114 protein-coding genes and 1 tRNA gene (2 of these 115 running past the window's edge) are annotated in these 115,343 nt (G+C 39.5%); 13 read left to right on the top strand and 102 right to left on the bottom strand.

The annotated features are described in order from the left end of the window. On the bottom strand, positions 1-576 hold the beginning of the coding sequence (locus FS458_RS11130; RefSeq protein WP_144700574.1) for a DEAD/DEAH box helicase. It extends 966 nt beyond the left edge of the window; the window shows 576 of its 1,542 coding nt (coding positions 1-576); the start codon lies at positions 574-576; its stop codon lies off the left edge, out of view. Positions 577-1,046: 470 nt separating this feature from the next. Between FS458_RS11130 and FS458_RS11135 the strand changes: the two genes are divergently transcribed. Continuing rightward, entirely contained in the window at positions 1,047-2,459 is a 1,413-nt protein-coding gene (locus FS458_RS11135; protein ID WP_144700576.1) for a Na+/H+ antiporter NhaC family protein, read from the top strand. Positions 2,460-2,469: 10 nt separating this feature from the next. On the opposite strand, the gene FS458_RS11140 is transcribed toward FS458_RS11135, so the two are convergent. Next, positions 2,470-3,096 (bottom strand): uracil-DNA glycosylase family protein, encoded by a 627-nt coding sequence (locus tag FS458_RS11140; RefSeq protein WP_144700578.1) that lies wholly within the window; start codon positions 3,094-3,096, stop codon positions 2,470-2,472. A gap of 181 nt (positions 3,097-3,277) precedes the next feature. Here FS458_RS11140 and FS458_RS11145 point away from each other — a divergent pair, with 181 nt between their 5' ends. After that, on the top strand, positions 3,278-3,571 hold the full coding sequence (locus FS458_RS11145) for a HesB/YadR/YfhF family protein (protein WP_144700580.1): 294 nt from the start codon (positions 3,278-3,280) through the stop codon (positions 3,569-3,571). Between the two features lies 1 nt (position 3,572). Here FS458_RS11145 and FS458_RS11150 read toward each other — a convergent pair whose 3' ends face one another. From FS458_RS11150 to FS458_RS11170, 5 genes are all read right to left on the bottom strand, one after another. Continuing rightward, complete coding sequence (locus FS458_RS11150) at positions 3,573-3,869, bottom strand: hypothetical protein (protein WP_144700582.1); 297 nt, start codon at positions 3,867-3,869, stop codon at positions 3,573-3,575. Further along, positions 3,869-4,291 carry an acyl-CoA thioesterase gene (locus FS458_RS11155; RefSeq protein WP_144700584.1) on the bottom strand — a complete coding sequence of 141 codons (423 nt, stop codon included), beginning with the start codon at positions 4,289-4,291 and terminating at the stop codon, positions 3,869-3,871. The genes FS458_RS11150 and FS458_RS11155 overlap by 1 nt, the downstream gene beginning before the upstream one ends. Positions 4,292-4,377: 86 nt before the next feature. Further along, positions 4,378-4,614: a small acid-soluble spore protein Tlp gene (tlp, locus tag FS458_RS11160; protein WP_066393949.1), complete on the bottom strand. Its 237-nt coding sequence runs from the start codon at positions 4,612-4,614 to the stop codon at positions 4,378-4,380. A gap of 69 nt (positions 4,615-4,683) precedes the next feature. Continuing rightward, a complete protein-coding gene (locus tag FS458_RS11165; RefSeq protein ID WP_144700586.1) occupies positions 4,684-5,193 on the bottom strand; it encodes a hypothetical protein in 510 nt (169 codons plus the stop codon). Between the two features lie 107 nt (positions 5,194-5,300). Continuing rightward, complete coding sequence (locus tag FS458_RS11170; RefSeq protein WP_066241162.1) at positions 5,301-5,444, bottom strand: acid-soluble spore protein N; 144 nt, start codon at positions 5,442-5,444, stop codon at positions 5,301-5,303. A gap of 144 nt (positions 5,445-5,588) precedes the next feature. On the opposite strand from FS458_RS11170, the gene FS458_RS11175 reads away from it, so the two are divergent. Beyond that, complete coding sequence (locus FS458_RS11175; RefSeq protein WP_370629970.1) at positions 5,589-5,720, top strand: FbpB family small basic protein; 132 nt, start codon at positions 5,589-5,591, stop codon at positions 5,718-5,720. 42 nt (positions 5,721-5,762) lie between these two features. On the opposite strand, the gene acnA is transcribed toward FS458_RS11175, so the two are convergent. Continuing rightward, a complete protein-coding gene (gene acnA / locus FS458_RS11180; protein ID WP_144700588.1) occupies positions 5,763-8,489 on the bottom strand; it encodes an aconitate hydratase AcnA in 2,727 nt (908 codons plus the stop codon). A gap of 282 nt (positions 8,490-8,771) precedes the next feature. On the opposite strand from acnA, the gene FS458_RS11185 reads away from it, so the two are divergent. Together FS458_RS11185 and sspO are read left to right on the top strand one after the other, a co-directional pair. Further along, positions 8,772-8,960, top strand: a complete 189-nt coding sequence (locus tag FS458_RS11185; RefSeq protein ID WP_144700590.1) for a DUF378 domain-containing protein — start codon at positions 8,772-8,774, stop codon at positions 8,958-8,960. A gap of 81 nt (positions 8,961-9,041) precedes the next feature. Beyond that, a complete protein-coding gene (sspO, locus tag FS458_RS11190) occupies positions 9,042-9,212 on the top strand; it encodes a small acid-soluble spore protein O (protein ID WP_144700592.1) in 171 nt (56 codons plus the stop codon). On the opposite strand, the gene FS458_RS11195 is transcribed toward sspO, so the two are convergent. Further along, positions 9,209-9,466, bottom strand: coding sequence for a hypothetical protein (locus FS458_RS11195; RefSeq protein ID WP_144700594.1), 258 nt, complete (start codon positions 9,464-9,466; stop codon positions 9,209-9,211). The two genes, sspO and FS458_RS11195, sit on opposite strands and share 4 nt — an antisense overlap. Positions 9,467-9,748: 282 nt before the next feature. Here FS458_RS11195 and FS458_RS11200 point away from each other — a divergent pair, with 282 nt between their 5' ends. Continuing rightward, the gene (locus FS458_RS11200) at positions 9,749-9,889 is read left to right on the top strand and encodes a small acid-soluble spore protein P (RefSeq protein ID WP_066393930.1); all 141 of its coding nucleotides are present in this window, start codon (positions 9,749-9,751) and stop codon (positions 9,887-9,889) included. Positions 9,890-9,940: 51 nt separating this feature from the next. Here the strand turns inward: FS458_RS11200 and selA are convergent, their stop codons facing one another. Beyond that, the gene (selA, locus tag FS458_RS11205) at positions 9,941-11,320 is read right to left on the bottom strand and encodes an L-seryl-tRNA(Sec) selenium transferase (protein WP_186320525.1); all 1,380 of its coding nucleotides are present in this window, start codon (positions 11,318-11,320) and stop codon (positions 9,941-9,943) included. A 51-nt stretch (positions 11,321-11,371) separates the two neighbouring features. Next, a complete protein-coding gene (locus FS458_RS11210; RefSeq protein ID WP_313957525.1) occupies positions 11,372-11,608 on the bottom strand; it encodes an Rdx family protein in 237 nt (78 codons plus the stop codon). Positions 11,609-11,701: 93 nt separating this feature from the next. Here FS458_RS11210 and selD point away from each other — a divergent pair, with 93 nt between their 5' ends. Continuing rightward, positions 11,702-12,757 (top strand): selenide, water dikinase SelD, encoded by a 1,056-nt coding sequence (gene selD / locus FS458_RS11215; protein WP_144700598.1) that lies wholly within the window; start codon positions 11,702-11,704, stop codon positions 12,755-12,757. A gap of 39 nt (positions 12,758-12,796) precedes the next feature. Here selD and phnC read toward each other — a convergent pair whose 3' ends face one another. From phnC to selB, 5 genes are read right to left on the bottom strand one after another with little or no spacing between them, the layout of a single operon-like run. Continuing rightward, positions 12,797-13,540, bottom strand: coding sequence for a phosphonate ABC transporter ATP-binding protein (gene phnC / locus FS458_RS11220; RefSeq protein ID WP_144700600.1), 744 nt, complete (start codon positions 13,538-13,540; stop codon positions 12,797-12,799). Positions 13,541-13,548: 8 nt separating this feature from the next. Continuing rightward, positions 13,549-14,307: a phosphonate ABC transporter, permease protein PhnE gene (phnE, locus tag FS458_RS11225; RefSeq protein WP_144700602.1), complete on the bottom strand. Its 759-nt coding sequence runs from the start codon at positions 14,305-14,307 to the stop codon at positions 13,549-13,551. Between the two features lie 9 nt (positions 14,308-14,316). Beyond that, the gene (phnD, locus tag FS458_RS11230; protein ID WP_186320623.1) at positions 14,317-15,210 is read right to left on the bottom strand and encodes a phosphate/phosphite/phosphonate ABC transporter substrate-binding protein; all 894 of its coding nucleotides are present in this window, start codon (positions 15,208-15,210) and stop codon (positions 14,317-14,319) included. Between the two features lie 22 nt (positions 15,211-15,232). Beyond that, positions 15,233-16,228 (bottom strand): glycosyltransferase, encoded by a 996-nt coding sequence (locus tag FS458_RS11235; protein WP_144700606.1) that lies wholly within the window; start codon positions 16,226-16,228, stop codon positions 15,233-15,235. Further along, the gene (selB, locus tag FS458_RS11240; RefSeq protein WP_144700608.1) at positions 16,229-18,121 is read right to left on the bottom strand and encodes a selenocysteine-specific translation elongation factor; all 1,893 of its coding nucleotides are present in this window, start codon (positions 18,119-18,121) and stop codon (positions 16,229-16,231) included. It lies immediately after the preceding gene. Between the two features lie 401 nt (positions 18,122-18,522). Between selB and FS458_RS20725 the strand changes: the two genes are divergently transcribed. Next, positions 18,523-18,619: transfer RNA gene (locus tag FS458_RS20725), tRNA-Sec, on the top strand. Positions 18,620-18,647: 28 nt separating this feature from the next. Further along, positions 18,648-19,073, top strand: a complete 426-nt coding sequence (locus tag FS458_RS11245) for a DUF2621 domain-containing protein (RefSeq protein ID WP_186320526.1) — start codon at positions 18,648-18,650, stop codon at positions 19,071-19,073. A gap of 49 nt (positions 19,074-19,122) precedes the next feature. Here the strand turns inward: FS458_RS11245 and FS458_RS11250 are convergent, their stop codons facing one another. From FS458_RS11250 to yneA, 14 genes are all read right to left on the bottom strand, one after another. Next, positions 19,123-19,587 (bottom strand): CcdC family protein, encoded by a 465-nt coding sequence (locus tag FS458_RS11250; RefSeq protein ID WP_144700612.1) that lies wholly within the window; start codon positions 19,585-19,587, stop codon positions 19,123-19,125. A gap of 2 nt (positions 19,588-19,589) precedes the next feature. After that, the gene (locus FS458_RS11255; protein ID WP_260858765.1) at positions 19,590-20,048 is read right to left on the bottom strand and encodes a Na(+)/H(+) antiporter subunit B; all 459 of its coding nucleotides are present in this window, start codon (positions 20,046-20,048) and stop codon (positions 19,590-19,592) included. A 24-nt stretch (positions 20,049-20,072) separates the two neighbouring features. Next, entirely contained in the window at positions 20,073-20,783 is a 711-nt protein-coding gene (locus FS458_RS11260; RefSeq protein ID WP_144700616.1) for a cytochrome c biogenesis CcdA family protein, read from the bottom strand. Between the two features lie 104 nt (positions 20,784-20,887). Continuing rightward, complete coding sequence (locus tag FS458_RS11265) at positions 20,888-21,733, bottom strand: M15 family metallopeptidase (protein ID WP_260858564.1); 846 nt, start codon at positions 21,731-21,733, stop codon at positions 20,888-20,890. 434 nt (positions 21,734-22,167) lie between these two features. Beyond that, on the bottom strand, positions 22,168-23,970 hold the full coding sequence (locus FS458_RS11270; protein ID WP_186320527.1) for an ABC transporter ATP-binding protein: 1,803 nt from the start codon (positions 23,968-23,970) through the stop codon (positions 22,168-22,170). Next, positions 23,967-25,718, bottom strand: a complete 1,752-nt coding sequence (locus tag FS458_RS11275; RefSeq protein ID WP_144700618.1) for an ABC transporter transmembrane domain-containing protein — start codon at positions 25,716-25,718, stop codon at positions 23,967-23,969. The genes FS458_RS11270 and FS458_RS11275 overlap by 4 nt, the downstream gene beginning before the upstream one ends. A gap of 128 nt (positions 25,719-25,846) precedes the next feature. Then, a complete protein-coding gene (gene mnmH, locus FS458_RS11280) occupies positions 25,847-26,893 on the bottom strand; it encodes a tRNA 2-selenouridine(34) synthase MnmH (RefSeq protein WP_186320528.1) in 1,047 nt (348 codons plus the stop codon). 89 nt (positions 26,894-26,982) lie between these two features. Further along, a complete protein-coding gene (locus FS458_RS11285; protein ID WP_137789584.1) occupies positions 26,983-27,201 on the bottom strand; it encodes a YneF family protein in 219 nt (72 codons plus the stop codon). 77 nt (positions 27,202-27,278) lie between these two features. Further along, entirely contained in the window at positions 27,279-27,719 is a 441-nt protein-coding gene (gene sirA / locus FS458_RS11290) for a sporulation inhibitor of replication protein SirA (protein WP_144700622.1), read from the bottom strand. Between the two features lie 140 nt (positions 27,720-27,859). Continuing rightward, positions 27,860-29,863, bottom strand: a complete 2,004-nt coding sequence (gene tkt / locus FS458_RS11295; protein ID WP_144700624.1) for a transketolase — start codon at positions 29,861-29,863, stop codon at positions 27,860-27,862. A gap of 174 nt (positions 29,864-30,037) precedes the next feature. Beyond that, positions 30,038-30,322, bottom strand: coding sequence for a HesB/YadR/YfhF family protein (locus tag FS458_RS11300; RefSeq protein ID WP_186320530.1), 285 nt, complete (start codon positions 30,320-30,322; stop codon positions 30,038-30,040). A 105-nt stretch (positions 30,323-30,427) separates the two neighbouring features. Beyond that, complete coding sequence (locus FS458_RS11305) at positions 30,428-30,667, bottom strand: DUF896 domain-containing protein (protein WP_144700628.1); 240 nt, start codon at positions 30,665-30,667, stop codon at positions 30,428-30,430. Positions 30,668-30,728: 61 nt separating this feature from the next. After that, positions 30,729-31,373, bottom strand: a complete 645-nt coding sequence (locus tag FS458_RS11310) for a YneB family resolvase-like protein (RefSeq protein WP_144700630.1) — start codon at positions 31,371-31,373, stop codon at positions 30,729-30,731. An 18-nt stretch (positions 31,374-31,391) separates the two neighbouring features. Further along, positions 31,392-31,658 carry a cell division suppressor protein YneA gene (yneA, locus tag FS458_RS11315; protein ID WP_144700632.1) on the bottom strand — a complete coding sequence of 89 codons (267 nt, stop codon included), beginning with the start codon at positions 31,656-31,658 and terminating at the stop codon, positions 31,392-31,394. Between the two features lie 160 nt (positions 31,659-31,818). Between yneA and lexA the strand changes: the two genes are divergently transcribed. Continuing rightward, positions 31,819-32,433 (top strand): transcriptional repressor LexA, encoded by a 615-nt coding sequence (gene lexA / locus FS458_RS11320; RefSeq protein ID WP_144700634.1) that lies wholly within the window; start codon positions 31,819-31,821, stop codon positions 32,431-32,433. 92 nt (positions 32,434-32,525) lie between these two features. On the opposite strand, the gene FS458_RS11325 is transcribed toward lexA, so the two are convergent. Then, complete coding sequence (locus tag FS458_RS11325) at positions 32,526-33,362, bottom strand: sulfite exporter TauE/SafE family protein (protein WP_144700636.1); 837 nt, start codon at positions 33,360-33,362, stop codon at positions 32,526-32,528. 103 nt (positions 33,363-33,465) lie between these two features. Here FS458_RS11325 and FS458_RS11330 point away from each other — a divergent pair, with 103 nt between their 5' ends. Continuing rightward, complete coding sequence (locus tag FS458_RS11330) at positions 33,466-34,305, top strand: LysR family transcriptional regulator (RefSeq protein ID WP_144700638.1); 840 nt, start codon at positions 33,466-33,468, stop codon at positions 34,303-34,305. A 48-nt stretch (positions 34,306-34,353) separates the two neighbouring features. Here FS458_RS11330 and glnA read toward each other — a convergent pair whose 3' ends face one another. The 5 genes from glnA to spoVK all read right to left on the bottom strand — a co-directional run bounded on the left by glnA (position 34,354) and on the right by spoVK (position 39,817). Beyond that, positions 34,354-35,688, bottom strand: a complete 1,335-nt coding sequence (gene glnA / locus FS458_RS11335; RefSeq protein WP_066393872.1) for a type I glutamate--ammonia ligase — start codon at positions 35,686-35,688, stop codon at positions 34,354-34,356. A gap of 74 nt (positions 35,689-35,762) precedes the next feature. Beyond that, positions 35,763-36,164 (bottom strand): MerR family transcriptional regulator, encoded by a 402-nt coding sequence (locus FS458_RS11340; protein WP_066393870.1) that lies wholly within the window; start codon positions 36,162-36,164, stop codon positions 35,763-35,765. A gap of 130 nt (positions 36,165-36,294) precedes the next feature. After that, complete coding sequence (locus tag FS458_RS11345) at positions 36,295-37,566, bottom strand: aminotransferase class I/II-fold pyridoxal phosphate-dependent enzyme (RefSeq protein WP_144700640.1); 1,272 nt, start codon at positions 37,564-37,566, stop codon at positions 36,295-36,297. Position 37,567: 1 nt separating this feature from the next. Continuing rightward, on the bottom strand, positions 37,568-38,824 hold the full coding sequence (gene hflX / locus FS458_RS11350) for a GTPase HflX (RefSeq protein ID WP_144700642.1): 1,257 nt from the start codon (positions 38,822-38,824) through the stop codon (positions 37,568-37,570). A 39-nt stretch (positions 38,825-38,863) separates the two neighbouring features. After that, the gene (gene spoVK, locus FS458_RS11355; protein WP_144700644.1) at positions 38,864-39,817 is read right to left on the bottom strand and encodes a stage V sporulation protein K; all 954 of its coding nucleotides are present in this window, start codon (positions 39,815-39,817) and stop codon (positions 38,864-38,866) included. Between the two features lie 274 nt (positions 39,818-40,091). Here spoVK and FS458_RS11360 point away from each other — a divergent pair, with 274 nt between their 5' ends. After that, positions 40,092-40,715, top strand: a complete 624-nt coding sequence (locus FS458_RS11360) for a YitT family protein (protein ID WP_186320531.1) — start codon at positions 40,092-40,094, stop codon at positions 40,713-40,715. Positions 40,716-40,846: 131 nt separating this feature from the next. On the opposite strand, the gene FS458_RS11365 is transcribed toward FS458_RS11360, so the two are convergent. Further along, positions 40,847-41,425, bottom strand: a complete 579-nt coding sequence (locus tag FS458_RS11365; RefSeq protein WP_144700648.1) for a YhcN/YlaJ family sporulation lipoprotein — start codon at positions 41,423-41,425, stop codon at positions 40,847-40,849. A gap of 102 nt (positions 41,426-41,527) precedes the next feature. On the opposite strand from FS458_RS11365, the gene FS458_RS11370 reads away from it, so the two are divergent. Continuing rightward, positions 41,528-42,508 (top strand): tyrosine-type recombinase/integrase, encoded by a 981-nt coding sequence (locus FS458_RS11370; protein ID WP_144700650.1) that lies wholly within the window; start codon positions 41,528-41,530, stop codon positions 42,506-42,508. A gap of 78 nt (positions 42,509-42,586) precedes the next feature. Here FS458_RS11370 and hfq read toward each other — a convergent pair whose 3' ends face one another. The 65 genes from hfq to FS458_RS11695 form a co-directional block, all read right to left on the bottom strand. Continuing rightward, positions 42,587-42,823 (bottom strand): RNA chaperone Hfq, encoded by a 237-nt coding sequence (hfq, locus tag FS458_RS11375; protein WP_066393852.1) that lies wholly within the window; start codon positions 42,821-42,823, stop codon positions 42,587-42,589. 31 nt (positions 42,824-42,854) lie between these two features. Next, the gene (miaA, locus tag FS458_RS11380; protein WP_144700652.1) at positions 42,855-43,805 is read right to left on the bottom strand and encodes a tRNA (adenosine(37)-N6)-dimethylallyltransferase MiaA; all 951 of its coding nucleotides are present in this window, start codon (positions 43,803-43,805) and stop codon (positions 42,855-42,857) included. 9 nt (positions 43,806-43,814) lie between these two features. Then, positions 43,815-45,689 (bottom strand): DNA mismatch repair endonuclease MutL, encoded by a 1,875-nt coding sequence (gene mutL, locus FS458_RS11385; protein ID WP_144700654.1) that lies wholly within the window; start codon positions 45,687-45,689, stop codon positions 43,815-43,817. 14 nt (positions 45,690-45,703) lie between these two features. Beyond that, complete coding sequence (gene mutS, locus FS458_RS11390; RefSeq protein WP_144700656.1) at positions 45,704-48,295, bottom strand: DNA mismatch repair protein MutS; 2,592 nt, start codon at positions 48,293-48,295, stop codon at positions 45,704-45,706. Positions 48,296-48,398: 103 nt separating this feature from the next. Continuing rightward, positions 48,399-48,971 carry an outer spore coat protein CotE gene (gene cotE, locus FS458_RS11395; protein WP_144700658.1) on the bottom strand — a complete coding sequence of 191 codons (573 nt, stop codon included), beginning with the start codon at positions 48,969-48,971 and terminating at the stop codon, positions 48,399-48,401. A gap of 457 nt (positions 48,972-49,428) precedes the next feature. Then, entirely contained in the window at positions 49,429-49,863 is a 435-nt protein-coding gene (locus tag FS458_RS11400) for a RicAFT regulatory complex protein RicA family protein (protein WP_066393841.1), read from the bottom strand. After that, complete coding sequence (gene miaB, locus FS458_RS11405) at positions 49,863-51,383, bottom strand: tRNA (N6-isopentenyl adenosine(37)-C2)-methylthiotransferase MiaB (protein ID WP_066393838.1); 1,521 nt, start codon at positions 51,381-51,383, stop codon at positions 49,863-49,865. The genes FS458_RS11400 and miaB overlap by 1 nt, the downstream gene beginning before the upstream one ends. Positions 51,384-51,613: 230 nt before the next feature. Further along, the gene (locus FS458_RS11410) at positions 51,614-52,789 is read right to left on the bottom strand and encodes a glycine C-acetyltransferase (RefSeq protein ID WP_144703518.1); all 1,176 of its coding nucleotides are present in this window, start codon (positions 52,787-52,789) and stop codon (positions 51,614-51,616) included. A gap of 24 nt (positions 52,790-52,813) precedes the next feature. Further along, positions 52,814-53,854, bottom strand: coding sequence for an L-threonine 3-dehydrogenase (gene tdh, locus FS458_RS11415; protein WP_260858569.1), 1,041 nt, complete (start codon positions 53,852-53,854; stop codon positions 52,814-52,816). Between the two features lie 299 nt (positions 53,855-54,153). Next, positions 54,154-55,020: a 2-oxoacid:ferredoxin oxidoreductase subunit beta gene (locus FS458_RS11420; RefSeq protein ID WP_144700662.1), complete on the bottom strand. Its 867-nt coding sequence runs from the start codon at positions 55,018-55,020 to the stop codon at positions 54,154-54,156. Between the two features lies 1 nt (position 55,021). Continuing rightward, positions 55,022-56,764 carry a 2-oxoacid:acceptor oxidoreductase subunit alpha gene (locus FS458_RS11425; protein ID WP_144700664.1) on the bottom strand — a complete coding sequence of 581 codons (1,743 nt, stop codon included), beginning with the start codon at positions 56,762-56,764 and terminating at the stop codon, positions 55,022-55,024. A gap of 354 nt (positions 56,765-57,118) precedes the next feature. Further along, entirely contained in the window at positions 57,119-57,379 is a 261-nt protein-coding gene (spoVS, locus tag FS458_RS11430; RefSeq protein ID WP_010193268.1) for a stage V sporulation protein SpoVS, read from the bottom strand. A 342-nt stretch (positions 57,380-57,721) separates the two neighbouring features. After that, a complete protein-coding gene (gene rny / locus FS458_RS11435) occupies positions 57,722-59,287 on the bottom strand; it encodes a ribonuclease Y (RefSeq protein ID WP_066393834.1) in 1,566 nt (521 codons plus the stop codon). A gap of 469 nt (positions 59,288-59,756) precedes the next feature. Further along, positions 59,757-60,803, bottom strand: a complete 1,047-nt coding sequence (recA, locus tag FS458_RS11440) for a recombinase RecA (protein ID WP_144700666.1) — start codon at positions 60,801-60,803, stop codon at positions 59,757-59,759. Positions 60,804-60,929: 126 nt separating this feature from the next. After that, entirely contained in the window at positions 60,930-62,171 is a 1,242-nt protein-coding gene (locus tag FS458_RS11445) for a competence/damage-inducible protein A (RefSeq protein ID WP_144700668.1), read from the bottom strand. Between the two features lie 154 nt (positions 62,172-62,325). Further along, on the bottom strand, positions 62,326-62,904 hold the full coding sequence (gene pgsA / locus FS458_RS11450; RefSeq protein ID WP_066393829.1) for a CDP-diacylglycerol--glycerol-3-phosphate 3-phosphatidyltransferase: 579 nt from the start codon (positions 62,902-62,904) through the stop codon (positions 62,326-62,328). Positions 62,905-62,946: 42 nt separating this feature from the next. Next, on the bottom strand, positions 62,947-63,819 hold the full coding sequence (locus FS458_RS11455; RefSeq protein WP_144700670.1) for a helix-turn-helix domain-containing protein: 873 nt from the start codon (positions 63,817-63,819) through the stop codon (positions 62,947-62,949). A gap of 18 nt (positions 63,820-63,837) precedes the next feature. Beyond that, positions 63,838-64,614 (bottom strand): DUF3388 domain-containing protein, encoded by a 777-nt coding sequence (locus FS458_RS11460; RefSeq protein WP_066393823.1) that lies wholly within the window; start codon positions 64,612-64,614, stop codon positions 63,838-63,840. Positions 64,615-64,748: 134 nt separating this feature from the next. Further along, complete coding sequence (locus FS458_RS11465) at positions 64,749-65,006, bottom strand: DUF3243 domain-containing protein (RefSeq protein WP_066393818.1); 258 nt, start codon at positions 65,004-65,006, stop codon at positions 64,749-64,751. Between the two features lie 69 nt (positions 65,007-65,075). Further along, a complete protein-coding gene (gene ymfI, locus FS458_RS11470) occupies positions 65,076-65,801 on the bottom strand; it encodes an elongation factor P 5-aminopentanone reductase (protein ID WP_391503397.1) in 726 nt (241 codons plus the stop codon). Positions 65,802-65,860: 59 nt separating this feature from the next. Then, entirely contained in the window at positions 65,861-67,150 is a 1,290-nt protein-coding gene (yfmH, locus tag FS458_RS11475; RefSeq protein ID WP_144700674.1) for an EF-P 5-aminopentanol modification-associated protein YfmH, read from the bottom strand. Further along, on the bottom strand, positions 67,131-68,429 hold the full coding sequence (gene yfmF, locus FS458_RS11480; protein ID WP_144703521.1) for an EF-P 5-aminopentanol modification-associated protein YfmF: 1,299 nt from the start codon (positions 68,427-68,429) through the stop codon (positions 67,131-67,133). The genes yfmH and yfmF overlap by 20 nt, the downstream gene beginning before the upstream one ends. A gap of 213 nt (positions 68,430-68,642) precedes the next feature. Further along, positions 68,643-69,605 carry an ABC transporter permease gene (locus FS458_RS11485; protein ID WP_144700676.1) on the bottom strand — a complete coding sequence of 321 codons (963 nt, stop codon included), beginning with the start codon at positions 69,603-69,605 and terminating at the stop codon, positions 68,643-68,645. After that, entirely contained in the window at positions 69,605-70,657 is a 1,053-nt protein-coding gene (locus tag FS458_RS11490) for an ABC transporter permease (RefSeq protein ID WP_144700678.1), read from the bottom strand. The genes FS458_RS11485 and FS458_RS11490 overlap by 1 nt, the downstream gene beginning before the upstream one ends. Continuing rightward, entirely contained in the window at positions 70,647-72,173 is a 1,527-nt protein-coding gene (locus FS458_RS11495; RefSeq protein WP_144700680.1) for an ABC transporter ATP-binding protein, read from the bottom strand. The genes FS458_RS11490 and FS458_RS11495 overlap by 11 nt, the downstream gene beginning before the upstream one ends. A 78-nt stretch (positions 72,174-72,251) precedes the next feature. Next, complete coding sequence (locus tag FS458_RS11500) at positions 72,252-73,319, bottom strand: BMP family lipoprotein (protein WP_305069399.1); 1,068 nt, start codon at positions 73,317-73,319, stop codon at positions 72,252-72,254. Between the two features lie 90 nt (positions 73,320-73,409). Then, positions 73,410-74,135, bottom strand: coding sequence for a GntR family transcriptional regulator (locus FS458_RS11505; protein ID WP_066393804.1), 726 nt, complete (start codon positions 74,133-74,135; stop codon positions 73,410-73,412). 196 nt (positions 74,136-74,331) lie between these two features. Next, positions 74,332-76,692 (bottom strand): DNA translocase FtsK, encoded by a 2,361-nt coding sequence (locus tag FS458_RS11510; RefSeq protein ID WP_144700682.1) that lies wholly within the window; start codon positions 76,690-76,692, stop codon positions 74,332-74,334. A 119-nt stretch (positions 76,693-76,811) separates the two neighbouring features. Next, a complete protein-coding gene (locus FS458_RS11515) occupies positions 76,812-77,021 on the bottom strand; it encodes a YlzJ-like family protein (RefSeq protein ID WP_144700684.1) in 210 nt (69 codons plus the stop codon). Beyond that, a complete protein-coding gene (locus FS458_RS11520) occupies positions 77,018-77,758 on the bottom strand; it encodes a ClpP family protease (protein ID WP_144700686.1) in 741 nt (246 codons plus the stop codon). The genes FS458_RS11515 and FS458_RS11520 overlap by 4 nt, the downstream gene beginning before the upstream one ends. Before the next feature lie 93 nt (positions 77,759-77,851). Next, complete coding sequence (locus FS458_RS11525; protein WP_144700688.1) at positions 77,852-79,519, bottom strand: ribonuclease J; 1,668 nt, start codon at positions 79,517-79,519, stop codon at positions 77,852-77,854. A 452-nt stretch (positions 79,520-79,971) separates the two neighbouring features. Next, entirely contained in the window at positions 79,972-80,841 is an 870-nt protein-coding gene (dapA, locus tag FS458_RS11530) for a 4-hydroxy-tetrahydrodipicolinate synthase (RefSeq protein ID WP_144700690.1), read from the bottom strand. Positions 80,842-80,853: 12 nt separating this feature from the next. Further along, on the bottom strand, positions 80,854-82,119 hold the full coding sequence (gene dapG, locus FS458_RS11535) for an aspartate kinase (protein WP_144700692.1): 1,266 nt from the start codon (positions 82,117-82,119) through the stop codon (positions 80,854-80,856). 21 nt (positions 82,120-82,140) lie between these two features. Next, on the bottom strand, positions 82,141-83,184 hold the full coding sequence (asd, locus tag FS458_RS11540) for an aspartate-semialdehyde dehydrogenase (protein WP_144700694.1): 1,044 nt from the start codon (positions 83,182-83,184) through the stop codon (positions 82,141-82,143). 152 nt (positions 83,185-83,336) lie between these two features. Then, the gene (gene dpaB, locus FS458_RS11545; RefSeq protein WP_137789621.1) at positions 83,337-83,930 is read right to left on the bottom strand and encodes a dipicolinate synthase subunit B; all 594 of its coding nucleotides are present in this window, start codon (positions 83,928-83,930) and stop codon (positions 83,337-83,339) included. A 5-nt stretch (positions 83,931-83,935) separates the two neighbouring features. Beyond that, entirely contained in the window at positions 83,936-84,826 is an 891-nt protein-coding gene (gene dpaA / locus FS458_RS11550) for a dipicolinic acid synthetase subunit A (RefSeq protein ID WP_144700696.1), read from the bottom strand. 306 nt (positions 84,827-85,132) lie between these two features. Then, positions 85,133-86,374: a M16 family metallopeptidase gene (locus FS458_RS11555; RefSeq protein WP_144700698.1), complete on the bottom strand. Its 1,242-nt coding sequence runs from the start codon at positions 86,372-86,374 to the stop codon at positions 85,133-85,135. A gap of 78 nt (positions 86,375-86,452) precedes the next feature. Continuing rightward, the gene (locus tag FS458_RS11560) at positions 86,453-87,427 is read right to left on the bottom strand and encodes a polysaccharide deacetylase family protein (protein WP_260858572.1); all 975 of its coding nucleotides are present in this window, start codon (positions 87,425-87,427) and stop codon (positions 86,453-86,455) included. 199 nt (positions 87,428-87,626) lie between these two features. Next, on the bottom strand, positions 87,627-89,741 hold the full coding sequence (pnp, locus tag FS458_RS11565) for a polyribonucleotide nucleotidyltransferase (RefSeq protein ID WP_144700702.1): 2,115 nt from the start codon (positions 89,739-89,741) through the stop codon (positions 87,627-87,629). A gap of 193 nt (positions 89,742-89,934) precedes the next feature. Next, the gene (gene rpsO / locus FS458_RS11570) at positions 89,935-90,204 is read right to left on the bottom strand and encodes a 30S ribosomal protein S15 (RefSeq protein ID WP_066240919.1); all 270 of its coding nucleotides are present in this window, start codon (positions 90,202-90,204) and stop codon (positions 89,935-89,937) included. A gap of 139 nt (positions 90,205-90,343) precedes the next feature. Continuing rightward, positions 90,344-91,282: a bifunctional riboflavin kinase/FAD synthetase gene (locus FS458_RS11575; RefSeq protein WP_144700704.1), complete on the bottom strand. Its 939-nt coding sequence runs from the start codon at positions 91,280-91,282 to the stop codon at positions 90,344-90,346. 24 nt (positions 91,283-91,306) lie between these two features. Then, positions 91,307-92,224, bottom strand: a complete 918-nt coding sequence (truB, locus tag FS458_RS11580; protein WP_144700706.1) for a tRNA pseudouridine(55) synthase TruB — start codon at positions 92,222-92,224, stop codon at positions 91,307-91,309. A gap of 82 nt (positions 92,225-92,306) precedes the next feature. Beyond that, positions 92,307-92,690 (bottom strand): 30S ribosome-binding factor RbfA, encoded by a 384-nt coding sequence (rbfA, locus tag FS458_RS11585; RefSeq protein ID WP_144700708.1) that lies wholly within the window; start codon positions 92,688-92,690, stop codon positions 92,307-92,309. 31 nt (positions 92,691-92,721) lie between these two features. After that, positions 92,722-93,000 carry a DUF503 domain-containing protein gene (locus FS458_RS11590; RefSeq protein ID WP_144700710.1) on the bottom strand — a complete coding sequence of 93 codons (279 nt, stop codon included), beginning with the start codon at positions 92,998-93,000 and terminating at the stop codon, positions 92,722-92,724. Then, entirely contained in the window at positions 92,997-95,318 is a 2,322-nt protein-coding gene (gene infB / locus FS458_RS11595; RefSeq protein WP_144700712.1) for a translation initiation factor IF-2, read from the bottom strand. Before infB ends, FS458_RS11590 begins: the two co-directional genes overlap by 4 nt. Before the next feature lie 15 nt (positions 95,319-95,333). Continuing rightward, a complete protein-coding gene (locus tag FS458_RS11600) occupies positions 95,334-95,639 on the bottom strand; it encodes a YlxQ family RNA-binding protein (RefSeq protein WP_144700714.1) in 306 nt (101 codons plus the stop codon). Then, on the bottom strand, positions 95,636-95,902 hold the full coding sequence (gene rnpM / locus FS458_RS11605; protein WP_144700716.1) for an RNase P modulator RnpM: 267 nt from the start codon (positions 95,900-95,902) through the stop codon (positions 95,636-95,638). Before rnpM ends, FS458_RS11600 begins: the two co-directional genes overlap by 4 nt. 20 nt (positions 95,903-95,922) lie before the next feature. Next, positions 95,923-97,026 (bottom strand): transcription termination factor NusA, encoded by a 1,104-nt coding sequence (gene nusA, locus FS458_RS11610; RefSeq protein WP_144700718.1) that lies wholly within the window; start codon positions 97,024-97,026, stop codon positions 95,923-95,925. Positions 97,027-97,045: 19 nt separating this feature from the next. Further along, positions 97,046-97,516 (bottom strand): ribosome maturation factor RimP, encoded by a 471-nt coding sequence (gene rimP, locus FS458_RS11615; RefSeq protein ID WP_137789633.1) that lies wholly within the window; start codon positions 97,514-97,516, stop codon positions 97,046-97,048. 156 nt (positions 97,517-97,672) lie between these two features. Then, positions 97,673-101,974: a PolC-type DNA polymerase III gene (locus FS458_RS11620; protein ID WP_144700720.1), complete on the bottom strand. Its 4,302-nt coding sequence runs from the start codon at positions 101,972-101,974 to the stop codon at positions 97,673-97,675. A gap of 212 nt (positions 101,975-102,186) precedes the next feature. Continuing rightward, the gene (locus tag FS458_RS11625; protein ID WP_144700722.1) at positions 102,187-103,899 is read right to left on the bottom strand and encodes a proline--tRNA ligase; all 1,713 of its coding nucleotides are present in this window, start codon (positions 103,897-103,899) and stop codon (positions 102,187-102,189) included. A 27-nt stretch (positions 103,900-103,926) separates the two neighbouring features. Continuing rightward, on the bottom strand, positions 103,927-105,189 hold the full coding sequence (gene rseP, locus FS458_RS11630; protein ID WP_144700724.1) for an RIP metalloprotease RseP: 1,263 nt from the start codon (positions 105,187-105,189) through the stop codon (positions 103,927-103,929). Positions 105,190-105,194: 5 nt separating this feature from the next. Next, positions 105,195-106,352 (bottom strand): 1-deoxy-D-xylulose-5-phosphate reductoisomerase, encoded by a 1,158-nt coding sequence (gene dxr, locus FS458_RS11635; protein ID WP_144700726.1) that lies wholly within the window; start codon positions 106,350-106,352, stop codon positions 105,195-105,197. A gap of 16 nt (positions 106,353-106,368) precedes the next feature. Next, positions 106,369-107,157: a phosphatidate cytidylyltransferase gene (locus FS458_RS11640; protein WP_144700728.1), complete on the bottom strand. Its 789-nt coding sequence runs from the start codon at positions 107,155-107,157 to the stop codon at positions 106,369-106,371. Positions 107,158-107,170: 13 nt separating this feature from the next. Then, positions 107,171-107,926, bottom strand: a complete 756-nt coding sequence (locus FS458_RS11645) for an isoprenyl transferase (protein ID WP_144700730.1) — start codon at positions 107,924-107,926, stop codon at positions 107,171-107,173. Positions 107,927-108,093: 167 nt separating this feature from the next. Next, positions 108,094-108,651, bottom strand: a complete 558-nt coding sequence (gene frr, locus FS458_RS11650) for a ribosome recycling factor (protein ID WP_137789640.1) — start codon at positions 108,649-108,651, stop codon at positions 108,094-108,096. Further along, entirely contained in the window at positions 108,651-109,376 is a 726-nt protein-coding gene (pyrH, locus tag FS458_RS11655) for a UMP kinase (protein ID WP_066393724.1), read from the bottom strand. Before pyrH ends, frr begins: the two co-directional genes overlap by 1 nt. 331 nt (positions 109,377-109,707) lie before the next feature. After that, the gene (gene tsf / locus FS458_RS11660) at positions 109,708-110,586 is read right to left on the bottom strand and encodes a translation elongation factor Ts (RefSeq protein WP_144700732.1); all 879 of its coding nucleotides are present in this window, start codon (positions 110,584-110,586) and stop codon (positions 109,708-109,710) included. 102 nt (positions 110,587-110,688) lie between these two features. Then, on the bottom strand, positions 110,689-111,414 hold the full coding sequence (rpsB, locus tag FS458_RS11665; RefSeq protein WP_144700734.1) for a 30S ribosomal protein S2: 726 nt from the start codon (positions 111,412-111,414) through the stop codon (positions 110,689-110,691). A gap of 157 nt (positions 111,415-111,571) precedes the next feature. After that, positions 111,572-111,988 carry a DUF6115 domain-containing protein gene (locus tag FS458_RS11670; RefSeq protein ID WP_144700736.1) on the bottom strand — a complete coding sequence of 139 codons (417 nt, stop codon included), beginning with the start codon at positions 111,986-111,988 and terminating at the stop codon, positions 111,572-111,574. Between the two features lie 10 nt (positions 111,989-111,998). Beyond that, positions 111,999-112,274 carry a hypothetical protein gene (locus FS458_RS11675; RefSeq protein WP_144700738.1) on the bottom strand — a complete coding sequence of 92 codons (276 nt, stop codon included), beginning with the start codon at positions 112,272-112,274 and terminating at the stop codon, positions 111,999-112,001. 17 nt (positions 112,275-112,291) lie between these two features. Then, entirely contained in the window at positions 112,292-113,632 is a 1,341-nt protein-coding gene (locus FS458_RS11680; RefSeq protein WP_144700740.1) for a DUF342 domain-containing protein, read from the bottom strand. Positions 113,633-113,643: 11 nt separating this feature from the next. Beyond that, on the bottom strand, positions 113,644-114,408 hold the full coding sequence (locus FS458_RS11685; RefSeq protein ID WP_137789645.1) for a FliA/WhiG family RNA polymerase sigma factor: 765 nt from the start codon (positions 114,406-114,408) through the stop codon (positions 113,644-113,646). Positions 114,409-114,437: 29 nt separating this feature from the next. Further along, on the bottom strand, positions 114,438-114,926 hold the full coding sequence (locus tag FS458_RS11690) for a chemotaxis protein CheD (protein WP_144700742.1): 489 nt from the start codon (positions 114,924-114,926) through the stop codon (positions 114,438-114,440). Next, on the bottom strand, positions 114,919-115,343 hold the 3' portion of the coding sequence (locus FS458_RS11695; protein ID WP_144700743.1) for a chemotaxis protein CheC. It continues 208 nt past the right edge of the window; only the last 425 of its 633 coding nucleotides appear in the window; the start codon falls outside the window, past its right edge — the gene reads right to left on this strand; it ends in the stop codon at positions 114,919-114,921. Before FS458_RS11695 ends, FS458_RS11690 begins: the two co-directional genes overlap by 8 nt.

Below are 115,343 nucleotides of genomic sequence, written 5' to 3' on the forward strand. Positions count from 1 at the left end.
CAAGTTTTGAATCTGCTTAGGCATCGTTGCAGAGAAAAGCATCGTGTGACGTTCTGTAGGAACATTTTCTAAGATCTTTTCGATGTCTTCAACAAATCCCATGTTAAGCATTTCATCAGCTTCATCAAGCACAACTGTATGAACGCTATCAAGCTTTAATGTTTTTCTGTTAATGTGGTCTTGCACACGTCCTGGTGTACCTACTACGATGTGTGGACCATTTTTTAATGCTTTAATTTGTCGAACAATGGATTGTCCACCATAAATCGGTAATGTTTTGATTCCTTTAAATTGACCGATTTTATTGAGTTCTTCTGCTACTTGAACAGCTAACTCACGAGTTGGAGCTAATACGATTCCTTGAACGAATCGTGATCTAGTATCCATTTTTTCGATTAGCGGTATACCAAACGCAGCTGTCTTACCAGTCCCTGTTTGTGCCTGGCCAATAAGGTCAGTCCCCTTAAGTGCTGTTGGAATGGTATCACGCTGAATCGGTGTTGCTTCCTCAAATCCCATGTTATTAATGGATTGAAGCAACTCAGGACTTAGTCCTAGTTCTTGAAATGTTGTCAATGTTCTATCTCCTTTTCTGTGACGAAAAAGGTTTTACGATAACCTCGTGGATCCGGCATGGATTGTCATGTTAAAGTGCCGGCCAATTTGTTTTTTCAAAATACATCATGATTTGCACATAAAATAGCATTTCCTAATTAAGTATTGATGGGAAATGCTTAGCCATGTGAATATGCGTAAAAATTAAACGTTAATAGTTACAAGGCTATCCGTAATTCAAACTTGTTCCGTCCATATATATTCCGTTGTTAAACTTATCACGTAAACCTAATAAATGCAACTCTTTACATTAGAAGTAGTGTTTAAAGTTTATTCACACAACTCTTTAAACATGTGATATTTCACTTAAACGGTATTATTCTAACCAATGAAGATTTGAATGAAACGTCTTTTCTTCCGAACGAAAGAATAAATTTTTGAAACCATCGCACGCTAACACTATTATCTTTAGTATGAAAGAAGGACTCTTTATGGATCAAAATTGGGTTTCTGTTATTCCGTTCTTAGTGGTAATCCCTATAGCTATCAAGACTAAACAAGTTCTCCCAGGTTTGATCGCAGGTCTTTTGACCGGGTCTTACCTACTCCAGCCAACCCTCGTTGGCGGATTGGAGAGAATGGTCCAATTTTTAGTGAAAGGACTGGTAGACCCTAAGAACATAAAAATCTTAGTGTTTTTGTATGCCTTTTCGGGACTCATCTCAATGATTAAACTTTCTGGGGGAATTAAAGGCTTTGTAGAAGAAGCTTCTAACAGGATCGAAACAAAAAAAGGAGCTTTGTTGCTTACTTATGTGTCTACAATTGGTACTTTTGCTGCTCCAAGTTTTCGTTTCGTCACGATTGCTCCGATCATGAGAGCTCTTTTAAAAAAAGTAAAGATGTCTACTCAAGAACTCGGCTTTGTCATTGAGACTACAGCAACTCCCATCATTGTATTGATACCGATCGCTACCGCATTTGTTGGATACATGACATCCATTGTAGACATATCGTTAAAGAACGAAAATATTACGGCAGATCCATATTCTCTTTTTATACAGAGCATTCCGTTTAATTTTTTCTCTTTTGTGATGATAATCGTAGGGATCTACCTGAGCTTCTTTCATCATTCAAAGTCAACAGAAGAAACAGATCCAAAAGATGTGGGTAAAAGCGAAGAAGATGATTGGCATAGTTGTGATCCTGCTGTTAATAAGGAACTTCCAAATAAACCATGGAACCTACTTATCCCACTCATTCTGGTCGTATTCCTTACTCTACTTTTAACTTGGTGGGATGGGTACAAAAAAACGAAAGGAAGTTTTTTTGCAGCCTTCATTTCCGCTGATGTTATGGATGCCATGCTTATTGCACTGTTGTTCACCACAATATTTACATTTCTTTTCCTTCGTTTTCAAAAAATGAAAACAAGTGATCTTTTAAATGGGTTTATTTTTGGCGGAAACGAATTGATGAGTGTTATCGTGCTTTTAGCTGTAGTTTGGGGCTTATCTTCGGTTACTGAAGAACTTGGATTCTCTGCTTTTGTAACTTCATACGCAGGATGGATTCCCGGATCAGTTATCGTCCCTTTGCTGTTCATCTTTGGCTGTGCCGTCTCCTATTTTATCGGATCTGCCTGGGGTACATGGGGAATATTGATGCCTCTCGGTGTATCGATGGCAGGAGTGGCAGATGTTTCACTGCCTCTTGTGATCGGAGCAGTCTTTGCAAGTGGAACATTCGGAGCATTCGCCTCGCCTTTAAGTGATGATACGAACACGATCGCACGCATTTTAAACCTATCCGTCATAACTTATGCACGATACAAGCTTAAACCAGCACTAATAGCTGCAGCCATAACAGCAGTACTATATGGAGCTACTGTATTCTTCATTTGAACCTCCTGACTTAGGAGGTTCGTTTTTTTCCTTCTTCTCTTACTTTGTTTATTACTTCTTGGTAGCGATCTCTAGACCAAGAATGATAAGAAGGGTGTGGTACCCCTTCTATGGTGTTTAAACTCTCTTTATTAGTCAGTTTGTTCACATATTTTTCTGCAAATCTTCCGCATGGGATGATAAGTGTATTTTCAGTAAGCAATGACGTTAATCTACTTTCGAAATGATGTAGAAGAAGTTGATCGAATTCAGCCCTCCATTCATCTTTAAAGACTTTCACTGAACTCGTTCTTACTGCTTCAGCGACTTTGATCTCATCACTATATCTGTTAACGAAAGTTTGATCAGGAAATGCAGTACCTTGCAGGGGAAAAGGACAAACATTTACGATTCCGAACACTGTATTTTTATTCTCATCTATGTACTGTTTTAACAACTTTCCCATTGGAAGTGTATCTTCGACTTCAAACAATTCTTTTGCCATCGATCTGCCAGATAGACCCGCCAGTGGTACTCCAGATTTGATCTCCTCTTTATGAGGTGATTCTAAAATAAATATCATATTCGTGTGTTCAGAAATTATATCTTGAACGCTATAAAGTGATGATGCTTCTTCAAAAAAAGATTGAATATCCACCAAATCTGCCTCCTTTACTCCATTAATGTTGATTACTATTTATCTGCTTCGACAAAGTCAGCAGCTTGGAATGGTAATCAATGTGTCCCCAAAAACATAATCGTTTTAATTGTGCTTTCGACATTCGTATGCCACAATATCATCATTACTTGAAAAGTAATTGTTAAGGAGTGAACATACTTTGAAAATCATTTTGAATGAAGATACTGCAAATTTTGTGATCAATGACCTTCAAGCGTCTCAGAACGATTCCATCCGTTTTTTCGTTCGCCTTGGAGGATGCAGCACAGTACAAGACGGCTTTTCGTTAGGACTTACAAAAGATACCCCTAAACATCCAGCTGCAGAAATCGTTGTAGAGAACCATACTTTTTTCATTGAGCAAGAAGATGAATGGTTCTTTGACGGAAATGATCTAACTGTTTCCATTACGGATGGAGAAATCAAATACGATTTTAACGAGAACAAAAATTAGACTATAAGAACTTTTGAAGTTCTCCAATTCTTCCTTCACTTTTCATGATCTCTACTTGCTTATCCCCAATAAGGTCGAAATGGGGGTAAGCATCTCGTTCATGAATCCACTCTTCTTTTAAACCGTAAGTTCTTCCCCACTCTGATAATTTTTTTCGATCGTTACAGCCTACTTTTGTTACACTCTTAGCTGTTGGAAATCGCGGATCATACCAAAAATGGGTGAGGAATGCGATGTGTCCTGCCTCAACTTCACCTTTCCATCTCTTTAAGTCAGCTCGTTTTATTCCGAATGCCATTATTTTGATGAGCTCATTTCTAGGTAAGCTTCATGCCAATCAGGAAAATATTTTTTAATTGAGATCGGCCGAAAATTTTCTTTTTTCACACAAACATGAGTGGATTCGCCTGTAACACATAATTCGTTTTCGTCATTAAAGATCTCATAATAATAAATAACTTTGATCCCTGAATATTCTTTTACGGCTGTTTTAATGTGAGCCTTTTGTCCATAAGTTAATGGTTTTTTATAGGACGCTTGAATGTCTGTTACAGGAGAAAGTATACCTTCTCTTTCCATGTCTGCATATTTAAAGCCTAAATGTTCGATCAGCTTTGTTCTACCGATTTCAAACCATACTAAATAGTTTGCATGATAGACGACACCCATCTGATCTGTTTCTGCATATCTAACATCAACGCTGCTCTCAACAAATTTCATATATCATCTGTTTCCCTTCGTGTTGTCTTTTCTTAACACTTTAGTAGAAATTCAAAAAAAAGACCAGCAATATGCTGGTCTTTCTCTTATTGTAGGTCGTTACCTTCTCTATAAGCCTTTTCTTCTTGAATCTCATTTTGAAACTGCTCAATGGATTCTTGTCTATGTTGATTCTTCTCTTTGATCTGCTCTTTTTGGCTTGCTGTCAATTCAGTGTTAGCCGCAGTCTGGTTAGCTTCTGAGATGTTCTGTTCTGTGTTTTGTACCATTTGTTCTAATCGTTCAACATTATTGCTTCGATCGTCTCGGTTTGGTTTGTTCATGATGATTCTCCTTTTTTTAAAAAAGTTCGTACCATCTTAGTCTGTACAAGTAACCGATTGAATTATTCTTTAGTTTTTTTGCAATAGAATAGGACTCATGTTTTGAACGCTGAATTGACATAGGTCAGTGAGATATTTCCAATATTCTACTACACTGTCGTCTTCTAGATTCTTCATCGTGATCTCTAGCCAAGCTAATTCTTCGGCAAGCCTGATCGATGAACCAATCCAGTATTTTTTGTTTTTCACAGTAATCTGAAACGGTTCTTCAAATCGAAAAGGAAGATAGAACCCTTCTGTGTTCGGATGCAGGATAATATGCTGATAGACGGTTCCTTTTGTAAGCTTGGCATAGAACAAAAATACCCCATCGTTCTTTGCTGCCGCTTTCTTTAACTTTTCAAGCGTTTCAACATTTCCTAGTTCCATCGTTGTAATTTCTTTATCCCAGTTCAACTCTTCACGAAAAGGAACTAGATGCCCCAATCTCTGCATTTCAATCTCTAATTGACGATATAAATAATCCTGATCATCTTTGTTATGTGATACAGGTAATGGTTTGACAGATGCCGTAATCAAACGTACCCCTCCTAATTCTTTCACTACATACACTTTTTCGACAAAATCTTTCGTATATGGGAGTCAAAAGAAAAAATTATGGAGAGGTATTTTTTAGAAAGTAAGTGTTATTTCCCTTTAGGTGGTACATAATCTGCATGATCGTGCGATTTATTAGCCATCTTTTTTCCATTATTGCTGTTGCTCTCACGTGGCTGAGTGCCGATATGATTTGGAACGAAATCTTCCGGAAAGCGTTTTGGATTACTCAAAGGTCCTACCTCCTTTCGTCTTCTTTTTACTTTTCCATTAATCAAAATCAACTATTCATCAGTAAACTGGCAATTATTTTTTAATGTCTGATTATTTCGATTTCATCTTGGTTATATTGATATTATCCCAATGAAGAGGTGTCAATGATGAGGAAAAACAGAAAAATGAACTTCAAAGAACTCGTGAGTGAGAACAAAAGGCAACTTCTGAAAGATGAGTCGTACATTGAACAACTTGAGATCAAACTTGACGAAAAACATATGAAGAAAGCATAAAAAAATCCTTTGCCTAAAACGAATTGGCAAAGGATTTTTTTATTAGTTTTGAGTTTGAGAAGAATGAGCAAGCTTGTTACGAAGTACCATTGGAAGGATACCACCATGACGATAGTATTCAATTTCAACTTCGCTGTCAAAACGAGCTACAACTTCAAATGTTTTCTCCGTTCCATCTTCAAAAACAGCTGTAACTTGAACAAGATCACGCGGTTTAACCGTTTCATCAACGGAAACTGTGAATGATTCTTTTCCTGTAAGTCCAAACGTCTCAGCATTCTCACCATCTTTGAATTGAAGAGGCAGTACACCCATCAACACAAGGTTTGAACGGTGGATACGCTCGAAGCTTTCAGCAAGTACAGTTTGAATTCCTAGTAATGTAGTACCTTTTGCTGCCCAGTCACGAGAAGATCCCATACCGTAATCTTTTCCTGCGATTACCATGAGGCCCGTACCGTTCTCTTTGTATTTCATCGCAGCATCATAGATGCTCATCACTTGGTTAGTTGGCCAGAAAGTAGTCCATCCACCTTCAGTACCAGGAGCAACCGCGTTACGAATACGAATATTGGCGAAAGTACCACGCATCATTACTTCATGGTTACCACGACGAGAGCCGTAAGAGTTAAAGTCGCGTGGCTCTACACCGTTTTGAATCAAGTATCTGCCTGCAGGAGTATCTTTTCCGATCGCACCAGCTGGAGAAATGTGGTCAGTTGTAACAGAATCCCCGAATTTAGCGATAAGCTTTAGATCTTTAAGAGGTTGGATCTCTTTAAGTTCTGCAGAAAGCTCTTCAAAGAATGGAGGGTTTTGAATGTATGTTGATGATGTATCAAACCCATATAATTGGTCAGCTGAAGTCTTCAGTTCGTTCCAACGTTCGTTCTCATCAAATACACGCTCGTATTCCTTCTTGAACAATTCTGGAGTTACTGCTTTCTTCATCGCTTCATTAATCTCTTCTGTTGAAGGCCAGATATCTTTAAAGTAAACTTCGTTACCCTCTTTGTCTGTTCCGAAAGAATCAGATTGAAGGTTGAAATCTACAGTTCCAGCTAGTGCATACGCTACTACTAACGGTGGAGAAGCTAAGTAGTTGGCTTTTACAAGCGGGTGGATACGTCCTTCAAAGTTTCTGTTTCCTGAAAGTACTGATGTTACAGTTAGATCGTTCTTAGAGATCGCATTTTCAACTTCAAGCGCCAAAGGACCTGAGTTACCGATACATGTTGTACAACCGTAACCAACAAGGTTGAACCCTAACTGATCCATATAGCTCATTAAGCCTGCTTCTTCTAAATAACGTGTAACAACTTTAGATCCTGGTGCTAAAGATGTTTTTACATAGCCAGGAACTTTTAAGCCTTTTTCAATCGCTTTCTTAGCAACTAATCCAGCTCCTAACATTACGTATGGGTTAGAAGTATTCGTACAGCTTGTAATTGCAGCGATTGCAACTGCACCAGTCTTCATCGTAGAAGTTTCGTTGTTCGAATGCTTCACGGTAACTTCTTTGTTGATCTCATCAGCTGTTAACCCGAACCCGGCATTTCCTTGTGGAGCTACAAGCGCTTTATTGAAGCTGTCTTTCATTTGTGATAAAGGAATCAAATCTTGTGGGCGTTTTGGTCCTGACAAGTTTGGCTCAATTTCAGAAAGATTGATTTCAACAACGTCTGTAAATTCAGGATCAGCATCTCCTGCTGTGTAGAACAATCCGTTTGCTTTGCAATACGCTTCTACAAGCTGGATTTGCTCTTCTGTTCTACCTGTTAAGCGAAGGTAGTTTAAAGCTTCTTCGTCAACTGGGAAGAAACCACAAGTCGCCCCATATTCAGGAGCCATATTTGAAACTGTCGCACGGTCTGCAAGCGGCATATCAGCAAGTCCTGGACCGAAGAACTCGACGAACTTCCCTACTACTTTCTTTTCACGCAATACTTGCGTTACTTTGAGTGCAAGGTCTGTTGCAGTCGTTCCGTTTGGAAGCGTTCCAGTTAATTTAACACCGATTACTTCTGGAACTGGGAAGTAAGAAGGCTGTCCTAACATGCCTGCTTCTGCTTCAATTCCACCAACACCCCAGCCTAATACTCCAAGACCATTGATCATTGTTGTATGAGAATCTGTACCTACTAATGAATCAGGGTAAGCAATAGTTTCACCTTCAGATTCACTCGTAAGAACTACAGGCGCTAAGTACTCTAAGTTAACTTGGTGGACAATACCTGTCGCAGGAGGAACTGCACGGTAGTTATCAAACGCAGATTGAGCCCAGCTCAAAAGTTTGTAACGCTCTTCATTTCGAGCAAATTCAAGGTTCATGTTGAAAGCAAGTGAATCTTGAGTACCTGCTTTATCAACTTGTACAGAATGGTCAACTACAAGATCAACTGGAATTTCAGGGTTGATCTGAGAAGGGTCTCCACCCATATCCTTCATGGCTTTACGAAGAGAAGCTAGATCAACAACAGCAGGCACTCCTGTAAAATCCTGAAGAATAACACGTGAAGGCTTAAAAGGAACATCGATATCTCTTAGCTCACTCGTGCCCCACTTTGCAAGATTTTCAACATGTTCTTTGTTGATTACTTTTCCATCAAATTGTCTTAATACAGATTCCAATAATACTTTTACAGAGTAGGGTAATTTTGATACGTTACCAATTCCCGCTTCTTCTAACGCTCCTAAACGGTAATAGCTATATTCCTTACCGTTCACATCAAAAGTAGAACGGGCATTAAATACATCATTTCTTTTCATGTTCCACTCTCTCCCTTCACTAACAATCATACACGATTATGAGAAAAATTGTCGAAAAAATGTGTTCAATTTCAGAGTCATTTACACAAAATCTTTTTTTCCCTCTATTATCATACGTAAAACCCTTTCATAAGTAAAATAGTTAATGGTTATCAATCGACATAAGTTTTTCTTATGGTATAAATATCACCAGTATCTTCCTGCTTGCATATAGTAAATTACGTAATACTTCTTTTTGTTTTCCCATAATTACCACGCTTAAAAAGATCGGAGGGAAACAGGATGGAATGGTTAAAAAAACTTGCCGCTTTACTCGTGTTGATCGGAGCATTGAACTGGGGAGCAATCGGTCTTTTTGATTTTAACGTTGTGACAGAAATTTTTGGAAGCGCTACCACTGTTACAAAAGTTTTATACAGTTTGATCGGCCTTTCTGGTGTCTGGCTGTTACTCAGTAAATATAAATCTTGAACGTAAAGAAGCACTCCTTTTTTTGGAGTGCTTCTTCTTTTTGATATTGCACAAACTAAATGTAACGGAGGTGACAAACAAATGGGAAGAAATAAAGCAAATCACTCGCGTCCTGGAATGAATGCAGCAAAAGCTCAAGGTAAGGGAGCTGGATATGAGACAGAATTCGGTAATGAGGCATTATCCTTACCTAATGAAAAGTTAAGTGAAGCTGAGCGTCAAAACAATAAGAAAACGAAGAAAAGACATTAAGGTTTTGGAAACTGACTTTGAAGTTGTTGCAGCTCATTTAGAAAGCTCTCTAACTGAGGCTGTTGATGTTCAGAAGCTGTTTCCATTGCGTTCTGTATTTGTTGACAAGCCTTTTCGTTTTCGGTCATAAAATGAGAATAAAAAACACCATATTCACTATTTGACGCGTCCAATGTTTTTGAGATATCCATTGCATGGTGATAACCTTGCTCAGCAGCTTGATATGCTTGTTGCTTGTTTTTATGATAGGGCATAATTACCATCCTTTGTTTTGATATACCTTTAACGTTCCAATATTATCTAGAATTATTCAATAAATCACTTTCAATTGTCGATTTAGGTGTCCATAAAAAGACATCATTGATAAGTTGGTTGGAGTGTAAGGTGTGAGACTCCTGGGGGATCAGTGGGACAGGTGAGACACCTAAGGGCGCATAGCGCCGAGGTGGCTCACCGCCCGCCCCCCGGAAAGCGAGCACCTGAAGCGGAAATCAACTGCTTTCAAAGCAAGCAAGATAGAAAATGGAGGCTTTATTATGGGAGAGCATAATACGTTTAAAGATATTCGAAAGAACGCTCCTAAAGGAGAGAACCCTGGACAACCAGCTCCTATGAGTGGTTCTAAAAAAGTAAAGCAACGTAATCATACGGGACAAAACCGTGGAGAAGGCAGTTAAATAAAATAAAACAACAACAGGGACCGACAGATAATCTGTCAGTCCCTGTTCTTAATCGATCGAACGTATTGCATCTTCAACCGTCAAAAGCTCATCATCGGAAATCGTTCTAAGATCGAGAAGAACTTCTTCACCTTTGATCCTCACGATAATGGGGGTGCGATAGTTCCGAAAAGCTCTTGCTAGGTAATCTGCTCCTTTAAAGTGTTTAAGTCCTAAACAAAAAGTTGGCAACTTCACATCCGGCATTGTTCCTCCCCCAACTTGAGAGAATTCTTCTATAATTCGGATATGCAAAGAAGAATGCTCTTCCACTTTTCTTTTTAGTCGCCATACGACTTCTCTGATCTCTTCAGGAGTTTTCAAAATATCTCTGACCGTAGGGATTTCTTTATATTCTTCATTCATATACGACCGCAACGTTTCGTTTAATGCAGCAATCGTAAATTTATCCACTCTTAAAACACGAGCTAGCTGATGCTTTTTCAATATATCGATGATCTTTTTCTTACCTGCAATTATTCCAGCTTGTGGGCCGCCTAAAAGTTTATCTCCGCTAAAAGACACTATATCTAATCCATTATTAATAACGGAGGAGATCAATGGTTCATCACCGATTCCTTCAGACTGAAAAGGATAGAGAGCCCCACTTCCAAGATCTTCGTATATTATCAGCTCTTGATGATCCTTCTTCAACTGAATCAACTCACTTGAAGGAACTTCTTTCGTGAACCCTATCACCTTAAAATTACTTGTATGAACCTTCATGATCATACCAGTTTCATCATTCAGCGCTCTTTCATAATCAAAGAGATGCGTTTTATTCGTCGTTCCAACCTCACGGAGTTTCGCTCCACTTTCTTCCATAATAGAAGAGACACGAAATGAGCCTCCTATTTCAACCAGTTCACCTCTTGACACGATGACTTCTTTGTTTTTAGCTAGCGCTTTAAGGATCAAGTAAACGGCTGCAGCATTATTGTTCACGACCATCGCTGCTTCTGCACCTGTCACTTGTTTAATTAGATTCTCTGTCAGGTCATGCCTGGAACCTCTTTTTCCTGCTTCCAAATTATATTCTAAATTAGAGTACATTCTTGCTGTTTCACTCATCCGTTCTACACTTTTCTCGCTGAGTCTGGAACGTCCTAGATTTGTATGTATAACGATTCCACTGGCATTAATCAAGGAGCGGATCTGATCAGTGGGATGAGTTAAGTTAGACTTTGCAGAATTTTTGACGAGTGACCTCATATCAGTTTTCAAGTCAATAGCATGGCGGTCGTTAAGAATAGTCTTCCGCCAATGTTTGATCGCATCTTGAACCGCTCTTGTTATTTCCTTTTCCGGTTTGCCACTCACTTCAGAACTGATATCTTTTACTACCTCATGCACTGCAGGTAGCTGCCTTAATAGATCAGATTTTGACAAAATGAAGCTCCTCCTTAAGGGTATAACGATCCCTTAGGGAGGGCATCGTTTTTAAGCCATTAATTTTTCTAAATGTTGTACGATCAGATCATGATCCGGAAATTCTCCGGTCTCTTTTTTCGAATAAATCTTTTCGCCATTGACGTTTACTTCAAACACTCCCCCAGAGCTAGGGATCAGTTCGAGAGATAAAATTTTAGAACGAAAATGGTTGAACAGGTCCTCCGCGAGACTCGCGGCTTTTGGTGCAAAGTTTCACATCATGCAGAATTCAATGGATACTTTCATTTTTCATCCTCCTTTTTTAAGACTATTTTAGTATATCCTTAGGCATTTCACAAAAATAATGTTTATACTAACAAAAGGAGGTGTCGTTTCATTATGACAAGTAAAGACAATGTTAAGCTTACTCACCTTTCCTCAAAAGGTGGTTGAGGCTGTAAAATTGGTCCAGAAGACCTGGCGCAAGTTTTGCGTCATCTACCAAAACGTGAAAATGATCCTAACCTTTTAGTTGGTTTAGATACCTCAGACGATGCAGGAGTCTACAAGTTAACGGATGACCTTGCTATGATCCAGACTGTCGACTTCTTTACACCAATCGTAGATGATCCATACATGTTCGGACAAATTGCGGCTGCCAATTCACTTAGTGATGTTTACGCGATGGGAGGACAGCCTACAACGGTAATGAATATAGTAGGTTTTCCGATCAACACTCTCGGTCACGATGTTCTTGCTGAAATCCTTAAGGGAGCAGCCGATAAAGTGAAGGAATCTGGTGCAGTGCTGGTTGGAGGACACTCGATCGATGATTCAGAGCCTAAGTTTGGTCTTTCTGTAACAGGACTTGTTCATCCATCAAAAGTATATAAAAATGTTGGTGCGAGACCTGGAGATGTTCTTGTGTTAACAAAACCAATCGGTGTGGGTATACAAACCACAGCGATAAAAAAAGACAAGCTTTCCGCCGAGCAGCTTCAACTAGTCAGCGAAACGATGGCAGCACTGAATAAGACTGCTGCTGAATGTTTAGAAGGTCTATCTCCAAACGCTGTCACAGATGTAACTGGATTTGGTCTCCTTGGTCATGCGACTGAGATGGCAAAAGGTACAGGAAATGTTACAATCGTGATCGATTATGACCGAGTTCCACTTTTACCAGGCACATCAGAGCTTGCTCAAGAGGGAATTGTTCCTGGTGGTTCAAAAGCAAATCATCGTTGGATAAAAGATGATGTCCAATACGGAAACGACCTTACCCTGTGGCAGCAATGGATCTTATGTGATGCTGTAACTTCTGGCGGTTTACTCGTAAGCCTTCCTGAAAGTGAAGCTCTAGAATATGTGAAGAGACTTCACACTAATGGAATAAATGACGCTAGCATCGTCGGTCGTGTTCTTGCATTCTCTGAAAAACCAATCAAAGCCAATTAAACAAAAAAACTCCGGGTTCGGAGTTTTTTTGCGTCCATTTTAAGATGAATGGTTATAGATGTCTGCATAGACCTTATCATCAAATTCTTCAGGTGTTCCGTCAAAAACGAGTTTTCCGTCCTTAAGCGCAATGATTCTTGTGGCAAATTTCTTAGCGAGAATGACGTCGTGCACGTTAATAATTGACACAAGATTTCTTTTTACATGAGTTTTTTTTAATAATTGAAAAATCCGATCAGCCGTTCCAGGATCCAAACTCGCAACAGGTTCGTCTCCTAAGAATACTTTCGGATTTTGAACGAGTGCTCGAGCAATAGCAACTCTTTGTTTTTGTCCGCCGCTTAACTTCTCAACTCGTCTTGTTGGTTCAACCGTTAGTTCAACCTGATCGATCGCTTCTAGAGCTTGCAATCGATCACTGGATTTAAACAATCCTAACAAGTTCTCATAAGATTTTTTGTATCCAAACAGACCTGTTAAGATATTCTGAACAACGCTCATCCTCGGAATTAAGTTAAAATGCTGAAAGATCATACCTGTTTTCCGGCGAACTTCTAACGTTTCTTTGTGAGTCATCTCACTTAACGTTTTATCTTCCCATTTCACATAACCTTCAGATACAGGCTGCAACCCGTTAATACATCTGATAAATGTTGATTTTCCTGCACCGCTTCTTCCTAAGACACAAACAAACTCTCCCTTTTGGAAAGTAATATTCACATCTGCTAAAGCAGGTTCTTTAGCACCAGGATACGTGACAGATACACCCTTAAATTCAATCATATTATCACCTAAATCACCTTTTCCCGAATTTTGCTGCCAATATAATCCACCATGATAACCATGATCATGATGAGTAGAACGTCAACCGAGACGAGTTGATATTGAAACGTTTTAAAATGAATAAACAACTGTTGACCGATTCCCCCTCCTCCAATCAAACCTAAGATGAGGGAAGTACGAATAGCGACCTCAAATCGGTAGAAAAATTGAGAGAGGACATTCGGCCATATTTGTGGTAATACTGCAAAAAGATTCCCGATCCATTTCCTTGCCCCAACTGCCAGCATCGCTTCCATCGGACCCTTATCAGCCGACTCGATCAGCTCTGATATCAGCTTTCCTAATACTCCGATGTTATGAAATATGATGGCGATAACGGCAGGAAATGGGCCAAGTCCAAGCGTTGTTAAAAGAATTAAACCGAAAACAAATTCAGGTACTGATCGTAAAAAGCTAAGTAAGAAGCGAGTTACGGAATAGACAAAGCGATTTCTACTCGTATTTCGAGCCGCCATAAAGCTTAAAGGAAGTGCGATAATCAGACCGAATAAACTCCCCAAAAATGCAATAGCAATCGTTAACAAACTTTCTTGAAACAGAAACGGCAGACTTTCTGTGTTCATCGGAAACCATTTCGACAGAAAGTCACCCATATTCTGAAAATCTCTAAACTTCGAAAGATCAAACTCTGTTAGTTTCATGCTTCCTATCACGAGTAAGCTTAAGCATAATAGAATTAAAAACTGGCTCCTCTTAAACCAAACCATGGTTCCCCTCTATTCTTGAATGGTACCCTCTTTAATCGCTGCTTTTCGGATACTCTCGTAATCCTTGTTGTCTGCTTTCGTAAACCCAGTTGCACCAAAGGCATCTAGTATCTCTTTATCTTTAATATCTAAAAAGATCTGCTGAAGTTTCTTCATCGTTTTCTCATCTGTTCTTTCAGATACAGCCCATGGATATTGGAACAATTTCTCTGACTTCCAGATCACTTTAAACTGATCTCCGTCAATTGCTCCTTCTTCGATCAATTTATCATAGATAGCGCTGTCGATCGCACCAACATCTACTTGTTTGTTTTGAACAGCAAGTGCGGTCGCATCATGTGAACCGGTAAACCTAACATTATTAAAATCACTATCAGATTCACTTCTATAGATGCCTTCATCTTTTAATTTGATACTGGGAATCAATGAGCCTGAAGTTGAAGAGGGGTCACCAAAAGCAAACTTGACATTCTTAACATCTGATGCCATATCCTCAAAACTTTCATACTTGCTGTCTTTATGCGTGATTAAATAAGAATAGTAGAACGGTTCACCTTTGATCAGTTGAGTTACGATCGCTTTCGCTCCACTTTCTTCATGAGCGACAACGTATGTAAGAGGTCCAAAATAAGCCATGTCGATCTTATCATAGTTCATCGCTTCAACTACACCGTTGTAATCTGGATAAGATGTGATCTTAACTTCACGGTCCATTTTCTCACTAAGCACTTTCTGAAGCTTATCAAGCGCACCCTTCATCTCACCCTCTGTTTGTGCTGGGATTACCCCGATCGTAAAGACCTCATCTTTATTTGATTTTGAATTTTTCTTATCTTCATTATTCGTTCCGCAAGCTGATAAGAATAGCATCATAGTCAGCAACAATAAACTAAGTTTTTTCATCATACTCTCTCCTTTATCCTTATTAATCTTTATATAATTCCATATAAGAGTCTATCTCTTTATTTATAGTGTGGTTCTCTTTTATGGTTTGATACCCATGGTCACTTAGTTGTTTATACGTTTTATTATCAGAGATCACTTTTTTTATAGAATGATATAATTCTTCTTGAGATTGAAATAGCAATCCGTTCATTCCGTGCTGTATGATGCTAGCGTTTCCTACATTATTTCTAGCAATTACAGGCTTTTTAAAACTCATCGCTTCTAAAAGTGCTGACGGCTGCCCTTCTGAGATCGATGTATTCAGAACAACATCTCCCCATTCATACAGCTTCTTCATTTGACCGAGTTCTACTTCGGGCAGATAATGCAACCAATCATACTTTTTTTCTGCCTTCTTCACTCGTTCGAGCTCTTCCTCATCTAAGTTTGCTCCTACTAGTAAAAAGCAGAGTTCAGTGAAATCTTCAGACAGCCTAATCAAGCTTTCCAAAGCAAAAAGAACATCTTTTACCGGGCGAATTCCAGCTGGCAGTAACAATTTTGGATAGCCCTCTGGTAGATTCAATGGTTGAAGCGTTTCGTCAGTAGTAGGTAAATAAATACTTTGGGGAATCACATGTACAGATTTATCACTTACTCCATAATCTTTTACGAGCATTTGTTTAGCTTGTTGAGTAAAAACAGCGATAGCTTTTGCTTCACGCAACATAGGTAGATATCTTTCTTCGTCTTCTATTAATGAGTGATTGAGATCTGTTCCTCCAGAGGTAACGATATAAGGTTTATCCAACGTAACCTCATTTTTTTCAGCCCATTGAACGAATCTAGAAAAATGAAGGATGTGATACATTTCCGCTTTCTCCATCCATTCAAAAAGAGTAGGATTGACATTTAATTCTTCATAGGGAAATAAATAAAACTCCACTTTCCGAGACAATCCATGTTCTAGCCGTTTGGCCGTAGTAGAATTACCACGGTTCTGTTTATAATATGGAGTGAAAAAAACAACTCTCAATTATTGCACCCATTTCCTAAGATTAGATTCTCGCATCGTATACCCTAAAGAATCCATACATTCCAAGATCGGTATTAAAAACTTTCTTGATGTATGAAGAACCGCCTTAGCATCCTGCACAGAAAAGGTTGAATCCGTATTGACTCTTAAGTGTTCAACTGCTGAATCAAATGCCTTTTTACTCAACATCACTTCATCAAATAGCATGACCACTTCATTAGTCTTAATTAAATAATACTTAAACTCATGATAAAGAGATTCTGGAAGTTGTTGTGAGTTATAGATGTTCTCTAGGTCATCCGGTTCAAGCTGCGCTTCTTCCAAGGTGGTCAGAACATTCGCCATCCTTTTCGCCCATTTTTCTGGATAATGTGGTTTGAAATGTGATAAATGAACAAAATGGTCCGTGATCGAAACAGTTGAATCTGTTACCCATTTTTCAAGAAGCGTGTTAATTATCTTTGGATTTACTTCATTTTGGAATGATTGAACAATTTCTGCCTTTGGAATACCTTGCCTTAAACTATACTCACTATGGAAGTTTTGAAGTTTGTTCATGATGCTAGATTTAATATGCTGTACCGTAGAATGAGAAACCAAATAATTCTGCATTCGTTCAACAGAACCTTCACTAAGTAGTTCGTCTAACGTGTGTTGAAGAATTTCCTCATCCATTCCACTAGATCTCCTAAGTTCCAATTCTGTCATCGATCCTACTTTATTAAGCAACTGTAGGACCCGCTCACCAGGAGTTCCTTTATGTTTACTTTTCAATCGTTCGATGGTCTCCGCTCCAAATCGATAAACAGATCCTTTCGGGTCGATAACTTCTCCTCCGCCAATTGTTTCCTCAGGAGTTGGTCTTCTTAAGATGAAACGATCACCTCGTTTCGTTACGACCTCTTGATCTAATCGAACTTGACAATATATTTGATCTTCATTGACATCAAGCTCATTTCGGTCAAATAGGACGAGTTTACCCATCACTTCAGATGTACCACTATAAAACTTCACAAGCGAGCGCTGTTTCAACTTTCCTTGCCAGCCTTCTCCCGTTGATAACACGAGATCGATAGTGTTCGTGGTCGAGTAGACATTCGGTTCTACTAGAACATGACCTCGTTTCCAATCTGCTCTAGAACCTCCTGAAAGGTTTAGCGCTGCTCTTTGTCCCGCTCTAGCGGAATGAACATCTTGTTTATGCACTTGTAGTTTTCGAATCTTCACTTTATGGTTACCTGGCTGAACAAGAAGTTCATCGCCTTCTTGTACCTCACCTTCATAGACCGTACCTCTTACAACAGTACCTTGTCCTTTTACCGTGAAGATGTGATCGATCGGCATGCGAAATGCCCCTTGTGAAGATTTAACAGGTGTGTCTCTTAATAGGTAAATGATTTCATTTTTCAATTTCTCTATTCCTGCAGAAGAAACACTGTCTACAAAATGTATTGGAAAATGTTCAAAAACCGATGAGTTTGTAAGTTCCAAAATGTCTTCTTCAACTAAGAACCTCATCTCTTCATCAATCATATCTGACTTTGTAACTACGATAATTCCCTTTTCAATGCCCAAGTAGGAAAGAATTTCAAAGTGTTCTCTCGTTTGAGGCATCACACCTTCATCTCCCGCGATCACAAGGAGCACTAAATCGATTCCTGCCACACCAGCGATCATCTGACGAATCAGTTTTTCATGGCCCGGTACATCTACAATAGAGGTATGCAGATCTTTTGTTAACGGAAAAGGCGCAAACCCTGGTTCGATCGTGATCTTACGGGCTTTTTCTTCCTTGAGTGTATCTGTATCGATCCCACTCAAAGCTTTTGTTAGCGTCGTTTTTCCGTGATCAATGTGTCCGGCCATTCCAATCGTATAATATTTTATCGTCATATGTTTAACCACCTATATGTACATACTCTTTTACACTTTATGAAAAGGAGATGTAAAAAACAAGGATAACGCATTATTCATTGTTAAAAAATAGCGAAGTTTACCTGTTTGAAATTATTTCCCAGATCACCATGAATGAATGTATATTTATTCATAACTGTATACCCACAGGTTATCCACAGAACAAGTTATTCACACTTGTCCACAGGCCGAACTGTTACAGTTGATTAAATTAACTGTTATAGTGTTAAACTGTTATAGTTGAATATTTCCTCTGTTACAGTCATGCTCCACCACAGTTCGACAAATACATTCTCCCCTATCGTAAGGAAAGAGGCTCAAGTCTTGTCCTACTAGGGTAAAATGCTGTATAATGCAATAGCGAGCTAAGGAATCTATATGGGGCCAGATGTGTAGCTGGTGCTTGCCTGGGTCTTCAAAACCTTTTGGGAGGCGCGTGCCGTCTCCGGTGGGTTCGATTCCCACATGGTCCCGCCAAAAAATTTATACATATGAGGTGGACGCATTGTCTGGATGGTTCATCACTTTTATCGTGTTATGGTCCGTTTTTTTATTTACCATGTTTGCAATCGGCGGATATTTTATGTTCCGGAAATTCTTAAAACGATTACCTAAAGAAGACGGAAAGTCCATTTTAGATTGGCAAGAACATTACATCAACCAAACTATTCATCTATGGACAGATGATCAGAAGAAGCTTTTAAACGAATTAGTAGCCCCGGTACCTGAACTCTTCAGGGATGTAGCTAAAGAAAAGATAGCAGGTAAGATTGGCGAATTAGCATTGCAAGAAAATGCAAGTTCAATGTCACAAGACTTAATCATTCGCGGCTATATTATCGCTACACCAAAAAGAGATCACAAGTGGTTGATCAAGACACTAAAAAAGAAAAACATCGACATCAAACCTTATCATTCTTTACTCGCATAAAGAACCCCCTGAATCATGAGATTCAGGGGGTGTTTTTTGTTATTCACGTTTACATTGCGATCTCGTTTTTCTTTTTATTGAACAAAACAAGCATAGCAAGTCGCCATGGCAAAATCATTCCAAACGCAACAATAAAGAATAACGAACTTGTTTCAAAGATCGATATCGTCGAACCAATATACCACTTTAGAGCTAAGCGGATGGCAAACAATCCGATTATGATAAAGATAAAGGCTTTCGATCGAACTAAGTATACATGATCACCTTTAATCTCGAACTTACTTGTCATGATAAGAAATATCGAAAACATTAAACCAACTAAGAACGCCTCCCCCGCTTCCGTCCAGGTGATGTGAAAAGCGGGAATCACGAACTGTAGAAAACCTGTACTCATAGCCAGTGGAGGTATGATGATTCTTTTGGTCGTCACCGGTTCTCTTGTTTCTTTCATTCGGAAGTTAAAAATAATCACTGCCATGATGATGGCAAAGCATGTACTCGCAATAAAAAACACAGTTAGTTCCCTTCCCCTACTTCTTTCTCGATCTTATCTTCTGCAATTGAGAGGATAATGGTCATCGTCACACCGATTACTGTCAAATAAACTCCTAAATCAAAGAGCATCGCTGTAGCAAGCTCTGTTTTCCCTAACAACGGGAGTTGAAAATAGCCAAAACTATGACTCAAAAACGGAACACCCAAAACAAAGGAACCTGCTCCTGTCAGTATGGCGATCAATAAACCAGCTGCTATCATGTACGTAAAGTTAATCGGCAAGATTCTATGTACTGGTTGTAATCCGTAGGAAACATAGAGAAGAAGAAATGCTCCTGCTCCCATCAATCCTCCGATGAATCCTCCTCCAGGCGCATTATGCCCTGAAAAAAGCATGTTAATTGAAAAAGCTAGAATAACAAAAACAATAATATTTGTTGTTGTTTTTAAGATAAGGTCATTCGATCGTGAATGCATGATGTATATCCCCTTTCCATTTTACTCTTAAAAACCTTTGAATCCTCCAAACACACGGTTTGTTAAAAATGAAGTTAATTGAGTCAGCCAATCAAAGTATAGAAAGATTCCCATGATGACCATAAGAGTTCCGCCTACCACCATAAACTGACGATTGAACTTTTTTATTACCTTTAGTTTATCCAAAAAGAAGCTTAAAACAAAGAAAGGAACAGCAAATCCTAAAACATAAGCGACCATATACGTCATAGATGCTGCTGGATTTGATACTCCAAGCGCAATAACGCCTGCTAGAATCGGACCCATACAAGGTGTCCACCCTGCTGCAAAACCAATTCCGATCAATACGGAACCCAGATATCCAGTAGGACGAGATTGAAACCTGACTTTCTTATCCTTCATCAAAAAAGTAGGAGTTATGAATCCTATTACAACTAGTCCGAAAAAGATTATAACAATAGCCCCGATCTGTCTTAGCAAAGTTTGATATTGTACGAATAGATCACCGATAATCGTAGTAGATAGACCAAGGAAAAGAAATATGATCGAAAAACCTATTAAAAAAAATGTAGTATGTAAAAGTGCCGTTTTTCTAAGCATTGCGTTTTCTTCTTTAAGTTCCTGAACAGAGATCCCGGTTATGTAGGATAGAAAAGCAGGATACAACGGTAAACAGCAAGGTGAAATAAAGGAGAGCAAGCCAGCTCCAAAAGCAAGCAGAATATTAAGATCGGTCATTTTTTTAGTAAGCTCCTTTTTACAGTTCTCTCTCTATCTTAAAGGGAATATCCATTTTGTTCAAACATAAAGAAAGACAGCTTTGAAAAAAGCTGTCAGATATTTTATGGTTTTTGTAAATACTCTTCGAGCGTAATACCCTGCTCGTGAATTTTTTTAGCATGATCCACACCAACATACCGTAAATGCCAAGGTTCATATTGATATCCCGTAATCTCTTCTTTTCCTTTAAGATATCTGATGATAAACCCATACTTATGTGCATTTTCTGCGAGCCATTTTCCTTCTTTTGTCTCACCGAACGCTTCTACAAGCTCAAAGTTCACTTCTTGAGAAGTTACGTCCATTGACAATCCAGTCTGATGCTCGCTCTGACCGGGTCTGGAACTCGTTTTGTTCGCTACCTCTTCTCCTTTTTGCTCCGCGTTAAAGGCAAAGATGGATACTTGAGTATCATATGAGCGATAACCTGATTGAGCTAGCAGCTCCAGGCCATCTTCTTCCGCTGCCTTAAACAATACTTCTAGGGAAAGTGCAGCTTCTTTTCTAAGTTTTTTCTTAGGCAGATCCTCTTTAAACGGAAACGGAACATTAGGTGTAACTAAATCTTTCGGTTCATAATCACCTGGTAGGTTTCTTTCCTTGTTTGCAACAATTAAAAGATCGTCTAAATTCTGTACGACCGCTTTTCCGTCACCGGATGCTGTTACCGTCTCTTCTAACCACGGTAGATCACTCTCCGCTGAAGGTTGTTCATCAGGAGTTTCATTTTTGTTTTCATCATTTGGTTTTGGTGTAGTCTGCTCGTTCGAAATCTGTTTTTCGTTCTCTTCAGAGCTCTCTTCATTAAAGGTAGCATTCCATTTCTTTTCTGCCCAATCAACTGGCTTACATGCTGAAAGGACAACCATGCTGCCGATCAACATCGATGGTAATACGTATTTCTTCAAAGCATTCTCATCCTTTTATTCAGTTTGTCTGTACGTGTATGCTATCTTATAATAAAATAATTTGCAAATAAGTCAATCCTTAAAACACATGTTCATATTTTCGAAAAATTATAGTAAAAAATAGGGACATTTTTGAATGGAGATGCGAATAAAAGTTTTTTCACAAACCTTGCATAAAAGTACTCTGTTTTCTATGTTATTTTACGATACGTGTTTTTATATTTATTACGCGTTCACCGGTTAATTGGTTGTTTTCACCTTAATCACTTTTCTTCACCTTTAAAACAGGTAGGAGCACCGCTAAGACGCGCTTTACCACCTGAGATTACACCGCGCGATCACCTGAAAGCAATACACACACAGTACAAAACAGAATTAAGAAAGACAGCTCTGTATTACGAAGAGCTGTCTTTTCGTATATATCATTTCGTTAATTAACCCACATCGTTCATAGAATCTTTTCCATGTTGTAAAAGGAACATCTTATGATACAACCCTCGCTGCCTTAATAGTTCTTGGTGAGTGCCTCTTTCGACAATTTCACCTTTATGCAACACGAGAATGAGTTCGGCGTCTTGTATTGTAGATAATCGATGAGCGATAGCAATGGTCGTTCTGCCGCTGCGCATCTTATGAAGTGCTTCTTGAATCTCTTCTTCCGTCTCTGTATCAATGTTTGCCGTCGCTTCGTCGAGTATTAAGATTTTCGGGGAAAAAGCCATCGTGCGTGCAAAAGAGATCAGCTGTCTCTGCCCACTTGAAAATGTTGCTCCTCTTTCTCCTAACTCTGTTTGATACCCCTCTGGCAACCTTTCAATAAAGGGGGCAGCTTGAACAAACCTAGCCGCATTCTTTACATCTTCATCTGTGATCGTCTCATCGTACAATCTTACGTTCTGCATAATATCACCTACAAATAAGAAGGGATCTTGCAAAACGAGCCCCATCTTAGTTCTCAACTCTTTGTTTTCAAAGTTGGATAAAGGAACGTCATCGATCAAAATCTTACCTTTATTCACTTCATAAAAACGCATGAGCAAATTGATGATCGAGCTCTTACCACTTCCGGTATGACCGACGAGGGCTACTGTTTGACCAGGCTCTGCAGTGAAAGTGATATCTTTTAGAACTTCCTGTTCTCCATCATAAGAAAAGGAAACGTCTTTAAATTCGATCTTTCCTCTTGAAATCGAAGGCGTCTCATCCCCTTTTTTAATAGGAGCAAATTCTTCTTCATCCATGACTGTAAATACTCGTCCTGCAGAAACGATCGCTTGCTGAAAGATAGAAAGGCGCATCATCATCATGTTAACCGGTTCAAAAAAGCGATCTAGATAATTGATAAAAGCATAGATCACACCGATCTCAACGGGGGAATTAAAAGATTTAATGCCAAAAAAGGATAGAATCATCAACAATGCAAACATATAGACAAGATCAACGGCAGGTCTTAGCAACAAACCATTGTATTTTATATTTCTGATCTGTGCGTCATTATGCTCTTGATTAATTTTTGCAAACTCTTTTCTCAGCCTCTTTTGCTGATTGAACACTTGGACGATTGACATCCCTTGAAGAGATTCGTTCAATTTAGCGTTCAACTGGCTAAGTTTCTCTCTCATGTCATAAAACGACCTTGAACTGTATTTACGGTATAACCACATGATCAAAACGATGAACGGTAAGATCCCTAAACAGAATAAAGCAAGTTTTACATTCAAATAGAACATGAAACCAAAGATACCAAATAAAAATACAATATTTTGAACAAACGTTGAGAGTACACTTACATAAAGATCTTTCACTGCTTCTGTATCGTTGGTAATTCTTGATACTAAACTTCCAACTGGTGTACGGTCAAAGAATTTTAATCCTAGTGAATGTACCTTTGAAAACACTTGAATCCGAAGCGTTTGAATGATATCTAGAGCGACCGATTGAAACAGAACAAATTGTATATAATTTACGACCGCTGAGATTACGATTAATCCAATATATCCAGAAGCAAGGACCACTAAAGCTCTTTGATCGAAATTTCGAGGTGTGACAAAATCGTCGATGAACGTTTTAACGAGAATAGGACCCGTAAGTTCAGCTGCCGTCGCAACGAGTAATAGAAAGAAAGCGAACGCCAAACGCTTCTTGTGTGGTTTTGTATAAGACATGAGTCTTTTGAAAACTGACCACTGCTTCATTTGCTGCAATTCATCGAGCGTTGGTTCTTGTTCAGTACTCATTTGATTACACCTCCTTGCGAAATCAGTGTTTCCAATGCTTGTTTTTCATATGTTTCTTTGTACCATCCATCCTCATTCAATAAACTGAGATGAGTACCCCGTTGTACGATTGTTCCGTTCTCCAAAACGATGATTAGATCACAATGCGCGATCGAAGATAGGCGATGTGCTGTAATGATCGTCGTTTGATTCTGGCGTTTACGCTTCAGTTGCTGAAGGATGGATTCTTCTGTTTTTGCATCAACAGCAGAAAGAGAGTCGTCTAGGATTAAGATTTCTGGGTTCTTAATCAATGCTCTTGCAATAGAGATCCTTTGTTTTTGTCCCCCTGAAAGTGTTACGCCCCTCTCCCCCACTACTGTTTCATAACCATATTTGAACTGCGTTATATCTTTATGAATAGAGGCCAGTTCCGCTGCTTCTTTTATTTTTATAAAAGGTGATTCAACTTTAGAGAACGCTATATTTTCCGCAATAGTTGCCGAAAATAAAAAATGGTCTTGAGGTACATAGCCGATCGAATTTCGTAAAGCATGCAATTTATAATCACAGATATCGTGATCATCTATAATAATGTCGTCTAATCTTAATTGAAATTCACGCAGCAATAGCTTGCAAAGCGTGGTTTTGCCGCTGCCTGTCTTCCCGACGACCCCAAGAGTCTGACCGCGTTTTAAAGTAAAATGAATATCACTTAAAACAGGAGTACCCGTAGTATAAGAAAATTGCTCTAATTGATATGATATATCACCTTTGGGACAGTTTTCGATTGAACCACTGTCTTCAATCTCTTCTTTTACAGCAAGAAGTGACTCTACACGATCATAAGAAGCTCTTCCTCGCTCTACGATATTAAACAGCCAGCCAAATGCAAGCATCGGCCATATGAGTAATCCGAGGTAGCTCGTAAATGAAACCAGTTCGCCTATCGTGAGTTCGTTATGCGTTACGAGAATCGAGCCATAACCAACCGCTAAGAAAAAGGAGAAACCAATGATCAGCGATATCGTTGGATCGAATAAAGAATCAACACGTGCAACAGCCATGTTCTTTTTTACAGCATCTTGGGATAGTTTTGAAAAGCTGTCGATATCATCTCTTTCTTGACCAAAAGCTTTGATTACCCTCGTCCCAGAGATGCTTTCTTGCACTTTATCATTTAGAGTCGAGAATGCTTCTTGTGCACTATGAAACCTTTTATGCAGCATCGTACCGTACTTGTTTGTTGCCCAAGCCATGATAGGTAGAGGCAGTAGACTAACAAGTGTTAGCTTCCAACTGATCGTAGTAGCCATCGCGATCAACGTGAAACCGCCCATCATCAAGGAATCCACTAAAGTCAAAACACCATCGCCTGCGGTCTGTTGAATGGCTTGCAGATCATTTGTAGAATGAGCCATCAAGTCTCCTACACGTCTTTTATGGTAGAATTCTTGTGATTTTTTTGTGAAATGTTCGTAAAGCCTATTTCTTAGTAACATAGCCAATTTAACGGCTGAACCGAATATCAAGATTCTCCAGATATAACGAAGAACATAGATGCCAATCGCAATACCGATTAATACAGCAGCATATCTCCATAATATCTCTTCGGTTATCGTACCTTCCTTAATATGATCAACAATGAGCCCGACCACTTTTGGAGGTACTAACAACCCTAATGAGACGAATGCCAGCATCACGATTCCGCCCAAATATCGCCACTTTTCTTGTTTAAAATACCACATCAATTGCAGAAAAACCCTCAACGCCCGTTCCCCCTTGTTTGCATATCAAAACAATTATAGTTTACCAATATATGAAAATTCAGAAAAGGAAAAAGTTTCACGAAAAAAAGACCCTATAGTGACAGGTCTTCTTATCATGGTGATAATTGTTAACTAGATAGATGATCTAATTGGTTCTTTACTTGTGAATAGATGTCACTATAGGAATGACTAGACAGTTTAATGCACTCACTGTCATACTGTTTTTGAGCGTAATCGTACTTTGGATCATAATAGTTTTCAAGTAAGAGGGAAACTACTTTTTCGTAGTTTAACGAAATGAGGTTTTCTTGCATATTCATCATGATTGATGAAGGTATTCTTTTTGAAAGCTTATTGACTGCTTCCACGATCTCATCTTTATGCAGAACCGGTTCGTACACATTACAGATATATTGAACTCGCAAGTGAAAAGGTAAATCCACATGAATGCGAACACCACTGTACTTTCCTTCTAAAAGAAAATTGGGGACGACTACTCTTCCAATTCGTTTACTCTCTGATTCTATAATCAATGATGAAGACTTCTCCAACTTTTTAAGCCTTTCATAAAGTCTTGATTCAAATTCCTTCTGGGAAGCAGGGTGTTCTCCAATATTTCCAAAAATTGAGCCTTTATGCCCTGCCATTTCTTCAAGGTTTAAGACTGGATATCCTTCTTCTTGCAACTGCTGCAATAGTTTTGTCTTCATCGTACCGGTATGACCTTCAATTACGATAATCTTTCTTGGTTCATCAACCATCTTTTTTAGAGTAGATTCAATTTTCTTTCGATACGACCTTATACCTCCATGGAGCTGTAAGGTCCTCATCCCCATCATGTTCATCGTTTCTGCAATACTTTTCGAACGAAACCCACCACGTGCGCAATAGATGACCACTTGTTTTTCTGGATGTTCTTTACTTTTTGAATGAATCTTTTTATATATGTTCGGAAGTTTGGGTGCAACAACTTGCAGTCCTCGCTCCATCGCAGCTTCTTTACTATCCTGTTTGTAGAGCGTACCTATTTCTGCTCTTTCCTCATTGGAAAAAATACTCACATTGTACGCACCAGGAATATGATACTCTTCAAATTCTTTAGGAGATCTTACATCAAAGAGCAAATAATGCTCGGCATCTATCTCATCTATGGAAATCACTTTAACGTTGTTCACTGCTATCATCCCTTTGTTGATGCATATCGCTAGCTTAAGGCATAACGAAAACAAGCACCCGATTCTATATCAGGGTGCTTGTCCAACACTTACTTCATCTGTTTGTTCATAGCCTGCATCATTTGATTGATCTTTTTCTGACTTGGTTTCTGACCCATCTGCATCATCATCACACGCAACATATTTTCATTAATCGGTGGATTTTTTTGTAAATAACTCATCATATACTTGCGGGCAATAAAAAATCCGATCGCAACACCTGCAATCAGTGAAAGTGCACACACAAGGATTATCATACCAGTACTCATTGTAAAAACTTCCTCCTTCATGTTGTCTAGAACTAGTTTACTACAAGTTTACCTACACATACAAGATTGAAAGAGAATTAAGTGGCATAGACCATGTTCAATTTAAACGGTGAGAGCCACCCGAATTTTCTTTCGCCATAGTCCATCGCAAGAAAATAAGGTTCATATTGGCGTAACGCTTCAAATATAACCGTTTCTGCTTCAAAGTTACCGATGCTATAAAGATGTATATATTGATCAGTGAGTTCTATTCTCACGATGCTATCTTTGCAAGTCAAAGAATATGTTTCTCCTTCTGAACGCCATTCCTGCTTATCATTTAATTGGTTCCAGAAGTGTTTTTCTAGTTGAGAAACAGATAATAGAGAGGTTATGTAGCTGATCTGCTTCTGTAAGATAGTTTTAGAAATGCCATTTGAGCGCTGTTCTTCAAAAAACAACTGAAACAGCTTATTTTCCTTGCCATAATAGGAATGAGCAACTTCTTTTGTGATTAGATAAATATAAAATTCTCTCATAAACAAGCTCCTCTCCGAACATTTTCTAAAAGTATATACAAAGTACGGAAAAAAGCTTGTCTAAAAAGGTGTGCAAAATACAACTACTTTTGTCGAAACAGTAAGAAAAGGAGGTTCCCTCTCGGAAACCTCCTTTCTTTTTATTTATTTAACATATCTTTAACACGTTTTACGATGTTCTCTGGTGTAAATCCGAATTCTTTTTGGATGACTTCTCCAGGAGCAGATGCACCAAACGTATCGATTGTTAACGTATCTCCTTCAAGGCCAACATATTTATGCCAACCAAGAGAAGCTCCCATTTCAATCGCTAAACGCTTCGTAATATGCTTAGGAAGTACAGATTCTTTATAGTCGTTATCTTGCTTATCAAAGCTTTCCCAAGATGGCATCGAAACGACTGAAGCTGAAATGCCTTCTTTTTGAAGTAGTTCTTGTGCAGCAACTGCAATACTAACTTCAGATCCTGCAGAAAGAAGCAATACATCTGCATCTGCTTCAGCTGGCGAAACAACATAAGCTCCTCGTTTAACACCTTCATATGCTTTCTCTTTTGTGTTCTTTAAGATCGGTAGGTCATGACGGCTTAATACCAATGCAGTCGGCTGGTTCTTGCTCTCAAGTGCTAACTTCCAAGCTGCGTTTGACTCATATCCATCAGCCGGACGAATCAAGTTAAGATTTGGCATCGCACGAAGAGAAGCAAGTTGCTCGACTGGTTCATGAGTTGGACCATCTTCCCCTACCATTACACTGTCATGCGTTAATACATACGTTACAGGAAGACCCATTAGAGCAGATAGACGAATAGCAGGTCTTACATAATCAGAGAACACGAAGAATGTTCCACCAAACACATTCAGACCGCCATGCAGTGCCATTCCGTTCAGTGCAGCTCCCATAGCGAACTCACGAACACCAAACCAGATGTTACGTCCACTGTAATCATTGCGGCTGAAATTATTTTCGCCTTCAATAAGTGTTTTATTTGATCCTGCTAAGTCAGCAGATCCACCAAATAATGATGGCACACTCTTAGCTAGGGCATTGATCGCCTTACCTGAAGAAGAACGAGTAGCTATCGCTTTATCGTAGTCAGGAAGATCCTTATCCCAATTCTCAGGAAGATTTCCTTTGATCGCTTCTTGAAGCTCTTGAGCTAATTCTGGATAAGCCTCTGCATAAGCTTTGAATTGCTTGTTCCACTCTTCTTCTTTTGCTTGTCCTTCACTCTTCAGTTGTTCAAAGTGTGAATGAACTTCATCTGGAACATGGAAATCTTGCTCAAACGTCCATTTGTACGCTTCTTTTGTCAGCAAGATCTCATCTTTACCTAGCGGCGCGCCGTGAGAAGCAGATTTTCCTGATTTATTTGGTGAACCATGTCCGATCACAGTCTTTACTTCAATAAGCGTTGGCTTGTTAAGTTCTTCACGCGCTTCTGATAGTGCTTTTTCGATCTCATCAAGATCTGTTCCATCTTCCACATAAAGGACTTGCCAGCCATAAGCTTCAAATCTTTGTTTTACACTTTCAGAGAAAGAGTGATGAAGGTCGCCATCCAAAGAAATATCATTTGAATCGTAAAGTACGATCATTCTACCAAGTGCAAGATGTCCTGCAAGTGAAGCTGCTTCAGCAGAAACACCCTCCATAAGGTCTCCATCACCACAGATAGAATAAGTAAAGTGGTCAATTACTTCATGGCCATCACGGTTATATTTTGCAGCCAAATGACGTTCAGCCATAGCCATACCTACAGCCATCGCAATCCCTTGACCTAGTGGGCCAGTTGTTGCTTCAACACCAACCGTATGACCGAATTCAGGGTGACCTGGAGTCTTACTTCCCCATTGTCTGAAATTCTTCAGATCATCAATTGTTAAGCCATATCCACTCAAATGTAGCAAGCTATATAACAACATCGATCCATGTCCTGCTGATAATACAAAACGGTCACGGTTGAACCATTCAGGATTTGCAGGATTATGGTTCATAAATTTTGACCATAAGCTATATGCCATAGGTGCAGCACCCATCGGCATACCTGGATGCCCTGAGTTCGCTTTTTCTATGCTGTCGATAGAAAGTGTTCTTATTGTATTAATTGCTAATTCATCAATAGTTCGTGACAAAAAAATCATCCCTTCATATGTACTAAACAGTTTTGACTTTCATAATAAACGTTCAAATGCAATTAGACAAGACAAACACATTATTAGCTATAGTTATTTTACCATCTACTCATAAAAACATACAAAAACCGCCTGTTTTCCTACAACATTTTGGTTGTATTAGAACAGGCGGTTAAATTTTATTTATGCGAGCCCTGGTAAATGACATGAAAAGTGATCCGTATTTTCATCATAATCAAGTTTCATATTCTCCACGAACCATCTTTCTTCGTTTTTAACAAAAAATCGAAGACCTTCGACCTCTTGAATGTAATCGTTCTCTTCAGGAACTGCAGGCGTCACACCAAGTGAAAAACCTCCCGAGTCACCACTTCCTGCATATTTAACGAAAAGTCTTAAAGCCTCTGACGTTTCTAAAGTAATATCCTTATAAAGGTTCGCGGCTGCACTTGTAATTGAAAAAGTCAAAATATTCTCCCCTTTCAAAGTTGTTATATAACAGTATATACTATTATATATAGAATGCAACAGAAAAAAATGCCTATTTACAGTTGAGTAAATAGGCATTTTATATTAATGTTTAAGGTTTTTTTTATTGTCTTTACTTCTTTTTAATTTTTCCGGTGTTACATCATCACCATTAGGATCAACAAAAGTCATTCCATGCAGATCTTGAACAAAAGATTTACGGAAAACTTGCAAATATTCTTCTCGTAGTTTTTTTTGTTCCGTTTTTTCTGCTGATGTTAGATCGGTTTGTTTAGATTTTTTAGACAGTTCATTTATACGTTGCATTTTATCTTTAGATAACATAGTAAAAAACTCCTTTTTAAAGCATTCTTCACTCTATCCTACAGCAGAATGAAAGGAATTTCTAGTTATCTGTATTTTCCACATGTTCTTTGTATCTTCTATGTACGGTTGCTTTAGATACATCAAAGCCTAACCCTCTAAGCGTTAACGCGATGTCATGAAATGTAAGCTTCATGTTCTTTAATCTAACGATTTCAGAAATCGGCACTTCTTTTTTGTCTCTGCCACCACCGGTTTGATTCTTTAGATTCTTTTGAGGTTTATATCCTTCTTTAACAGCTTTTTTCATTCCACGCTTGATCTTCATATTATGAAGTTTTCGTTGGTATTCTTCTACAGTAGACACAATATCAAGCACCATTTCGTCCGCTTCTGTTAACGTGTATTCTCCATTATTAGAAAGGGTATATACTTTAATATTGTATTTGATCAACTGATGAAGTATTGCCATCTTAGCTTTTCCTCTGCCTAACCGGGTATCATCTTGTACAAGAAGGCACTGAAACTCTCCATCCCTTGCAAGATCTAATATATTTAATAACTCTTCTCGATCTAAAGAGAATCCACTTGCCTTCTCACGATAACAGTTCACCACTTCAAATTGAAATTGAATTGCTAACTTCTCAAGTTCAGCTTCTTGTCTTTCTAATGAAGTCATTTGTTCATCTTTATCTGTACTAACTCTGGAGTATATGATTGCTTTCATTGTTTAAAACCCGCTTTTTTATTTATTAACTGGTATGATTACTTTCTGTCCTGGAAAAACGGCTGCCGCATTTACACTGTTCTTCTTTTCGACCCATTGTATAAACTCCCAATTGGAATAATGATGCTTGGCATTATACTCTTCAGAAAGACTCCACAGTGAGTCTCCCTCCTGTATGGTTACTTCAATATATTGAGCTTCTTGTGAGGCAAGATTTGATAACGTAAAAAATATACCACCTAACAACCCTAAAAATACAATAACATGCATTGTCCCTTGTTTCATTGTGATATCCCCTTTCAACAAACGTTTGTTCGCATCTCTTGGTTTTATAATAACTGGAACGTTTGTTCGGTGTCAACTATTTTTTCGAACTTATGTTTGTATCTCTGAATTCCCCATGATATACTTTTTGTAGATAAAAAATTCGGTGAGGTGCTAAAAAATGACTAAGTTATCCAGACGACAATTGGATATATTGGCTTTCATAAAAGAAGAAGTATCACAAAAAGGGTATCCGCCTTCAGTTCGTGAAATCGGAGAGGCAGTTGGCCTTGCTTCAAGCTCCACAGTCCATGGACATTTAGCAAGACTTGAGAAAAAAGGACTTATTCGACGAGATCCAACAAAACCAAGAGCGATTGAAGTATTAGGCTTAGAAGAGAACATTCCTTCTGTCCGTTCTGTTTCAATTCCTGTTATCGGTAAAGTTACAGCAGGTCTACCAATCAGCGCAGTTGAAAACGTAGAAGAATACTTCCCATTACCTGAGCACGTTGTTGGAGATGAGAACGTCTTCATGTTATCTGTAGTTGGTGACAGTATGATTGAAGCAGGAATCTTCAATAAGGACCTAGTTGTTGTAAAACAGCAGCCTACAGCAAATAATGGAGATATCATCGTAGCAATGACCGATGAAGATGAAGCGACTGTGAAAAGATTCTTTAAAGAAAGAAACCATATTCGATTGCAGCCTGAAAATTCGTCGATGGAACCAATTATCTTACAGAGCTGTACGATTTTAGGTAAAGTGATCGGTGTATATCGAAGCATTCATTAATTAAATCAGAAGAAGTATCTAGTTAACTAGATACTTCTTCTTTTGATTATTCATGATTCTTATAAAATCATCCATAGGCACTCTGTTACTCGTCATAATAATCGAGAAGCTTTGTTATAAAATAGTACGATAAAGAATAGTCCTACCGCTGAGAGTAAGAGTCCAAGAGACAACATTGTTAAAGATAACATTTTAAAAACCACACTCAATGCAACTACAACATAAAAGACAGCAAGCATTTCTTTCACCATAATTTCCGAAAACTTTTTCAAATTAATAATACCAAATGGAGTGCCAATGAGAGCTCCGACAATCAGCAGCAAACCGTGGCGATAATCCATTTCAGCCCCTCCGTATACATAAGATCCAATTCCAGAGATGACTATAATTGAAGCTGCTGCAATACTTGTACCAATTGCTCTATTGAGATCAATACCAACCTTCTTTGTAAGTAGTGGTGTCATCACGAAACCACCACTTACGCCCATAAGTGATGATAGGACTCCTGTAAACAATCCTATTAAAGGGATCCAAGACTTTCTTCTCTCTTTTCTGACAGATTGACTATTGTTTAAAAATTGAGATGCAAACCAGCTCAAGGTAATTATATATACAACTGAAATAACAGTTGATGCTCCATTTATTTTTTCGAGCCAATGTACGAATGGCACAGTTGAAACAGTCCCTATTACCCCGAATAATCCGAGTGAACAAGCCGAACGAATGTTTACATTCTTCATTTTCATGTGAGATAGTGTGCCAGTAACTGTCGAGCCTAACGTCAACATTAAAGAAAGAATAATGGCTTGGGTAGGTTCATAATCAAGTACTAAAAGGACAGGAGTCAGTATAATTCCCCCGCCAACCCCAAAAAAACCTGAGATGATACCTATTGCTGCACCACCAATTACAAACATAAGCCATTCCATTTACCAACACTTCCTTCCTCCTTTCATTTTAACTCCGACTTAACTATAATAAAAATGAATAAATTTCATCTATATCATTACGATTCTTAATGGAGGATTCCTAATGCAATTAGACTGGATTAAAAGTTTCGTGACTCTTGCTCATTTAAAACATTTTACAAAAACGAGCGAATTCTTAAATCTTTCACAGCCTACTATTAGCGTTCATATTAAAAAGCTAGAGGAGTATTTGGGGTTAAAGCTTATCCGAAGGTCTGGAACGAATCAATCGTTTGAATTAACTAATGCAGGAATGCAAGTTTATGAACAAGGTAAAAAAATGTTAGAGATCTCAAGAACCATTGAATCTATAAAAGAAAAAAACGAAGAGATGCTTCTTCGAATTGGAGCCACACATACAGTAAGCGATGTATTATTACCGGACTTCGTAAAGAAGATTAAGTTACTCTATCCATATATTCATCTGAAATTAATAATTCATAATCATGAACAAATTGTAGAAGAGCTCAGATTGAACAAAATTGATATTGCTTTAGTTGAAGGAACAAGAGGGCTAGATCCTTTTCAAGTCGAAGTCGTCAGCAGAGATGAGCTTCGTTTTTATGCTCAATATCGAATGTCTATTGTAAATTCTCCACTTATCCTCAGAGAGAAAGGATCGGGTACAAGAGAATACGCAGATCAATTTTTACGTTCCGAAAGAATTGAACCATTGGAAATTATTGAAGCAAGCAGCCATTACTTAATCAAACAGTTAGCTCTAAGAGGACTCGGCGTCGGATTTCTTTCTTATTCAATGGTCAAAGAGGAGGTATTAGAAGGAAAGCTCGTCCCACTCGATCCACATGTTGTTTATCGTCCCTTTTATGCGGTATGTGCTGTAGAATACGCCTCAGGAACCATTCACTCAGAAGTATTGAAGCTTCTACAAAATCTTTCATAAGAACAACAAAAAACCCCTGATAATGATATCAGGGGTTTTTTCTTCTTCTTAATACATGCTCATATATTGTTCGCGTTCCCAAGGGTGAACTTGTGTACGGAACATATCCCACTCGATCTCTTTCGCTTCAATGAAGTGCTCTGTAGCATGTGCTCCAAGAGCTGTTGTAAGAACTTCATTTTTGCTGAATAGAGTTAGCGCTTCTTTTAATGTTGCTGGAAGATCTTTGATACCTTCTGCTTCGCGCTCTTCTTTATCCATTACATAGATGTTTCTATCGATTGGCTTTGGAGCGTTTAGCTTGTTCTTGATTCCATCAAGACCAGCTGCAAGCAATACTGCCATAGCAAGATAAGGGTTAGCCGTTGGATCAACGCTTCTTACCTCAATACGAGTGCTGATGCCGCGAGAAGCAGGAATACGAATAAGCGGGCTTCTGTTTTGCATAGACCATGCAACATAACAAGGTGCTTCGTAACCAGGTACAAGTCGCTTATAAGAGTTTACAGTCGGGTTCGTGATCGCTGTGAAATCTTGTGCATGCTTTAAGATACCTGCTAGGAAATGCATAGCTGTCTCACTTAATCCTGTTTCTGATTTCGCATCATAGAACACGTTTTCTCCATCTTTGAATAGAGACATGTTCGCGTGCATACCTGAACCGTTCACACCGAACAATGGTTTAGCCATGAATGTTGCATGAAGACCATGCTTACGAGCGATCGTTTTAACAGCTAACTTAAATGTTTGAATGTTATCACAAGTGCTAACAGCATCAGCATATTTAAAGTCGATCTCATGCTGACCTGGTGCTACTTCATGGTGAGAAGCTTCGATTTCAAAGCCCATATCTTCAAGTTCTAACACGATATCTCTACGGCAGTTTTCACCGAGATCCGTTGGAGCTAAGTCAAAATATCCACCTTTATCGTTTAGTTCTAGAGTCGGCTCGCCCTTCTCATCGTTCTTGAATAAGAAGAATTCAGGCTCAGGTCCAATGTTGAAATCGGAGAACCCTAAGTCTTCCATCTCTTTTAACACACGCTTTAAGATTCCACGTGGATCACCATCGAACGGGTTACCATCAGGCATAAAGATATCACAGATCAAACGTGCAACTTTGCCTTTTTCAGAAGTCCATGGGAAAATCATAAATGTATCTAAATCAGGATAAAGATTCATGTCTGATTCTTCAATTCGAACGAATCCTTCGATAGAAGATCCGTCAAACATCATCTTGTTATCTAAAGCTTTTTCAAGCTGACCGATCGGAATCTCAACATTCTTAATAACACCCAATAAATCAGTAAATTGTAGACGGATGAATCTTACGTTTTCTTCTTTTACCATTCTTAAGATATCTTCTTTAGTGTACTTAGACAAATCTTTCTCCTCCTTTAAATATAAAGCGCCTATTTATGGCGATTGTTCACATCGTAAGTATTAACAAATAATCTTTAATGAAAAAACCTGGAAAGTTCTCCTTGTATCAATGAGGTTTTTCCATGTCTGCCAGCATGAATCAATTCCCTTTTTAACCTGCGATGAAGCGCAGATTCGGAAATTTGTTGAACACCTTGCACATTCGGCTGGTTCTTAATCAGTTCTGCTGCTTGTTCATTCAGTTCAAAGACTCGTTTGATTCCAGCTAAGTTTACGCCTTGCTCAAGAAGTGCTTTGATCTCTAGAAGTTTATCAACATCATTAAATGAAAATAAACGACGGTTCCCTTCAGTACGTGCAGGATGAATAAGATCATGCTCTTCGTAATACCGAATCTGTCGAGCTGATAGTTCAGTCAGCTGCATGACGATGCTGATGGGGAACAAAGGTAAGTTCCTACGATTCATATCGTTCATATTGCCTACCTCCTTTCAACTTCTTTTTATATCTTATGTCACAAAAGCTCACATGTCAATCCTAATGTTAGAAAAATTAACATCAAAACAAAAAAGAGACTTTTCGCCTCTTTTTTTGTTCAATCTATTGTTATCGTTTATCAATTAGTCCATGAGTTAAAAGTTCATCAACAGCTGATAATACAGCAATCTTCACATGTTCATACGTTAGGCCACCCTGTACGAACGCTATATATGGCGGTCGGATCGGACCATCCGCAGTTAGCTCAATGCTAGCACCTTGAATAAATGTACCTGCTGCCATGATCACATCGTCTTCATAGCCAGGCATATAATCAGGGTATGGAATCGCATAAGAGTTGATCGGTGATGCTTTTTGAATAGCTTGACAGAACTTAATCATCCGCTCGCGATCATTAAAGATTACAGATTGAATAAGATCTGTTCTCTTTGCATCAAATGATGGACGCGTTTCCATTCCTAGCTCTCCTAAGAAAGCAGCTGTAAACACTGCACCTTTTAATGCTTGAGCCGTTACGTGAGGTGCTAGGAAGAATCCTTGGTACATTTCTTGAAGACTGTAAAGAGATGCCCCTGCTTCACGTCCTATTCCAGGAGAAGTTAATCGATACGAAATTCTATTGACCAACTTCTCTTTTCCAGCGATGTAACCACCTGTTTTGGCAAGACCGCCACCAGGATTTTTAATCAGGGAGCCTGCAATAATATCAGCTCCTGCTTCAATGGGTTCTCTTTCTTCAACAAACTCGCCGTAACAATTATCAACGAACACGATTACATCTGATTTGATTTCTTTTACGAAAGATATCATCTCTTCTATTTCAGTTACTGTGAAAGATGGACGATCCGCATATCCTTTTGAGCGTTGAATACCGATCACTTTCGTTTTTTCTGAAATCGCACGCTGAACTTTCGGGAAGTTAATAGCGCCTTCAGAAGTCAGATCTATATGTTGATACGAGATGTTGTAATCTTTTAAAGACCCTTCACCAGTTCCCCTGATCCCTACAATTTCTTCGAGCGTATCATAAGGTTTACCAGTGATATAAAGCAGTTCATCTCCAGGGCGAAGCATACCGAATAAAGATAGAGTGATCGCATGAGTACCAGAGATGATTTGCGGCCTAACGATTGCAGCCTCTGCTCCAAAAACATCCGCATACACTTTTTCGAGAGTATCTCGACCAGAGTCATCGTATCCATAACCGGTTGAAGGATGAAAATGATGATCTCCTACTTGATTGTTTTGAAATGCTCTCAAAACTTTTAGCTGATTAACTTCACAGATCTCATCAATCAGCTTATGGTGTTTTGTAATACGTTCTGTTACTTTTTCTGTAGTATGTTTCAGTACCTCTTCATTTTGAAACTGTGAATACATGTTATTCTCCTTTGTTGCTGATGGACGGAATGGAAGAGGAAGATAATGCGTATCCCTTGCATTCATAAACCAACTCTTCTTTATTAAATTCTTGCGTAATTAGAATTGTTTCTCCGCGAAGTTGTGATAAAAGCTTGCCATCATGAGACGGAACTTTCACCTCATAATAAATCATCTGTTTCATCACTTCTTTTTCAATCGTTTCAAGTAATAAGGAAATATCCGTACTCTCTAACGCAGAAATCGATATGGATGGACTCTCTGGAATAAAATCTTCTCCAAACTGGTCTTTTTTGTTATATACCGTGAGCATCGGAATATGGGATGCCTTTAGGTCACTTAATATACGTTTGACCGTTTGTTCATGTTGGTTACGGTCCTCACTAGCACCATCGATCACATGGATAAGAAGATTTGCTTCAGCCGCTTCTTCTAGTGTAGACCGGAAGGCAGCGATCAATGACGTAGGCAGATCTTGAATAAAACCTACCGTATCCGTTAACAGCATCTGAAACCCTCTTCTCAGTTTTACTTTTCGCGTCAACGGGTCAAGCGTTGCAAATAGTTGATCTTCTTCATAGCTATCAGCTTCCGTTAATTTGTTAAAGATCGTTGACTTCCCTGCGTTCGTATAACCAACAAGTGCTGCTTGAAAAGCGCCCTGGTGTTTGCGGCGTTCACGATATCTTTCTCTATGGCTAACAACTGAGTTGATCTGTGTTTTCAGTTCGTGTATACGAAACCGAATGTGACGTCTATCCTTTTCAAGCTTGGTCTCACCAGGACCACGAGTTCCGATACCTCCACCTAACCTAGAGAGACTAGCACCTATTCCTGATAATCGAGGCAATAAGTATTCAAGCTGAGCAAGTTCTACTTGAAGCTTCCCTTCTCTAGTCTTTGCACGTTGAGCAAAGATATCTAATATGAGCTGCGTACGATCAATAACTCTTGCATTGAAATGAGACGACAAGTTACGAACTTGAGAAGGAGATAACTCACTGTTAAATATAATGATATCTGCTTCAAGCTCTTCTTCTAAAGTAATAATCTCTTCTACTTTACCTTTTCCGATAAATGTAGCTGAATCATAACGGTCCCTTTTTTGTGTAACAACAGCACAAACTGTTCCTTGAGCCGTTTTCGTTAAAGATTTTAATTCTTCCATTGAATAAAAAAAACGCTCGTCGTTCTGCCGTGGAAGCTGACATCCGACGAGTATCGCTTTTTCATGAACTGAATCATTGTTTTTGTTCAAATTTGCGATCCCTGCTTTCCATAGTCTCCTCTCATCATATCAAATCGAATCCCGTTCTTCTAGCACAAGGTCATCACTTTGGATCGTCATCAATGCTCTTCTATCTTGGTTGCTTTCGTTCAAGAGCCTGACTGATTGTCTTCTGACCGCTTTTTCAACCATATTACGAATGTATCTTCCGTTTGAAAACGAACCTGGATTACTTTGCTTTATCCGTTCGATGTGACTTTTTAGCTTCCATTCACAATCTCTTGTCAACATGTATTCTCTTTCTGTGATCATTCTCTTTGCGATCTCCATTAATTCCTCTACAGAATAATCAGGGAACGAGATAACAAGTGGAAACCTAGAAGGTAAACCTGGATTAAGTTTTAGAAATCGATCCATTTCTTTAGGGTACCCAGCTAAAATCAATATGAAATCGTGCTGCTGATCTTCCATCGCTTTTACGAGTGTATCGATCGCCTCTTTGCCAAAGTCTTTTTCTCCACCGCGGCCTAAAGAATACGCTTCATCTATAAACAATATGCCCCCACTAGCTTTCTTTAGGAGCTCTCGTGTTTTTTGAGCGGTATGCCCAATGTATTCTCCAACTAGATCAGCCCGCTCAGCTTCGATCAGATGACCCTTTGAGAGTACTTTCATCTCATGAAACAAAGTCCCCAACTTTCTAGCTACGGTCGTCTTTCCGGTGCCTGGGTTACCTTTAAACAACATATGAAGAGCTTGTTTTTCAGCTTTTAACCCTAACTCTTGACGGCATTTATTAATATGAAGCCATGCATAGATCTCTTTAACATGAAATTTCAAGTCTTCCATTCCGACTAAACGATTCAAATCTTTTTCCATCTTGATGAGAGGTTGGTGCTTTTCAATTGTTTTCTCTTTTTTTCCTGCAAGTGTTGCTCCATCATCGATCTTCGACTTTTCACTCGCTTGATTTAAAACGATATTGATCTGCCTTTGCTTTTTTATCGCAATAGGTTCATTCAAAAGGAACCACCTCACTTTGCCAGTCAAATCATAATACGCAACAACATCCGATCCCGTGACAAATGCCTATACAATTTCTTGATCCACTGTTATCAATTTATGTTGAAGTCTTATGATCTACTACAAAGACAAGCTTTGTTTTTAGAATGAATATGTATTAACTGCATTGTAAGCGTTTTCTATTTTCAGATGAATAAAAATACTCAAGTATGCAAGATTTCCGTGTTATGTTAAATACTGTGAAAAAAGTACGAATCGAATGGACGAAGAAATTATGCATATTAAACTACAGAAAAGCTTGTTTATACTAATGGGATTGTTTTTAACAGCGATTGGCATCAAATTATTAAACATTCACACGTTAACGTTTGGCGGTACAGCAGGGATCGCTACTCTTATATCATTCATGACGAATTGGACATGGGGCATTCTATTCCTAATTGTAAACTTACCCTTTTTTATTCTTTCGATTAAAAAACTGGGTTGGAATTTCTCACTTCTAACGTTTCTTTGCATCATACTCATCTCTGCCATCTCAGATCTAATGGATTATCTTACGCTTCCACTAATCTCTCCGATCGCAGCTGCGATCGTTGCTGGAAGTCTGATAGGTATAGGTGTTAGTTTTGTATTAAATTCAGGGGCATCATTAGGCGGCATACACATTCTCGCTCTATATTTAGAACAACAATCTAATATTAATCGAGGGATATCCTTGTTTGTCACAGATTTTATTATTGTGTCATCTGCTGTAGTCATGTTTGGATTTAAAAATGCTTTAATATCAATCATCGCAATCACTGTCGCTTCCTTCTTAACAGGAAGATTAAAAAGCACGGTCAAACCCTCAGAAGTCGAGTATCAAACTTCTGATTCAAAATCACTTCAAAACAGCTAAGAGCATTCTCCATCAGCGGAGAATGCTCTTTTCATTTCTTTTAGAAATATTTTGTTAACATATTTATTATTATGTTAACACACTGTCTATCCATGTCATTTTCTGCGCTTGCTTAGGAAATAAAATGTGTCTTATTCGTAAAGATCATTTCGAATGGATGTATCCTCTTCATGCATGTCTTGCCTCTCAGTGGACTTCAACTGCCCTTTTAATGGCTTTATTTTTCCGATTAGAATCCCAAGTTCATTATAAACTCCACTCTTTGAGTCATGTTTGCTATGTGATGCAATATTCCCTAACCTCTTGATCTGCGCTATCTTATCCGGATCGGTGGTAATAGCTGCATTTCTACCATGTGCATTTCCTTTTAATCCGTTGTAAACCGCTTTGCGCAGCTGGTCGTTTTCTTCTCCAGGTGAAACAGGCTCAGAAGGAACGATCCCAACTAGTGTGTAAATACCACTCACAATCACATAAGCCTTATCCACACCGTTTACTTTTTCCGCTAGATGAACAAGATCTTTTGATTGATGAACTTCATCAGACTTTTCTACAACTAATGGTGAATCTATCTGTGTATTCGGTTTTCGTTCTGATGTATCATATTTCACTTGCTCAGTATCAAGGGTTTCATCTCCCGAACCGGTTTTGCCTGAACACGCAGTTAAGAAAAGAGCTGAAGATAGAACGATCATTCCTGATTTCCACATATCTAACCATCCTTTTTTCCATAGTTTCCATTGGACTTTGTAGAAATATGCAAAAAAAAGACGCTTTGTTATAATGGGAAAAAGAGGTTATAGGAGGCAATTATGGAAGAATATCCACACTTACCCGAATATGCCGATTCATATATTGTTTACTTACAGAAGAGAGATCGCACGAAGAGCACGATTAAACGATATTATTATGATCTTTTAGATTTTTTTGCATGGGTTAGAGTTATGAAGGAGAATGATGACCTATATACGATACAACACTTAGATGCTGTAACGTTAAATGAGTATTTTCTTTTTCTTTCTGAACAACGAGAATATCGAACGGCTACGACCAAACGAGTTTTTACCGTTATTAAAAGTCTCTTTTCTTTTCTACATGCCCATAGGAAGATTGTGTTTAATCCTTTTTCTGAACTGGAACAAACACTTAAAGAAGACATTCATTTTACGGATGATGATTTTATTTCAGAAGAAGAATATAAAATCCTATTTCAAACACTCTCTTCTTATGAGGGTTTAACGGAGAAACAACAAAAATTCAGGCACCTCTTGATCAAAAGAAATGAAGCGATCCTTTCTCTTCTCTATCGTTATGGCATTACACTGCAGGAAATCACGAATATTGAAATGAAACATGTTCATTTTACACAACATGAATTAACCGTGATCAACAAAAAAGAAACAAGATTGATCTTACTTGACGACGAGACACTTCAACTGTTATATCAATACAAAGAAGATATCCCAGAAAGTATCCGACCAAGAAAATATTCTTCTGATCGTTTCTTTATCGCGTTTGATTATCAAAGAGGAACGTATCGGTTTGATTATGGAAAGTATGAGCCAAAACCGTTAACGGTCATCGCTATTCAAAAGATGCTGAGACAAGAGATCCGTCGCTCTTGCCTGAGAGAAGGAATCAGCTCCCAGCACCTGAGAAGAACGGCTATCTTAAATCTTTTAAAAGAAGGGAAAGCTGAAGAAGAAGTTCAAATATGGTTTGGATTAAAATCAAATCTCACTCTGAACCGCTATGAATCCTATTTAGAAACAACTGAAATGAAAAAGAGATGAACAAGGAATAGACAAATATATGTGTACCATTTAAAAACTCCCTATCAACCTTATTTAAGGTCAATAGGGAGAGTTTTTTTATTCATTTGTATTTGCAGAAGACAAATCGACATTTCGGTGTGGGGTAAACGTTGAAATGGCATGCTTGTAAATGAGGTGCTGTTTTCCTTCTGCCTCTAGAACAACAGTAAAGTTGTCAAACCCCTTCACTAAACCTTTAAGCTGAAATCCATTCAGCAGATATACGGTCACATAAATGTTTTCGCGACGTAACTGGTTTAAGTAATGATCCTGTAAATTGATTGATTGCTTCATGTGAACAGATCCTCCTCTTTGGGCATTACCCTTATACATTCTCGGAAATTTCTAATTTCCCTTCAACAAAGTGCTGAATTTCTTGAAATTTTTTGTGAAAGGGATCTTCGTCCATGCTAAACCATTCAACATCCATCTGGTTGCGAAACCATGTGTATTGTCTTTTTGCATATCGCCTGGAGTCTCTCTTTAACAAAGTGATCGCTTCTTCTAAAGTACTTTCCCCTGAAAGATATGGAAAAAACTCTTTGTAGCCTATCGCTTTAGCGGCCAGACTGTTCGTTATGTCTTGTTCAAAAAGCATTCTTGCTTCGTTTATTACGCCTTGTTGTACCATAAGGTCCACTCTTTCGTTTATGCGTTGGTATAAACGCTCTCGATCCATCGTCAACCCAACCAAAGCTAATTGATATCGAGATACCCCATCGCTCCCATTCTTTCCTTGTTCAATTGAGGGAGCATTTCCTGTCGTATAATAGATTTCTAGAGCTCTTATCACTCGCTGTACATTGTTCGGATGAATCTCTATCGCACGCTGTGGATCGACTTTGAGCAGTTCTGCATGCAATACTTCTGAACCTTCGTTCTCTGACTTTCGTTGAAGTTCGTCTCGCAATTGGTTATTTCGATTCGCTTCAGAGAATTCATAGTGATGAGTGACAGCTCTAACGTATAATCCCGTTCCACCTACAAGTATTGGAACCTTACCTCTTTGATTAATATCTGATATTCGTTCTCTAGCCAGTTTCTGAAACTCCGCAACTGAAAATGATTCTGTTGGATCTTTAATATCGATCAAATAATGAGGGATACCTTCTTTTTCTTCCTCAGTAATCTTGGCTGTTCCGATGTCAAGACCTCTATAGATCTGCATAGAATCGCCGCTTATGATCTCACCATCTATCGCTTTCGCCAGTTCGATACTGGTTTTTGTTTTTCCAACAGCCGTTGGGCCTATGATCACTACTAATTTTTCTTTCATGGTTTACTCCTACATCACTCTTTTGAACATCTTCTCAAGTTCATATGTTGATAGATGAATCGTTATTGGTCTTCCGTGTGGACATGTGTACGGATCTTCTGATGTTCGCAACGATTCTAATAAAGCAAAGATCTCATCGTTCCTTAAATGATGATTAGCTTTTATCGACCCTTTACACGACATCATGATTGCTGCATCTTCTCTTAATTTTTCAATATCGATCCTTCTATGATCTAGTACCTGCTGGATGATGTCCAGTATGATTTCTCTTTCATATCCCTTTGGAAACCATTGCGGGTGCTCTCTTACGATAAACGTATTCTGTCCAAACATTTCTAAAAACAGCCCCACTTCACCAAGAGTCTCTAAGTGACTTTCTAAAAAGGCAGATTCACTTGCTGTAAATTCAAAGGTATAAGGAACTGCTAACAGTTGAGTTTCTCTATCCACTTTTCCTACTTTTTTTCTGAAATATTCATATTTAATGCGTTCTTGTGCAGCGTGTTGATCGATGAGATACAATCCGTTCTCATTTTGAGCAAGAATATATGTTCCGTGCATCTGTCCGATCGGATACATGACCGGAATTTTATCAACTGACTCATCTTGACGCTGTTTCTGATCTAGATATTCTGGTGCTTGATTCATCTCGGGATGAAATGATTCCGCCGATACATCCACATTCTCGTTAACAGGAGGCGATGACTCTCTAATATGAGAAGGAAAATCATTGGTTTCAATTATTGAACGGTGGACACTTTGAGTCGTTGCTACATTTGCTGTTAAGTCAGTTTGAACTTCTTGCTCTTTCCTTTGATAATCGAAAGTAAATGAAGGTTGTTCTTCTCGATCATTCTCTCTTTGTTCTTTTTTCTTAAACTGAACATCTGGGATCAACTGCTGATTTCTGATCACTTTTCTGAGCTCGGTTTCAACGAGCTGTACCAGTTCCGTTTCTTTACTCAACCTTGCTTCATGTTTTGATGGATGTACATTAACATCAATAATTGTCGGATCCATCTTAACTGATAGAATGGCGATTGGAAAACGACCGATAGGCAGAAATGTGTGATAAGCATTCTGTACAGCTTTTGAAAGCGCAAAGTTCTTAATATATCTAGCGTTCATAAAGAAGGACATATACTGACGGGACGCCCGGTTTATTTCGGGTTTTGCTATATAGCCTGTTACTTCATAATCTAGTGAAGAAAAAGAGACTGAGATCATGTTTTTGGCAGTTTGTATCCCATAAACAGATGCAATGATCTGTAGCAGATTTCCATTACCAGAGGTGTGCAATAGCTCTTTTCCGTTATGCTTTAAACGAAAAGAAACATCTGGGTTAGCAAGAGCAAGTCTGTTCACAAGATCACTGATCGTTCCCAGTTCTGTCTGAATGGTCTTCACATGCTTCAACCTGGCTGGTGTGTTATAGAATAAGTTACGAACAGTAAGGTCTGTTCCTTTTCTGCTGTTCGTCTGTTGCTGTTTTACGATTTTACCGTTCTCAATAAATAGATAAGCACCTGGTCCCTCACCTGTTGATGATTTAAGTTCTACTTGAGAGACAGAAGAGATACTCGGTAATGCTTCCCCTCTAAAACCCATGGTACGAATATGGATTAAATCTTGTTCACTTTTAATCTTACTCGTGGCATGTCGGTTAAAAGCGAGCACGCAATCTTCCGGCTCGATTCCATCCCCATTATCTAGAACACGAATGAGTGCTAACCCACCTTCTTCAACTTCGATCTCTATTCTCGTCGCGTGCGCATCGATTGAATTCTCGACAAGTTCTTTAACGACAGAGGCTGGGCGTTCTACAACTTCACCAGCAGCGATCTTATTGGATAGATGTTCATCTAGCTGTACAATTTTGCCCATATGTCACGCCTCCTTTATCTTACTTTTTTCTGCAGTTTATATAGCGCGTTCATTGCATCAAGAGGAGTCATCTCTAATACATTTAAACTTCTTAACTCTTTGATTAACTCTTGCTCTTTAGGGTCTCTTCTGTTCGTCGACTCCTCTTTTTCTACAAAAAGACTTAGCTGACTTTCTTGGAGAACCTCTTCTTTCGTAGCTGATACTTCCTGAATGGGAAGCGCCTCTCGTTTTTCTTGATTTTCATAAGTTTGTAAGATCGTTTTTGCTCTGGAGATCACAGCTTCTGGAAGTTCAGCGAGCTCTGCCACTTGTATACCAAAACTTTTATCTGCTTGTCCGTCAATGACTTTATGCAGAAATACAAGACTGCCATTCTCTTCAACTGCACTTACAAACACATTCTTTAGTGAGTGAAGAGACTCTTCTAAGACGGTAAGTTCATGATAATGAGTAGAGAAGAGTGTTTTGGCAGCTATTTCTTCATGAATAAATTCGATGATAGATTGCGCTAATGCCATACCATCATACGTGGAAGTTCCTCTGCCGATCTCATCTAGAAGAATCAAACTATTTTCAGTAGCACTCGTTAGGGCAAAGTTCGTCTCTAGCATCTCGACCATGAACGTACTCTGTCCGCCCACTAGATCGTCAGCTGCTCCAATACGCGTGAAGATCTGATCAAACATTGGAATTTCAGCACTCTCTGCCGGAACAAAACAACCGATCTGCATCATAACAGCCGTAAGTGCTAACTGGCGCATATACGTACTCTTACCAGCCATGTTTGGACCCGTTATAAGGAGCATGTTTCTATCATTATTTAGAACAATGTCATTAGGAACGTATTCTTGTGCATCCATCACTTTCTCAACAACAGGATGTCTGCCGTTTTTAATATTTACGATTCCATCCTCTGAAACGGTCGGTCTTACATAACGATACTGCTCACTGATCGCTGCAAAAGATTGCATAACATCGAGTTCAGAAATGGCTGATGCAAGTTCTTGCAGTCCAGGGATAAACTGCTTTACATATTCTCTTACTTCTAAGAAGAGCGTATATTCTAATCCAGAGATCTTCTCTTCTGCTTCTAAGATGATTCTTTCTTTCTCTTTTAGTTCTGGGGTAACATATCTTTCTGCATTCGCGAGCGTCTGTTTTCTTTCATAACGATCTGGTACTTGCGAAAGATTAGATTTTGTTACCTCAATATAGTAACCAAAGATCTTGTTAAATCCAATCTTAAGAGACTTAATACCTGAAGCTGCTTTTTCTTGCTGCTCAAGAGATGCAATCCATGCTTTACCGTTGCTGCTCGCATCTTTATATTGATCAAGTTGCTCATTGTAACCCGCTTTAATGAGTCCGCCCTCTTTAATGTGGATAGGTGCATCATCATGAATGGCAGAATCTAAATAGTCTGCGAGTGTTTTATGTTCATTCATCTTCGCATGAAGTTCGAGTGCGTATTTCCCTTTGATACTCCTGAGCTTTTCTTTTAAGGCCGGAACACTGAACAGGGATCTTTTCAGTTGTACAAGATCTCTTGGACTAGCGTTTCCATAAGATATTTTAGCTATCAACCGTTCCATATCATAAACAGACTTCAATTGTTCTTTGATCTCTTCACGAGTAAAAAATTCCCCGATTAAGTTTTCGACGAGCTGCAGCCGCTTCTCGATCGTTTCTTTTAAGAACAAAGGCTCTTCCACCCATTGTTTAAGCTTTCTAGCACCCATTGCTGTCATCGTGGCATCTAACAGCCACAATAAAGAACCTTTTTTCCCTTTTGCTCGTATGGATTCTGTTAATTCTAAATTTCGTTTTGAAAACGCATCAAGCTTCATCCTTTTATCGTTCTGCTGAAACTCCACCGCTTTTATATGGTGAAAAGATCGCTTTTGCGTATGAGTTAGATAGTGGAACAACCGTCCTATAGATCGTAATAAAACAGGATCTGAGATCGTCTGAACAAGATGATCAAACTGACTGTCTACAGAACTCTCTTCCTGTATAGAAACAGAAGCTTGTCCTGTCTGTGTAACTGTGTTATTCCAAGCATCGTACAATTCTTTGTTACCAACAATCTCTTTTACACCGTGACTTAAAAGTAATTGTATGAACGATAACTGATTTCCTTCATATGTATATCCCTTCAACTCACCTGTTGAAAGGTCACAAAGAACGTATCCATAAGAATCGTTTTCTTTTTCTATCGATACAAGAAAATTGTTCTCTCTATCATGAAGAAGATGGTCATCGATAACCGTTCCTGGCGTAATAATCTGGATGACTTCACGTTTCACTACCCCGACAGATAGTTTAGGATCTTCTACTTGTTCACAGATTGCTACTTTATGTCCGTTCTCAACTAATGTTTTTATATAACCCGCTGAAGAATGATAAGGGATCCCGCACATCGGAATTCGATCTTGAGAGCCGCCATCTCTGCTTGTTAGAGTGATCTCGAGGATTTGAGATGCTCGAACTGCATCTTCAAAAAACATTTCATAAAAATCTCCTAGACGGAAAAATAAAAAGGCATCCTGATGAGCTGCCTTGATTGATAAATATTGTTGAATCATTGGAGTATATTGAGCCATAATTTCACCTTTTTCATAACATTTCAATGTCGCTATTATAACATAATTCACAGCATCTATCGTTTTCTCTGCATGAAAAAAACGGGAAGCTCTCTCCCGTTTATTATTCTTCCAAATCACCTATTAAAAAGTTCGGATCCAGGTCTTCAAAATTCTCATCTTCCACATCATATTCCCAATCTCTAGTCTCTACATCATCAAAACCGTCCGGGTTCACATACACACAAACTTTTGTTTCCCCGATAATTTCACAAACGAACTCTCTTTCTACTTGAACGATCACTTTATTTCCGTTTGGAGAGATCGTCGCTTCTAACGTATTAGGCTCTTGAAGTGCACGGCACGTAACTTCATATTGATTGCCTAACGCATTCTTATCTCTTACACTAAGATCCACTTTGTCTACAAAATGGATGGTCTCTGTTACAACTTCCGTACGAGTATTATCATTGTATGAATACCACACGTTGATATCATAGCTTCCTTCTACATCTACTGCTTCACCATTCCGCTTCGGTTTATATGCATGGTTGATGATCCAGCATCCTAAAATGCTGCTCGGACGATGACTCGGTGCAATGGTATGCGTTGCCTGAGAAAATTTTCTCCCTTTGCCGCAGACCGCTTTTGTGATGATTTCTCTGTAAGTCAACTCTTGTTCTACACGTCTTGACATACATGAATCCCTCCTCTACCAATCTCCATACAGTATATGCTGGGCGGATGCCTATTGTGCCTTCATTTATTCGAAACACAATTAGTCTAAGTATATGGGCGTTTGTTGTCCAATGTTCTCAAAATATTATATCGATGAACGGTACGTGAAATTATTTTCGCGTTTTTATTGCTTTTGCAAGTGCTTGATTATCCCTCTAGGATAATCTCTTTACGGGTATGTAAGTCTAAAGCGCAATGCGGAATTTGTCGAGGTTTGTAGACTCGTGGATAAATGGGGGAAACTTTTGGATTGAGAGCCAAATCTCGTGGATAAACAGCAGAAACTTTTGGATTGCATACCAAAACTTCTGGATTGAATGAACCTGATACCTCTATGGGTATGTGCGAAACACCCAATAAACTGGAATGAATCTCAAATAAAAACACGATGTCTACAAAAGACATCGTGTTTCTGGTTAGTGACAGCCGCAGCCGCCTGGAGAACATCCTTCTTGAGAACCTGTTGTTCCTTTTAAAAGGTCTCCCCCTGTTGATTCAATGATCTCATCTGTAACTTTGTTTGAGATCGTATGTGAAACCATTTGTAAAATATCATTCACATCGCTTTGTGATTGTTTGAACTCTTGCACAACTGGAATACTATCAAGCTCAGCCATCAGAGCATCGATCTTTTCTTCTACTTCTCTTGATGCTTCATGCTTTTGATAATGTTGAAGATTGACAGCTTGTTTTTGCAGATTCTTAATCTGTCCCATCAACCTTGCTACATTTGAATTCGTATTGATCTGAGCTTCTGCTTTTTTAAAAAAATCAACTTCATCAGTTGTTGCGATCATTTTTGCAAGTTCTTTTGCTTTTCCCAAGATTTCTTCTTTTGTATATGTGCTCATTAGCCTACCACCTCTGATTTTTCTTCTACCCATTCGCCGCCAAGGTTCCATGTTTTCGCATCGGTAATCTGAACTTTGACAATTTCTCCTATTAAGTGCTTAGGAGCTTTAAAGTTTACCACTTTGTTGGAACCCGTGTGACCTGTTAGTACATCAGGATTCTTTTTACTTTCTCCCTCAACTAGCACTTCCACAACTTTACCAACATATGCTTTGTTCTTTTCTAACGAGATATCATTCAGCATAGCGTTTAGCCTCTGCAGACGCTCTCGTTTCACTTCCATCGGAACATTATCTTGCATCTTTGCAGCTGGAGTGCCTTCACGAGGTGAATAGATAAACGTGTAAGCAGCATCATACTGCACTTCTTTAACTAGAGATAACGTCTCTTGGAACTGTTCTTCCGTCTCATTCGGAAACCCAACAATAATATCCGTAGTTAATGCTACATTCGGCATTGCAGCTTTGATCTTGTTTACAAGTTCTAAATAATGCTCACGTGTATATTTACGAGCCATTAATTTGAGCACATCGCTGTTTCCGTGTTGAACAGGCAAGTGCACATGATCTACGATGTTTCCACCTTTAGCGAGAACTTCAATCAATCGGTCATCAAAATCTCGAGGGTGACTTGTTGTAAAACGAAGTCTAGGAATATCAATCTTACGGATCTCATCCATTAGATCACCTAGGCCATACTCTAGATCTTCAAAATCTTTACCGTATGCATTCACGTTCTGACCTAGGAGCGTTACTTCTTTATATCCTTCTCTTGCAAGCTGCCTTACTTCTTCGATGATATCTTGCGGATAACGACTTCGTTCTTTTCCTCGCGTGTAAGGAACGATGCAATATGTACAGAATTTGTCGCAGCCGTACATAATGTTGACCCAGCCTTTAACGTTCCCTTTACGCTTTCTAGGAAGGTTCTCGACGATATCTCCTTCTTTAGACCAAACTTCGACCACCATTTCTTTTGAGAATAATGCATTCTCAATAATTTGAGGCAGACGATGTATGTTATGAGTTCCAAAGATCATATCAACTTGAGGGTATGTGGAAAGTATACGGTTAACAACAGACTCTTCTTGTGACATGCATCCACAGACCCCTAGCAGAAGATTAGGGTTGTTCGCTTTCGTATGTTTCAAATGTCCCAATTCGCCAAACACTTTGTTCTCTGCATTTTCTCGAATGGCACATGTATTAAGCAGGATCACGTCGGCATCCTCTGTAGAATATGTGGTTTCATAACCCATTTCATTCAGAATTCCTGCCATAACTTCTGTATCATGCTCGTTCATCTGACAACCGTACGTACGAATATAAAACTTTTTGCCAACTCCAATATTTTTTAGATTTTCCGGAATCGAAAAATCTTTTAATATTTGAACTTGTTCTTTACCACGCTTTTTCGCGTCTTTTAAAGAAGGCGGTGCATACGTAGATTGAAAGTATTGTGAGTAGTCTCTTTCTTTATTATTCGTCTTTACTTCTTGATTGTCTTTCGTAGTATCCAAGACATCTTCACTCCTTATTGCCTTTACTGCTAGGTAATCCGTTCATAAATAATCTAGTATTTCATCCAACTGTAACATTATATCAAAAATTGGATTATAGTTAAACTTGTAATCGTTTTAGTTTACATAATATAATTACGGTTTATTAATAATCTTATATAATGTGGTCAATAAAAAAGTTGACCTTAAAAAGCTTACTAATGCGCCTTTAAAGTCAACTTTACAAGTATCTAAATAATATTTAATTCTTTTCCTGCTTTTTTAAATGCATCCAATGCAGCTTGTAGCTCCTCTTTCGTATGCTGAGCGGTTACAATCGTACGTACGCGAGCTTTTCCTTTAGCTACTGTTGGGAATGCGATACCTTGAGCGAATACACCATATTTTAATAACGTATCAGATAGTTTATGCGCAAGCGCGTCATCACCCACAAGTACTGGTGTGATAGGTGTCTCACTAACTCCTGTATTAAACCCTAGTTCTTTTAATCCCGCTTTAAAGAACTTCGTATTATCCCAAAGTCTTTCCATGTGTTCTGGCTCTTCTTCTAGAACGTCGATCGCGGCTGAACTCGCTGCGATTACGGCAGGCGGATGCGATGTGCTGAACAAGAACGGACGGCCTTTATGAATCAGATAGTCTCTTAATGTTTGCGTGCTTGCAATGTAACCTCCAAGTACTCCAATAGCTTTACTTAACGTTCCGACTTGAATATGAACGCGGCCGTTCAAGTTAAAATGATCGATCGTACCCCGGCCATTCGTACCTAATACACCACTCGCATGTGCGTCGTCTACCATTACGAGAGCATCGTACTTTTCAGCCAGTTCTACGATTCCAGGAAGAGGCGCAATGTTACCGTCCATTGAGAAAACACCGTCTGTTACGACAATTCTTTTTCTGAATTCTTGTGTCTCTTTTAACGCTGCTTCTAAATCTTCTAGATCAACGTGTTTGTAGATTCTTCTTTTCGCTTTTGTTAAACGAATACCATCAATGATTGATGCATGGTTTAACTCATCTGAAATAACAACATCTTGATCTGTAAGAATAGCAGAAAGAATTCCTTGGTTTGTTGAAAAACCAGATTGGAAGACGAGACATGCTTCTGTGTGTTTGAATTCAGCTAATTTTTTTTCAAATTCTTCATGCATGGATAGAGTTCCAGCAATCGTACGCACAGAACCTGTACCCACTCCAAATTCTTCAACAGCTTTTAAAGCTGCTTCCTTCATCTTCGGATGACTCGTAAGACCTAAATAGTTGTTGGAAGAGAGCTGGATTACTTCTTTTCCATTGATCACAACTTTTGATCCTTGCTCTGATTCAAGCGGTACAAGCTTTCTGAATGTACCTTCTTCTTTCATATGATCTAATTCTTCTTGCAGGTATTCAAAACCTTTCATCACGATGTTTTGCCCCTTTCGATTTTAAGGAATAAGAACTACTTTTCCGCAATTTCCTTTTATCATGAGATCAAAGCCTTCTTCAAACTTTTCAAGTGGAAGTGTATGAGTAATGATCGTTTCAGGATGCATGCTTCCTGACTGTAAAAGCCCTGAAACCTGTTGCCATGTTTCATACATTTTTCTTCCCGTAATTCCTTGAACTGTAACACCCTTAAATACTACATCGTTCGTTAAGTCGATCTCAACAGGTTTAACAGGAAGACTTAAGATTGAAACACGACCACCGTTTGTGATCATCTTAAATCCTTGGTCGATCGCAACTGGATGACCGCTCATCTCACAAACAACATCCACACCATTTCCATCCGTTAAATTCATCACTGTATCAACTGGATCGGTAGATTTAGGGTTGATCACTTCTGTCGCACCTACTTTTTTAGCAAGATCTAAACGATAATCGTTCAGATCGATAGCGATTACCTGACTTGCACCTGCTGCTTTCGCAACGTTAACCGCCATGACACCTATCGGGCCACATCCGATGACAGCCACCGTTTTACCAGCAACATCACCAGCTAACACAGTATGAACAGCATTTCCCATCGGCTCTTGAATTGATCCATGTTCAAACGGCATCTTAGGATCATTTTTCCAAATGTTCTCTGATGGCATTGCTACATACTCTGCAAAGCAGCCATGAGTATCAACACCGATGATCTTTGTGTTCTTACAGATGTGGAACTGTCCTTTTAAACATTGTGGACAAGAATGACAAACTATATGTGTTTCAGCCGATACGTGATCTCCAACAGAGACATTTGTAACAGCGCTTCCAACTTTTTCAACAACTCCTGAAAACTCATGTCCAAAAACATATGGCGTTTTCACACGACTCTGTGACCACTCATCCCATGTGTATATATGGACATCTGTTCCACAGATCGAAGTTGCTTTAACTTTGATCAGCACTTCACTTTCATTAATTTCAGGAATATCTACTGTTTCTAATCTAGCTCCATAACCCGCATGATGCTTAACTATTGCTTTCATTTTTCCTTGCACAGAAACACCCCTCACTGTAAACCTTAATATCATATCCATCAATAATTGTACATGGATTGAACAACAAGGTAAAGAGCTGTGTCCATCCCACACGGACATTCGCGGATGCCAAAAAAAATTTAAAGATTTTTTTTCTTAAAAGCTTTTTTCGTATATATAGGTGTATACCGTATAGAGTTCATTTGAGCTCCAGGACGTTCGCTTTAAAAAACTTTCGTAAGAAGAAAAAGATAGAAATTCATGCAGCACGATAAAAAATAAAAAAGCCCTTCTCCAAATTTAAGGAGAAGAGCTGTTTCTTACATGAATTCTGACATCAATTGATTAAACTTTTCTTCAGGTAAGTTCAGATCAACTTTTGCAAGTGCTTCTTTGCTGTATCCATGCGCAAGATCTTGATAAGAAGGTTTTACCTTATCTTGATAGATGATCCCTTTTACAAGGCCTTTGTTTTCCATTAGTGTTTGCATAGCCATCATACGGTTTGAAGAATCATAGCCTTCAATCGTGCTTAAAGATACGAGATGCTCTTTAAACCAGTCATATGTGTTCACTTTATTGTATGTCACACAGGGGGAGAAAACGTTGATCAATGAGAAGCCTTTATGGTTGATCCCAGCTTCGATGATGGAAGTTAACTCTTTTAGGTCAGTTGAAAAACTTTGAGCCACAAACGTAGCTCCAGCCGTTAAAGCGAGTTCCATCACACCAATCGCTGATTCTACAGAACCTTCTGGCGTACTCTTCGTTTTAAAACCAACATCAGATCGAGGTGATGTTTGTCCTTTTGTTAGACCATAAATCTGATTGTCCATAACAATATAAGTAATATCGATGTTTCGTCTGATCGCATGTACGGTGTGACCCATTCCGATCGCGAACCCATCTCCATCACCACCTGAAGCGATAACAGTCAGATCACGATTTGCCATCTTAACACCTTGTGCGATCGGCAGCGAACGGCCATGGATCCCATGGAAACCATAAGATTTAATATACCCTGAGATACGTCCCGAACAGCCGATTCCTGACACAACAGCAAGGTCATCTGGTTCTAAACCTACATTTGCAGCTGCTCTTTGAATAGCTGCCTGTACAGAGAAATCTCCACATCCTGGACACCAGTTCGGTTTGATGCTGTTACGAAAATCTTTAAATGTAGCCATATTAAACCAGCTCCTTGCATTTCATGACAACTTCTGATGGCAAGAAAGGATTCCCATCATATTTTAATAAGTTCTTAACCTTCTCATGCTGTCCAACATTCATTTTTAAGATGTTCGCCAGCTGTCCTGTCGCGTTGTTCTCGACTACGATTACGTTCTTCGCTTTGTCGATCATCGATCTCATCTCATCGGCAGGGAACGGATGGATCAAACGAATATGAGCATGATTTACTTTTAAGCCATCTGCTTCTAAACGAGGGATCGCTTCTTCGATCACTCCTCGTGTTGAATTGAACCCAACTAAAAGAATATCAGCTTCTTTATGAGGAGCTTGTTTAACAACCGGTACATTAAAACGCAGGTTTTGAAGTTTACGCAGTCGTTTATCCATCTGCTTTTGACGGTTTGCTGCTACTTCTGAAGGCTTTCCTGTCTCATCATGCTCAACACCCGTGACATGGTGGATACCATTCTTCATACCCGGGATTACGCGAGGAGAAATACCATCTTCAGTTACTTCATAACGCTTGAAGTACCCATCTTTATCGTCTGTTTCTGGAAGCTCTTCTTTTGGATCAAGCTTACCGCGACGAATCTCTACGCGGCTATAATCTAATGGTTCAACGGATTGCTTCCCAAGAGAAAGTTGAAGATCTGTAAGTAAGATAACAGGAATCTGATATTCTTCTGCAATATTTAACGCCTCAACAGCGTCATAGAATGCTTCTTCAACCGTACTTGGTGCCATAACCACTTTTGGAATCTCACCATGAGTACCATAGATCATTGCCATCAAATCAGATTGTTCTTGTTTTGTAGGCAGTCCTGTGGATGGACCTCCACGCTGTGTGTCTACAACAACTAAAGGAACTTCTGTCATCCCGGATAGACCTAAAGCTTCCATCATTAAGGATAGACCTGGTCCTGCTGACGATGTAATCGTACGAACACCTGCATAGTTCGCTCCGATCGCCATCGTACAAGCAGCGATCTCATCTTCTGTCTGAATTACCGTTCCGCCAAACTCTGGCAATTTTTTGATCAAGTATTCCATGATCTCAGATGCCGGCGTGATCGGATAAGCAGACATGAAACGTACGCCTCCTGCCACGAATCCTAAAGCAATCGCATCGTTTCCAATCATGAACATTCTCTTTTTGCCGTCTGCTTTATTTAATTGGAATCCATCGATCTGGCCACCAGATAATTCATTGAAACGATCTGCGCCTTTTTGGATAGCTTCCATGTTCTTTTCTACTACTTTTGCTCCTTTACGAGCAAAAATCTCTTCTACAACTTCTAAATAGCTTTCTACAGGAAGACCTAAAACAGCGCTAGTCGCTCCGATCGCTACCATGTTCTTCATAAGAGATGTGCCTAGTTCACTTGCAATCTCTGTAAATGGTACCGAATATAATCTTACATTAAGGTCTTCAGGAACTGTAGGATTGAATTTTGAATCTCCAATCACGACTCCTCCATCACGAAGCTCATGTACGTTTACATCGATCGTTTCTTGATCGAATGCTATTAAAATATCAAGATCATCAGAGATCGAACGGGTTTCACTCGTGCTTACACGAATCTTATTGTTGGTATGACCGCCTTTAATTCTGGAAGAAAAGTGTCGATAGCTATACAGATAGTAGCCTTGGCGGTTAAGTGCCATCGCAAAAATTTCACCTGTACTATCAATTCCTTCACCTTGCTGTCCGCCAACTTTCCAAGAAAGTTGATCAATCATGTACTCCACCCTTTCAGTAACCCAAACGTTAATTTTTTCAATCAATAGTTTGATTTAGTATGGTTCATGTTGTGTTGAACGCGCATTATCACGTTTACTTAAATTATGTACTAAACGTCTACAATTCTAGACTTAACTTCATAAAAATGCAAGTATTCGCCTAGCAAAATTCACACTATTACAAAAAATGTAAATAAAAGAAAGCGCTTTAAAATGCTTGGTACTCTCTTAGAATTCTATATACGTTTCCGCATTTCCTTCTCTTATTCTTTGCATACCTTCTAAAAAGAAAATAAGTCTATAAAACTAAAAACCTGCTTGCTCTTTTTGGTGAGCAAACAGGTTTCACTTTAATTAGCGCGGTTCAACAATTAATTTAATGGCCGTTCGTTCTTCCCCATCAATTAAGATATCTGTAAATGCTGGAATACAAATGAGGTCAACTCCGCTCGGTGCTACGAAACCTCGTGCGATAGCTACTGCTTTAACAGCTTGGTTTAATGCACCTGCTCCGATTGCCTGAATTTCAGCGCCTCCACGTTCCCGGAGAACACCAGCAAGTGCACCAGCTACAGAGTTGGGGTTAGATTTTGCTGAAACTTTTAATATTTCCATTGTTTTGAACCTCCTTCAGGATAGATACCTGTTCTACTATATTCATTGATTAAGGCTTGTATTCCTGCCGAAACAAAATTGTGCATTCTCTCTCTTATTTGCTGATTTGTTAAAGCAGCTGCCCTATGAATAAACCCCGGTATTCTAGTACCCTTAACAAAGTTCTTTCAAACCATAATGTGGTTTTTCCGGAAAAAAACTATGATTGACCTACTACTAAAACACCTGTTCTTGCGTATCTTCTCTTCTGATATCTTTATTCAAAAACATCATATCTCTTTCTAGTTAAGACATCTACCATATAAAAAAGCGATGGGATTGATCTCCCACCGCTTTGTTTGTTTATTTTGCGTATTCAACTGCTCGAGTCTCACGAATGACTGTAACTTTGATGTGTCCTGGATAGTCCAGTTCACTTTCAATCTTTTTCGTAATATCACGTGCTAGTCGGTATGATGCTACATCATCAATCATATCCGGTTTAACCATGATACGTATCTCACGGCCTGCTTGTATCGCAAAAGATTTTTCAACTCCATCAAATGATTCTGAAATCTCTTCTAACTTTTCAAGTCTGCGGATATACGTTTCAAGTGTTTCACGGCGTGCTCCTGGTCTTGCTGCAGAAAGTGCATCTGCTGCTGCAACTAGAGTAGCTATGATCGAAGTTGCTTCAGTGTCTCCGTGGTGAGACGCAATGCTGTTGATGACTACTGGGTGTTCCTTGTACTTCGTAGCAAGTTCCACACCAATGTCAACGTGACTGCCTTCTACTTCATGATCGATCGCCTTACCGATGTCATGAAGCAAACCAGCTCGTCTTGCAAGATGAACGTCTTCCCCTACTTCAGCTGCCATTAATCCAGCTAAGTAAGCCACTTCTGTTGAATGTTTTAGAACGTTTTGACCGTAACTTGTACGATACTTCAAACGTCCAAGAATCTTGATCAAATCAGGATGAAGTCCGTGAACACCAACTTCGAAAGTTGTCTGTTCTCCTACTTCGCGGATATACTCATCCACTTCTCGACGTGATTTTTCAACCATCTCTTCAATTCGTGCAGGGTGAATTCTTCCATCCTGTACAAGCTTGTCCAAAGCCATACGTGCAATTTCACGGCGGATCGGATCAAACCCAGACAGAATAACGGCTTCTGGAGTATCATCAATGATTAAGTCAATTCCAGTTAACGTTTCTAACGTCCTGATGTTTCGCCCTTCACGTCCAATAATTCTTCCTTTCATTTCATCGTTAGGAAGGTTTACTACAGAAACTGTAGTTTCTGCTACGTGATCGGCTGCACAGCGTTGGATAGCTAGGGAAAGAATTTCTTTTGCTTTCTTGTCCGCTTCTTCTTTAGCGCGGTTTTCCATCTCTTTTACCATCATCGCCAACTCATGTGTCATCTCGTTCTCAGTTTCAGTCATGATAATTTGGCGGGCTTCATCCCTGGTAATGCTGGAAATGCGCTCAAGCTCTCGCTGTTGTTCTTCTAGCAATTCCTCCACTTTGCTTTCAATCTCTTCAATTTGTCGCTGTTTTTTGGTGAGAGACTCCTCACGTCGTTCTAAAGATTCCTCTTTTTTGTCAAGAGTTTCACTTTTTCTGTCTAGGATCTCTTCTTTTTGAACCAATCGATGTTCTTGTTTTTGAAGCTCGTTTCGACGTTCGCGAATTTCGCGTTCAGCTTCGGTACGTAGCTTATGGATTTCATCTTTTGCTTCTAACAGCGCTTCTTTCTTGCTGGCGTCAGCATCGCGCTTTGCATCTTCAACAATTTGCGCAGCTGCTCGTTCTGCGCTTGAAATCTTCGCTTCAGCAATTGATTTCCTAACAAGATATCCGACAATAGCACCGACACCTAGTGAGACAAGCAAACTGGAGATGAATACTGCTAAACTTGGCATATTCCCACCTCCTCTTGCTTTCTGCTTTTCATACTGCATTTTTGGCGTCAATCGTCTTACATGTGCTGTGCACCATTCATGTCGTACAAATTCTATACATATCTTTTAATTTCATAAGAAATCAAAATATATCTTCATTTTATAGGTGTGCCAAAGGCTTGTCAAGAGAGTCAATCTTCTATAATAATTGCTTGACCTTAAAATAGCAAGGAGCATATTTTGCCTGTCATATCCGTTATTTTGAAAACTGGTTTCACATACCAGTTGCTTTTAGAAGGAGTTGATTTCCGTTCTAGTTGTTCGCTTTCTGCGGCGCGAGCGGTGAGCTACATATTAACTTTCTGTCTGCCCACCGTCCTATCCAAGTCTCATACGTTGCACTCCAATCAACTGTCACAGAAGAAACGAAATCTGAGATTAAAAAAGAGCAAAAAAAAGACCGGTCGTACTGACCAGTCTTTCCCGATTGCTATTCTGTTAACTCAAATTCTTCTTCCGAGGAAGGAGCTTCCACTTCAGCAGTTGCTTTGCCTTCTAGCTGATAATAGTTGCGGATTTCTGCAACGATTGCTGATGCGATCTCAGGGTTTTCTTTTAGGAATTGCTTCGAGTTCTCACGACCTTGACCTAAACGTTCGCCTTCGTAAGAATACCAAGCACCGCTCTTTTGAACGATGTCAATGTCTGAACCGATATCCAGAATCTCACCTTGATAAGAGATGCCTTCTCCGTACATGATATCAACTTCAGCCGTTCTAAACGGAGGAGCTACTTTATTTTTTACAACTTTAATTTTTGTTTTATTACCAACAACGTCTTGTCCTTGTTTCAGCTGTTCAGCACGACGTACTTCCAAACGAACAGATGAATAGAATTTTAAAGCTCTTCCCCCTGGTGTTGTTTCAGGATTTCCGAACATAACGCCAACTTTTTCACGAATTTGGTTGATGAATACTGCGATGGTTTTCGATTTATTGATGGCACCTGAAAGTTTACGAAGTGCTTGAGACATTAGACGAGCTTGGAGACCAACGTGAGAGTCACCCATTTCCCCTTCGATCTCAGCTTTAGGAACAAGTGCAGCAACGGAGTCGATGATCAAAATATCTACTGCTCCACTTCTTACAAGAGCTTCAGCGATCTCTAGCGCTTGTTCACCTGTATCTGGCTGAGACAATAAGAGTTCATCAATATTAACGCCTAGTTTTTGGGCATATTCAGGGTCTAGTGCATGCTCAGCATCGATGAATGCAGCTTGTCCACCATTACGTTGTACTTCTGCAATAGCATGAAGTGCAACGGTTGTTTTACCTGATGATTCAGGACCATATACTTCGATAATTCTTCCGCGAGGATAACCACCGATTCCAAGTGCGATGTCCAAAGTGATCGATCCACTGGAAACTGTTGAAATTCGCTGATCCGTTTGTTCACCCAATTTCATGATGGAACCTTTACCGAACTGCTTTTCAATTTGGCGTAGAGCCATATCTAGAGCTGCTTTTCTATCGCTCATTCAATTCACTCCTCAAATTCATTTTACATGTATTTTTGTTTCATTAATTCTGTTACTTGCTACTTCTCTATCATATCTCTTTTTTGTTCATTTGCCAATCATTTTACGAACATTTATTCGATTTTTTTATTGTCCTTCTTTGACCAATTGATTTAAATACCGAAATCCATGCTTAACCGCTCTTTCACGAATCCCTTTTCTTGAGCCTGCGAGTTTTATGGAGTGGGAATACGTTTGGTCATGTGTCGATATGCCGATAAAAACTGTTCCAGCAGGCTTGCCTTCCTGTCTATCAGGACCCGCAACACCAGTAAAGCTGATACCAATATCAGACTTTGTCTGCTTTTTAATTTCCTCTGCCATCCATTCTGCACATTGCGAGCTGACAACACCATGATCTGTGATTAAAGATTGAGGTACTTTAAGCATCGATTGTTTCAATGCGCTTGAATAAACGATGGTTCCTCCTTGAAACACAGAAGATGCCCCAGGAAAATCAGTGATAATTTTGCTGAATAATCCTCCAGTCAAGCTCTCTGCTGAAGCGATCGTCAGCTTATTATCTCGAAGAAGATCAAAAGTCTGATTCTCTAGCGTTTCGTCATCATAACCATAAAAATAAGAACCTGTACGGCTTAGAACTTCTTGTTCTACTTCATCCAGCAGTCTTTTTGCCTCAGTTTCTGAATGGTGCGATGCAGTAAGTCGAATCGTAACCTCATGTTCAGATGCTAGAGGAGCAATGGTAGGATTGCTTTGTTTCTCGATCAAATCCTGAAGCTTTGTTTCTAAGACCGATTCCCCAATCCCAAAAAATTTCAAGACTCTTGAATGAAACTTTGTCTGCACATCCATTTTAGAATAAAGAAAAGGAATTACATAGTTGTTGAACATGGGTCTCATCTCACTAGGTGGTCCAGGTAGGAGTATACACGTGTTGTTACCATGAGTAAACGCCATTCCGGGTGCCATACCGTTATCGTTTGGCAATACGGCAGATCCTTCAATAATGAGAGCTTGCTTCTTATTGTTCGGTGTCATCTCTCGATTGGTTTGAACAAAATAATTGGTTATATACTCTAAAGCAGCTTCATCATGGACCAATTCCTTTTGAAATAGTTTGGCGATCGTTTCCTTCGTCAGGTCGTCTTTAGTTGGTCCAAGACCTCCCGTAAAGATGAGCAGATCCGATCTTGACCTGGCTGTTTGAATCACTGATGAGAGGCGGTTCTCATTATCGCCTGCTACTGAGTGATAAAAAACGTTGACTCCGATGTCAGCAAGCTCTTTTGAAATAAACTGAGCATTCGTGTTTGCGATCTGTCCTAATAAAAGTTCACTGCCAACTGCTATGATTTCTGCGTTCAACTCATACACGCTCCCTGATTGTATTCTCTGATTTCATATCATTCAAACTTATATATGCAAAGAAACGCTATCATTTCTTCACGATTTCTCCATTTTCACCTACAGCTAACAAAAAAACAGGAGTTTTCTGCTCCTGTTTTTTCTTCATTCTAGATTACTTTGATTTTAATAAAATATGTTTGCTGTTCACGAAATACTCCCAGCCAGAATATAAGGTAATCAGAGTTGCTGCCCAAAGACTGATCGTTGCAAAAGGAAGTCCGATCCATGCAAATGGTAGATTGTGAAGCAATAGAGCTGAAATCGCAATAATCTGTATCCACATCTTTAGTTTACCCATCTGTCCTGCTGCAATAACTTCGCCTTCTGCAGAAGCAACAGCACGGATTCCTGTAACAGCGAACTCTCGGCTTAGAATAACGATAACCATCCATGCAGGTGCAGCTCCAAGTTCAACTAAACCTACAAGTGCAGCTGAAACGAGCAGCTTGTCAGCTAATGGGTCCAAAAATTTCCCTAAATTCGTAACTAAGTTATATTTGCGCGCATAATAGCCGTCGACCCAATCAGTGCTAGATGCAAAGATAAAGATCAGCGCTGCTACAAAATGAGTGACAGGTAATTCTTCACCCGCTATCTTCCATACTCCCCAATCAAAATCGCCCAAAAGAACAATCATAAAGAGTGGAATTAAAAAAATCCTAGAAATGGTAATCTTATTAGGTAAGTTCAATGCAATTCCTCCAAAATACGGTCAAAATCAATTTTGTATTAACTATTGTTGAGCCTTACGAATCACAATTTTTTGATGGATCAGTTCAGTAGCTGGCACTGGATATGTGAATGCTTCTCCATTAATTTTAATAGATGTTACATGAGACGCGCCAATATTTAGTGTTACCTCTTTTGCAGAAGAAAGGTCGAAGGTTTCTGTTTGACCTTCTTTCATCTGATTATTAAAATAGCTTTTCGTAGTCTCATCTTGGATCCCTACATAACTAGGCCCTTTTGCACTAAGTTCCACAACCAGTTTATCCGTATCTTTCAAATCATAAGTTGTTACTTTACCGATCGTTTCAAGTTTCGTTAACGTTTGTTGTTTCTCTTCTTCTTTTGGAGCTTCAGATTTTTCTTCTTTCTCTTCAGAAACATCTTCTTTTTCTTTCTTTGTTCCTTCTTTTTTCTGTGGTTTGTTCTCATCTGCATCCAAAAGAACACCTGGTGAATCATTGCCGCTTTTCGCTTGATCATTCCCATCAGGAAGAAGCTTCCATACGACAAAGAGGACAACCACGATCAAAACTCCAATAAGTACGATCGGTATCAACCTTTTTAAAAGAGAATGATCTTCTGATACTCCGGACCGCTCTCTTTTTGAACGCGGTTCGAACTCTGTAGTTGGTTCTTTTGCCGATTTTGGTATCTCATGAGAATATTCATCAAAAATGGTCTCATAATGCAAACCTACAGCTTCACAATAATTTTTAATGAACGCTCGAGCATAAAACGATCCTGGAAGTACTTCATACTTTCCCTCTTCAATGGCTACAAGATATCTTTTTTGTATCTTAGTAGCTGTTTGAAGTTCCTCAAGTGACATTCCTTTTTCTTCGCGTTTTTCTTTTAATAACTTACCGAGTTCTGTCAACCTTCCCACCTACTTACGTCATTCTAAATTTCCGAATCCTGTTTGATCTTGTTTCAGAGCTTCATATGTAATTTCTTCATCACGATGACTCTTTAGCTCGATAATGTAGTCAAAATCATCAAGTGTATATTCCGTTTGCTGAACAAAAAGATCAGGATGTTCCACAACTTTCGCTGCAGGAAGCCTCATGATCTCTCGTATGAGCTGCCAATGTTTATCGTTCATATTACGTGCTGAAACCGCACCATCAATAATAAAAACATGGTCAGAATCGTATTCATCATCCGCAAGCATGCTTCTGACGGTCTGACGCAACAACGTGGATGAAATAAAGACCCAACGTTTATTCGCACAAACACTGGATGCTACGATACTTTCCGTTTTCCCAACACGGGGCATGCCTCTAACGCCGATTAATTTATGTCCTTCAACTTTATATAATTCAGCTAAAAAGTCAACTAATATCCCAAGTTCATCTCTTATAAAACGAAAGGTTTTCTTATCATCCGCATCACGTTCAATATATCTGCCGTGTCTTACAGCGAGACGATCACGAAGCTTCGGTTTTCTAAACTTGGTTACTGTAATATTGTCCATTGAATCTAAAATCGATTGAAGCCGGTTGATCTTTTCTTCGTTATCAATGATCAGAAGCATTCCACGACGCTCGTTGTCAACACCGTTAATCGTGACGATATTAATTCCAAGCATACCCAATAAGGAAGATATATCCCCTAGGAGACCCGGCCGGTTTTTATGTATCTCGTACTCTAAATACCATTCTTGCTCTCCCATAATTCATCTCCTTATTCTTTCAAAATGAAACAAAATTCTACATCTATTCTTGTTTCTAATAATAAATGATTTCAATTTATTATGAAAGCAAAATAAAAGGATGTTAAGAAAAATTTCTTAACATCCTTCACCATTTAGCGGCTTCCGTCGTTTTGAACTAGCTTTACCATCATGTTTGCGATGGCGTGTCTTTCGTTTTCATCGGCCACTTTCCAAAGATCGGCAAGAACTTTTTCTTCCTCGTTTTTTGGTTCTACGTGGTTCGCTAAGTAGCCACCGATCTCAGTTGCTAAGTTCGAGATCGTATCGTGGTTCATACCTTCGTGTTCCGCGTGATTTAAACGCTCTGCCAAGAAATCTTTCCATTGACCAAAGTTGTCTAATACAGACATGCTGTCTCCTCCTTCAAGGTTGATACAGCATTAATATCTCTTAGTTTCATGCTTTTTATACATGTTTTTTTAAGTAAACCACGATCCGTTGATCGAAAGGATATGACCAGAGATATAATCCGCTTTTTCGCTCATTAAAAATTCAACAGCATGAGCAACTTCACGTGGTTCCCCAAACCGCCCAGCAGGTATATCGTCAGCCAATGAACGCTTCTCTTCATCTGTAAACTGGTCCATCATAGGAGTGGATATCACTCCTGGAGAGATGCCATTTACTTGTATATGGCTCGGAGCTAATTCTTTTGAGAGAGCTTTAACAAACGTATTCAATCCGCCTTTTGCGGCAGAATAGACCGTCTCACATGCAGCCCCTACTTCTCCCCAAACGGATGTGATCATGATGATCTTTCCAGATTTTTTTTGAATCATGTTAGGCACAATCGCCTTCGACAGTGAGATCGCACTTAAAAGATTCAACTGCATCGTCTCTGTAATAGATTCTTCGGTAAAATCCGTGAGAAGGCCAAAATGAGCAGAGCCAGAGTTATATACGAACACATCTATAGGCTCTTTAATTTTAGACCATAGAGCTTTTGGTCCATCTGCTTTAGACAGGTCAGCAGAGACTATAAAAACGGGTACATCATATTTATCCTTTAATTCGTTCTGCAGCTTTTCTGCAGCGCTTCGATTGGTGTTGTAATGAAGATACATCCGAAAACCATTTGATGCTAACATATGGCTGATCTCGCTTCCGATCGCTCCTGATGCTCCTGTGACAAGCGCGTTTTTCAATGTTAATCCCTCATTGCTGTAAAAAAACATCCTACCTCAGCAGGATGTTTTTAAATTTATTATGACTTCTTTTTTTGTACTTGGCAAACGGTCATGGCTTCTTTTTTAAAGTGGTCTTGTAGAACACTTTCCACATCACGAACAGTCAGCGATTCAAAAACGGGGATCACATCAAACAAGTCCATCTCATTGAACGCATAGCGAGTGAATTGATTTGCAATAAACTCCGGTGAGTTCAATGATCGTAAAAATGCACCGATCTTCTTTTTACGAGCGCGATCAAATGAACCTTCATCAATCGACTGTTGTTTAAAGTCTTCAACCATGCCTGAGATTCTTTCAACAAATTCATCTGGAGATCCAGTATCTCCTCCGAGCATGCTGAATCCAAATCCATTCTCTTCTGTGTAATCAAAAGAGAAGGTCTGGTCGATCAACCCTTCCTCATACAATGTTTCATAATTCGGAGAGCTTTTTCCGAACATCATCTCCAAAAGAAGATTTACACTTAGTTCATGTTTCATTAACTCTTTTCCTTGACGATTAGGAGCAGCTTCTTTATAGCCCATATAGCACTTAGGAGTCTGTACGGTCATCTCGATCACTTTCTTTGTTTTTGCGACCGACTGTGGTTCCTCGTCAAAGAATCGTTCGATGTTTTCTTTTTCTTTGAACGTTTTTTGTGATTGATTGTCTTTAACAAAACTTAATATATCTTTAGCATCTACCGGACCCACGATAAAGAGAATCATGTTGCTCGGATGATAAAACGTTTCATAACACTCATACAGATCATCTTTTGTAATCTTAGCGATAGATTTTTCAGTTCCAGCGATATCGATCTTTACTGGATGATGGTGATACATATTTTCAATCAGACCAAAATAAACGCGCCAATCCGGATTATCATCATACATTCTGATCTCTTGACCGATGATTCCTTTTTCTTTTTCGACCGTCTTTTCTGTAAAATAGGGTTCTTGTACGAAGTCGATTAAAGTCGTTAAGTTTTTCTTTACATCACCCGTTGTTGAAAACAGATAAGCCGTTCTGTTAAATGTCGTAAAAGCATTAGCAGATGCACCTTGTTTACTAAAATCTTGAAAGACATCTCCATGCTCTTTTTCAAAAAGTTTATGCTCAAGAAAATGTGCGATTCCATCAGGAACTTTCACATTTTCATCTTTGCCTAACGGCTTAAAGTGATTATCCACTGATCCATAATGTGTCGTAAACGTAGCGTATGTCTTATTAAAGCCTTTCTTTTCTAAAACATAAACCTTTAACCCATTCGCTAGTTCTTCATAATGCAGCGTTTCATCTAATTGATCAAACGTTTTCATTCCCATTCGTGCCAGCTCCCTTCAAGAAGAAAATGGTATCTAATGTTACCTTTTTAGCTACTGCAACCACATCATCTTTTGTTACTTTTTTTATTCCTTCCATCCAATCTTCAATGGAACGATTCGTACCTGCAACAACATTGTGATACAGCACTTCTGATAGACCGATCGGGTGGTCGATCGTCTCTAACACTTGATTGTTGATCATCGCTTTCGTCTGTTCGAATTCAGAGTCTGTGATCTTGCCGTTCTTCATTTCTTCATGCTGTTCTTTAATAATTTTTACCGCTTTTTCATAATTGGCAGTCTCGATTCCGCTCATAACAAAAACAGCTCCTTTATGGCTCTCGAACCGAGAAGCTGCATAATAAGCCAAACTTTCTTTTTCACGAACGTTCATAAACAATTTAGAGTGAGAAAACCCGCCAAAAATCCCGTTAAACACCTGTAGAGCAAAATACTCTTCATCTGCATAGGTAGTATACGTGCGGTAACCCATGTGCAGTTTTCCTTGTTGTACATCTTGCTCTTCGAAGATTTCCTTAACTTCAGAGATCCTTTTTTCGTCTGCAGCATTCACCGCTATAGTCTCGTCTTCTTTTCTATCTTTTGAAAAACGGAAATGCTTGCTAACCTTGTCAACCATCTCATCTGTTGAAATATCACCGATCACATAAAGATCGATCTTATCATTTCTAATCACTTCTTGATAATAGTCAAACAGTTCTTTTGGTGAGATCGAATCAACTTCATCACCGTTTCCATAAACATTCAAGCGGTAAGGTTCTGTGTCGTACATCTCTTCTAAAAGTCGTTTGTTTGCATAACGCATCTTGTCATCATAGATGGATTCAATCTGTTGTTTCAGACTGCGCTTCTCTTTTTTTACGATTCCCTCTTTAAACACATCACCTTCAAGAGCAGGAGCTAAGAGAACTTGTGATAATAAATGGAAGGCTTTATCAAGAACAGGCTCTGAGTTGGATAAAAATTTCTCATTTGCTACTTCCATACGAATACTAATTACTTGATTCTCACCTTTTTTGGAAAGATCAGCATTTAATGTAGCTCCATATAGATCATCTAAAGCACTTCTTAACTCTTTGGATGAAGGGAAATCCTTTGTACCGCTCTGTAAGACATAAGCAAGCAGAGCTCGCTTTGTAACGTTCTTTTCGTTGATCGGTTCTTTTACCTGAAGTATAAACGATGTGGTCTTATACTTTTTCGTTTCTATCGTATGTACAGTCATGCCGTGGAGATTGGTTTTTTTATGATTAACAATTCCCATTGAATAAGTACCCCTTTCATTATGTCTACATCCTAGTTTACCCATTTTCGATACCTGACATGACATTCCTCCTTTTAAAAACAAAAAAGTCCGCCTATCGGCAGACTTTTTTATTATATGTTACACAATGATGTTTTTGAAAGCAGTTGATCTCCGCTTCAGGATGATCGTTTTCCGCGGGACAGGCAGTGAGCCACATTCTACTTTTTATCTTTTTCCTTTTTCATAAGGTGTTCCAAGTGCTTTCGGTGCATCCGCACGGCCTACAAGACCTGCTAAAGCTAGTATCGTAAGTACGTATGGAGCGATAAGCAAGAATACTTTTGGAATATCTTGCAGACCTGGAATCTGAGCTCCAGAAATACTGATCGCTTGTGCTAGACCAAAGAATAGAGCAGCTCCTAATGCGCCTAGTGGATGCCATTTTCCGAAGATCATCGCAGCTAGAGCCATGAAACCTTGTCCTGTGATCGTGGAGTGTGTGAAGTTCCCTGAGATAGAAGCTACATATACAGCTCCACCTAGACCAGCTAGAGCACCACTCAAAAGAACGCCAACATAACGCATTTTTTTAACATTGATCCCCATCGTATCTGCAGCCATCGGATGTTCACCTACAGAACGAAGGCGAAGACCAAATGGTGTTTTGTAAAGAACATACCATACGATTAAAGCTACAAATACTGCTAGATAAGAAGTCAGATACGCATTTGAGAAGAATAGCTTTCCGATCACCGGAATATCTGACAGAAACGGAATATCACTTTTTGAGATACGTTCTGAAATTACAGGCGTTTGACCTGCATTAAAGATTTTCTTTGTTAAAAAGATCGCGAGTCCTACAGCCAAGAAGTTGATTGCAACACCACTAACGACTTGGTCCGCTTTTAACGAGATACTTGCAACAGCATGAATGGATGCAAATAGAGCTCCTACGATCATAGCTACAACAAAACTGACCCATGGTGCTGCACCAGCTAATCCGAACTGCTCACCATAATAGATCGTTACGGCGCCTGTAAAAGCACCGAATAGCATTAAGCCTTCTAAGCCGATATTTACAACTCCTGAACGTTCACTAAAAACGCCACCAAGAGCGGTAAAGATTAAAGGAGCAGCCGAAACGATAGCAGCAGGTATGATTAGTGCTAGAATATCCATAAAACTCATCAGATCTTACCTCCTCTGTTCACACGGTTCATCAACCAATGAACAAGATAGCTGCACGCAACAAAGAAGATGATTAAAGCGATAACGATTCCAACAAGTTCTGTCGGAACTCCAGCCATAGCTTGCATATTCAGTGCACCAATCTTTAATCCGCCGAAGAGTGCAGCACCTAAAATAACTCCAATCGCACTGTTAGCACCAAGAAGTGCAACAGCGATTCCATCAAATCCTACCCCGGTAAATCCAGCATTGATCGTCATGTATTGATACGTACCTAGACCTTCCATACTTCCGGCAATCCCCGCGAAAGCACCTGAAATCGCCATGGATAGGACGATGTTTTTCGACACGTTGATCCCAGCATACTGAGATGCATGCTGGTTGAACCCTACGGCACGAAGCTCATAACCTAATGTAGTTCTCCATAATAAGAACCACATGATCACTGCCGCAACGATTGCTATGATGATTCCAAAGTGAAGTGTAGAATTGTCTGTTAACTCTTGCAAAAACGGTGAAGCTAGAGAAGCTGATTCTTTTACATTCTCTGTTCGCTCACCCGGAGCAAGCATAAAATTACGAATGATTTCATTCGTGCTATAGAGTGCGATATAGTTCATCATAATCGTTGTGATTACTTCATGAACTTTAAAACGTGCTTTTAAGATACCAGGAACAGATCCCCATAGAGCACCAGCGACTCCAGCTGCTAGAACAGCAAGCGGAATATGAATAATGGCTGGAGCATCAACAAAAATCCCCACATAAACTGCAGCTAGCCACCCGACTAATAGCTGTCCTTCTACTCCGATATTAAATAATCCTGTTCTAAACGCAAACGCAACTGCCAACCCTGAAAGAATAAGAGGTGACATCTGTCTGATTGTTTCACCCCTATAATATGATTCGCCAAAAATCCCTTCAAAAAGAGCAGCATACGCTTCAATCGGTGGATATCCACTGATCAGCATGATAATACCGCCGATAAGAAGTCCTAAAAATACAGAGATAAGAGGCACAAGAAACTTCATTTTGTTTGTATTATTCTGCATGAACGGCACCTCTCTTTCCTCCAGCCATCAATAGACCCAGTTCTTGTTCTGTTGTTTCTTTCGGGTTCACGATCGCAACAATCTTTCCTTCATACATTACGGCGATTCGGTCACTCACGTTGATGATCTCTTCCAATTCAAAAGAAACGAGCAGTACAGCTTTTCCATTATCCCTTTGTTCGATCAGCTTGGAATGAATGAATTCGATCGCTCCAACATCAAGACCTCGAGTTGGCTGAGCGGCGATCAAAAAGTCCGGATCCCTGTCCACTTCTCTTGCGATAATGGCTTTTTGCTGATTACCACCAGATAATGCACGTGCTGGCGTATAAGCATCAGGTGTACGAACATCGTATTCCTCGATCAGCTTTTTAGCTTTGTCAAAGATCGGTTTAAAGTTCAATATGCCAGATTTAGAATAAGGCTTCTGATAATAGGTTTGAAGAACCATGTTCTCTCCTACTGAAAAGTCCAATACGAGTCCATGTTTGTGTCTATCTTGCGGAATATGACTCAGACCATTCTCTGTAACACTTCTAGGAGACTTATTCGTAATCTCTTTATCACGCAGATGTATCGATCCTTCGTGGACTTTATGAAGACCTGTGATTGCCTCTAATAGTTCAGATTGACCGTTTCCGTCAACTCCAGCGATTCCAACGATCTCACCTGCATGTACAGTCAGGTTTAATCCGTTTACAGCTGGTACTTTTCTGCTATCATGAACGATAAGATCTTTAATCTTCAATACAGCTTCTTTAGGAGCAGCATCTACTTTTTCAACTTTAAAGTTTACTTCACGACCAACCATCATCGCTGCTAGAGAATCAGGGTTAGAATCGCTAACATCTACCGTACCAACGCCTCTACCTCTTCTTATTACCGTACAGCGGTCACATACTTCCATGATCTCTTTTAGTTTATGAGTGATAAGGATGATAGACTTGCCTTCATTAACAAGCTTTTTCATGATCTGAATAAGTTCTACGATTTCTTGAGGTGTTAATACGGCTGTAGGCTCATCAAAAATGAGAATATCCGCTCCTCTATAAAGCGTTTTCAAAATTTCTACACGTTGCTGCATACCAACTGAGATATCTTCTATCTTTGCGTAAGGATCTACACGCAGTCCGTATTGATCAGAAAGAGCTTGTACTTCCTTAGCCGCTGTCTGAAGATCAACTTTTCCGCCTTTTGTAGGTTCTTTTCCAAGGATGATATTTTCGGTTACAGTAAACTTATCAACGAGCATAAAGTGCTGATGAACCATCCCAATACCAAGCGAGTTGGCAATATTCGGATCATTGTTCACCACTTTATTTCCTTTTACGAAGATCTCGCCTTGTTCTGGTTCGTAAAGACCGAACAAAACGTTCATCAATGTTGATTTTCCTGCACCGTTCTCCCCTAATAATGCATGAATCTCCCCTTTTTTTACTTGTAGCGTAATGTTATCGTTCGCTACGATTCCAGGGAATTCTTTTCGGATATTGCGCATGTCAATTACATATTCCATTTTCTTGCTCCCCCCTTATATGCATAAGGAAGGACTTGGCTCATGCCAAGTCCTGGCCTATTATTCATTTCACTTGAATTATTTTAAGTTCTTTTTGAACTCTTCAAATTCAGCGTCTGTCTTAGGAACTTTCACTTCGCCAGCGATGATTTTCTTTTTGAAATCTTCAACAGATTGAAGTGATTTCTCTTCAACGTTCTCTTGAGTTGGAGCGATACCTACTCCATCTTCTTTAAGACCGAATTCTACAATTTTCCCACCTGGGAACTTACCGTTCATCGCTTGCTCAGAAACTTCATAAACTGCTTGGTCTACACGTTTTACCATTGAAGTAAGTGTTACGTTCTCAGGCATACCTTCCTCGTGTTGGTCACGGTCAACACCGATTACCCAAACATCTTCACCGTTTTTCTTACGGTTCTTCGCTTCAGTGAACACACCCATCCCTGTTCCACCAGCAGCATGATAGATTACGTCAGCTCCTTGTTGATAGAACGTGTTAGCGATCTGTTGTCCTTTTTCAGCTTTGTTGAAGTCTTCTGCATATTGAACCATTACTTCAGCTTTAGGATTCGCTGTTAATACTCCAGCTTTAAATCCGTTTTCAAACTTCTTGATCAGTTCACTGTTTACACCACCAACGAATCCTACTTTGTTCGTTTTAGATTGCATTCCAGCTACTAGACCTACTAAGAATGAACCTTCATGCTCAGAGAACGTAATATTCGCTACGTTATCACCTTTAACAACCATATCAACGATTGCAAGCTTTGCATCAGGCTGTTGCTTCGCTACTGTTTCTACGTCAGTTCCCATTAAGAATCCGATCCCGAAAACTACATCGTATTTTTGACGAATCAGTGAGTTTAAGTTCGGCTTGTAATCACTTTGAGCAGTAGATTGCAAGTATTTGTAACCTTTGCTCTCTTCTAAACTATTATCTTTACCAAACTTTGTTAGACCTTCCCAAGCTGACTGGTTAAACGACTTATCGTCTACACCGCCAGTATCTGTTACCATCGCTACTTTAAAGTCTTTTTTCTCTCCTCCGCCAGAAGACTTCCCGTCATCAGAAGATCCACATCCGGCAAGAATCGTACCGGCAGTTAACATTGCAGTTACCATTAATCCTAATTTCTTTTTCAAGTCATTTTCCCCCTGTAAGTGTTTTCATTTTAATGACTAAAACCAATGCTGCAAAATAAAGTACCGATCACCCCCTAAAAAAGACTTTAACTATAAGCGCTTTCTTAAAACAGAGAACATAAACTTATCAGATCTAAAATAGTTGCAAGAATAGAGTACAGGTTCATCAAATTGATCGTAGTGCATTTGTTTTAAGATGAGGAGTGGAACGCGTTCATCGCTTTCCAATATTTCAGAAACTCTGTCGTGATATCCGATCGGTTCAATGTTTGTTACCGCATACATAACACGTCTACCCGTTTCTTTTTCCAACATCTCTAAGAATGATTCATAATCGTGTAAACCTTTTGCAGGGAAAAGGTGTGCTGGCATATGATCTTTACAAAAGACAACTGGTTCTCCATCTGCAGTACGGACACGTTCCATCATCATGAGTCCTTCAGGCAATGAATCATTAAACTTGCTAAGTAGTTCTTCTGTAACATCCGTCATCTGTGACGTTAGGAAAATAGTCCCGGCTCGTTTGCCGCCTCTTTCTATCATATCGGTCACACTGTAGAGTTCTTCAATACCGGATGAGAACAAAGCACGAGTTCTTACAAAGGTACCAACCCCATGTTTTCGAATGAGCACGTTTTCATCTTCCAGTATACGAAGCGCTTCTCGCAGTGTAGCTCTTGAGATGCCGAGCTGTTTAGATAGCTCAAATTCAGAAGGAAGCTTTTCTCCCTCTTTATAAATACCTTCTTCAATATCTTTTTTTAACTTTTCAATCACTTTTATATATAACAAGCGATGGTCAGCTTTAATTGACATTACAAAACCACCTTAACTAAGTTGTTCGACGTATGACAAATTATTAGTAGAATCGACATTACTATACCATTTTTAATTCTATAAATAAATACTATTTTTACAAATTTTTAATAGGTATTCTTTGGATTTTACATAAATTGAATATAATTCCAATAACAGATGAAAACGAGCCCTTATGAGCTCGTTTTCCTAAGACTTATGAACTAGATGCTTCTTTTTCGTCCGGCATAGCAGAAATCAGCACTTCTCTAGGTTTCGATCCTTCATATGGTCCTACGATTCCTTTGGATTCCATCGAGTCGATCAACCTTGCTGCTCTCGAATAACCGATGCGGAACCTTCTTTGAAGCATGGAAACCGAAGCTGTCTGCATATCAACGACAAGTCTGACAGCATCTGTAAACAAGTCATCTTCCGATTCCATGACTGCTGGTTCTGCTTCTTCTGTAGGAATCATCTCTGCTTGATATTGAGCTCTTTGTTGCGAAACACAATGATCTACGATCGCCTCTACTTCTTCATCTGATAAAAACGCACCTTGAACGCGAACCGGTTTTGAAGCTCCTGAAGGGAAGAACAACATATCTCCTCTTCCTAAAAGCTTCTCTGCCCCTCCCATATCAAGTATTGTTCTTGAGTCCGTTTGTGAGGATACACTAAACGCGATTCTAGATGGTATATTCGCTTTAATAACACCTGTAATTACATCAACTGACGGGCGCTGGGTCGCAATAATTAAGTGGATCCCTGCTGCTCGAGCCATCTGAGCAAGACGGGTGATCGCATCCTCAACATCACCTGAGGCAACCATCATCAGATCAGCAAGTTCATCAACAATAACCACGATATAAGGTAAGAAAGGCTGTTTTGCATCACCTTTAGCGTTTTGTTTTCGAATGGATTCATTGTATCCTTCGATGTTTCGAGTACCACTATGCGAGAATAGCTCATACCGGCGTTCCATCTCAGAGACAACCCGTTTTAAAGCTTGAGCTGCTTTCTTCGGCTCAGTTACGACTGGTGCCAGAAGATGAGGTATCCCATTATACATATTTAATTCTACCATCTTCGGATCAATCATCATCATTTTCACTTCGTGTGGCTTAGCTCTCATCAGAATACTCGTAATAATTCCGTTTACACACACACTTTTACCGCTTCCGGTTGCTCCTGCAACAAGCAAGTGAGGCATCTTAGAAAGATCTGCGATGATCGGTTCACCTGAGATATCCCTGCCTAGACCAATCGCGAGTGGTGATTGTTGGCCAGAGAACTGCGGCGCCTCAAGGACTTCTCTTAATGTTACCATCGAGATCTCTTGATTCGGCACCTCGATCCCAACGGCTGATTTTCCTGGTATAGGCGCTTCGATCCGAATATCTTTTGCAGCTAGAGCGAGAGCCAAGTCATCTGATAGGTTCACGATCTTACTTACCTTAACACCCACATCTGGGTACACTTCGTATTTCGTAACGGCAGGACCGAGATGAACTTTAAGAACTTTTGCTTTGACTCCAAAACTCTCGAACGTTTTTTCAAGTTTTTTTGCGTTGCTCTTGCTAGCTGCATATTGCTTGTCTTTATGCTGTCCACTGTTTTGAGGCGTTCTGAGATGCTTCATTGTCGGAAGCTGATAATGTTCGTTCTGAATCACTTCATCACCAAAATTAACAGGTAGAGGTGAAGGTGTCGGCTCATCTTCACCTCTATTAACATCCTTTACATCTTCTTTTTCTTCGCTCTCACCGTACATCTGAGGTGCAAATTTCAACTGAACGCCGCTCTCTGTTTGTTGAACTCTTTTTGTGAAGTCTTCAATTACTGGATCTTCAGAAATGATGATCTCTTCAGTATCTTCTTCATCATCAACAGTTGCCGGTTTTAAATTTTTCTTTTCTTTTACTTTTTTACTTCTCTCTTCAGAAAGTGCAGTCTTCTTTTCTTCTAAGTATTCTTTTATTTTAGAAGTTGCTGAACCCGAAGTATCGACTAGTTTCTGAAGAAGAACTGATAACGATTTACCGGATATCAACAGAAGGCTTCCTATTATCAAAAAGAAGATGACAAGTTTTGTTCCTCCAGCACCAAACAAAAAGTAAAAAAGAGCAAAACCGATAGCTCCTACAAGACCTCCACCAATATCATTGGTCGAAGTTTCCCCTTGAAGCTGCATCCAATAAAGATCCCACGTGTTCCTTATGACCGATGCATCTTTCCATTCTCCACCGTTTGTTAAATGTTCAAATAAAGTTAAGTGGCTCAACACTAAAAATGAAAAGAAAAGTATATAAACACCTGTTAATTTTTTGGATACTAAAACCGGCCAGCTTCTCTTCCATATCAAATAAAAGGATAATAAAATACAAGCAAGCAAGAGGATGCCGTACCATTCTCCACTAAAGAATCGCAGTAGATGAACAAAAGCCATTCCTACATTGCCCATCTTAGCAAGTGCTAGAGAGGACAGTGCCAAGATGGTAAGCCCTGCTATCTCGAATGTCAGCTGCTCTTTCCATCGGCCTTTATTCTTCGCTTTCTTTTTTTTGTTTTTTGCCATTTTTTTCACCTCACTAGCATGCAATATTATGTATGTATGAACAAAAATAGAAAGAAAAGCAGCCCTGCAAATCAGAAGGCTGCTTTAAGATAGTATAGCATAATTCTTAGATGACTTTTTCAAAAGTTTCGCAGCACCATTCCAGGTTGACAGTCTTCTAGTAAAAAATGAGAAGGGTCTGTGCTCATGATCTGGACGATTCTTTTCTCATCACCCATACGTTCTACGAGAACAGGTACATTATTATAAAGTATTACATTCTGCGCCGACTGTTCGTTTCCTTCTTCCGGAAACATCAATTCAAAAGGCTGCATCGTATACCAGATCATTGTGTTAACCCTTTATCCTCATCTTTTTTGTTTGCTTCGATCAACTCATTCAACTTCTTGATCGCTTGACCTACTCCGCCTACTTCGTTTATGAGTCCATCACTTACCGCATCTGTTCCAATTACATTCGTACCAATATCTCGAGTCAGATTCCCTTTAGAAAACATCAGTTCTTTAAACCGCTCTTCTGTGATCTCGGAATGACTCGTTACGAAAGAGATCACACGATCCTGCATCTTGTCTAAATACTCAAACGTTTGTGGTACTCCGATGACAAGACCTGTTAATCGAACCGGATGAATCGTCATAGTAGCCGTTGGTGCGATAAACGAATAATCAGCGCTGACCGCGATCGGAACTCCAATGGAATGTCCTCCTCCTAATACGAGGGATACACTAGGCTTTGAGAGGGAAGCAATCATCTCAGAGATAGCGAGTCCAGCTTCAACGTCTCCGCCAACTGTATTCAGAATCACAAGAAGTCCTTCAATCTTATGATTTTGTTCGATGGCAACTAATTGCGGAATCAAATGTTCGTATTTAGTTGCTTTGTTGTTTGGAGGGAGCTGCATATGACCTTCGATCTGTCCCACGATCGTCAAACAATGTATGCTCGATCCTTCCATTGTTGGTACGTTCGTTTGTCCTAACGACTGTATCTTCTGTATAAGACCCGAGCTATCATCTTTCTTAGGTGCATCCGTTTGTGGTGCTTCTGTTTCTGGTGTCTGATCCATAAATTCATACCCCTTCTAAGTTAGGTTCTTCTTAGTATGGGCGTTATTTCCATTCATATGATAAAAAAATAAAAAACCCGCTTTAGCAGCGGGTTAAATTTCCATAATGATCGGCATGATCATCGGTCTTCTCTTCGTTTTTTCAAACAGATACTGACTTAATGTATCTCTTACGTTTGATTTGAGACTAGACCATTCTTTCATATTTTCGTTCATGCATTTTTCAAGAACATCACGAACTTTCGTATTCGCTTCTTGAAGAAGAGCTTCACTTTCACGTACGTACACAAAGCCTCTTGAGATGATCTCAGGTCCTGAGATCAGCTTATGAGAATCTTTACTGATCGTAACAACGACCACTAAGATACCGTCTTGTGATAAAAGTTTACGGTCACGAAGCACGATGTTTCCGATATCTCCTACACCAAGACCATCTACTAATACGTTTCCTGAAGGTACTTTTCCAGTTTTTTGAGCGAATCCGTTAGCGAACTCTACAACTTCACCTTTATCCACGATAAAGATGTTGTCTTTTTCAACTCCAACTTCAATCGCCAATTTTTGATGCGCTTTTTGCATCTTGTATTCACCATGAACAGGCATAAAGTATTTAGGTCTCATCATACTGAGCATGAACTTAAGTTCTTCAGCACTACCATGTCCTGATACATGGACCTTTTTCTGACCAAATATAACGTCTGCTCCTGTACGCATCAGTTTATCGACCATCTTTGCAACTGAAGTTTCATTGCCAGGTATCGGGGTAGCGGCAATTACGACTGTATCTGAAGGACGAAGAGCGATCTGTTTATGCGATTTTTGTGCCATTCTTGACAATGCTGCCATAGATTCTCCTTGGCTACCTGTTGTTAAGATGACTACTTTTTCATCGCTGTAATCGTTTGCTTGATCAATCGTTACTAATAGATCTTTTTCAATCGTTAAATATCCTAGCTGTGAAGCAATATCAACAACTTTTACCATACTTCTACCGTTAACAGCGACTTTTCTGTTTGTTTTTGCAGCTGCGTTCATAACCTGCTGAACACGGTGGACGTTTGAAGCAAATGATGCAATGATTATTCTTCCTTTTGCCGCTTGGAATACATCAAGGATCTCTTGTCCAACTTGTGCTTCTGGACCTGTAGACCCTGGTCGTTCAGCATTCGTACTATCTGATAGCAGACACAGTACCCCTTCTTCAGCCAGGCTTGAGATCTTGCCAAATTCGGTATGCTGTCCATCGATCGGCGTATGGTCGATCTTGAAATCACCAGTATTTGCAATAATTCCCTGTGACGTGTGAATTGCAATTCCTACTGCATCTGGAATACTGTGATTTACGTGGAAGAAGCTTACCTTCGCACTGTTGAATGAAAGCTTTTGATTTGTTTCAATCATATTTAATTCTGTGGAACGCAAAAGTCCCGCTTCTTTTAATTTTGCTTCTACAAGTCCTAACGTCAAACGTGTTCCATATACGGGCACGGGTACTTGTCTTAAGACATATGGAAGTCCCCCGATATGGTCTTCATGGGCATGAGTTAAAAAGATTCCCGTCACACGCTCCAGGTTTTCCTTCAAGTAGGTCACATCTGGTATAACGATATCAATCCCGAGCATTTCCTCTTGAGGAAACATCAGACCTGAGTCCATGACAAAAATTTCCTCACCTGTGTCCACAACATACATGTTTTTGCCGATCTCACCGACTCCGCCCAGGGCAAAAACTTTAATTTTATCTCTATTTTGTTTTGACAATGTGTATATTCCTCCTATGTTGTATGTAAAAAATCTATAATCCCGATCACGTCACTTAAAAACATTATACTCTATGAGAGGAATACAAAACAAGACTGAGCAAAGGACAAATAAAAATAAGGTTATAGCGGTGGATCTAGTTTGACTGAACGTTTTTTGTTTGTGAAAATCGAAAAGTTTAATAATTTCACGGTAATCCGTTTTATTTTCACGGTAAATCAATATTTATTCACACATAAAGCCAATAATTTCACGGATAAAATTATTTAAACGATTTTCGACAAAACGTGTCTACATAAAGACGCTGACTTATTTTTTTCGATCGGTAGCAGGATGGAGAAAGACCATTTTCGTCTACAAATACAGCATTTAGTACTCAAAAAAAAAAGGGCTACACATATAATTCACATGCGAAGCCCTTTTTTATCAACTAAAGAAAACCCAGTCTATTTTTATAAGCTGTTTAATCTGTTTGAGAGTGCTTCTCTTTCAGATTGGTTTAAAGGCAGTAACGGTAATCTAACACCGCCGACATTAAGCCCTCTTACTTGTAGCGCTGTCTTTACTGGAGCAGGACTCGGCGCTTTAAAGAGCTCTTGCATAACAGGAAGCAACTTCCGATGAATACGCGCAGCTTCTTTATTTTCACCGTCTCTAAACGCCTTGATCATCGTCTGCATCTCGTTACCGATCACATGTGAAGCCACTGAAACGATTCCCGCACTTCCTATCGCTAAAGAAGGAAGGGTCAAACCATCATCACCACAGTAAACGACAAAATCGTCAGGCGTATTTTCAATCACTTCACTCATCGTATCCAAATTTCCGCCTGCATCTTTTAAGGCAACAATGTTCGGCACTTCAGCTAGTCGAAGAACTGTATCAACAGAAAATGTAATCACTGATCTTCCCGGGATGTTATACGCCATGATCGGAAGGCTTACCGCACTTGCAATAGCCTTATAATGAGCGATAATTCCTTCCTGACTTGGTTTATTATAATACGGTGCTACGATCATAATGGCATCCACACCGATTTCTTCAGCTTTTTTTGAAAGATCGATGGATGCTTTCGTATTATTACTACCCGTACCTGCGATCACAGGAACTCTTCCATCGACCACTTTTACCACGTGTTTAAAAAGTGCTATTTTTTCTTCTGTCGTTAATGTCGCTGATTCTCCGGTAGTCCCTGCTACTACAAGACTATCTGTTCCATTGTTGATCAGATGGTTTACCAGTTTCGTCGTTCTGCCAAAATCGATGTTCCCTTTGCTGTCAAAAGGCGTTACCATCGCGGTACTAATACTTCCGAAATTCATTTCCTTCACTCCTCAATACTCATTAAACTGCTGCTGTACAATTTCTTGTAAGTTCGCAGATATTCCTTCCTCATTCAAACGAAAAGCGGAATGAAGAGCATTTACTGATTCAATAAGGTCCGTTTTCTTTACGAGCACCCAAATCGTAGTATGTGAATCAGCAGATTGTAAGATTTGTATGTTCCTGCTAGACAGTGATTCTACGATAGCCGCCGTAACACCTGGAGTGCCTGCGATGCCAGCTCCAACTGCCGATACTTTTGCACAATCTCTGTTCACTTCAGGTTCGTATCCTAGAGCATTTAATTTTGCTAATGCCAAATCTGTCTTGTCTTCCATGATCGTATATACGACACCTTTAGGGCTTATGTTAATAAAGTCTACTGAAATTTGTTCTTGTGCCATGGCTTTGAACACTTTTGTATGAAGATCATATTGCCCATCGTTCGCATACACTTTAATTTGGGTAATGTTTGAGACATGTGCAATACCCGTAATGATTGATTCTTGTACATCTTTACCTGCAGGTCCTTTTATGGCTGATGTAACAAGCGTCCCCGGAAGATCTGAATACGTTGATCGAATTCTTAACGGTATCTTAGCCTGCATGGCGATCTCTACAGCACGTGGATGAATGACCTTTGCTCCTTGATAAGCCATGTTGCAGATCTCTGCATAGGTTACGACAGATAATGGTCTTGCATCTTTAACAAGCCTAGGATCAGCAGTCATAACCCCTTCAACATCTGTAAAAATATCGATAAACTCAGCTTCTAAAGCAGCACCTAATGCCGAAGCACTCGTGTCGCTTCCACCTCTTCCAAGTGTTGCGATATCCCCAGATTTTGATTGCCCTTGAAAGCCTGCAACAACAACTACTTGATGGTTTTCAAGTTCTGACTTTAACCGATCTACTTTCATGTCTATAATTCTTGCATTAGAAAAGTCATCATTTGTTCTGAACCCTGCTTGTGGACCTGTTAACGCTACAGAGGAAAGACCTGTTGTATTTAACAATCCAGAAAATACGACTGATGAAATAATTTCTCCGCAAGACAACAAAAGATCTTGTTCTCGATTAGAAATCTTGTTCTTATCTCCTACAAGGCTTAATAGAGTGTCCGTCGCATAAGGATCACCGAACCGTCCCATCGCTGAAACGACGCATACTACTTTATAGCCTTCTTCTACCGCATTTTTAATATGACGAATTGCCTCAATGCGGCCTGTATCATCTTTTAAAGAAGTTCCCCCAAATTTTTGAACGATTATCTTCATGAATGCACCTTCTTTATTTAATTAAAGCAGATTTAGTTTAATCAAGCTCTCTGCGATTTGTACGGAGTTATATGCAGCACCTTTAAGTAAGTTATCTGACACGACCCACATGTGATAGGCGTTGTCACGGTCTAAGTCTTTACGTATTCTACCAACAAAAACGTCAGGCAGACCTGCAGCTATTGCTGGCATTGGATAGATCTGATCTTCAGGCTGATCCTGAAGGGTAATACCAGGAGCTGTTTTAAGTAGTTCTCTTATTTCTTGAACGGATGGGTTACCATTTTCAAACTCTGCATATAAAGACTCTGAGTGTCCTGTCTCTACTGGTAATCGTACACAAGTTGCTGCGATCTCTAGATTTTCTAAATGCATGATTTTCTTTGTTTCGTTCATCATCTTAAGCTCTTCAAACGTATAACCGTTCTCTTCAAATTTATCAATCTGTGGAACCGCGTTAAATGCGATCTGATAGTGCTTTTTGTCTGAGGCGCAAGGCATGATAGAAGCCTCAAATGATTCATCGTTCAAAATTGCTCTCGATTGTTCTTTTAGCTCTTCAACAGCTTTAGCTCCCGCTCCTGAAACCGCTTGGTAAGTAGAAACGATTACTTTTTTAAGACCGAATTTTTCGTGAAGAGGCTGAAGGGCAACGACCATCTGAATCGTCGAACAGTTCGGATTCGCAATGATTCCGTTATGTTTTAATAGGTCTCCTTCATTTACCTCAGGTACAACGAGTGGTACGTTCGGATCCATTCTGAATGCGCTCGTGTTGTCTACAACGATCGCACCTCTCTTCACCGCTTCGTGTGCAAGAGCTTTGGAAACAGAACCACCTGCAGAGAACAATGCTAGATCAACACCTTCAAAAGCTTCAGGAGTTGCTTCTTGAATCGTATGAGATTCTCCATTAAACGTGATGACCTGTCCTGCTGATCTTTTACTTGCAAGAAGAGATAATTTTTTTATTGGAAAGTTTTTTTCACTTAACGTATTTAACATCTGCTGGCCAACTGCGCCAGTCGCTCCTACTACAGCTACATGAAATGATTTTTGGCTCATACTTTATTAACTCCTTTATTGTTTAAGGTAAGCAATCTACAACAGAAGGAGAAACTCAAAGATTTAGTTTCTCCTAGTTAATCCATATAATTTATCATATTTTATCATAAACTTTGGTGTTATGAACGGATTTTCTTCTGTTGTTCGATCGATTACCCTAAATCTCTTACCCTAAGAACAGGCTGGAGCTGTTTCCCTTCAATCGCTAGCTCAATCGTTTCAATGAGAGTGTCCATATGAGCGACTAATGAATTTTGCTTTTTGACTGGATCGTCTTGACTGAACGGAATGAAATAGATATTTTTAGTTGCCATCAACCTCATAATATTTACACCGTTCAATCCTAGACCATCATTTGTAGATATTCCTAGAACGACCGGTTTTTGGTTACGAAGTGTTGCCTTTGCTCCCATTAATACCGGAGAATCTGTCATAGCATTAGCAAACTTGCTTATCGAATTTCCGGTCAACGGAGCAATGACCATACAATCTAGTGGTGTTTTTGGTCCAAAGGGTTCAGCTTTCACAATAGAATCTACTGGTTCGTTTCCAGTAATCTGTTTAATCTTTTCCACCCATTCCCCTTCTTCTCCAAAACGTGTAGACGTATGTCCTACGGTATGTGTAAAGAATGGCGAAACATTCGCTCCGAGCTCTACAAGCTTTTGAATCTGTGGAAACACAGCATCGTACGTGCAGTGAGATCCTGTTAAGCCAAACCCGATATGCTTACCTTTAAAATCCATGATAATTACCCCTTCCGCTTAAATTCATTGATTAAGAGCTGCGAAAGTACATTTGCAACAATCTTACCCGCTGTTTTAGGAGCGACGATTCCTGGCAATCCTGGTGCAAGAAGTGCTTTGATCCCGCGTTTTTCTGCATACCTGAAATCAGTGCCTCCTGGTTTTGAAGCCAGATCAACCACTAATGTATGGGAAGGAAACTTCGAGATCACATCTGCATTAACAATCTGTGTTGGAATGGTATTAATGCAAACATCCGTTTCATAGACTTCATTCTTTAAATCATCTAAATGAAATGGAATCATCCCCATCTCAGAGATCCTTGCCATATGTTCAGATTTTCTCGCTCCCACTTTCACACGAGCTCCTAATGCTTGGAATGTTCTTGCCACACTCATCCCGACACGTCCGAATCCTAGAACAACTGTATTAGATTGATGGATGGTGATATCCGTGTGCTGGATGACCATCATGATCGTTCCTTCAACGGTAGGGATACTGTTATAGATCGCCACATCATCTCTTTCAAATAATTTTGTTAGCTTTCTATTGCTGTTCTTTGTGATAGCATCTAAATAAGAATTGCTGATACCCGAAAATACTTGGCAATGGTCTTTCGTCTGGTTAAGGTGCTCCTCTGTAAGAATCATTTTTTTATTAGAGAAAATAGTATCGATCTCCCCCTGCAGCCCTGTTCCGCTTACAGGCAGAATGATGCTGTCTAACTTTGAAAAATCCACTTCATCTATATCCATTTTTGAAGCTCCCGTAAATCCATGATCAAGTTGGTCATAACCGATTAGTGTAAGTATCGCATCCAGTTCTGTTAGTTTCCGAATAACTTCCAACTGCCTCGCATCGCCGCCAAAAACTGCGATATGCAAATCCGTTAACATTCTTTCTCCCCTTTCTCCGTTGTTCCTTTTCTTGCAGGGGATAACTATCCACGTTCACCATCATATGAACACCCCGCCTATCTGGTTACAGAAAGACATTCTGCACAACGGTATAACTCATATTTAATAGTCGTTTCTATTTCGCTAATTAACACGATCATAAGCTTTCAATCAACACCATTATATTCATGAGCAACTCCTTTGTTTGGGGCATTCAGAAAACACAAAGCCCATTTTTAAAGAAGGTATCTGAAAACGCAAAAAAACCCGGATGAATTCCGGGTTTCGTTGTAATGAGTAGATATGCTATTGAAGTCCTTTCGGAAGTTCACCTTGAGGACTCACTAGGGAAGCTGAACATCCTTCGCTGAAGATAGACTGAACCAACGTGTTCACATCGTCTTTTGACACGTTATCGATCGACTCGACCATATCATCAAGGGTACGGTGGTAACCTAAGATGAGCTCATGTTTTCCGTTTCGGCTCATTCTGCTGTTCGTGCTTTCAAGACTCAGCATCAAGTTTCCTTTTATCTGTTCTTTAGAGTTCTTCAATTCTTTGTCAGTAATTCCGTTCTCTTTTAAATCATCTACAATATTTAATATCGTATTATACAATTCATCTAATTGATGTGGAGCCGTTCCTCCATAAATCGTAAAGATCCCATTATCCTGGAACGCTGAATGGTATGAGAAAACAGAATACGCTAAACCTTTTTGCTCTCTTACTTCTTGAAACAAACGGCTCGACATGCTTGATCCAAAGATATTATTTAGAATGATCAAACTATAGCTGCGTTTGTCTTTTAGAGATAGTCCAGGGAAGCCGAGACAAAGATGTGCTTGTTCTGTTTCTTTTTTACGAGATAGCTTCTCAGGATAAAAAACGGGAGATTGAATTTCTGGTTTGATGATGCCGCTTGTTTTATAATCACCGAACCATTTCTCAACTTCCTTTATGAACGATTCATCGACGTTTCCTGCAACAGAAATGACTACTTCTTCCGGAACATAATGAGTATCCATATAATCTCGGAGTGTATTCCCGGTAAATGTGTTCAATGTTTCTTCTGTACCTAAGATGGGAAAACCGAGTTCATGATTCTGAAAACTAGCACGGCTTAACATATCATGAACAATATCATCAGGTGTATCTTCATACATTTTAATTTCTTCTAAGACAACATTCTTTTCTTTTAATAATTCTCCCTCATCAAAGGTAGAGTTGAAAAACATGTCCGCTAATACTTCAAGTGCATATGGTGAATGCGTATCTAGGACTTTTGCATAATAACATGTGTATTCTTTTGAAGTGAAAGCATTCACTTGTCCACCGATGCTATCAAAAGATTCGGCAATTTCTCGTGCAGTTCTCGTCTTAGTTCCTTTAAAGAACATGTGCTCGAGAAAATGCGAAATTCCGTTGTTTTTTGTGTTTTCAAATCTTGAGCCTGTGCCGATCCATACACCGATCGCAACAGAGCGTACTGTTGGAATGTTTTCCAAAACGATTCGCACGCCGTTTGAGCATGTATATCTTTTAATCAAACTTGTTTCCCCCTAGCTGTCAGTTGTTCCACAATAATCATAGGAACAATATACCATTATCATAACGCGTACACAACTTTACTTGATGGTTTTAGGTACTAATCTCGTTTCATCCATCAAGTCAGATACCGTTCCGATGCTGTAACCTTTTTCTTTTATTCCTTTAATGAGTTTATCAAGACCGGCAGAAGATGATTCGGTTGGGTGCATTAAGATCATCGCACCAGGATGTACTTTACTAAGAACCCTCCCTACCATCTCATCAGGATTTGGTTTTCTCCAATCGATCGTATCAACGGTCCAAAGAATCGTTTTCATATCCATCTCTGAAGCGATTTGTACAACGTCGTTTCGAAAGCTGCCACTCGGGGGAGCAAACCATTTTGGCTGTATGTCGAGCGTTGCATGTATCACTTCGTTCGTTTGTTTAAGTTCCTCGGTTATACGTGAATTCGTCATCTTTTTTAAATCCGGATGCGAGTAAGCGTGATTACCGATCTCATGTTTTTCTTCTGCAATCATTTTAGCGAGTGACGGGTTCTTCTTCACCCATGACCCATCTAGAAAATAAGTGGATTTCACATTATTCTTCTTCATCGTTTGGAGCATGCCAGGAAGGTACTCATTTCCCCACGCTACGTTCACTAAAAGTGTAACCATAGGTTTTTCAGGGTTACCTCTATAGATAGGTGATGCAGGAAGGTCTTCAAGATGAACACTTGGATTTATTTGCTTTATAACAAGCTTATTATGATCGTATTTATTCGCTTTCTTCATCGCTTTAAAGGATGCTTCCATGTCAACAACAATGCCATTATAACCGGGAGTGGCTTTCCAGACTGGATCAATCTCTGCATTTTTAGGAGGACGATTTAACTCCTTTGCTTTTTCCTTGATCTGCTGATAGATTGAATTTGATTCCATTTGCGAAACGGCTGTACTCTGAGCCTTTAAACTCTCAATATAGGTGCTTGTAAATGGATTATGCAACGAAAACGCTATCGAAGTGATAACCAGAACGACTAATGACCATTGAAGAATTTTATTTTTCACGTGAACTCCCTCCCTGTAACCAAAGTATGTACGATTTGGACAGGTTAGAACGTTTATAAATATCGCCCGAGCAAGTTCATTATTGTAGTATTGGCGATTTTGCAGCCACTCCATAAGCAAAGAGCGAAAAAAAACGACAAAAAAAAGACTGACCCATACGATACAATGTATCTGTAATGGAACAGTCTTACTATTTATTTTATACGTTTTGCTGCTGCTCGTTCTTTGCTTTTTCTTCTTTCAGTACAACTTTACGCGATAAGTTTACGCGACCTTGATTATCGATCTCCATAACTTTAACCATGATCTCGTCACCAAGTTTCACAACATCTTCAACTTTTCCTACACGTTCTTCAGCAAGTTCAGAGATGTGAACGAGTCCATCCTTACCGCTGAATAGTTCAACAAACGCACCAAACTTTTCGATACGTTTTACTTTGCCCATGTAGTACTCTCCTACTTGAACTTCACGAACAATATCTTCAATGATTTTCTTCGCTTTTTTGTTCATCGCTTCGTCAGTTGAAGCAATAAAGACTGTACCGTCTTGCTCAATATCAATCTTAACGCCAGTTTCTTCAATGATCTTGTTGATGATCTTCCCGCTCGGTCCGATTACATCACGGATCTTATCCGGATTGATCTTCATCGTTAGGATCTTAGGAGCATATTGAGAAAGCTGTGTACGAGATTCTGAAAGTGTAGCAAGCATAGACTTTAGAATGATCATACGTCCTTCTTTTGCTTGTGTTAATGCTTCTTGAAGGATTTCACGGTTAATTCCTGAGATTTTAATGTCCATTTGAAGAGCAGTAATCCCATTAGGTGTACCTGCAACTTTAAAGTCCATATCTCCAAGGTGATCTTCCATGCCTTGAATATCTGTTAGAACTGTTACATCTTCACCGTCAGAGATCAGACCCATAGCAATACCTGCAACAGGAGCTTTGATCGGAACACCAGCATCCATCAATGCAAGCGTACTTGCACAAATACTTGCTTGTGATGTAGAACCGTTGGATTCTAATACTTCGGAAACGAGACGAATCGTGTATGGGAACTCTTCTTCGTTCGGAATCACTTGCTCTAATGCTCGCTCACCTAATGCACCATGTCCGATTTCACGTCTGCCTGGTCCGCGCATAAATCCAGTTTCACCTACACTGAATGGAGGGAAATTATATTGGTGCATGAAACGTTTTGACTCTTCTACACCAAGACCATCAAGAACTTGAACATCGCCAAGAGCTCCTAATGTACAGATGCTGAGTGCTTGGGTTTGCCCACGTGTAAATAGACCTGAACCATGAGTTCTTGCTAAAATGCCTACCTTTGAAGAAAGTTGACGGATCTCATCTGTTTTTCTTCCGTCCGGACGAACTTTCTCCTTAAGGATCAAGCGTCTCACTTCTTCTTTGATGAGTTTATGTAAAACCTCTTTTGCTTCGCTGGCTTTATCTTCATCTTCTTCATAACGAGAAGCGACGTTTGCACTTACAGCGTCTAAAGCTTCTTGACGTGCATGCTTTTCAACAACCTTAACTGCTTCTTTCACATCGTTTCCAACAAATTCACGAACTTCTTGTTCAACATCTTTATCTAGCTCATGAAGAACGATCTCCATCTTCTCCTTACCAATTTCAGAAACAATCTCTTCTTGGAAAGCGATTAAACGCTTGATCTCTTCATGACCGAACATGATCGCTTCAAGCATCACTTCTTCAGAAACTTCTTCTGCACCAGCTTCAACCATGTTGATGGCATGTTTAGTACCCGCAACAATTAATTGAATATCACTTTTTTCATTTTGCTCAACCGTTGGATTGATCACAAACTCGCCTTCGATTCGACCAACAGTTACTCCAGCGATCGGTCCTTCAAAAGGAATATCAGAAATAGACAACGCAAGTGATGATCCGATCATCGCAGCCATTTCTGAAGAACAGTTTTGATCCACACTCATTACTGTGCTGACAACTTGTACTTCGTTACGGAAACCATCTGCGAATAGAGGACGAATAGGACGGTCGATCAAACGACTCGCTAAAACAGCTTTTTCGCTTGGACGGCCTTCACGTTTGATAAATCCACCTGGAATTTTACCTACTGCATATAAACGCTCTTCGTAGTTTACTGTCAGCGGAAAGAAACTAAGGTTTTTAGGCTGTTTTGATGCAACAGCTGTTGAAAGCACTGCAGTATCGCCATATCTGACCATTACAGCACCGTTCGCTTGTTTTGCTAATTCTCCAATTTCGAACGTAAGCGTTCTACCCGCCCAGTCCATTGTAAAAGTTCTTTTTTGTTGATCCATTTTACTTGGTACTCCTCTCAACACTTAGAAAAATCCTATCATATTATGGTTCTATTATATCCTAACGTAGTCCTTCCTAAAAAGAAAAACTCGAAAGAATTTACTCATACATACCAAGAATAACATGTTTAGTGCCGTTTATGGATGAATGCTTGCAATAAAAAAAGCGGGAAATATATCCCGCTTTGCTGGATTAACGACGTAATCCAAGTCTTCCGATCAATTCGCGGTAACGCGTGATGTCCTTGTTACGTAGGTACGTTAACAAGTTACGGCGCTTACCAACCATTTTCAATAGACCACGACGTGAGTGGTGATCTTTCTTGTGTGTACGCAAGTGATCATTCAACTCATTGATTTGTTCAGTAAGGATAGCGATTTGAACTTCTGGAGATCCAGTGTCCGTATCATGTACCTTATACTCGCTGATTAGTTCGTTCTTACGCTCTTGAGTAATAGCCATCCTTTTCACCTCCTTAATAATAGAAACACCAATTACCGAGCAAACGTCGGTGACTCGATTTGCCAAGCAATGGTTATATGCACATTAAAATGTACAGTTATTATCATAGACTTTTTATAGAATAATTGCAAGTTTTTTATTACAGTGATTGTGTGATCTCATATGTTTTGCTTTTATCGGCATGAAGCTGTGCGATGAGCTCGTCTATTCCACTAAATTTCTTCTCATCACGAATTCTTTTCAACCAAGTGATTCGAACCTCTTCACCATATATTTCGTGGTTGAAGTCAAAGATATGAACTTCGAGTGAAGGTTTTTTTTGATCATCCTTAAATGTAGGTTTATAGCCTACATTCGCCATCGCTAAATAGCTTTTTTCATCGACAGAAACCTCAACTGCGTATACACCGACTTTTGGCAGTGAATATTGGTCGGTGTCAAGGTTCGCAGTCGGGAACCCAATCGTACGGCCACGCTTATCCCCATGAATCACCGTGCCGTTGAGCTTATATCTTCTGCCCAAGTAAGGCTCAATCTCATCGACAAGACCTTCTTTAAGGCAGTTTCTAATCAGTGTGGAACTTATTTTGTGACCATCTTTTTCAATCTTTTCAATAACCGTTTGTCCAAATTGTCCGTTAGATTCTTTTACTAATGTTTCAACGCTTCCTTTTCCATACTTCCCATATGAAAAGTCAAATCCGGTAACTACATGGACTACATTCAAACCGATCACATATTGATCAACAAACTCCTGAGTATCTAGATTCGCAAAAACTTGATCGAATTTCACAAGATAAAATCTCTCTACACCCATCTCCTCTAGAATCTTCTTCTTTTCTTCTAAAGGTGTGATATATGTCCAATTTTGATCACTCTTACCTAATACAACAGACGGATGCGGGTGGAAGCTCATAACAGCAGAAACAGCGTCGTTCTTCTTAGCAAGCTCTACTGCTGTGTTGATCACACGTTGGTGTCCAACATGAATCCCGTCAAAATAACCTAGAGCCAAAAAAGTTGGTGGAAGGTTATCTTGTTGAAAATGATGCGGATGACTTATAACAATCGTTTCCAAAAACTCACCTACTAACTTCTTTCGTTAATCAATGGCTAACACTTTAACCGGTTTTATTAAACCTGGTTTTGAAGGATGGTTCTCATAAATGGCTAGACATTTTCCTTCTTCATTATAAACACCAAACGGGCTTTCTACCAAATCTTTTGGTGCTTCAAGCACAGAACCATTTTTTATTTTGAAAAACAGCTCTTCTGAAACTGTCCATTTCGGAAAGTGAGAGATTCCTTTTTCAAGAGGAAACAGATAATCTTCTAAAGGCGTCACACTGCTTTCAAGCTGCTCAAACGTCACACAGTCTTCGATTGAGAACGGCCCTGATGCTGTTCTGATCAGAGATGACATATGTGCCGGATATCCAAGTCTTGCACCAATCTCAACAGCAAGCGTCCTAACGTATGTACCTTTAGAACATCGTACGCGGAATGAGAATACAGGTTGTTCTTTGCTGAGCATATCTAAGTTGTCGTCATTAATTAGCTGAAGCTCATGGATAGTAACATTACGTTTCGGCCGTTCAACAGTCAACCCTTGCCTCGCATATTCATAAAGTTTTTTTCCGTTAACTTTAACCGCTGAATACATCGGAGGAACCTGTTCGATCTCTCCTTGTAAAGACTGTAAAATTTCTGTTATATCAGAAATTGAGATATCCTTGTCTACATGTTTTTCTTCTACTCTTTCACCGTGAGCATCTTCTGTCTCTGTAGAAAAACCTAAAGTGACCTCACCTATATATTCCTTGCCGTAGTCTGACATGTACTCTGAGATTTTAGTCGCTCTTCCAATACATATAGGAAGGACCCCCGTTACCTCGGGATCTAATGTACCTGTGTGACCGACTTTTTTTGTTGAAAAAATTCTTCTTATCTTTGCCACACAATCATGTGATGTCATACCAGCAGGTTTCTTCAATGCCAAAATTCCTTGTCTTGCACTCATAAAAGCTTCTCCTTTGATCACATTATCTCTTTTTTACAAGCAAAAAATGGATAGACAAAATTAATTGCCTATCCATTTGCTATTATGGTTTCGGATGCTCTTCGTTTTCCTCGTCTTCTTCAACTTCACGTTTGATATCAGACAAAAGACTTTCGATCTTGCTTCCATAATTTAGAGATTCATCAAATTTAAAAAAGATGTCTGGTGTTTTACGCATGCGGATTCGTTTTCCGATTTCCGTACGAATGAAACCTGTAGCTTTCGCTAGGCTTCGCAATGTTTGTTCCTTTTGATCGGCATCACCAAACACAGAAACATAAACAGTAGCCTGCTGTAAATCACCTGTTACATCTACCGCCGTAACGGTCACAAAACCTACGCGGGGGTCTTTGATTTTTCGGCCTATAATGTCACTAAGCTCTTTTTTCATCTGTTCCCCAATACGATTGGAACGGATTGTGCCCATTTTTACTACACCCCGTTTCTTGCCACTTGCCTTACAGCCACTCGATGTTTGAACGTGTAACTTCCAACTCAGTAATAGATGTAATAATCGCAAGTGCTCTTTGCAATTCTTTTTCTGCTATTATTTTGTCCGAAGAAACGGTAACCATACTTATCTCGGCGCGCTGCCACAAATCTTGATGATCTGTTTCGGATACAGCCACGTTTAATCGTTGACGAAGCCTGTTTACCGCTTTTTGAACAACTGAACGTTTATCTTTTAACGACTGTGCTTCATAGATGAAAAACTCAACCGTCAAGAACCCGATCATTTTACTTTAATTTCTTCCATGATATACGCTTCAATGATGTCGCCTTCTTTAATATCATTGAACTTTTCTAATGTGATCCCACATTCGTATCCAGCAGATACTTCTTTAGCATCGTCTTTAAAACGTTTAAGTGCATCGATCTTACCTTCGTAAGATACAACACCGTCACGAATCAAGCGAACAGTAGAATCTCTTGTGATTTTTCCTTCAGTAACGTAACATCCAGCGATCGTACCAACTTTAGAAACTTTGAAAGTCGTACGAACTTCAACTTGCCCGATAACTTTTTCTTCGAACTCTGGGTCAAGCATCCCTTTCATCGCTGATTCGATCTCTTCGATTACGTTGTAGATGATTCTATGCAGACGAACATCGACTTTTTCAGCGTCAGCTGTACGTTTTGCACCATTATCAGGACGAACGTTGAAACCGATCACGATTGCGTTTGAAGCTGATGCAAGCATGATGTCATACTCATTGATCGCACCAACACCTGAGTGGATGATTTTAACTTTAACGCCTTCAACGTCAATTTTTTGTAAAGATCCTGCAAGCGCCTCAACAGAACCTTGAACATCACCTTTGATGATGACATTGATTTCTTTGATGTCACCTTCTTTAATCTGGTTAAAGAGGTCATCAAGGTTTAGTTTTGAAGATTCTTTACGCTGTGCATCTTGTTGTTTTTTGAAGCGGGACTCACCAACTTGACGAGCTTTTTTCTCGTCAGCGAAGACCATGAACTGATCTCCAGCTTGTGGTACATCGTTCAATCCAGTAATTTCAACTGGTGTTGAAGGTCCTACCGTTTTAACTCTGCGGCCAAGGTCGTTCACCATCGCACGAACACGACCGTATGTGTGTCCAACTACGATTGGATCACCAACGTTTAATGTACCTGATTGAACGAGTAGAGTTGCTACAGATCCACGGCCTTTATCAAGCTGTGCTTCAATTACTGTTCCAATTGCAGTACGGTTTGGATTTGCTTTTAATTCTTCAACTTCTGAAACAAGGTTGATCATTTCAAGCAGGTCGTCAATTCCGTCACCTTTAATCGCTGAAACGTTTACGAAGATCGTATCTCCGCCCCAAGCTTCCGAAACAAGTCCGTGCTCAGTTAGTTCTTGCATGACTCGATCCGGGTTAGCAGATTCTTTATCCATCTTGTTTACAGCCACGATGATTGGAACTTCCGCTGCTTTAGCATGGTTGATCGCCTCTACTGTCTGAGGCATTACACCGTCATCAGCAGCTACAACTAGAATTGTGATATCTGTTACTTGAGCTCCACGGGCACGCATCGTTGTAAACGCAGCATGTCCAGGAGTATCTAGGAACGTAATCTGTTTTCCGTTGTTCGTAATTTGATAAGCACCGATATGCTGAGTAATTCCACCAGCTTCGCCTGCAGTTACCTTTGTGTTACGAATCGCATCAAGAAGCGTTGTTTTACCATGGTCAACGTGACCCATGATCGTAACGACTGGCGGACGAACTTGAAGATCTTTTTCTTCATCTACGATTTCGTAGTTTTCAAATTCAGTCTCATCAACGATGATCTCTTCTTCTACTTCTACATCGTAGTCAGCTGCGATCAGTTCAATCGCTTCTTTATCAAGCTCTTGGTTAATCGTTGCCATAATTCCAAGACCCATTAGCTTTTTAATGATCTCAGAAGTATCTTTGTTCAACTTTTTAGCTAATTCACCTACTTGAAGTGATTCAGTGAAAGTGATCTTACTTGGCGTTTCAAGAACTTTCTTCTGAGGAGCTTGTTGCTGCTGGTTTCCGCCGCCTCTGTTTTGCTTGTTGCGATTGTTGTTGTTCTTGTTGTTGTTATTTCTATTGTTGCTTTGGTTTCTATTGTTAGTATTCTTGTTGTTTGAATGATTGCTATTGCTCTTGTTTTGATTGTTGTTACTGTTTTTGTTTTGATTATTTGTGCTAGTCTTGTTCTGATTGTTTTGACTGTTAGTATTCGTGGACTTTGGTCCTTTAGCTTGTGACGAGTTATTGTTCTCTTTTTTTATTTTCATATTACTCTCTTTTTGAACTTCCTTTTTATTAGATTTGGTGTCATTACCAGGGTTGCTATTTTTCACATCTGATTTAGGGAGTTGATTTTGATTCGTTGATTTTGGTTGATCTTTATTGGTCTTTGGACGATAAGCCTCATCCAGCTTTTTAAGAGCTGCCTGATCAATCATAGACATATGATTCGCAACGTGGACATCCATCGTTTTGAGCTTTTCAATAATGTCTTTACTTTGAACATTTTTCTGTTTCGCATATTCGTATACGCGGATTTTACTCATATGTTCACCCCCGAGTTAGTGATCAAGAAGTTCCTTTAATCTCTTAGAGAATCCTTGATCATTTACAGCAACTACAACTCGTTGCTCCTTACCAATAGCCCTGCCTAAAACATTGCGATCTTCCACCCAGGCAAGATCAGTTTTGTAAAAGCGGCATTTATCGGTAACTTTTTTCTTTGTATTATCAGAAGCATCTTTTGAAAGCAGAACAATTTTCGCGTTTTGCTTTTGGATGCTTTTCACAACTAGTTCTTCACCGGATATGACTTTACCGGCTCGAGCTGCTATTCCAAGAAAGTTTTCCCAAGGAGTTGGTTTCAAGATGTATGACTTCCTTTTTCAAGCTGTTCAAATAGATCAGCTGGAATCTTTGTTTTGAGATGTGATTCAAGAACCTTTTTCTTTTTCGCTTGTTCGATACAAGAAGGTTCATGACAAAGGTAGGCTCCTCTTCCGGATTTTTTCCCTGACATGTCGACAGAGACTTCTCCTTCTGGTGAGCGGACAATACGTGTTAATTCTTTTTTAGCCTTCATTTCTTGACAGGCTACGCATTTTCTCATCGGAATTTTACGTGTTTTCATTGTCTCCACCTCGTCTTTTCTTACTCTTCATCCTCATCAGCATCTTCGAAAAAATCACTGCGAGCGTTTGATGGATCGTACACACCTGATTCTATTGCTTCTGTTTCACTTTTAATATCAATCTTCCAACCTGTTAACTTCGCAGCTAGACGAGCATTTTGGCCTCTTTTACCAATCGCTAATGAAAGTTGATAGTCAGGAACGATAACCGTTGTCATCTTTTCCTCTTCATTCACTTGTACTTCAAGTACTTTTGCTGGACTAAGTGAATTTGCTACATATACAACTGGATCTTCACTCCATCGAACAATATCAATCTTCTCACCGTTCAATTCGTTTACGATCGTTTGAACACGTGCACCTTTTTGTCCAACACAAGAACCAACTGGATCTACTTCAGGATCAGCAGCATGAACGGCAATCTTTGAACGGTCACCCGCTTCACGAGCGATCGATTTAATCTCAACCGTTCCATCATAGATCTCTGGCACTTCAAGTTCGAATAAGCGTTTTAAAAGACCTGGGTGAGTTCTTGATACTAAAATTTGAGGACCTTTTGTCGTCTTTTCAACTTTAGTAATGTACACTTTGATGCGGTCGTTCGTGGTATGAGATTCACCAGGCATCTGTTCAGCAGCAGGTAGAAGAGCTTCCACTCTGCCTAGGCTGACATACATATAACGGTGGTCTTGTCGTTGAACGATTCCTGTGATGATATCTTCTTCACGATCAATAAATTCTGAGAAGATGATCCCTCGCTCTGCTTCACGAACGCGTTGTGTTACTACTTGTTTAGCTGTTTGAGCAGCAATACGACCAAAATCTTTTGGTGTAACTTCTTCTTCTACTATATCTTCTAATTCATAGCCAGGGTTGATCGCTTGAGCTTCTGCAACTGAGATCTCTTGACGATCGTCCTCAACTTCTTCAACCACATTTTTTCTTGAAAAAACACGGATACTTCCTGTGTCTCTGTTAAAATCAACACGAACATTTTGCGCTTGATGAAAATTGCGCTTGTACGCAGAAATAAGGGCAGCTTCAATCGCTTCAATAATAACTTCTTTACTAATCCCTTTTTCCTTTTCTAACAATGTAAGTGCATCCAAAAGCTCGGTACTCATTTTTCTTCTCCCCTCTTCATTAAAAAACAACCGCAAGACGGGCGTTGGCCACTTTAGCATAAGGTAACTCTACCTTTTTCACTTGCGTTTTCACTCTAATCTCCATGAACAGCGTTTCACCGTCAAAGTCTTTTAAAAGTCCTTCGTATACTTTTTCGCCGTTTAATGGCTCGTAAAGTTTAATGTTTACATTTTTGCCGATAGCATTTTTCACATCTTCAGGTTTCTTTAATGGTCTTTCAACACCTGGAGAAGATACTTCTAAAAAGTAGGGCTGTTCGATCGGATCAAGTTCATCTAGTTTTTCACTTAATTGTTCACTGACAGTCCCGCATTCCTCGATATCAATTCCACCCGTGGAATCGATGTATACACGTAGAAACCAGTTTTTACCCTCTTTAACAAATTCAACGTCAACAAGTTCAAGTCCTAGTTTTTCAACGATTGGGGTTACAAGCTCTGTTGTGAGCTCTGTAATCTTCTGACTCATTGCTGCCCTCCTTCTTACTGAATGACCTCAAAACGTAACGAAAGAGTGGGGAGCCCCACTCTTTCGCCGACAGTTATTCATTCAACAGTATTTCCAAAAATACTATACCATAACCAATAAAATACTGCAACTGATCAAGCCTTCAAGAAGCCCTTGTTAAAAGAGCGAAAGCTGGTTTGCATCAGGCATTCCTTCTAAACATCCTTGATCATCTAAGTACTCAATAATGGTCTTAGACAACTTCGCACGCTGCTGAAGATCTTCTTTAGAAAGAAATTCACCTTGCTCTCTTGCTTTTACAATGTTTAATGCTGCGTTCGTACCTAATCCTGCGATTGAATTGAATGGTGGAATCAATGTGTCCCCTTCTACTAAGAAGTCTGTTGCGCTCGAGCGATAAAGATCGATCTTCTGAAACGATAGCCCTCTTTCACACATCTCAAGAGCTAACTCTAGAACAGTTTGCAAGTTCTTCTCTTTTGTAGAAGCATCAAGACCTTTAGCAGAGATCTCTTCGATCTTTGTCTTTAATGCTTTGGATCCTCTGATCATAGACTCCACATCAAAATCATCCGCTCTTACTGTAAAATATGCCGCATAGAACCAGATTGGATAATGAACTTTAAAATATGCGATACGAACGGCCATCAATACGTATGCTGCCGCATGGGCTTTAGGGAACATGTATTTGATCTTCAAACATGAACCAATATACCAATCAGGGACATCGTTCTTCTTCATCTCATCGATCCACTCATCCGGCAGACCCTTTCCTTTACGTACACTCTCCATGATCTTAAAAGCAAGCGACGGCTCCAAGCCTTTATAGATCAGGTAGACCATGATATCATCACGACAGCCGATAACGTCTTTTAGCACACAAGTGCCGTTTGCGATCAATTCGTTCGCGTTATTAAGCCATACGTCGGTACCATGAGATAGTCCTGAAATCTGTACAAGTTCAGAGAAAGTACTTGGTTTTGTTTCTTCAAGCATCTGTCTTACGAACTTTGTTCCGAACTCTGGAATACCTAACGTACCTGTCTTACACATGATCTGTTCTTCCGTTACTCCTAACACTTCTGGGCCTGAAAAGATTTTCATCACTTCTGGATCAGAAGCAGGAATGGTCTTCGGATCAATACCGCTTAGATCTTGAAGCATACGGATAACGGTCGGATCATCGTGCCCGAGTATATCAAGTTTTAATAAGTTATCATGAATCGAGTGAAAATCAAAATGAGTCGTTTTCCATTCCGATCCACTATCATCGGCTGGGAACTGAACAGGACAGAAATCATAGATGTCCATATAATCTGGAACAACTATTATTCCTCCTGGATGCTGACCTGTTGTTCTCTTTACTCCTGTACATCCAGCTACGAGTCGATCAACTTCTGCCGATCGGATCGTTAAGTTATTGTCTCCTGCATACCCTTTTACGTAACCATAAGCCGTTTTTTCAGCTACGGTACCTATTGTCCCTGCACGATAAACATAATCTTCACCGAACAGTTCTTTCGTGTAGTTATGTGCTCTAGGCTGATATTCACCTGAGAAGTTTAAGTCGATATCAGGGACTTTATCTCCTTTGAAACCAAGGAACGTTTCGAACGGAATATCTTGTCCATCTTTAATATAAAGCACTTCGCATGTTGGACATTCTTTATCAGGCAGATCATAACCAGAACCAACAGAACCATCGTTAAAGAAATGGGATTCTTTACACTTCGGACAAACATAATGAGGAGGCAATGGATTTACTTCAGTGATCTCCGTCATTGTCGCAACAAACGACGAACCGACTGATCCACGCGATCCTACAAGGTATCCATCGATCAACGATTTTTTTACAAGTTTATGTGAGATCAAGTAAATAACGGCAAATCCGTGTCCGATGATACTCTTTAATTCTTTTTCCAGCCTCTTCTCAACAAGTTCAGGAAGATTCTCACCATAGATGCTTCTTGCTCGGTTATAACTCATGGAGCGTACTTCTTCATCTGCGCCCTCGATCTTTGGTGTATATAGATCATCAGGGATCGGTTTGATCTCCTGAATCATGTCGGCGATCTGTCTCGTATTTTCACAAACTATCTTTTGAGCTCTTTCTTCACCTAAGAAAGAGAACAGATCCAACATCTCATCTGTAGTTCTAAAATGCACTTCTGGAAGAGTTTGTCTGTTCAGCGGATTCGCTCCACCTTGAGAAGAGATCAAGATTTTTCGATAGATCGCATCTTCAGGATTTAAATAATGAACGTTTCCTGTTGCGACAACCGGTTTGTTCAATTTCTCTCCAAGCTGAACGATGTTAGACAGGATCTCTCTTAAGTTCATCTCATCTGCGACTAATTCTCTTTCGATAAGGTGATAATAGTTACTTGGTGGCTGAACCTCTAAGTAATCATAAAACTCCGCGATCTTTTCAACCTCTTCGATCGGTTTTTGCATCATACCCTCAAACACTTCACCTTTATCACAAGCTGAACCGACGAGTATGCCTTCTCGTAGTTTACTTAACCGTGATCTCGGAATACGTGGTGTTCGATAAAAATAAGATAGATGAGATTCGGAAACAAGTTTGTATAAATTTTTCAGCCCTTTTTGTGTCGAAGCTAAAAGTGTACAGTGAAACGGCCTTGATCTCTGAAATCCACCTTGCCCCATGTTATCGTTCAAACGATCGTGATAGAAGATATCCTTTTTAAACGTCTCTTTTAGAAGCTTCCATAATAGATAACCCGTTGCTTCAGCATCATAGATAGCTCGGTGATGCTGGGTGAGTTCGATATCAAACCTTTTACAAAGTGTGTTCAATCTATGATTCTTTAATTGTGGAAGTAGAAATCTTGCCAATTCAAGTGTATCAATTACAGGATTCTTTGCTTCCCCGAGACCTATCTTGCGTAATCCTTCGTTCAAGAAGCCCATGTCAAAGCTCGCGTTATGAGCTACTAGGATATCATCACCCATAAATGCGTGAAAATCGCGAAGCACTTCTTCTATCTCTGGTGCGTTCTCAACCATATCATCTGTAATTCCAGTCAATTCGATCGTGGTTTGAGATAGGGATTCATGTGGATTTGCAAACCTTTCAAAACGGTCAATGATCTCCCCGCCACGTATCTTTACCGCTGCAAGTTCTATAATTTTATTGTATACAGCTGATAAACCCGTCGTCTCAACGTCAAAGACAATATATGTTTCGTCTGTTAGTTTTCTTGGTGCCTCGTTGTATGCGATCGGTACACCATCATCAACAAGATTCGCCTCAAGTCCGTACAGAATCTTGATTCCGTTTTTCTTTCCTGCACTATAAGCTTCTGGAAAGGACTGAACACCAGCATGATCAGTTATTGCAATTGCTGGATGACCCCATTTCTTAGCTTGTCCCACTAAGGTTGAAACAGAAGATATTGCATCCATCTGACTCATCGGGGTGTGAAGGTGAAGCTCAACACGTTTGTTGTCTTCATCCGCAAGATCTTTTCTGAACTCAGGTTTGATCTCATTAATATCGTTAGCGATCATGACTAGATCTCTTACAAACGTATCATTCTGTATTCCGCCTCGAACTTTTAGCCACATTCCCTTTTGAATACCTTGAAGGATAGGAATATCTTCTTTGTCACGAGAGAAGATTTTAATCAATAGAGAATCCGTGTAATCGGTAATCTTGAATGTTAATAGTGTACGTCCGCTTCTAAGCTCTCTCGTTTCGGAATGAAAGACGTAGCCTTGAATCGTTATACGTCTTTCTTCATCTTGGATCGTTTGGATCGGTACAGGTTCATCTTTGATTGAATAACCGATCATAATATCAGTTCTTGCTGCAGGACCTTCAGATCGATTAGCAGCTTTCTCTTTTTCAACTAAAGCTTCCATTACTTTATTCTGATCTTCTTGTTTTCTTTGTTCGATAAACTTTTGAAAAGCTTCTTCAGAGTGTTTAATCTCTGTTTTAACCATTACAGAATGAAACCCAAACTGACTGTACATCTCCTTAATAACAGGAGAAAGCTTTCTTTGCACAAGTGCTTCTTCCGCATCATTTCGTACGGTCAGACACAAAAAATTGCCTTCCGCAATAGGATTTTGCGTAGAAAGCATACTTCCTAAACTTGGTGCTGCTGATTCTACTAACTTTTCTTTGCACAGCGGCCAAAAATTAAGAAGCTCTTCGGCTTGAAAACTCTCTTTCGTTTGAAGAGAAAAAGACACTGTAGCAATATGCTGAAAAGTTTGGCGCAGGCTAGCACTAAACCAAGCATAACTATCAGGGGTTAATGGACGTAGAAGTCCTATGATAAAATGCCAGCTTCTATTCGTCTTATCTATCGTTAGTTTTTCGATCGTTCCTTCCGAAAAACCTACTTTCATCTCATCAGGCATACCTAGTTGTTCTAAAAGAAGCGATAGCCTTTCTTGTCTGATCTGTTGATCATTTCCGCTCATACGAACCTCCTTTTAAAGGGGTTTAATTATGTTTTCACATGACTAACCAACACAATTCTTAAACATTCTCTATTAATTATACTATAGCTTTAATCAGTCAGCCTCGATAACCATCATAAAGATTAGAACTCTATTCGTAAAGTGCAAAGAGAAAGGCACCTCTTAGATAAGAGGTACCTCCTCTATAGCAACATCGTTTTAATCACAATCTACTAATTCTTAAGCTTGTCCCACTCATTTTTAATAAAGCTGCTTAGTTCAGAAACTGGCACTTCGAAAGATTCTCCGCTTTTACGTATTTTCACTTCTACGATTCCTTCTGAAGCACGTTTTCCAACCATAACACGAATTGGAAGTCCGATAAGATCGCTATCTGTAAATTTCACACCCGCTCGTTCAGGCCGATCATCATATAAACAATCAAATCCATCGTTCTTGAACTGCGTGTAAAGTTCATCGGACAGTGCTGCTTGTTCTGCGTTCTTACTGTTAACAGCAATTAAGTGAACATCGAACGGCGTTAATGATAACGGCCAGATCAAACCTTTCTCATCATTGTTCTCTTCAGCCACGGCTGCTAATGTACGTGAGACACCTATTCCGTAACAACCCATGGACATGATCTGATTCTTACCGTTTTCATCTAAGTAAGAAGCTTTCATCGGCTCACTGTATACTTTACCAAGCTTGAACACATGCCCGACTTCAATTCCTTTAGCAAAAACGATCGTCCCTTTACCATCTGGTGACAGATCACCTTCTACTACGAAACGAAGGTCAGCTGTTTCATTACATTCAAAATCTCTATTTGGATTAACATTTGTATAATGATAGCCTGTTTCATTTGCACCACAAACTGCATTTACCATATATGGAACTGCTTGATCAGCGATTACTTTAACTTCTTTTGAAGAATGAACTGGTCCGATAGATCCGTGTTCAGCATTCAACCATTCTTTTGTTTCTTCTGCTGTAGCTAATTCTACTTCTTTAGCAGAAAGAATATTCTTAAGCTTGATCTCATTAACCTCATGATCTCCTCTGACTAACACTAAAACAGGTTGTTCATCAGCGATATATAGCAATGATTTAATCACTTTGGATGGTGAAACTTGTAATAGATCTGAAACCTCTTCGATCGTTTTCGCGTGTTTCGTTTCTACTTTCTTAAGTTCCATAAGATTTTCAGATGAACGGTCTTCACGAAGAACAACTGGAGCCATCTCTATGTTCGCTGCAAAATCTGAATCCGTTGAATACGCGATAAGATCTTCACCAATCTCTGATAAGACCATGAACTCATGATTATCTTTACCACCGATCGCACCTGAATCCGCTAAAACCGCACGGAAGTTTAGTCCACAACGGCTAAAGATAGCAGAGTAGGCGTCTTTCATCGCTTCATACGTCTCATCAAGACTTTCTTGCTTATCATGGAAAGAGTATGCATCTTTCATGATGAACTCTCTTCCGCGAAGCAATCCGAAACGGGGACGTTTCTCGTCTCTGAACTTTGTTTGAATCTGATATAGATTAAGAGGAAGTTTCTTATATGATTTCACTTCGTCTCGAACGATGCTCGTAATCACTTCTTCATGAGTCGCACCAAGAGCGAAATCCCGCTCATGTCGGTCTTTTAATCTCATTAGTTCAGGACCGTAGCTATACCATCGGCCACTTTCCTGCCAAAGTTCAGCAAGCTGCAGTGCCGGCATCATCATCTCTTGTGAACCAGCACGATTCATTTCTTCTCGTACAATATTCTCTACCTTATGAAGCACCTTTTTCCCCAATGGAAGAAAAGAATAGATACCAGCAGCATTCTGACGGATAAAGCCAGCTCTTAATAAGAGCTGGTGACTTTTAACATCTGCATCTGCAGGAACTTCTCTTAAAGTTGGCATAAACAACTGACTTTGTCTCATTATCTCTACTCCTCAAATCATCCCTAATTAACCAAGAAAAATTTTCTGTATATCATTCCATGTAACAACTAGCATCAATAACATCAGAAAAGCAAACCCGATAAAATGAACCATTCCTTCTTTTTGCGGATCGATCGGTTTCCCTCTCAAAGCTTCAACTCCTAAGAACAGAAGTCGTCCTCCGTCAAGTGCAGGAAGTGGCAACAAGTTAAAGATCCCTAAGTTGACACTTAAGATAGCTGCCCACTGCAACAGCATGTAAACACCAGCTTTTGCAGCTTGATCTGTATACTCATAGATTCCAAGTGGTCCAGAGAGCTGATCGATCCCATGCTGACCCGTTATCAGTTGTCCGAGTCCTGTAAATATAGCCGTTGTCATAAACCATGTTTGTTTAGCGCCATATTCTAATGATCCAACAAAAGAGGACTCAGTATATGGATGTGCTCCGATAAACCCTTCGTTCTTATCATCAGCACCTTTACGAGAGCCAAGCGTGACAGGAACCACTTTCTCTTCTCCATCACGATTAATCGTAAACATTAACTTTTCACCAGGGTTTTCTTGAATGACAGACACTAACTCTTTCCAATCGTCCATCTTCTCGCCCTGAACTGCAATAATTTTATCCCCTTTAATCAAACCTGCTTTATCGGCACCTGCTCCTTCTTGAAGGGTACCTAGTCTTGATTCATTAGTCGGAATACCTTGCATGAGTGAAAATACGACCAAGATCACGAAAGCAAGCAAAAAGTTCATTGCAGGACCAGCAAAGATTGCTAGTGTTCTCTGCATGATCGTCTTCGATCCAAACTGTCGGTTATAAGGTGCGATCTGCATCTCCTGGTGATCAGCTACAAATAGCGCATCTTCTTTTACTTTGTAAGTAGATGTGCCTGAGTCTTCATTTTCAAAACCTGTTACATACAATTCACGTTCTAGATCAGCGTTTTCAATCGTGATCGTTTTTTGCACCGGGTATTTTTCACGGTGATTGACAACGATTTTCTCCACTTCATTTGCTTGGTTGAAGATCAAACCAACTCTGTGACCTGCCTTAAGTTCAATACCTTCCGGATCTTCTCCAGCCATACGTACGAACCCTCCAAGAGGTAAAAGACGAATCGTGTAGACTGTCTCCCCTTTCTTGAAGGCAAACACTTTCGGGCCGAATCCAATAGCAAACTCACGACACAAGATGCCTGCACGCTTTGCCAGCAATAGATGTCCGAGTTCATGAAAGAAAATTAAAGCACCTAAAATGATGATAATGGCTATCACAGTGTTCATTCCCATTACCTGCCTTTACTAAGTAGTGACTCCACATATTGACGAGTCCTATTATCTGTTTCCTGTATTGTCTCAAGGTCTGGCGTACTGACGTTGGACAAATTCTGCATAGCTCGTTCGATCATCTCTTCAATCTCAAGAAACGAGATATGACCATTAAGAAATCGTTCAACCGCTTTTTCATTCGCTGCATTTAAAATGGTCGGCATCAAGCCTCCAGCCTTACCTGCTTGAAAAGCAAGTTTTAAACACCTGAACCGGTCGTAATCCATTTCTTGAAAATGTAACTTTCCAACTTCCCATAAGTTTAACCTTTTCCCGTTTATTAATTCAAGTCGATCGGGATATGTAAGAGCGTATTGTATCGGCACTCTCATATCTGGTTGTCCTAAATGAGCGATAATGCTTGTATCAACAAACTCTACCATAGAGTGTATGATGCTTTCCTTATGTAAAATGACGTCTATTTTCGAATAATCAAAGGAAAATAACCAATGAGCTTCAATTACTTCTAAACCTTTATTCATCATTGTCGCAGAATCGATCGTGATCTTCGCACCCATCGACCAGTTTGGATGGTTCAAAGCTTCTTGAACTGTAACGTTCTTTAATTCTTCACGAGTACGGTCTCTAAAACTTCCACCTGAAGCAGTCAATATCAACTTCTCCACACGGTTCGGGTCTTCACCGTTCAAACACTGATAGATCGCTGAATGTTCTGAATCGACCGGAAGAATTGCGACGTTATGTTTCTTCGCTTTTTCCATAACAAGATGACCTGCTGTTACTAACGTTTCTTTATTAGCTAAAGCGATCGTCTTTTTTGCTTCGATGGCTTTTAATGTGGGAAGTAAGCCTACACTGCCGATGACTGCGTTCACAACAACTGTTGAATCAGTAGAAACTGCGGCCTCGATCAATCCATCCATACCTGAGACAACTCTTGTAGATGAACTTACCTTCGAACGAAGTTTTTTTGCATCTTCTTCATTTTGAACAGCACATATTTCAGGTTGAAATTTGAATATGATCTTTTCAGCAGCCTCAATATTCTTACCTACAGACATCGAACTCAATTTGAACTGTTCCGGATGAGAGGCGATCACATCTAAGGTCTGAACGCCGATCGAACCTGTTGCACCAAGTAAACTAACTGATTTCATCCTATACCTCCTAGCGTTATCCTATCAAATGAAGCACATGGAGCAACGGGAATACAAATAACGCGCTATCAAGTCTATCTAATATCCCGCCATGTCCAGGAAGCAGAGTACCAGAATCTTTCACATCGTAGATTCGTTTGAATGCCGATTCTGCCAAGTCTCCTATCTGACCAAATATACCTACGATAATGGAAATCAGTAGAATATTAGACAAAGACATATCCACAAAATGAGTAAAATAGCTGATCAACCCTACAACAAGACTAAAAAAGATACCTCCGACTGCCCCTTCGATCGTTTTGTTTGGAGAGATAACCGGCCAAAGTTTTCGTTTTCCAATCGATTTTCCAACAAAATAAGCGCCAGAGTCTGTTGCCCATATCATGAATAGGATTAAGAATAAGAGTTGGACTCCACCTTCTAAAATTCTCGTTTCTAGTAAATAGAAAAACCCAAAACCTACGTATATAGCACTAAAAAGCACAAACGAAATATGATTGTAATCTGTATTGTTCTTTTGTACAACAGTTACGACTAGTAATAGAAGAACTGCAAGTATAATGGCATCAGTTTTAGTAAAAGGTTCTAAAGAACTCATCCAGTCTTGTGGTAATGCGATCAAGACTGCTAATAAAAATCCGATTCCCCCTACGAAACTTAGCTCCATCCTTTTCATACGCAATAATTCAAACATGCCAATCCCAGTTAGCAATAGTATTAATAGTGAGAACGGCCAGCTTCCATAAAGGGTAATCCCTATAAATAAAACGGCTGCGATTACACCTGTTATTATCCGTTGTTTCATAAGTCCTCCTTAATTAAACACCGCCATACCGCCTGCCTCGTCCGGCAAATTGTGATACAGCTTCTCGTAGATGCTCTTCAGAAAAATCTGGCCATAACACTTCAGTAAACCAAAATTCAGAATACGCAAGCTGCCATAGCATAAAATTACTTAATCGAACCTCACCACTTGTACGAATCAAAAGATCCGGGTCGTTGAGATCATGCGTCATTAAATGCTGTTCGATCATTGAATCATCGATTTGTGATGGCTCTAACCTTCCTTGTTTCACCTCAGAAGCCAAAGCTTTAACTGCAGCTGTAATCTCATCGCGGCTTCCATAATTAAGAGCGAAGTTTAAGATTAAACCACTGTTGTTCTTCGTCTTGTGAATTGCTTCATCTACAGCTTTTACCGTGTGTAGTGGTAATAATTCCTTTTTACCCATTATTCGCACTTGTACGTTCTCTTTAATCAAATCTGGAAGAAAAGTGTTTAAAAATTCTCCAGGAAGTTTCATTAAAAAGTCAACTTCTTCACGTGGACGTTTCCAATTTTCAGTTGAAAACGCATAAAGAGTTAAAACTTCTATCCCAATCTTATTCGCTTCTTTAACAATTTTCCGAACGGTTTTCATCCCTTCATGATGACCGGCAATCCGTGGCATAGCTCGTTTCCGTGCCCACCTTCCGTTACCATCCATAATTATGGCTACATGTTTAGGGATATTTTCTTCTTTGAATGTATGGTTCTCCGGACTTTTTTTCTTAAAGAAAAGCTTGTCAAGCATGTATAAGCCTCCATCTTCTTAGACTTCATGAAATCCACCTTTTAGTAAGGTGTTCTCCATATGCCAATCACCTTATCAATTAAAGTCTAGCAAAATGGTGATATTGTCTAATAAAAAAGCCCCCTTTTATAGAGGGCTTTTTATATTTAATTGTACATGGAAAAGCTTTATACTTCCATGATTTCTTTTTCTTTAGCAGAACTTACAGAATCAGCTTCAGCTGTGTATTTATCAGTTAGCTTTTGAACATCATCGTTATAGCGACGTAGTTCGTCTTCTGTAATCTCAGCTTCTTTTTCAAGTTTCTTCAAATCGTCATTCGCATCACGACGAACGTTTCTTAAAGCCACTTTCGCTTCTTCAGCAAACTTTTTAACAAGTTTAACTAGTTCTTTTCGGCGCTCTTCTGTTAGAGCTGGAATCGCAATTCGAATCACTTGACCATCGTTAGAAGGTGTTAGACCAAGATCAGACTTTAGGATCGCCTTTTCAATATCTGCCATTGCAGATTTGTCGTAAGGCTGAATCACTAAAAGTCTAGCTTCTGGAGTTGTTACACCTGCTAATTGATTGATCGGAGTTTGAGTTCCGTAGTAATCAACTTGTACTCTGTCTAATAGAGAAGGGTTTGCTCTACCTGCACGAAGTGTTGAATATTCGCGTCTTAGAGCTCCGATTGCTTTTTGCATCTTTTCTTCTGCTTGAGTTAAAACTTCTTTTGCCATTAGTTTCTCCCCCTTATAACGGTTCCAATTTTTTCTCCGGCAACTGCTCGTTTGATGTTTCCTTCTTCCATGATCGAGAAAACAACTAACGGGATATCATTATCCATACATAGTGATGAAGCTGTTGTATCCATTACTGCTAGTCCATCTTTTAAAAGATCTAGATACGATAATGTCGTATACTTAACAGCGTTCTCATCCAATTTCGGATCTGCTGAATACACGCCATCCACGTTATTCTTAGCCATCAAGATGACTTCTGCTTCAATTTCTGCTGCTCTTAGTGCTGCAGTCGTATCTGTTGAGAAGTACGGGTTACCCGTTCCTGCTGCAAATATGACAACGCGCTTTTTTTCAAGGTGACGAATGGCTTTTCTTCTGATATAAGGTTCTGCAACCTGACGCATTTCTATTGATGTTTGTACTCTTGTTTGAACCCCGATGTTTTCAAGACTGTCTTGAAGGGCTAATGAATTCATTACAGTGGCAAGCATGCCCATATAGTCTGCTGAAGCACGGTCCATTCCCATCTCACTGCCCGTCTTACCACGCCATAGGTTTCCGCCGCCTACTACTACAGCAACTTCTACGTCGAGTTCAACGATTTCTTTTACTTGTTCTGCAATTGACTGAACGATTTTTGGATCGATTCCAGATGTTTGTTCACCTGCTAGTGCTTCTCCACTTAATTTCAAGACGACTCGTTTATATTTTGAAGTAGTCATTTGTCCCTCCATCACCTAAAAAAATGTATTTACTTTGGTGTTAAGGCTTTTCGTGTAAAGCTTTGTTGCTTATGAAAGAAGTTAATTTCCGTTTCAGGTGCTCGCTTTCCGCGGGGCGACCGGTGAGCCACTTGCCGCTTTGCGCCTTTAAGTGTCTCACCTGACCGCTCGTCCTAGCCAAGAGTCTCGCACCTTACACTTCAATCAACTAGTCAAAGATGTCTTTATCAAGCACAAGCAGCAATCTTTTTTTTGAAAACCATTAATATACCAAGGTTATTTCTGTAAAAAAAGAGGAACACAACGTGCTCCCCTCTTTTTCTAACTGTGCTTACTTTTTAACTTGAGACATTACTTCTTCAGCGAAGTTGTCTTCACGCTTCTCAAGACCTTCTCCAACTTCAAAGCGAATGAAGGCTTTAACAGTAGCACCTTTGGAAGCTACATATTTACCAACTTTTTGATCTGGATCTTTAATGAAAGATTGGTCGTTCAAGCAAATATCTTCGAAGTATTTACCAAGACGTCCTTCTACCATTTTAGCTACGATGTTTTCAGGCTTTCCTTCGTTAAGTGCTTGTTCAGTTAATACTTTACGCTCACGTGAAACTTCTTCTTCACTAACTTCGTCACGAGAGATGTATTTAGGGTTTACAGCTGCAACGTGCATAGAAACGTCTTTCGCAACTTCTTCTTCTGTCGTTCCTTCAACAACTGAAAGAACTCCGATACGACCACCCATGTGAAGGTAAGCGCCGAATGCTGCGTTCTCGTCTTTTTTCAAGATTTCGAAGCGACGAAGTGTAAGCTTTTCGCCGATTTTAGCGATTGCTGCGTTGATGTAGTCATTTACTGAAGTTCCGTTAAAGTCAGAAGCTAATGCATCTTCTACTGAAGCAGGCTCTGTAGCCAACAAGTGGTTACCTAACTCAGCGATTAAGTTTTTGAAGTTTTCGTTTTTCGCAACGAAATCTGTTTCAGAGTTTACTTCAAGGATAACTGCTTTGTTTCCGTCAACGATTACAGAAGTTAATCCTTCTGCTGCGATACGGTCAGCTTTCTTAGCAGCTTTCGCGATCCCTTTTTCACGAAGGTAGTCGATTGCCGCCTCCATGTTACCATCTGTTTCAGTTAATGCTTTCTTACAATCCATCATTCCTGCGCCAGTTTTCTCACGCAATTCTTTTACCATTTGTGCTGTAATAGCCATGTGTTTTTGCCTCCTTATGGGATATGTAGTGCTAGTTGTGCTTTTACATAAAAAGGGTGATAAAGGGTCATCCCCTCTACCACCCTTGAGCATTCCATTTAATTAAGCAGTAGTTTCTTCTTCAGCTGCTTCAGCTACTTCTTCTCCGCCTTGGTTAGCTTCGATGATAGCATCTGCCATCTTACCAGTAAGAAGTTTAACTGCACGAATTGCATCATCGTTACCAGGGATAACGTGATCAACTTCGTCCGGATCACAGTTCGTATCAACGATAGCGATGATCGGGATGTTCAATTTACGAGCTTCTGCAATCGCGATGCGCTCTTTACGAGGGTCAACTACGAATAATGCGTCAGGAAGCTTGTTCATGTCTTTGATTCCGCCTAGGAACTTTTCAAGACGCTCCATTTCCTTCTTAAGAAGAATAACTTCTTTCTTAGGAAGAACTTCAAAAGTACCGTCTTCTTGCATTTTTTCAAGATCTTTTAAGCGGTTGATACGCTTGCGGATAGTACCGAAGTTTGTTAATGTTCCACCTAACCAACGTTGGTTGATGTAGTACATGTCAGAACGTTCAGCTTCTTCCTTAACTGAATCTTGAGCTTGTTTCTTAGTTCCAACGAAAAGGATCTTTCCGCCGTCAGCTGCGATGTTACGCATAACATTGTAGCATTCTTCAACTTTCTTTACCGTCTTTTGAAGATCGATAATGTAGATACCGTTTCTTTCTGTGAAAATGTAACGAGACATTTTCGGATTCCAACGGCGAGTCTGATGACCAAAGTGTACACCAGCTTCTAACAATTGTTTCATTGAAATTACTGCCATAATGGCACCTCCTAGGTTTGTTTACCTCCGTTTGTTTCACCTTTGAGCAATAACTGACTTAGTCAGCACCACATTGCTCAAATCCGCAAACGTGTGTGATTAACACCGAGAAATAATATAACATGTTTCGTGCAATTTCTGCAAGTCTTTTTGCTTGTTATCGATAAAATTTTAAAAGCAACTCTACTTCTCCTTTTCCTCGGTGCAGCATTTTTGCAATTTCTTCAGCATTATAACCTTTTTGAGCTAATGTTAATACTTCGTTTGTCTCTTTAGAAAAATGTTTATCGTCAGACTCTTTCAGGTCTGTCACTGTCTCTTCTGATTCTATAATTGTGCTCTCATCCAGATCTTTTTGCTGATGATTCTTCTGAGTGAATTTTAGAATCATTTCATGCAGGCGTTCATTTTCTATCTTCATTTCTTCTGTAAATAGCTCAAGAAGCTCTTCTACTTCTTCATTTGTTTTAGAATCATGTGAGTTACTTTGTTTTTGAAATTTATTGGACAAATTAAAAATTAAATATAAACATACTATGTTTAGCAAAATACTTATGAAAATTAAAGCGTACATCGCACTCATCCTAACCTGAATAATCGATTTTACTTCCTTTATAAGGATGACTCGAACTCTTTGAACTCGTCTTTTCTTGCTGATGCTGATTTTTTGTATGAAACAAACTTGATTCAGTCGCTTCTTTTTGATTGACCCGTTCTGCTTCTAACTTGTCTTTTTTTCGTATTTCTTCTGAAGTCTGCTGTTGTTGAAGAAGTCCTCTATTCATTACATCAATACTTGCTTTTGAAGCATCAAGTGTTCTTGGAATCGCAACCTGAAGCTCGATTAATTTAAGGCTCACAGCATCACATCCAATTCTTATAGAGTGTGAACAACAATTTCCTTCTCTTCTATGAAAACTTTCGCAGCAATATATGAAGATTGAATTTTACGTTTGTATTTTCCGATCGAGATCTCAACATTGGGATGAAGTGTGCCGTTAATATTTATTGAAGACTGTAATGAATTTTTATATTTTTCGATCTCCGTTCGATGGGCTGAAATCTCTTGTTGCGATTGAGAAATCGTGTTTACAATTCTATTTATCGTTTGTTGCTCTGTATTTTTTTGAATTAACACGATCTTTAAATGATTTAATTTCTCTAGATTCTTTTCTAGTTCAAGAATTTTTTGTTCATGATGTATGATTTCTTTTTCCATTCTATCATTAGTCTTTATGTATAATAACGTTTTGGAGTTCGTTTCGTTACCTATGTTATTCGCTGAGATTCCTTTTCCTGCAATACAGGTGCCACCGGATATATTTCCTTTCCCACTCGTACATGTAATGGTTGATCCCGCCTCACAATGACTGTGAAGAATCGTTTGTTCTACTCTTATGGTTCCTTTTGCGTATACATTTCCTTGACTGATATAAAGGGAAGTGAAGTCTCCACCACAACGAACAGTTCCTTTTCCTTGACCTAAAACACCGCCTCCGATAATAACACTTCCGTCAGAAATAATATCTGCTGCTTCCACGACGCCTTCTACTCGAACATCGCCTTTAGCAGATATTTTAAATCCTGAGGGTATGTCCCCGGTTATATGTACATTTCCAACAAAATCAATATGACCGGTCTTTAAGGAAACATCACCATCTACTCGATAAACGGGATAGATATTTACACGATTATTTTGGAACGTTACTTCTCCACTCGCTGATGCATAGACACATTGCTCACTTTCGTTATATACAGTATTCTCACCATTTTTAACTGCCAAATCTTTACCTTTTTTAGAAGGTATCACTTTTCCAAAAACACTTATTCCTGGTATGCCTTCAGTAGCGTTTTGTTTTCTTGCTACGATTTCTCCGAACTCAGCTGTAGGAATTGTAAAAAGACGTTTAAAATTAAGCTTCACATTTTCGTCTGTATCAATTTTCTTCTCGTTTGTGAGAGATGGTATAAGTCTTGCAGACTCTCCATCTCTCGGGAGTTTCCCGTTTGCTATCTCAGCTGGAAATACAAAACTCTCTAGATTTTCAGCGACTAGACTCAATACTTCGTTTCGAATTCCATGTCGGATACCTTTCGATTCGATCCAAGCCAAAAGTCTAGGAAACGTGACTTCACATGATGGGATTTCAACTCCTTTTTTTAGTAAAAGAGCCTCTGTTTCACGATTTTCCAATTTAATATGAAACCATTGATCCATATCCCTACTCCTTACATATATCGTTGTAGAACCTGTCGGATTCTAAAGAGTGCTTTTGAGTGTATTTGAGATATTCTGGATGTAGATAGACCGAGTACTTGTCCGATTTCAGTTAATGTTAATTCCTCAAAGTAGAACAAACTCACTACAAGCTGCTCTTTCTCAGACAATTCCTTGATCACTAATGCGAGCTCACCATGAAGTTCTTCTTGCAGCAAGCTATTTTCAGGTGTGATCGCTTTTTTATCTTCAATTGTGTAACTAACTTTTTCACGACTTTCTGTTTCTTTGTTCTCTTCATCAATCGATAAAACGTTAGCAAGAAAGCTTTCAGACATAACTGTTGTTACTTCATTTTCTGAGTATCCGAGTTCATCTGCAACTTCTTTTGGGCTAACAGAACGAAGATTTTCTTGTTCTAACCTTTCGATGGCAGCTTCAACTTTTTTTGTTTTTTCTCTTAAACTTCTTGGAAGCCAGTCTTCTCTTCGTAAGCCGTCTAAAATCGCACCACGAATCCGAAATGAAGCGTAAGTATCAAACTTCAGGTCTCTTTCAGGCTCAAACTTTTTCAGAGCATCATATAACCCTAGCATACCGAGGGATCGGAGTTCATCTTTGTTAACACTTTTAGGCAAACCAACCGATATACGTTGTACGTGATAATTGACAAGTGGTAAATACGCACGCATCAGCTCGTCACCTGCTTCTCGATCACGACTCGTGTTCCACTTTTCCCAGCAAGATTGTTCTTCTAATAAAGATGGCTCCGTCATGGTAATCCTCCTCGTTTTTTTGTTTTTATTTAGATTACTTTTGTTCCTGCATTAACCGTTTTAATCGTTAATAAAGTGTTCTCAGGGTTGAACTCGATCGTCCTTCCACTAGAACCTCCTACATCGCTTGCTAATAATGGAATCTTTAGAGCTGATAGCTCTTCTTTTACACGTTCAACGTTTCTTGGGCCAATTCGCATCATTTCACTTCCTGAGGTAAACTTAAACATCTGTGCACCCCCAGCAATCTTTGCTTTTAAGCCTTTTCCGTTGGCACCACTCTTGATCAACATGTCGTAAAGACTCTTAATCGCCGTATCCGCATATTTCCCTTCATTCAACGTGGGAGTTTTGGAAAGTGATGAATCCGGAAGCATGATATGCGCCATCCCTGCGATTTTTTTTACTTGATCAAAAAGTATGACGCCGACGCATGAACCAAGACCTGTTGTTCTAATTGTGTTTGGAGGGGAAACGAGGTTAATATCAGCGATTCCCACCTTTATGATTTCACTCATCCAACGGAACTCCTAATGCATGAAAAATTTTTGAGAAGGATAAAGGGTCAGGCAGCAGAAAAAAGTGACCTTTTACCTCGTCTTGTCTTTCTATATCTGTAAAAGCTGTATCGATAACAATGGCATAATCACTTACAGCAGATATTTCGAACAGTCCAAAACTCAAGATCGCTCCTGCCATGTCAATGCTTGTTGCAGGAACAGACGGCTGTAAATTGAGCCCTGTAAAATCAGAGAATGATGTCAGATATGAACCCGATAGAATGTTTCCTACTTCCTGAAGAGCAGATAATGCAATGTCAGATTCATCTCCGTTCGATAAATTCACTGTTTGGCCGACTAATAAATCTTCTAAAAGCTGCTCAGCTTGCTCGACAGGAAGCATGAAGAACATACATCCGGGAGCATCCCCTACGA

It is taken from the genome of Fictibacillus phosphorivorans (assembly GCF_007673525.1).
GTDB classification, from domain to species: Bacteria; Bacillota; Bacilli; order Bacillales; family Fictibacillaceae; genus Fictibacillus; species Fictibacillus phosphorivorans_C.

What these genes read in the sequence shown, in the direction of transcription:
- FS458_RS11465 (WP_066393818.1), bottom strand. Translation starts at nt 65,006, where the DNA reads ATGTCTGTATTAGACAACTTTGGTCAATGGAAAGATTTCTTGGCAGAG.
- FS458_RS11185 (WP_144700590.1), top strand. Translation starts at nt 8,772, where the DNA reads ATGGAATGGTTAAAAAAACTTGCCGCTTTACTCGTGTTGATCGGAGCA.
- FS458_RS11685 (WP_137789645.1), bottom strand. Translation starts at nt 114,408, where the DNA reads ATGACGGAGCCATCTTTATTAGAAGAACAATCTTGCTGGGAAAAGTGG.
- yfmH (WP_144700674.1), bottom strand. Translation starts at nt 67,150, where the DNA reads ATGGGAATGAAAACGTTTGATCAATTAGATGAAACGCTGCATTATGAA.
- mutS (WP_144700656.1), bottom strand. Translation starts at nt 48,295, where the DNA reads ATGGCTCAATATACTCCAATGATTCAACAATATTTATCAATCAAGGCA.
- infB (WP_144700712.1), bottom strand. Translation starts at nt 95,318, where the DNA reads ATGAGTAAAATCCGCGTATACGAATATGCGAAACAGAAAAATGTTCAA.
- dapA (WP_144700690.1), bottom strand. Translation starts at nt 80,841, where the DNA reads ATGAATTTCGGAAGTATTAGTACCGCGATGGTAACGCCTTTTGACAGC.
- FS458_RS11690 (WP_144700742.1), bottom strand. Translation starts at nt 114,926, where the DNA reads ATGAGTGAAATCATAAAGGTGGGAATCGCTGATATTAACCTCGTTTCC.
- FS458_RS11195 (WP_144700594.1), bottom strand. Translation starts at nt 9,466, where the DNA reads ATGCCCTATCATAAAAACAAGCAACAAGCATATCAAGCTGCTGAGCAA.
- tlp (WP_066393949.1), bottom strand. Translation starts at nt 4,614, where the DNA reads ATGAACAAACCAAACCGAGACGATCGAAGCAATAATGTTGAACGATTA.
- hfq (WP_066393852.1), bottom strand. Translation starts at nt 42,823, where the DNA reads ATGAAGCAATCAATCAATTTACAGGATCATTACTTAAACCAGTTACGT.
- sirA (WP_144700622.1), bottom strand. Translation starts at nt 27,719, where the DNA reads ATGAGAGAATTTTATATTTATCTAATCACAAAAGAAGTTGCTCATTCC.
- FS458_RS11150 (WP_144700582.1), bottom strand. Translation starts at nt 3,869, where the DNA reads ATGGCATTCGGAATAAAACGAGCTGACTTAAAGAGATGGAAAGGTGAA.
- lexA (WP_144700634.1), top strand. Translation starts at nt 31,819, where the DNA reads ATGACTAAGTTATCCAGACGACAATTGGATATATTGGCTTTCATAAAA.
- FS458_RS11640 (WP_144700728.1), bottom strand. Translation starts at nt 107,157, where the DNA reads ATGAAACAACGGATAATAACAGGTGTAATCGCAGCCGTTTTATTTATA.
- dapG (WP_144700692.1), bottom strand. Translation starts at nt 82,119, where the DNA reads ATGAAGATAATCGTTCAAAAATTTGGGGGAACTTCTTTAAAAGATGAT.
- dpaB (WP_137789621.1), bottom strand. Translation starts at nt 83,930, where the DNA reads ATGGATTTTAAAGGTAAGCATATCGGGTTTGGCTTAACAGGATCTCAC.
- cotE (WP_144700658.1), bottom strand. Translation starts at nt 48,971, where the DNA reads ATGTCAAGACGTGTAGAACAAGAGTTGACTTACAGAGAAATCATCACA.
- FS458_RS11260 (WP_144700616.1), bottom strand. Translation starts at nt 20,783, where the DNA reads ATGACCGATCTTAATATTCTGCTTGCTTTTGGAGCTGGCTTGCTCTCC.
- FS458_RS11345 (WP_144700640.1), bottom strand. Translation starts at nt 37,566, where the DNA reads ATGTATTCACAGTTTCAAAATGAAGAGGTACTGAAACATACTACAGAA.
- mutL (WP_144700654.1), bottom strand. Translation starts at nt 45,689, where the DNA reads ATGGGCAAAATTGTACAGCTAGATGAACATCTATCCAATAAGATCGCT.
- dxr (WP_144700726.1), bottom strand. Translation starts at nt 106,352, where the DNA reads ATGAAATCAGTTAGTTTACTTGGTGCAACAGGTTCGATCGGCGTTCAG.
- recA (WP_144700666.1), bottom strand. Translation starts at nt 60,803, where the DNA reads ATGAGCGATAGAAAAGCAGCTCTAGATATGGCTCTACGCCAAATTGAA.
- phnD (WP_186320623.1), bottom strand. Translation starts at nt 15,210, where the DNA reads ATGAAAAAACTTAGTTTATTGTTGCTGACTATGATGCTATTCTTATCA.
- rimP (WP_137789633.1), bottom strand. Translation starts at nt 97,516, where the DNA reads ATGAGTCAGAAGATTACAGAGCTCACAACAGAGCTTGTAACCCCAATC.
- FS458_RS11410 (WP_144703518.1), bottom strand. Translation starts at nt 52,789, where the DNA reads ATGAAAGGTTTTGAATACCTGCAAGAAGAATTAGATCATATGAAAGAA.
- FS458_RS11490 (WP_144700678.1), bottom strand. Translation starts at nt 70,657, where the DNA reads ATGCAGAATAATACAAACAAAATGAAGTTTCTTGTGCCTCTTATCTCT.
- FS458_RS11625 (WP_144700722.1), bottom strand. Translation starts at nt 103,899, where the DNA reads ATGAGACAAAGTCAGTTGTTTATGCCAACTTTAAGAGAAGTTCCTGCA.
- pnp (WP_144700702.1), bottom strand. Translation starts at nt 89,741, where the DNA reads ATGGATCAACAAAAAAGAACTTTTACAATGGACTGGGCGGGTAGAACG.
- yneA (WP_144700632.1), bottom strand. Translation starts at nt 31,658, where the DNA reads ATGAAACAAGGGACAATGCATGTTATTGTATTTTTAGGGTTGTTAGGT.
- frr (WP_137789640.1), bottom strand. Translation starts at nt 108,651, where the DNA reads ATGGCAAAAGAAGTTTTAACTCAAGCAGAAGAAAAGATGCAAAAAGCA.
- rpsB (WP_144700734.1), bottom strand. Translation starts at nt 111,414, where the DNA reads ATGGCAGTAATTTCAATGAAACAATTGTTAGAAGCTGGTGTACACTTT.
- FS458_RS11495 (WP_144700680.1), bottom strand. Translation starts at nt 72,173, where the DNA reads ATGGAATATGTAATTGACATGCGCAATATCCGAAAAGAATTCCCTGGA.
- tkt (WP_144700624.1), bottom strand. Translation starts at nt 29,863, where the DNA reads ATGATTTTTTTGTCACGAACTATTGATGAATTAGCAATTAATACAATA.
- FS458_RS11425 (WP_144700664.1), bottom strand. Translation starts at nt 56,764, where the DNA reads ATGATTGATCAACTTTCTTGGAAAGTTGGCGGACAGCAAGGTGAAGGA.
- FS458_RS11305 (WP_144700628.1), bottom strand. Translation starts at nt 30,667, where the DNA reads ATGTTATCTAAAGATAAAATGCAACGTATAAATGAACTGTCTAAAAAA.
- rnpM (WP_144700716.1), bottom strand. Translation starts at nt 95,902, where the DNA reads ATGAAAACACGTAAAATTCCGATGAGAAAATGCGTAGCCTGTCAAGAA.
- asd (WP_144700694.1), bottom strand. Translation starts at nt 83,184, where the DNA reads ATGAGCCAAAAATCATTTCATGTAGCTGTAGTAGGAGCGACTGGCGCA.
- FS458_RS11590 (WP_144700710.1), bottom strand. Translation starts at nt 93,000, where the DNA reads ATGATCGGGTTCTTGACGGTTGAGTTTTTCATCTATGAAGCACAGTCG.
- miaA (WP_144700652.1), bottom strand. Translation starts at nt 43,805, where the DNA reads ATGAAAGAAAAATTAGTAGTGATCATAGGCCCAACGGCTGTTGGAAAA.
- FS458_RS11510 (WP_144700682.1), bottom strand. Translation starts at nt 76,692, where the DNA reads ATGGCAAAAAACAAAAAAAAGAAAGCGAAGAATAAAGGCCGATGGAAA.
- FS458_RS11330 (WP_144700638.1), top strand. Translation starts at nt 33,466, where the DNA reads ATGCAATTAGACTGGATTAAAAGTTTCGTGACTCTTGCTCATTTAAAA.
- FS458_RS11505 (WP_066393804.1), bottom strand. Translation starts at nt 74,135, where the DNA reads ATGTCAATTAAAGCTGACCATCGCTTGTTATATATAAAAGTGATTGAA.
- FS458_RS11460 (WP_066393823.1), bottom strand. Translation starts at nt 64,614, where the DNA reads ATGGGAGAGCAAGAATGGTATTTAGAGTACGAGATACATAAAAACCGG.
- FS458_RS11370 (WP_144700650.1), top strand. Translation starts at nt 41,528, where the DNA reads ATGGAAGAATATCCACACTTACCCGAATATGCCGATTCATATATTGTT.
- FS458_RS11175 (WP_370629970.1), top strand. Translation starts at nt 5,589, where the DNA reads ATGATGAGGAAAAACAGAAAAATGAACTTCAAAGAACTCGTGAGTGAG.
- nusA (WP_144700718.1), bottom strand. Translation starts at nt 97,026, where the DNA reads ATGAGTACCGAGCTTTTGGATGCACTTACATTGTTAGAAAAGGAAAAA.
- selB (WP_144700608.1), bottom strand. Translation starts at nt 18,121, where the DNA reads ATGACGATAAAATATTATACGATTGGAATGGCCGGACACATTGATCAC.
- FS458_RS11135 (WP_144700576.1), top strand. Translation starts at nt 1,047, where the DNA reads ATGGATCAAAATTGGGTTTCTGTTATTCCGTTCTTAGTGGTAATCCCT.
- truB (WP_144700706.1), bottom strand. Translation starts at nt 92,224, where the DNA reads ATGAGTGCAAGACAAGGAATTTTGGCATTGAAGAAACCTGCTGGTATG.
- FS458_RS11360 (WP_186320531.1), top strand. Translation starts at nt 40,092, where the DNA reads ATGCATATTAAACTACAGAAAAGCTTGTTTATACTAATGGGATTGTTT.
- acnA (WP_144700588.1), bottom strand. Translation starts at nt 8,489, where the DNA reads ATGAAAAGAAATGATGTATTTAATGCCCGTTCTACTTTTGATGTGAAC.
- FS458_RS11285 (WP_137789584.1), bottom strand. Translation starts at nt 27,201, where the DNA reads ATGAGTACTGGTATGATAATCCTTGTGTGTGCACTTTCACTGATTGCA.
- FS458_RS11515 (WP_144700684.1), bottom strand. Translation starts at nt 77,021, where the DNA reads ATGATCTGGTATACGATGCAGCCTTTTGAATTGATGTTTCCGGAAGAA.
- rseP (WP_144700724.1), bottom strand. Translation starts at nt 105,189, where the DNA reads ATGAACACTGTGATAGCCATTATCATCATTTTAGGTGCTTTAATTTTC.
- rny (WP_066393834.1), bottom strand. Translation starts at nt 59,287, where the DNA reads ATGCCAAGTTTAGCAGTATTCATCTCCAGTTTGCTTGTCTCACTAGGT.
- tsf (WP_144700732.1), bottom strand. Translation starts at nt 110,586, where the DNA reads ATGGCTATTACAGCACAAATGGTAAAAGAATTGCGTGAGAAAACTGGC.
- FS458_RS11420 (WP_144700662.1), bottom strand. Translation starts at nt 55,020, where the DNA reads ATGGCTACATTTAAAGATTTTCGTAACAGCATCAAACCGAACTGGTGT.
- FS458_RS11155 (WP_144700584.1), bottom strand. Translation starts at nt 4,291, where the DNA reads ATGAAATTTGTTGAGAGCAGCGTTGATGTTAGATATGCAGAAACAGAT.
- pyrH (WP_066393724.1), bottom strand. Translation starts at nt 109,376, where the DNA reads ATGACTACTTCAAAATATAAACGAGTCGTCTTGAAATTAAGTGGAGAA.
- dpaA (WP_144700696.1), bottom strand. Translation starts at nt 84,826, where the DNA reads ATGTTAACGGATTTGCATATCGCAGTTTTTGGCGGCGATGCGAGGCAG.
- rbfA (WP_144700708.1), bottom strand. Translation starts at nt 92,690, where the DNA reads ATGGGCACAATCCGTTCCAATCGTATTGGGGAACAGATGAAAAAAGAG.
- phnE (WP_144700602.1), bottom strand. Translation starts at nt 14,307, where the DNA reads ATGGTTTGGTTTAAGAGGAGCCAGTTTTTAATTCTATTATGCTTAAGC.
- FS458_RS11620 (WP_144700720.1), bottom strand. Translation starts at nt 101,974, where the DNA reads ATGAGCGGAAATGATCAACAGATCAGACAAGAAAGGCTATCGCTTCTT.
- FS458_RS11670 (WP_144700736.1), bottom strand. Translation starts at nt 111,988, where the DNA reads ATGTACGCTTTAATTTTCATAAGTATTTTGCTAAACATAGTATGTTTA.
- FS458_RS11270 (WP_186320527.1), bottom strand. Translation starts at nt 23,970, where the DNA reads ATGAGTACTGAACAAGAACCAACGCTCGATGAATTGCAGCAAATGAAG.
- FS458_RS11200 (WP_066393930.1), top strand. Translation starts at nt 9,749, where the DNA reads ATGGGAGAGCATAATACGTTTAAAGATATTCGAAAGAACGCTCCTAAA.
- FS458_RS11680 (WP_144700740.1), bottom strand. Translation starts at nt 113,632, where the DNA reads ATGGATCAATGGTTTCATATTAAATTGGAAAATCGTGAAACAGAGGCT.
- FS458_RS11520 (WP_144700686.1), bottom strand. Translation starts at nt 77,758, where the DNA reads ATGGATCAGACACCAGAAACAGAAGCACCACAAACGGATGCACCTAAG.
- FS458_RS11485 (WP_144700676.1), bottom strand. Translation starts at nt 69,605, where the DNA reads ATGAGTTTTATGGATATTCTAGCACTAATCATACCTGCTGCTATCGTT.
- FS458_RS11645 (WP_144700730.1), bottom strand. Translation starts at nt 107,926, where the DNA reads ATGCTTGACAAGCTTTTCTTTAAGAAAAAAAGTCCGGAGAACCATACA.
- FS458_RS11325 (WP_144700636.1), bottom strand. Translation starts at nt 33,362, where the DNA reads ATGGAATGGCTTATGTTTGTAATTGGTGGTGCAGCAATAGGTATCATC.
- spoVS (WP_010193268.1), bottom strand. Translation starts at nt 57,379, where the DNA reads ATGGAAATATTAAAAGTTTCAGCAAAATCTAACCCCAACTCTGTAGCT.
- rpsO (WP_066240919.1), bottom strand. Translation starts at nt 90,204, where the DNA reads ATGGCTATTACTCAAGAGCGTAAGAACGAACTAATCAGCGAGTATAAG.
- FS458_RS11365 (WP_144700648.1), bottom strand. Translation starts at nt 41,425, where the DNA reads ATGTGGAAATCAGGAATGATCGTTCTATCTTCAGCTCTTTTCTTAACT.
- FS458_RS11340 (WP_066393870.1), bottom strand. Translation starts at nt 36,164, where the DNA reads ATGAACGATATGAATCGTAGGAACTTACCTTTGTTCCCCATCAGCATC.
- sspO (WP_144700592.1), top strand. Translation starts at nt 9,042, where the DNA reads ATGGGAAGAAATAAAGCAAATCACTCGCGTCCTGGAATGAATGCAGCA.
- FS458_RS11400 (WP_066393841.1), bottom strand. Translation starts at nt 49,863, where the DNA reads ATGAGCACATATACAAAAGAAGAAATCTTGGGAAAAGCAAAAGAACTT.
- FS458_RS11310 (WP_144700630.1), bottom strand. Translation starts at nt 31,373, where the DNA reads ATGAAAGCAATCATATACTCCAGAGTTAGTACAGATAAAGATGAACAA.
- phnC (WP_144700600.1), bottom strand. Translation starts at nt 13,540, where the DNA reads ATGATTGAATTTAAGGGTGTATCTGTCACGTATCCTGGTGCTAAAGAA.